Source organism: Listeria sp. ILCC792, from assembly GCF_900186135.1.
GTDB classification, from domain to species: Bacteria; Bacillota; Bacilli; order Lactobacillales; family Listeriaceae; genus Listeria; species Listeria goaensis.
The window spans coordinates 230,687-346,029 of record NZ_FYBO01000001.1; the positions used below are offsets into that span (position 1 = coordinate 230,687).

Below are 115,343 nucleotides of genomic sequence, written 5' to 3' on the forward strand. Positions count from 1 at the left end.
TAACATCTCCTATTAATGTCATATCTTTGTTTGTTTCTTGAAGTCATGTACAATAATAACATACAAATATACCACTGTAACGCAGAAAAACGCGTCTTTAGAGAATTTTAATAAATTTGAGCCATTTGGAATAGTAAAAAAGAAAGGAGTGTTGGCATATGCTTGAAATCTATGCACATCGAGGTAGTTCCGGCACATTTCCAGAAAATACCATTCCCGCTTTTCAAAACGCCTTACTTTCGGGGTGCGACGGGGTTGAATTTGACGTGCAACTCACAAAAGATGCAGTCCCAGTCGTCATCCATGATGAAAAAGTTGACCGCACAACAAACGGTACCGGCTACGTAAAAGACATGACCTATAAAGAACTACAAGCACTTTGGATTAAAACGGGCGGGGCGGACGCGTCAACTTTGCGCGTGCCTAGACTAGACGAAGTACTAAACGTATTTGAAAACAGCCATATGCGTTTAAATATCGAACTTAAAACGGATAAATTTTCATATACGGGCATTGAAGAAATTGTGTGGCAAAAAACGAAAGATAATCCGCGGATAATTTTTTCTTCCTTCAATATGAAAACCCTCCAAAACATGCGCGCTTTAAGCGATTCAGTTGAACTTGCTTTTATTTGTTACAAGGAAAATGAAGCAGACGAAGCGCTCCTTGACGCGTATCAAATTCAGTCGTTGCATTTTTCTAAGCGAGCATTTCCAGTGAGAAAAACAAATCGTAAATTGCGTTACTGGACGGTAAATCAGACGGCGGAGATGGAAACCTTCCTTTTAGCCCAAGTAGCAGGTATTTTCACAGATTTCCCAAGTGACGCCGTACAGCTTCGTGAGCGGCTCAAACAAAAAAGTTTGCTTTCCAAAGAGGATTCGGTATAATGAAAGTAAGTTAATACGAAACAGTCTAATGATATGAGAGGGACTACAAACGGCGAGCGCAATCGCTATGTTTGTAGTCCCTTTTTCTATCAAAATGTTTAAAAAACGCTCGAAGTGGAAAAAGCCGAGTAGTTAACGGATAGTAGTCTAAAATCAAGGGGGCAAATACAAAATGGTACAATTATTTTCAGCATTTGACAGAGAAACAATTGAAAGAAAAGCGCAAGATGAAACATTTGATCTTGTTATTGTTGGCGGCGGGATAACGGGCGCTGGCATTGCGCTAGATGCAACAAGTCGCGGTATGTCGGTGGCGCTCATTGAAATGGGGGATTTTGCAAGCGGTACCTCGAGTCGTTCAACAAAACTTGTACATGGAGGTTTGCGCTATCTCCAACAATTTGAAGTGAAGGAAGTTGCAGAACTTGGAAAAGAACGGGCAATCGTTTATGAAAATGGACCGCACGTCACGACACCTGAATGGATGATGTTACCTTTCCATAAAGGCGGAAACATGGGGAAAAGAACGGCTTCCATGGGCATTCGCCTATACGATTACCTCGCTGGAGTCAAAAAAGATGAACGCCGTCAAATTCTTTCCGTGAAAGAAACACTCGCTAAAAATCCTTTTGTGAAAAAAGAAGGGTTAAGAGGCTCTGGATTTTATGTGGAATACAGAACGGACGATGCACGCTTGACTATTGAAGTGATGAAAAAAGCGGTTGAACTTGGGGCACTTGCCATCAATTATACACGTGCGGAAAAATTAATTTACGATGAGGCGAAACAAGTTCGCGGGGTGACAGTTACGGACCGTATTTCTGGTCGCGTATACGACATTCGAGGTTATAGAGTAATCAATGCTGCGGGACCTTGGGTTGACCGTGTGCGCAACCTCGACTATTCACACAACAATAAACATCTTCGTTTAACCAAAGGCGTTCATCTTGTTATCGATAAAAGTAAGTTCCCGATGGAGCAAGCTGTTTATTTTGATACGCCAGACGGTCGGATGGTGTTTGCGATTCCGCGTGATAAAAAAGTTTATGTTGGCACGACGGATACATTTTATGATGAGTTTCCGATTCATCCGAGAGCGCTTGAATCCGACCACACGTATGTGATTAAAGCGATTAACTATATGTTCCCAGACGTTAAAATTACCGAAAAAGATATTGAATCTAGCTGGGCAGGCGTTCGGCCACTGATTTATGAGGAAGGAAAAGATCCGTCTGAAATTTCCCGTAAAGATGAAGTGTGGTTTTCTGAAAGTGGTCTCATTACGATGGCTGGCGGTAAATTAACGGGCTACCGGAAAATGGCGGAAAAACTTTTAGATGAAGTGACAAAACCGTTAAGTAGCGAAACGGGTAAAACGTATCAAACTGTTCAAACGAAACATTTACCGATTTCAGGTGGAGATATTGGCGGCTCTGAAAATTTAGAGGCTTTCATTGATAAAAAAGCAAAAGAAGGCAGTAATCGCTTCGGTTGGTCACTTGCCATTTCACGTGAATTAGCGAAACGCTTCGGTACGAACATTGATCAACTCTTTACGTATGCACAAGAACATAAGGAAAAAGGTATTACGACACTTCCAAATAGTTTATACGCAGAACTGCACTATTCGGTTTATCATGAATCCGCTATTCACCCTGTTGATTTCTTGTTACGACGCACAGGTTACTTGCTTTTCGATATGCCGTATCTGCTTGAATGGAAAGATGCAGTAGTCGATGAAATGCAAAATTTATTCCACTGGGACGCTGAAACAGAAGAAAAATTGAAAAAAGAGCTTGAAGCGGAGATACAAGATGCTAGAGAGCCAGCGGATTGGCACGATAGATAAAGAAAGAGCTGACGATAATATCAAAATTATCGTCAGTTTTTATTTTGAAAAAAAGGTTTGCTTCTAGCGTTTTTCATGGTACATTAGTAGTAGATGCAAGGAGGGGTTTATTTGGCTGGAATTCCTGTCATTGTCCTCGTTGGTCCAACAGCAGTAGGAAAGACGGCGTTAAGTATCCAATTAGCGAAAAAATGGCAAGGAGAAATCATCAGTGGTGACTCCGTTCAAGTCTATAAAAAGCTGGATATTGGAACGGCTAAAATTACGGAAACTGAAAAAGAAAGCGTACCGCATTACTTAATTGATGTGGTGAACCCAGACGAACCGTTTACTGCCTCAAAATTTAAGGAAGCAACCATCACCGCGATAAAAGATATTTCTTCTAGAGGAAAACTCCCTTTTATTGTTGGTGGAACGGGTCTTTATATTCAGTCCGTTTTTTACGATTACGCATTTGGAAAGTCTGGCGAAGATGCTAATTTCCGTACTGAAATGGAACAGCTTGATAATGAAACGCTTTTTGCGCGCCTTAAAAAAGAAGACCCAAAAAGTGCTGAAACCATTCATCCGAACAATAAACGACGAGTAATTCGTGCACTGGAAGTCATGCACGCAAGTGGCCAACCGTTTAGTGCCATGCAAAACCAGCGTGAATTGAATCCTGAGTTTTCGCCGCTTTTTATTGGCTTGGATTTACCTAGGGAACTTTTATATGAGCGAATTAATGAACGTGTGCGACATATGATGGATGATGGCTTACTTGATGAAGCGAAATGGCTCTATGAACAACATCTAGGCGACAATTCGGCGACAAGAGCAATTGGTTATAAAGAATTATTTCAATACTTTGATGGTCAAGTCACTATGGACGCGGCTGTTGAATTAATTAAAAAGAACTCAAGACACTTTGCAAAACGCCAACTTACTTGGTTTAGAAATCGTATGTCTGTCAAGTGGATTAACATGCTTTCTGAAAATAGTTTTTTACAGGCAGATGACGCTATACAGCGTTTTTTAAACGAATAAACGGTTTATTAGTGCGAAATACAGGGTAATGAATTTAAAATAGTTCTCGGACTGTTTTAGATGAACCTCTTTGGGGGGAGTTCTTAGAAAGATAGATAGGAGAGGTATACATGACTAAAGGTGGACAAGCGTTACAAGATCAATACTTAAATCAACTAAGAAAAGAGAAAATTTTGGCGACTGTATTTTTAACAAATGGTTTCCAATTGCGTGGAAGAGTTGTTAGCTTTGATAATTTCACGGTTCTTCTTGATGTTGAAGGAAAACAACAATTAGTATTTAAACATGCGATTTCGACATTTTCACCACAAAAAAATGTGGCACTCAATCCAGAAGACTAATTGTATTTCATTCGTAAGAGGGACAGGTGAAAACGCCTGTCTTTTTTGCTGCAAACATAAAAGAGGTGCGGATTTATGGAAAAAGAAAAAGTCATTCTTGTTGGCGTCCTATTAAAAGATGGAGATGAGACGGCGTTTCATTATTCAATGGAGGAGCTAGGGCGCCTTGTCAAAACGGCTAACGGCGAAGTGCTTGATGTGATGGTTCAAAAAATGGAGCGTGTGCGCCAAGCAAGTTTTGTTGGGCGAGGGAAGCTAGAGGAGCTTAAAAATCTGGTTTTAGAGTTGGCAGCTGAAACGGTCGTTTTTAACAGTGAGTTGACACCAACGCAAATTCGAAATATTGAAGCAGAGGTTGATGCGAAAATTATTGACCGAACTGGTCTTATTTTGGATATTTTCGCGATGCGCGCAAAATCGCGAGAAGGAAAATTGCAAGTCGCGTATGCGCAGTATGAATATTTGTTACCTCGCCTTTCTGGTCAAGGGAGCTCTCTTTCAAAATTAGGTGGGGGAATTGGCACGCGTGGACCTGGGGAGACGAAGCTTGAGATGGACCGGCGGCTTTTGCGGTTGAAGATGCATGAAATTAAAGAGGCGCTTATACAAGTGGAGAAGCATCGTGCGCGAATTCGCGAGAAGCGTAAGCAAAATGGAATTTTCAGGTTTGGTTTAATTGGTTATACGAATGCGGGGAAATCTACTATTTTCAATCGTTTGACGACTGCCGAGACGCTCGAGGAAGATCAGCTTTTTGCGACGCTTGATCCGACTACTCGGAAAGTAAAGCTTGCAACTGGTTTTGAAGTGTTATTAACGGATACGGTTGGTTTTATTCAAGATTTACCAACGTCACTCGTTGCGGCTTTTAAATCAACGCTTGAGGAAAGTGCGGATATGGATATGCTTCTTCATGTGGTCGATAGCTCAAATGCAGATTATTTGAAGCATATTGAAACGGTAAAAGAGATTTTGCGTGCCCTTCAAATAAGTGATATTCCAATTTTAACATTGTATAATAAAAAAGATCACAAGCACCCGACTTTTGTTGCTACAGAAGCAAACTATAAGGAAATTTCAGCACTTAGTGCGGAGTTTTCAGGCGATATGCGCGAATGGCTGTTAACGGAAGTTAAAAAAATATGGCTTCCTTACTTTTTAACAGTAAAAGCAAGTGAAGGTACGAAAATAGCCTTTTTGAAGCGAACGACTTTTGTTTCAAAAATTGAGTTTGATGAAGAAAATGAAACCTATCAAATTCGCGGCTACTTTTCTGGAAAGGAAAAATTATGACGGAACAAGTGAAACGATTAAAAGAACGAGCAGAACAAATGATTGAAGCGCTACATAAGGAAACGGACGAGATTGCGGAACAAAACCAAGCAAAAGTGCTAGAAGCTTTTCGGAAAAATAAAGTGAGCGACTATCATTTCAATCCGTCAACGGGTTATGGCTATGATGATGAAGGTCGAGATACGCTCGAACGCGTTTACAGCGACGCTTTTCATACGGAAAAAGCTATCGTCAGACCGCAGCTGATTTCAGGAACACATGCGATTTCAACCGCGCTATTTGGCGTTTTGCGACCGGGCGATGAACTTTTGTATATCACCGGCAAACCTTATGATACGCTTGAAGAAATCGTTGGCGTGAGAGGAAGCGGCAATGGCTCGCTAAAAGATTTTCAAATTGGTTATGATGCTGTTCCTTTAAAAGGAAATCAAGTTGATTTTGATACAGTGGCGCAAAAAATCAATGCAAACACAAAAATGATTGGCATTCAGCGCTCAAAAGGGTATGCAAATCGCGATTCATTTAAGGTTCAAGAAATTGAAGTAATGATTCAATTTGTCAAAAAAATAAAACCAGATGTCATTGTATTTGTCGATAATTGCTATGGCGAATTTGTTGAGCTAAGAGAACCGACCGATGTTGGCGCAGACCTAATTGCCGGCTCATTAATTAAAAACCCAGGTGGTGGCCTTGCTAAAATTGGCGGCTATATTGCTGGGAAAACCGAACTTGTCGAATTATGTGGCTACCGACTAACAACGCCTGGAATTGGTTTGGAAGCTGGTGCTTCGCTTTATAGCCTGCTTGAAATGTATCAAGGCTTCTTTTTGGCGCCGCACGTCGTGGCACAAGCCATTAAAGGTGCGCGCTTTACAGCAGCCATGTTATCGTTATGCGGTATCGAAACTAGCCCAGCATGGGATGCAAAACGGACTGATTTAATTCAAAGTATTTCTTTTCATGATTCAGAAAAAATGGTGTTGTTTGCGCAAGCGATTCAAGCAGCCTCGCCAGTAAACGCTCATGTGAAACCAATTGGTGCCTATATGCCCGGTTATGCGGATGACGTCATTATGGCAGCCGGAACGTTCATTCAAGGAGCGAGCCTAGAACTTACGGCAGATGGGCCGATACGTCCGCCTTATGAGCTTTACGTGCAGGGTGGACTAACTTATGAGCATGTGAAAGTCGCTGTCATTGGAGCAGTTCAAGCGCTTTTAGAAAAGGGTGCGTTAAATTTACAAAACTAACATATCAATTGTAAAAAAAATAAATTTTTTTGACGCAGTTTTAATTTCTGCGTCTTTTTAATTGTCAAAACGCTTCTGCCACAATACTTTTAAAAAGATGTTAGATTATCTGACATAAATTTGACAAATGATTTAACGTACATTATAATGCTACTATCATAAAAAAATAGTGAGGGGGAAAAAGCCGTGAGTGAGAAAGAAATTCGACGATCGATGCCTCTTTTTCCAATTGGTCCCGTGATGAAGTTGACAGATTTAACGGCAAGGCAGATTCGTTATTACGAAGACCAAGGTCTGATTAGTCCAGCTCGAAATCAAGGGAACCACAGGCACTACTCACTTCAAGATATTGACACACTCCTTGAAATTAAAGACTACTTAAATGATGGTTTAAACATTGCTGGTATAAAAAAAATGTACCAAATGCAAGATCAAGAAAAGAAAAATCCACTTACGGATGAAGATGTTCGCAAAATTCTCCGTAAAGAAATGCAGCAAGCTGGGCGCTTCGTTAAAGGTGATGATTTATCCAAAAATCAATATCCGAAATTGTAACAAAATTCGAAATAGGTATTAACTTTTAAGAAGTTTATATAAATTGAGTATTGGGAGGATTTTAAATTATGTCAAATTATACTAAAGAAGATATTTTCCGCTTCGCAGATGAACAAAATGTTAAATTTATTCGCTTACAGTTCACGGATATTCTTGGAATCATTAAAAATGTGGAAATTCCAGTAAGTCAGTTGGCAAAAGCGCTCGACAATAAGATGATGTTTGACGGATCGTCTATCGAAGGTTTTGTTCGCATTGAAGAATCGGATATGTACCTTTTCCCAGATTTAGATACATGGGTTGTGTTCCCGTGGACGGCTGAAAAAGGAAAAGTAGCGCGTATGATTTGCGACATTTATAATCCTGATATGACACCGTTTCTTGGTGATCCGCGCGCGAACTTAAAACGCGTGCTCGCAGAAATGCACGAACTAGGTTTCACCGACTTTAACTTAGGACCTGAACCCGAATTCTTCCTGTTTAAACTCGATGAAAACCGTAAGCCGACACTGGAACTAAATGACTCCGGCGGTTATTTCGATTTAGCCCCTACAGATTTAGGTGAAAACTGTCGCCGTGATATCGTGCTTGAACTTGAAGAAATGGGCTTCGAAATTGAAGCTTCCCACCATGAAGTGGCACCCGGACAACATGAAATTGATTTCAAATACGAAGATGCCATTACGGCATGCGACAATATCCAAACGTTCAAATTGGTTGTTAAAACAATTGCGCGTAAACATGGTCTTCATGCAACGTTTATGCCAAAACCACTTTTCGGTGTTAATGGTTCTGGCATGCACTTTAATATGTCACTGTTCAAAGACGGCGAAAATGCCTTCTACGATGAAAGCGGTGAATTGCAACTAAGCGAAACAGCCTACCAATTCTTGGCGGGGATGTTAAAACATGCGCGTGGCTACACAGCTGTTACGAACCCAACCATCAACTCTTACAAGCGTTTAGTTCCAGGTTACGAGGCACCTTGTTACATTGCGTGGAGTGGTAAAAACCGTAGTCCACTTGTCCGCGTTCCAAGTTCGCGTGGACTTAGTACCCGCCTTGAACTTCGTAGCGTTGACCCATCGGCGAATCCATATCTTGCGATGGCAGTACTTTTAAAAGCTGGTCTTGATGGCGTGAAAAACAAACTCACTCCGCCAGCACCAGTTGACCGTAACATTTATGGAATGGACGAGGAGGAGCGTCACGAGGCAGGTATTTATGATCTTCCAGAAAGCTTAGCGCACGGTTTAATTGAGCTCTCAAAAGATGATGCGGTTCGTGAAGGTCTAGGTGACCACATTTATGACCACTTCATTGAAGCGAAACAAATTGAATGTGACATGTTTAGAACAGCCGTTCATCCGTGGGAACGCGATCAATATTTGGAAATTTATTAAGCAAGCGAAAACCCCCGAAAGCAATCTGCTTTCGGGGGTTTGTTTTAATAGTTGAGCGCTTCTTTTAATGCGTCTAAATTGTCGTTCATGATGGAAATGTAATCGCGTTTCGCTTTCACATCACTTGGCATTAAAGTTTCGAGGTTATGCAATTTAAGCGCCTTTGTATCGGTTTCTTGTTGAATCACTTCTGCAATTTTAGAATTGGTATTTTGTTCGAGCATAATGTATGGAATGTTTTCTTTTTCAATGGTGCTCACAATGCTTTGTAATTTCTTTTGCGATGGCTCATCGCTCGTTGAAACGCCGGCAATTGGGATTTGGTGTAATCCGTAGGCTGTTTCCCAGTACGTATAAGCGGCATGTGCGGTCACGAAATCTTTGTGTTTGGCAGTGGCTGCCATATCCTTGTAAGATTCGTCAAGCGTTTTTAGCTTGGATACAGTTTTTTCATAGTTTTCTTCAAAAGTGGCTTTTTTCTCTGGCATTTCTTTAATTAGTTGATCTTTAACGGTCGCAGCCATTTCTTCCATGTAAACAGGGTAGAGCCAGACGTGAGGGTTGTAGTCGCCGTGTTCTTCGTGCTCTTCTTCGCCTTCATGGTCTTCTTCCTCTTCTTCGTGTTTACCAGCGTCAGGGTCTTTCGGCAAGTCTAATTTTTCAGCTAAAGGAACGAATTTTACATTTTCGTCTTTAAGTGATGATTTTGCTTTATCGACAAAACTTTCAAGGTTTAACCCAACATAAAAGAGTAAGTCGCTATCGGCAATTTTCATCATATCTTTTTGCGTAGGTTCGAAGCTATGCGCATCAGAACCCGCTGGATATACGCTTGTGACTTCCACGTTGTCACCGCCAATTTGTTCCGCTAAGTAAGAAAGGGGATAGACGGTTGTGTACACTTTTACTTTATCGTTATCTTGAGAGGCAGTTCCGCTTCCACAAGCTGCAAGTGTAAGTATGAGAGCTAAAACTGGAGTTATAAGTAATAATTTTTTAAACATTTTTCCACTCCTTTATTTTAAATCAAAATGATTCCGTTTTACACCTCGTAAAAATAAATCGTACTGATTACGATTTGAGGGACGATATTGATAATACATTATTTTTTTGAAAAAAGCAAGTGTTAATTAAAACTGCTAATCAAAATTAGCAGTTTTCGCTTTGTATGAAATGTGCTATATTAATGATGATGATGGTGGGAGCATTCTGTTTCTTTTTTAGGAGGGACTAAATCCACGCCGCCTTTATGGAAAGGATGGCATTTTAAAATGCGTCTAATCGCGAGGTAGCTTCCTTTAAAGGCGCCATGCGTTTCAATGGCTTCCATTCCGTACTGAGAGCAGGTTGGATAAAAGCGGCAAGATGCTGGTGTAAGAGGGGAAATGACTTTACGATAAAAGCGTATGCCACCAAGTAAAAAGCGTTTTAACATGTTTTCACCTTCTATTAATTTGCTAGTTATAGCTTATCATATTTTTTGAAAAAAGAAAGGGGTACGCAAATGTTTTCTTATTTAGATGCTGTAGGATCAAAAGTCGCGATTTCGTTTGAACAGCGCGAAGAACAGTCAGACGATTGCCTGGTTATCCCGTTTTATGAAGGGAAATGGCTTTTTACACACCACAAGAAACGAGGCATTGAATTCCCGGGTGGAAAAGGTGAGCATGGTGAAACGCCAATTGAAGCCGCGGCACGCGAATTGATGGAGGAGACGGGCGCTTATACGGACGATTTTCAGTTTGTCGCCGATTATTTCGTGGAATCAGCGGAAAGAACTTTCTCGAAACGCGTTTTTTTCGCACAAATCAAAGGGTTCCATGTTCAAGCCGACTACATGGAAACAGACGGCCCAGTGCTCATGAAAGGAAACATTCGTGAAATCGTGCAGCAACCGGAATTCAGTTTTTTTATGCGTGATGCGGGTATGCAGGAAATTTTACGAAATTTAGAGGAGAAACTAGCCAAAGAAAAGCCCTTTCTGCTATGATAAATAAGAAATGGAGGGATTCAGATGGGCATGCCACTTGAAGTTAATACGATGGTCGTAACGAAAGGCCGCGAGAAAAGAATTACAGAAAACTTTTTTGAATTAAAAAAAGACGGGTACCGCATTTATCCGATTGATGTACCCATTGAGCTCCGCAAAACGAAAGACGGAGAAGTGAATGGACTTGTTATCCCTAGAAAACTCATTTGGGAAAGCGATGCGACCATCATTACATATGAACTTGTTTCGTTAAATTCGAGTAATTAAAAAGAGACTGGGAATTTTCCCAATCTCTTTTTAATTTAGTATACGGCTGATTCTAGTAGGGTAAATGTTTTTTCTGCGGGATTTAGTTCGGCGATACGGCCGTATGGAAGCGTGATTTTTGGCTCGTTATGGCCGAAGCTTGCGTTTGCGAAAACTGGTATATCTTCGAGATGAAATTCGCGGAGCACTTTAAGCGCGAGTTTGCGGTACTCCTCTTGGTAGGCGCCTTCTTTTGGCTTGCCGAAAACTATGCCATTCACGCGTGATAAAACGCCCATGATACCGTAATTTCGCAGCTGATCTTCAAACCACCACGGGTTCGCCTTCACCTCTGAGGTTTCCAAAAATAAAATGGCATCGTCGAAAGCGGCAAGCTCTGGAAACAAAGCTGTGCCTTTAGCCATTTCAAGAACTTCCATGCAACCGCCGATAAGCGGACCAGACGCGCGGTTTGTTCCTTGAATGATGTCATAGCTGTCATTTGGCATGAATTTGCGCGGTTTCTCACTGTTTTCAGGGAGCCATGGCAGGAATTCACCCGTTATTTCAGGGGCTGTTTCAAACCGAAGAGCTTGACTTGGATGGAAAGCAAGTTGTTCGAACGCGTTTTTGGTGAACGTAGGAAGTGCTACGTTTTCTGCAAAGTCACTCAAAATTGCCGGCCCGTAAAAACTGGATATGCCTGCTTTTAGGCACATTAAATGCGTGATGGTCGAATCGGAATAGCCGATAAAAATTTTAGGATTCTGTTGAATGATTGCAAAATCGATATACGGCAACATACGGATGCTGTCATTGCCGCCAATGCAGGCGAAAATCGCTTTGATATCTGGGTTTTGGAAGGCGGCCATCAAGTCTGCGGCGCGCTTTTCAGGGTGGTGGTATATAAAATCAGAGCCGGCGAGCGTATGCGGCATTTCGATGACCTTTAAGCCAAAATGTTCTTGTAATCGTTTTTTGCCGACTTCATAGCGTCCGAGTAGTTCTGGGTCACCGGCAGCGCCAGATGATAAACTAATTGTTGCGACTGTATCTCCCTTTTTAAGCCGAGGGAGCTTTTGTAGGTTTAACATAAATTTCCCCTCCTTACTTTTTTTCTATTTTAGCATATTTCTGGTTGACAGGGGGCTTTGATTTCGGTACAATGATAAACCCTGATGGCTTCATTCAGGTAATAAAACTAGGGGGTATGACATGACACAAGAATACATCGAAATTAAAGGTGCTAGGGAAAATAATTTGAAAAATGTTTCTGTGAGAATTCCGAAACGTCAAATTACTATCTTCACAGGAGTCTCTGGTTCCGGGAAATCATCTATTGTTTTTGGAACCGTTGCCACAGAATCACAACGTCAGTTAAACGAAACGCACAGTGCTTTTGTTCGCGGCTTTTTACCAAAATATCGCGAGCCGGATACGGACGGCATTCGTGGTTTAGGTGCCTCTATTATTATTGATCAAAAACGGATTGGCGGTAACTCGCGCTCAACGCTCGGCACGATTACGGATATCAATCCTCTTTTTCGCGTTCTTTTTTCCAGAATTGGACAGCCAGAAGCTGGACCAGCAAGCTCATTTTCGTTTAATGATCCGTCAGGCATGTGCCCGGATTGTCAAGGCGTCGGTCGAAAAATTACGCTAAACTTAGAAAAGTTTCTTGATTACTCAAAATCATTAAATGAAGGAGCCATCCAATTTCCGAATTTCTCAGTTGGTTCGTGGTATTGGAACATTTATGCTTTATCTGGTTATTTTGACCTCGATAAAAAATTGGAAGATTATTCTGCGGAAGAAATGGAAAAATTACTAAATGGTAAGACAGAAAAGTTTGTACTTGAAACGGCAGGCGGCCCAATTAATTCAACTTATGAGGGTTTAATCCAAAAATTCGATCGCTTATATTTGAAAAAAGAAGGCGAAATGGGCGAGCGGACGAAAAAACAAGTCGATGCTTTTACAACCGAAGTGGCTTGTGATGCTTGTGGGGGCGCTAGACTTTCTAAAAAAGTGCTTGATTGTCGGATTAACGGCTTAAATATTGCGGATTATATGGCGATGCAACTTGATGAAGTGGTGGAGAATATCGCTAAAATTGATAATCCTTACGCGGAAGGGATGAAAGCGAGTATCGACGAGCGCGTGTCACATTTGATTGATATTGGTCTTGATTATGTCACACTTGACCGTGAAACGAGCACGCTTTCTGGCGGAGAATCACAACGCGTGAAAATGGTGCGTCATTTAAATAGTAGTTTAACGGATATGATTTACATTTTTGATGAACCAAGTATTGGGCTTCACCCGCGTGATGTCCACCGCTTAAACGAACTTTTGGAGAAGCTGCGCGATAAAGGGAACACCGTACTTGTCGTTGAGCATGATCCAGACGTCATTCGCATTGCGGATTACATCATTGATATTGGGCCAAAAGCCGGCAAACACGGCGGTGAAGTCACCTTCCACGGTACTTACGAGGAGCTTCTAAAAAGCGATACGCTCACCGGAAACTTCATGGGACACCACGAAAGTTTAAAAAGTGAAGTGCGAACCCCGCGAAGCTTTTTACCTGTGAAAAAAACCAACCTTCATAATGTGCGTGACCTTGACTTAGAAATTCCGACAGGCGTTTTGAACGTCATAACTGGGGTGGCGGGTTCTGGTAAGAGTACGATTATTAATGGGATTTTCAGAAAACAATATCCCGACGCAATTGTGATTGACCAATCCGCTGCTCATGCTAATTCCAGATCAAACCCCGCAACGTATTCGGGGATTATGGATAGCATTCGAAAACTATTCGGAACGGCGAATGATGTCAGTCCATCGCTTTTCAGCTACAATTCAAAAGGCGCCTGCCCAGAATGTAAAGGTCTCGGCTACATTGCGATGGATATGGCTTTCATGGATGCGATTCGCACACCTTGCGAAGCTTGTTCTGGCAAGCGTTTTAAAGAAGAAGTGTTGCAATACAAATTAAATGGACAAACGATTAGTGACTGCCTCGAAATGACGGTCACTGATGCGTTGCAGTTTTTTGAACTGAAAAAAATTACAAAGCAACTTCAGGCGATGGAGGACGTTGGAATTGGCTACTTGACACTCGGCCAAGCTTTAAGCACATTATCAGGTGGTGAGTGCCAGCGCTTGAAACTCGCGACAGAACTTCATAAAAAAGGCAGCGTCTATATTATGGACGAGCCAACGACAGGGCTTCACATGTCGGATACGAAGCATATTGTCGAAATCATGAACCGACTGGTCGATGCTGGCAACACAGTAATTGTTATCGAGCATAATCTCGATATTATTCGCCAAGCCGACTGGATTATCGATGTCGGCCCAGAAGGCGGAAGCAAAGGCGGAAGAATTCTTTTTGGAGGAAAACCAGCCGATTTGAAAGCCGTCCCAGATTCGATTACAGCAAAATTCATTTAACCCAAAATAGCGCGAAGCCAAAACTTCGCGCTATTTTTCTGTCGACCGGAGATAATGTGAAAAACCAAGGGGACGACAGATTTTTGTGAAACTTTAGGGGAGAAGGGAAACGTGTAAATATGACTGATTTTGAGATGTGAAAATCACACCCAAAAACCAAATAATGAAAAGGTCGATAGAAATGCCCATTTGAGCTATTATAGGAGTAGGGCTGAAATAGGTGCCTGTTTTAATCTCTGTATTGTGAAATGTAAATCCCGTTTTCAGCAATTAATCAAGTATGCACTATAAAAGGTAATAAGTTACTTACTTTTAGTCTACACGCCACCCCCTCAAGCTCTGCTGCATCATAAAATTCAATTCCGTTCCTAAAATTGGTATAATCTAAATAGAGCGGGGATTCACTTGCTGCTTAACTTCCAACACGAAAGGACGAAGACTATGACAAAATATGAATGGCGCAAAGCTGAAAAGGGGCTTTATTTACCCAAAAATAAACCAATGAAACTCGATGTGCCGGCGATGAACTATATTACGATTACGGGAAAAGGGGATCCGAACGAAGGAGCTTTTAGCGAGCGTGTTGGGGCACTTTATGCGGCAGCTTATACGATTCGGATGCTTCCTAAAAAAGGCGTGACGCCGGACGGATATTTTGAATACACAGTTTATCCGCTTGAAGGGGAATGGACGACGAGCCAGCGCGATAATGGTCCGCTTGACAAGAGCTTATTTGAGTATCGTATTATGATTCGCCAACCTGATTTTGTAACAGCTGCGCTATTTGAAGAATTGAAGCCGCGATTCGCTGAAAAAATTCCTGCGAAGCTTTTGGCCGAGCTGCGCTTTGAAACGATTGAGGAAGGGCCAAGCGTGCAGATGCTCCACAAAGGGCCTTACGACACAGAACCCGCTTCTTTTGAACAAATGGAGGAATTCTGTTTGGAAAATGATTGGGTGCGGCTGTCAAAGGACCATAAGGAAATTTATTTGTCAGATCCACGAAAAACAGCGCCTGAAAAAATGAAAACGGTGCTTCGTTTTAAAATTAAAAGTTAAACTGCAGTTTTTCGCTGCGGTTTTTTTGTGAAATTAGACAAATGCGCTTGGAAAAGGTATTCTTAAAGGGTGAAAACATTCTGTGAGGAGAATTTTTATGGAACCTTTAGTAAGCGTTATCGTTCCAGTTTATAATGTGGAAAACTATTTGGAGCGGTGTGCGGAAAGTATTTTTAAGCAAACGTACGCGCATTTAGAAATTATTTTTGTTGACGATGGCTCAACGGATAGTTCAGGTGCGATGCTAGAAACGTTTTCTGACCCTAGAATTCGCGTGATTACGCAAGAAAATGGTGGTCAGGCGGCGGCGCGCAATGCGGGGCTTGATCAGATGACAGGCGACTACGTCATCATGGTGGATAGCGACGACTATATAGCGCCGAATTTAGTCGAAAAATGTTTGAAAACGGTCACGCAAACAGAGGCGGACCTCGTGATGTTTACTTCTTATAATGTGAATCAAAGCGGCGACATGCAGTACATACCGCGGAATAGCGGGCATCTTTTGACAGATGCAGGAAGTGTCCCGTGGAATAAATTTTATACGGCTTCTTTATGGGAAAAGCTCCGTTTTCCGACCGGCTATTGGTATGAGGATCTCGGCGTGGTGCCAGCTGTCGTTTTGCGCGCTGAAAAGCCAGTGAAACTTGACGATGCGCTTTATTTTTACATAACGGACCGAGCGGATTCGCAGTCGAATTTGCAAAATGATACGAAATTTTTAGATGTCATTCCAATGCTTGAAAATGTCACAAACGAATTGAAAGCACTTGATATTTTCGAGGCATCCAAGGCGGAAGTGGAAACACTTTATATGGAACATTTAGTGTACCGGACTGTACTTCGGAAAATCATTTATTTGGAGGGGACAAAAAAGCGTAAAGAAGTGCTTAAAATTGTACGAGAAACGATGAACTCGCATTTTCCAAAGTGGGAGAAAAATGGGTACCGCTCTGGTAGCGGCTTGACCGCGAAGTTGAAATATTTGGCTGTTCGCCTGTATTTGCAAGGTTTTGTGCATTTAGGTGATTTAGTTTGGAAAGTACCGTTTGAAAAAAGAAGACAGCAAACGGGTTTTTAAAAGGAGAGAAAAATGAAGGTAAGTGTGATTATTCCGGCGTATAATGTCGGGGAGTATATTGAGGCGTGTTTGGATTCGGTGATGAATCAGTCTTATGAAAAGTTAGAAGTTATTGTAATTAATGATGGTTCGACGGATGACACGGGGGAAAAGTTGGCGCTTTTACAAGAGAAATATCCGACGATGCAAGTGATTACAAAAGAAAATGGCGGTTTATCTGCAGCGCGAAATGATGGCGTAAGGCTTGCGACTGGCGATTTTATTGCCTTTGTCGACAGCGATGATGTGATTGACCGCGACATGTATAAAAAAATGATGGCATCTGTAGAAATTTCCTGCGCGGATATCGTCACGATTGGCGTGGCACGTCTTGCTGGGGAAGATGTTTACCGCTCAGCATTGCATGAGCGTTTTATGCAAACGGATAAGTTTGATACGACGATTTTTGAAACACCAGAACTTTTATACGATACAACGAGCTGGAATAAAATTTATCGTGCTTCTTTTTGGAACGAGGCAAAACTGGAATTTCCAGTCGGTAAAACGTATGAAGATATTCCCGTTGTCATTCCCGCTTACTTAAAAGCCGAGCATGTCAACATCTTGAAAAATGTAGGCTATTACTGGCGTCACAGAGTTTCTGGCGATAAATCTATCACCCAGCAAAAAAATAACTTGCGCATGACACGCGACCGCTTAGATGCGCTACACGTTTGCGACGAGGCTTTTGCCACGATTCAAGACATCACACTGCGCTACAAAAAAGAGCAGAAATATCTTGAAATCGATCTTTTCTCAATGATTGAATGGCTTTTCTTAGTTAAAAAGGAGGATTACCGCACCGTTCAAAAATGGGTGTCCGACTACATGAAAGAAAGTCTCCAAACGAACGCAATTGAAACGCTCCCAAAAACTAAGCAAAAAATGTTCCGCCAACTTTTAAAAAACGCGCACCTGCGCTTCCGAATTGCAAGCCTGGAATGGTTCATGCTAAAGGCTATCAAACGTTTTACAGGAAAAAGTTCATAAAACTAATTTTTTGTTTCATATAAGTTTATCGCTAAAAAGGATGCTGTATGCGTCCTTTTTTGTTGACAAAAAAACGTTTTGTAACTATAATGGTTACAAAGAGGTGAGGAAATGGCCATTTCAACACGTTTTAGTGTCGCTGTGCATATTTTGACACTCGTTTATTTAAATCGCGACAAACAAATTACGTCAGATTTTATTGCAGAAAGCGTTGGTACGAACCCAGTAGTCATTAGAAGAATTATGAGCCGCTTAAAAAAAGCCGGTTTACTACATTCAAAACCTGGTATTGGCGGCACCTATTTAGCGCGAGAACCGGATGACATGACTCTTTATGAAATTTATGAGGCAGCTTTAGGCTCGCAAACGATTTTTGACATCCATCAAAACCCTAATCCAAATTGTTTTGTCGGGGCAAATATTCAAGATACATTAAATGAGACCTTTCAAACAGCTCAACAAAAAATGGAAAATGAGTTGAAACAAGTTACCTTAGCCAATATCATTGCCGAAATGACAACAAAGGCAAGCCCAAAATAAAGGCTTGCCCTAAAAATAAAACGAATTGTAACTAAAATAGTTACGAAATAGGAGGAATACAAATGAAAGTAGCTATTATTGCAGCAAGTGGGAAAGCTGGAAACCAAATTTTAGAAGAAGCGGTGCGCCGCGGCATGGAAGTTACAGCAATTGTGCGGCATAAAGAAAAAATAACGAATCCAAATGTGCAAGTTTTAGAAAAAGATTTATTTGACTTAACTTTCGAAGATATTCAAGATCAAGATGTTGTCATTGATGCGTTCAATGCTCCGCATGGCCAAGAAGAGCTTCACCAAACATCATTAAAACATGTAACCTCGCTTTTAAAAGGAAAAACAAATCGTCTACTTGTCGTCGGTGGAGCAGGAAGTTTATATGTCGATGAAGCAGAATCGTTACGTTTAATGGACACACCCGATTTCCCCGTTGCCTTTTTACCAACTGCAAGCCATATGGGAAAAGCGCTCGATGCGCTAAAACAAGAAGCGGAAGTAAACTGGACTTATATGAGCCCATCAGCTTTCTTTAATCCAGAAGGAGCGGGAACAGGTACTTATATTTTAGGAGAAAATCAACTTTTAGTAGATGAAACGGGACAAAGTGAAGTGAGCTATGCAAACTTTGCAAAAGCGATGCTTGACGAAATTGAAGAACCAAAACATGTTAAAGAACGTTTCACCGTTCGAAATAAATAAAACGAGTTTCTTCTATATAATAGCTGTTGGCGAATTGCCGACAGCTTATTTTGCTTTTATCCTCTTTTTAAGAAAAGTTAAATTAGGCTAGAGGAGGATTGCATTTCGCTACAAATTGACGTATTGTGTAGACAGGGACTGGGAACAGAAAGGTGTGACACACAATTGCGGAAAAAAATGAAACGAAAAAAGAAGCGTCAGTTATTTATGACGTTAGGTATATTTATCGGCCTCATTCTAGTTGGTGTCATTGCGTCTTTTATACGGGAAGCTTATTTAGATTTAACAGCGCCAGAACCTGCTTTTAATACAAAAGAAGAGAAGTTTATCAATCAGCTTTCAAAGCATGCACAGGAAATTCAGAAAGAGCATCAAATTTTGACGAGCGTGACGCTTGCGCAGGCGATTTTAGAGTCGAACTGGGGTGAGAGCGAGCTTGCGAGTCAGGCGAATAATTTATTTGGTGTGAAAGGTAGGGCGGGGCAGCCAGTCGTGAACATGACGACAAAAGAGTTTTCAGACGGGCAATGGATTGAGATTCAAGCTAATTTCCGTAAATATGCCAATTGGAATGAATCGCTTGATGATCATGCAAATTTATTTTTGAATGGAACATCTTGGTCAAAAACGAAGTATCACGGCGTTCTTTCTGCCAAAACTTACCAAGCGGCTGCAGAGGAAATAATGAAAGCAGGCTACGCAACTGACCCAGACTATGCGAGTAAATTGGTGAGTATCGTTGAAAAATATGATTTGCATCTCTACGATAATATTCAAGATCAACTTTTGTCCAATAAGAAAATTTCGCAAGTAGCTGATGTAAGTACGAAAGAGCATGCAACGGTTTGGACGGTACCTTACGGGCTTGTTGGTGCGCAGAAAGTAGAAGATATTCAGTATTATAGTCGCGATCATTTACAACTTGTGCAAGTTGCACAGACAAGTAGCGGAAAATGGTATCAATTTGCTGTAGATGACAAAGTAATAGGTTGGATAAAAGCGGATTATGTTACTCTAAAATAGAAAAAAACAACGTAAAAGGGTCTAAAAAACTTGTCTTATTAGTAGGTTTTTAGACCTATGCGTATCCTTTTTTTCACTACAAAAGAAAAATTTTTGAAGAAGTAAAGCACTTAACGCCTAAGTGTTTTATTTTTTTGTTATTTTTGTTACTTAAAAGAAATATATATTACATAAAAGTTTTGTTAGAATGAAATGGTTGCTAAGAAAGAACACACGTTTTGATAATTCAAAAAGACAAGGATGTGCAAAATTCATTATGCTACATATTGCAAAGAAGCACTTGCTTAAAGTGGGTTTAATCAGTTTATCAATTACTGTAATGGCTCTTCCTATGCAAGTAAAGGCTAATTCTAGCCTCGCTACTTCCTCGCAACAAGCGTTTATTAATGAGATTGCGCCGCATGCAGAGATCGTACAGAAGGAAAACGGGATTCTGGCAAGTATTACAATTTCTCAAGCTATTCTCGAATCAAATTGGGGGAAAAGCGAGCTTGCGCAAAAAGGGAAGAATTTATTCGGAATTAAAGGTTCCTACAATGGGAACTCCATTGTGATGGGGACAAGGGAACATAATGGTTCTTCTTATGTTGGAACAAGTGCAGGATTTAAAGCCTATCCAACATGGTTTGAATCATTAAATGACCACGCGACCTTATTTGTGAATGGTCCAAGCTGGAATAAAGATTTATACAGCAGTTTAATTAATCAAACGGATTATCGTCTTGCGGCTAAGGCGTTAGATCACACGGGTTATTCGACTGATCCAAACTATTCCAAAAAATTAATTGAGGTCATTGAAAAATTTAATTTAGATAAGTATGATGTGGCGAATGCCGCTTATGCAGAAAAAACATCTGATAAGATTTTTCATGCAGTAGGACAAGTTAAAGCTGGTAAAACAGTGGATATTTGGACCAATCCAGCAGGGACAAAAGATGCGGTATTAATTGCCAAACTTTCAAATGGTGTGAGCCCTAAAATTGAGATTAAACGCGAAGCTAAAATCGCGAACAATCAAATTTGGTATCAAGTAGAGCTTTCTGACTTTGTAAGTGGCTGGATTGAAAGTGATAAAGTCGAAGTATTATACAGTTCAGAAAGTCATTCGCCATTGCGATATAAAACGGTATTTTTATTTGATCATTCATCAAGTGAAACTGCACTCGCGTCAAATCAAATGTTAAATCCGTCAGAAATCGCCATGACATCTGAAAAAGAACGGCATTATCATGTTATTAGTATGATACCGCTATTAAGAAAAGAAACATTTGCAAACGCGCTATAAAAATTAAAAGCTGAAAATTAGGAAAACTACTTCACTCCTAATTTTCGGCTTTTGTGCTTTTCTCTGCGCCTTTTCCTTATTTTTCTGCTATAATACGGAATGGAAAGTATTGATGGAGGAGGGGTTTTTTTGGACGAGCAATTAAAGATGTTAAAAGACTTAACGGATGCAAAAGGCATTCCGGGAAATGAGCGTGAGGTTCGACGTGTGTTCGAACAATATATCTCACCTGTTGCTGATGAAATCACGCATGATGGATTAGGAAGTAGTATTGCGATTCAGAAAGGTTCAGAAGATGGACCAAAAATTATGATTACAGGACATCTGGATGAAGTCGGGTTTATGGTGACGCAAATTGATGCAAACGGCTTTATCAAGTTTCAACCAACAGGTGGCTGGGTGCCACACGTGATGCTTTCGCAAAAAGTAACCATTGTAACACGTGAGGGGGAAGAAATTGTCGGTGTCATTGGTTCAAAACCGCCTCATCTAATGACGGCTGCTGAACGTCAAAAATCATTTGATATTAAAGAGATGTTTATTGATGTTGGTGCGAAAGATAAAGCAGAGGCAGAAAGCTTTGGGATTACACCAGGCGACATGATTGTACCTGCTTTTGATTTTACAGTAATGAAAAATGAAAAATATCTTTTAGCTAAAGCTTGGGATAATCGGATTGGCTTAGCGATTGCGATTGAAGTTTTAAAAAATTTAAGAAAAGAGCAGCATGCGAATACAGTTTATGGTGTTGGTTCGGTTCAGGAGGAAGTTGGAACAAGAGGCGCGAAAACGTCTGCACATTTGATTCAACCGGATATTGGTTTTGCCGTTGATGTTGGCATTGCTGGTGATACACCGGGTATTAAACCGACTGAAGCACAAAGTAAAATGGGTGACGGACCACAAATTATCATCTATGATGCAACGCTTGTCAGCCATGCTGGTTTACGGAACTTTGTGACAGATGTTGCTGATGAACTCGGTATACCGTACCAATTTGAGGCTATTCCAGGTGGTGGTACTGATGCGGGGCCGATGCATTTAACAGGAAATGGTGTTCCTTCCTTGCCGATTACCATTGCAACGCGATATATTCATTCGCATTCTTCTATATTACATCGTGATGATTTTGATGCGGCAGTTAAACTTATTACAGAAGTTGTCAAACGGCTTGATGCAGACAAAGTAAAAGAAATAACGTATCAAAACTAAGTGATACAAAATGGACAAAAGGAAGGTAGCATGGCGTTTGGCTGAATATGGTCGTGAGTCTTTTGGACTATTAGCTTAAAAGAGTGCATACTTTGTTTATTTAGTAAAACCACTTTTATGTTACGAGAATGTTACGAGGAGCGTTATATGGATACAATACGGTCGACGAAAAACGAACGCGTTAAAAATTGGAAGAAATTGTTTACGACTAAGGGGCGACAAAAGTCGGGTACGTACATGGTGGAAGGATTTCATTTGGTAGAGGAAGCGCTACGGCAAGATGGGCTTGTACGGGAGTTGATCCTATCGGAGGAAGTTTATTCGCCACTTGAATTGCCAGAGGACATTGAAACGTTTTATGTGTCAAAAGAGGTGAGTCATTTTCTTAGTGAAACTAAAACGGAGCAAGGAATCTTTGCTGTCATTAACATGACGGAGGCGGACATTCTCCTTTTATACGGGAAAAAGCTTTTATTAGTGGACCGTGTGCAGGATCCAGGAAATGTGGGGACGCTTATTCGGACGGCGGATGCTGCGGGGTATGATGCGGTTGTGCTTGGAAGAGGAAGTGCGGATTTATATAATCCAAAAGTGATTCGTAGTGCGCAAGGGAGCCATTTTCATATTCCGGTTATTCAAGCGCCTTTACTCGAATGGATTGGTCGCTTGGAAGAGGAAGGGGTCCCAGTTTTTGGCGCTTTCCTCGATGAACAGGCAAAAGTTTACGACACCATTCCACGTCAAGAAACACTAGCTCTTATTGTTGGAAATGAGGGTAGCGGTATTTCAAATGATGTCGCGGAACGTATTCATGAGAAAGTATACATTCCGATTTTCGGACAAAGTGAGTCCTTAAACGTGGCCATTGCGGCGGGGATTTTAATGTATCATTTCCGGAAATAATGCCAAATAGACGTGCCCAATTAAATTTAGTTGGGCACGTCTATTTTTGTTTCGCTAATGAGAACTGGGGAGAGTGCTTTTTTGACGCTCTTGATGTAGTTGTTTGCTGCGCCCCAATCGAAATTGAAGATTAAATTGTCCGAACTTCCAGTTGAAATGGCTGTCACTTCTGAATCGCCATGGTAATTATGAATCGTAATAAAAAGGGCAGCACGATGACTTGCCCGAAAAAAGTATCTTTCATAAGCTAGAGTGGCAAGTTTTTTTCCGTCACCAAATGTGCGGATTTCATCAAAAATGGGAGTGCTTGTGGATTGCGAAAGTTTAATCATATCCATAGTTTCTTCGACAGAGCTTTTAACAACATAGCGATGACTTGGCATATGCGTTCATCCTTTCACCTTGATTACTTTTATTGTATGCCCAAAAATCATTTTTTTCAATGTTGAAGTAAAACTTACTAAAAATAAGTAAATTGATATTAATTAGTTACTTTCTGAACGATTTTGTGTTACAATATGTGAGAGGTGAGAGTTATGAATGAAGCACATAAAGTTTGTCCGAAATTTGAGTCTGCGTTCCAACTTCTTGGTAAACGCTGGACAGGACTAATCATCAATGTCTTGCTTACTGGTCCGAAGCGCTTTAAACAAGTAGCAGGTGAGATTCCGCAAATGAGCGATCGTGTTCTTGCAGAACGCTTAAAAGAACTGGAAGAAATGGAAATCGTGACGCGTCACGTTTATCCTGAAACCCCTGTTCGGATTGAATATGATTTAACAGATAAAGGTCGAGATCTTAAAGAAGTCATGGAACAAGTCCAGTGCTGGGCAGATAAGTGGATTGCACTTGAGAAAGTGGAAAGCTAATGCGATAATGAAAGACGTAACGATGGTTATGTCTCAGAGTGATGACAAACGGCCATCTTCGTCGTTAAAACCTCCGTCCCGCTCCTCACGTACTCAAGTACGCTCCGGTGCGGTACTTGGTTTTGCCTAGAATCTCGCCATTTGTCATCGCTCTGATTTTGTGTGGTGCGTTTTGTTTTGTGTTTTCTACAAGCCTAAGACGTAACGATGGTTATGTCTTTTATTTTGGTTAAAAAAGGAGAAAGAAAATGAGAAGAGGGATTTTCATTGCGTTGTCGGCAATTTTTGTTCTGATACTCGTCGCCTGTTCGGACGGCGAAACAACAACGAAAAGTGCGGATACAATTTCGGTTTCGCTACATGTGACTCGAAATAATGGACAGGGCGAAGTGGGCGCAAAAAAGGTGAAGGTGGCATCTGGCAGTACCGTGTATGAGGCTATGAACAAGAACTTTAAACTAAAAGATACAGATGGTTTTATTACGAGTATCGAGGGCATTTCACAGGACGAGTCGAAAGGGCTTTACTGGATGTACGAGGTGAACGGGGAGATGGCGGCTAAAGGTGCCAAGGAACTGAAACTTAAAAATGGTGACGAAGTGAGTTTTGATTTGCATGAAGCTAAATAATGAGTTTGAGAAATTGCGGCTTACAAATGTTAAAGTGATTACGCTAATGGCGATTTTAGTGGCGCTTACGGTTTCGGGGCGGCTTTTATTTGCTTTTATTCCTAATGTTCAACCGGTGACGACGCTTGTCATTTTGGTGACGCTTTTAACTGGCTTTCGCTACGGTGCGATTTTTGCGACGCTTGTTATGCTTAGCTCTAACTTGATTTTAGGTATGGGCATATGGACGATTGGGCAAATTGCTGGTTATCTTTGCATCGCGGCTTTGACGGCTTTTGTTATTCGTCCGCGGTTTGACAAAATGCCGTTTTGGTTGATGATTTTATACGCTTCGTTTACAGGTTTTTTGTACGGTTTTATTCAGGCGTTATTCATTGCACCGCTTTATGGTTTTCATTATTTTCTCGTTTATTATGTTGCGGGCTTGTCGTTTGATTTCCTTCATGCGCTTGGGAATGCGGCGTTTTACGCGGTTCTTGCGCCAGTCCTTTTGCCGCTACTTGATAAGTGGCTTATAAAATATACTTGAATTCATGCTAAGTTCCCTCTATAATAGAAAGTAATTAAATAAGACAAAGACAATGACGGAGACAAGTAGCTTTGTTTTACTGGACAGGGAGAAATGGTCAAAGACTGAAAGCCATTTCGCATGTAAGCATAGTGAAAATTTCAGCTCCACGAGTCGCTGCCGGGATTAAATTTGAAAGGCAGATCGGTGTTTAAGCCGTTATTCAAATGAAGGTGGAAATGTTTTGGCATTTCTATTAGGGTGGTACCGCGAGCAAAATCTCGTCCCTTTGTGGATAGAGGTTTTTTATTTTTGTCTAAAAACGAAAAGGAGTGTTTTTAAATGCTGGAACAACTGCAAGCTTTGGAAAAAGAAGCCGTTTTGGCTGTAGGTGCGGCGGCTGATTTGAAAGAATTAAATGAGCTGCGCGTCAAATATCTCGGTAAAAAAGGACCGATGACTGAAATCATGAAACAAATGGGAAAGCTGTCAAATGAAGAGCGCCCGCTTGTTGGGGCGAAAGCCAATGAAGTGCGCACAGCAATTAGCGAGAAAATTCAAGTGAAACAAACACTTCTAGAAGAGGCGGCGCAAGCTGTGCAACTTGAAAATGAAACGATTGATGTGACGCTTCCAGGTACAAAAGTGTCGCTTGGCAAAACGCATTTGCTTTCGCAAGTCATTCGCGAGCTGGAAGATATGTTTATTGGCATGGGCTATAAAATTGCCGAAGGGCCAGAAGTTGAACTCGATTATTACAATTTCGAAGCGCTGAATCTTCCGAAAGGGCACCCGGCGCGTGATATGCAAGATAGTTTTTACATTACGGAGAATACGCTTTTGCGGACACAAACGTCGCCCGTTCAAGCGCGGACGATGGAAAAACATGATTTTAAAAATGGGCCCATCAAAATTATTTGCCCAGGAAAAGTTTACCGTCGCGATAACGACGACGCCACGCATTCGCACCAGTTTACTCAAATCGAAGGGCTTGTTGTAGGGGAAAAAATTACGTTTGCGGACTTAAAAGGAACGCTGACGATTTTGGCTAAACGAATGTTTGGTGAGGAACGCGAAATTCGTTTGCGCCCAAGCTTCTTCCCGTTCACAGAACCGTCTGTTGAGATGGATATTTCCTGTTTTGCGTGCGGTGGTGAGGGTTGTCGTGTTTGTAAGGGCACGGGTTGGATTGAAATTTTAGGCGCTGGTATGGTACACCCGCGCGTCTTGGAAATGTCTGGCATTGATTCGACACGCTACAGCGGTTTTGCATTTGGGCTTGGTCCTGAACGTGTGGCGATGTTGAAATACGCGGTGGACGATATTCGCCATCTTTATACGAACGATTTACGGTTTACGAATCAATTTGTTGCGAAGGAAATGGGGGAATAAAAATGCTAGTTTCTTATAATTGGGTGAAGGAATTTTTCCCGAATTTAACTTTAAATGCGGCTGATTTGGCGGAGGCGATTACACGTACCGGCATTGAAATTGAAGGCGTTGACTATTTAGATGCGGATCTAAAAAATATTGTTGTTGGGGAAGTTAAAACGTGTGAGAAGCATCCGAGTGCGGATAAGCTAAATAAAACGACTGTTTTAGTGGACGGCGGCGAAACGGTGCAAATCATTTGCGGGGCGCCGAATGTGGCAGCTGGTCAGAAAGTTGTTGTGGCACGTGTTGGGGCGCGCTTACCAGGCGGGCTGAAAATTAAACGCGCGAAGCTTCGCGGTGAAGTTTCGGAAGGTATGATTTGTTCGCTGCAAGAATTGGGCTTTGAGAATAGTGTTGTCCCTAAAGCTTATCAAGACGGCATTTTTGTTTTGCCTGATGATGTGGTTGTTGGGGCTAACGCGGTGGAACTTCTCGGCCTAAATGACGCGATTCTTGATATGGCGATTACGCCAAATCGGGCCGACGCTTTAAGCATGACAGGGGTAGCGCATGAAATCGGTGCGATTGTGCACGAGAAACCGGCGCTTCCGGAACAACCTGATGTGTCTGAAACGGGTTCGATTGAAGGACGCATTTCAGTTGCGATTCAAGATGCGCAAACGACGCCTTATTATGCAGTGCGAATGGTGGAAGATATCGAAATTAAAGATTCGCCACTTTGGCTTCAAGTAATGCTTATGAAAGCCGGGATTCGCCCACATAGCAACGTTGTCGATGTTACAAACTATATTAATTTGCTTTACGGGCAACCGTTACATGCTTTTGATTATGAGAAAATCGGGAGTAGTGAAATTGTCGTGCGTCTAGCGACTCCGGGCGAGGAAATCACGACGCTTGATGGGCAAAAAAGAACTCTAAATGATGGGCATACGGTCATTACGAATGGAAAAGAGCCAATTGCAATTGCCGGCATTATGGGCGGTGAGAGTTCAGAAGTGTCCAGTGTGACAAAGACCGTTTTACTAGAAGGTGCGATTTTTGCAAGTGAGTATATTGGTCAAGCGTCACGCGAACTAGGCATTCGTACGGAAGCGAGTATTCGTTACGACAAGGGGAGCGACGCGTTCAAGGTGGAACAGGCTCTTGCGCATGGCGCCGCATTAATTGCGCTTCTTAGCGGTGGGAAGATGCTTGCTGGTTCTGTCGAGGAAGACAACCGGGATGCGTACAAAAATGTTGTGACAACCACACTGACACGTGTGAATCGCTTGCTAGGTACGGCCATTTCAAGCGAGGAAGTCGAAGTTATTTTTGATCGTCTAGGATTTGAAGCGACGATTTTAGCTGATCAAATTGAAGTGCGCGTGCCGTCACGCCGCTGGGATATTACCATTGAGGCGGATATTTTGGAAGAAATCGCACGAATTTACGGCTATGATAAAATTCCTGTGACGCTACCAGAAACGGCGACGGCAGGTGGCTTAACGCCAGCTCAAACGCTGAAGCGCGAACTGCATGACGCACTCCAGGGGGCCGGCTTAAATCAAGCGCTCACCTATTCTTTAACTTCAGAGAAAGAGGCTACAAGGCTCGCTTTATCTAAAGAAAGGGTTGTGAGTCTTGCGATGCCGATGAGTGAGGAGCGGAGTAAGCTTAGAACGAGCATTATTCCAGGGCTTCTGCACGCGGCTAGCTATAATGTAGCCCGCAAAAATACAGATGTGGCATTTTATGAAGTGGGAAGTGTGTTTTATGGCACGGAAGGCGACGCGCTACCGGTCGAGGAAGAGCACCTCGCTGGCCTTATGACGGGGAACCGTGTGCTTCCTGACTGGCAAAAAGAAACAAAAACAGTCGATTTCTTTGTGCTAAAAGGCATACTGGAAATGTTGCACGAGCGTTTAGGTCTACAAGCGCCATTTCGTTTTGAGAAGTTGGTCAAAGAAGATATGCACCCAGGGCGCACAGCGCAAGTATTTTTAGGCGATGCGTCCATCGGCTTTATCGGCCAAGTTCATCCGGCGCTTCAAAAAGAATATGATCTAAAAGAAACATACGTATTTGAGTTAAACCTACAAGCAATTGTTGCCGCGGAGAAGAAGACGGTTGTTTACCAAACGATTCCGCGCTACCCTGAAATGACGCGCGATGTGGCGCTACTTGTTTCAAAAGACACGACACAAAGTGCCATTTTAGATGTGATTCAGGAAAATGGTGGTAAATTGCTTCACGCCGTGCAATTATTCGATATTTTCGAAGGCGAAAGTATTGGCGAAGGCAAAAAATCAATGGCGTATACGCTAACTTATTTGGATCCAGAACGAACACTTGTCGAGGAGGAAGTTACGGCAGTCAATCAAAAAGTGATGGCGGCTCTGACAGAAAAACTAGGCGCGGTTATTCGTTAAACATGAAAAGTTGCAGGAAGTTTTCCTGCAACTTTTTTGTATGAAATTTCACATTGTTCGGCTATAATAGAACAAGGAACTTCAAAAGAAATGAGGATAGAATATGGCATTTGTGGAGCTAAAAGATGTGTATAAGCGTTATGAAATGGGGGAAACGACGGTTGTCGCGAACGATGGCATTAATTTTCAAATTCAAAAAGGTGAATTTGTCATTATTGTTGGACCATCAGGCGCGGGGAAATCGACGGTTTTAAATATACTAGGCGGTATGGATTCGGCAGACGAGGGGGCCATCATTGTGGACGGGACGGACATTGGCGCATACTCGGCGAAGAAATTGACGGGTTACCGAAGAACGGACGTCGGTTTTGTTTTCCAGTTTTACAATTTGGTGCCAAACTTAACGGCAAAGGAAAATGTGGAGCTTGCGGCGCAAATTGTACCCGATGCTTTAGACGCAGAAAAGGTTTTAAATGATGTTGGCTTGGCGCATCGTTTGGACAATTTTCCAGCACAGCTTTCTGGTGGTGAGCAGCAGCGTGTGGCGATTGCGCGTGCGCTTGCGAAGGCGCCAAAACTACTTTTATGCGATGAGCCGACGGGGGCACTCGATTATGAAACAGGAAAATCGGTGTTAAAACTTTTACAAGATACATGTCGTGAAACGAAAACGACGGTCATTGTCATTACGCATAACTCTGCGATAACGCCAATTGCTGACCGCGTTATTGAAATTAATAATGCGAAGGTGCGGGATATTCGAGAAAACAAAAATCCAGTATCGATTGACAGCATAGAGTGGTAGAGGAGGATTTTTGTGAATAAAAAAGCTTTATGGAAAGATATTTGGCGCGAAGTTTGGCAGACGAAAAGTCGCTTCTTCTCGATTTTAGCTTTAATTATGCTCGGCGTTGCTTTTTTCGCAGGTTTAAAAGCGACGGGTCCCAATATGTTATTAACGGCGAATCAATATTATACGGATTACGGTTTGACTGATAACGTCGTGCAATCGACTTATGGATTAGACGAAACGGACGAAGCGGCACTAAAAAAAACGCCGGGTGTGAAACGCGTTGAAATGCAATATACGGCTGACTTGCTCTTAAAGCAAAATAAAGCGGTCATGCGCTTATATTCTTACACGGAAACGCAAAAAGTAAACCAATATCAAGTTGAATCTGGTCGCCTCCCCGAAAAGTCAGGAGAAGTCGCACTTGACGCCACGGAGGCGATGAAAAAAGACTTTAAAATCGGAGACAAGGTCACTTTTGTTAAAAATAATGGCGCCAAGCCGAGCGATACGCTGAAGCGTGATACATACACTGTGGTCGGTTTTGTGAACAGTCCGATGTTCATTGAAACGAGCGGTCGCGGGACGAGTTCCATTGGAAAAGGAAAAACAGATGCGATTGTTGTTGTGCCAAAGCAAGATTTCGATATGTCGGTCTATACGCAAGCCAATTTGACATTTACGAATACGGCAGGCGAAGCGGCTTTTTCAGATGCTTACAATGAGGCGGCGGACGCAAATGAAAAGCAAATTGAAAAAGTCCTCGACACGCAAGCGGATAAACGGTTCACCAAAATCCAAAATGACGCAAAAGCTAAAATTGCTGACGGCGAACAGAAATGGCAAGATGGCCGTGCTGAACTGGCGGAAAACCAAGCCAAATTAGATGCGGCGAAGCAGGAACTGGATAGTGGCTTTGCGAAATATAAGACTTCGAAGGCAGAATTTGATGCGCAGATGCAAACGAGCGAGGCCGAACTCGCGAAAGGGCGCGAAAAATTGCGTGTCGCACTGCAAAACATGACGGACGCGAAGGCGAAAATTGCAACGGGTGATCAGGAAATCAAACAGGCGAAAGAGCAATTGGCAGCCGGAAGAGCCGATTTAGACGCGGCACAAGCCGAACTTGATGCGAAACGTGCGGCGCTTGTTCAAATGGAAGGGGCGGCAAATGAAGCGGCGAAGGCACAGCTTGAAGCGGCAAATCAAAAACTGGCGGCGGAGCGTGCAAAATTAGATGCGGCAGAAAAAACGCTTGCGACGAAGCAGGCTGAACTAGATGCGGCGAAAGCAAAACTGGTGGCTGGTGAAAAGGAATATGCAGCAGGTGTCGCTGAATTAAACGCGGGCGAGGAAAAACTTCGTTCTGGCCGTTCAAAGGGTGAACGTGAACTAAATGCGGCGCTTGCCAAATTGAATGCTGGTCAAGCTGAATATGAGGCAAACTTGGCGACGTTTAATACGGAAAAGAAAAAAGCGGAAGCTGAACTGGCTGATGCGGAACAAGACTTGCAAATTGCGAAGGAAAAATTGGCGGATATGGAAAAACCGAAATATTACGTGCTAGACCGTTCGAGTTACCCGGGATACAATGAGTATAACGAAAATACGGAGCGCCTCACGTCACTTTCGACGGCCTTTCCAGCTTTCTTCTTCTTAATTGCAGCACTTGTTTGTTTGACGACCATGACGCGCATGGTGGAAGAACAGCGAACGTTTATCGGTACTTACAAAGCGCTCGGCTACAACAACACGGATATTATGAAGAAGTTTTTAGTTTACGGATCGCTTGCTAGTTTGGTGGGAACTGTTCTTGGGCTCCTCGTTGGTTTTCAACTGTTCCCAAATGTCATTTTCAATGCATACGGGACGATGTATAAAATGCCACCAATTGAAATCGCCTTTTATCCAAGCTACAGCATTATTGGGCTTATTGTGGCGCTCGTCTGTACGACTGTAACGGCGTTTGTCGCTTGCTACGCAGAACTAAAAGCAAGTGCGGCAACACTAATGCGACCGAAAGCACCTAAAAAAGGGAAGCGCATTTTACTTGAGCGAGTCACACCGATATGGAAGCGAATGCGTTTTTCTGACAAAGTAACCGCACGCAATATTTTCCGCTATAAACAGCGTATGCTAATGACGGTTATTGGGGTTGCGGGGTGTACAGCGCTGATTCTAACTGGTTTTGGTTTGCGCGATTCGATTAGCGATATTGCAACGCTCCAATATGGTAATATTATGAAATATGATGCACTTGTTTCGCGCGATACTACTGCAACGAAAACGCAAAATACAGAATATGAGAAATTAATGCAAGATATTAATATTACCGCACGCAAATCGGCTTCGCTAAATGCAATGGACGCGATTCAAACAGGGAAAAATCAAAGCGTTAACGTGACCGCATTTGAGTCGACAGCTGACTTAAACGACTTTATTGTATTACGTGACCGGAAAACTCACGCCGCTGTGCCACTTTCAAATAATGGCGTCGTCATCACCGAGAAACTCGCCGATTTATTTGATTTACAAGCAGGTGATGCGCTAACCGTGCGGGATGCGAATAACGAAGAGCACCAGCTAAAAGTGACGGGAATTGCCGAAAACTACGCCGGGCACTACGCTTATATGACGAAATCCTACTACACGAAAATCTTTCATGAGGCACCAAAATATAACACTGATTTACTAAATCTCAAAGATACCTCACAAAAAACCGAGAATCGTTTTGCAGAAAAACTCATTGATGACGGGGCTGCTCTTCAAGTCACCTATTCAAACACGATTAGTTCGCTGTTGACAGATACACTGGATAGCTTAAATGTCGTGATGATTGTATTAATTGTTTCGGCGGCTATTTTAGCCTTTATTGTGCTTTACAATTTGACGAATATAAATGTTTCCGAACGAATCCGTGAATTATCAACGATTAAAGTGCTAGGCTTCTATCCAAAAGAAGTGACGCTGTACGTGTACCGTGAGAATATTATTTTAAGTATGATGGGAATTTTAGGCGGATTTGTGTTAGGATTTTTCCTGCACCAGTATGTGATTACAACGGCGGAAATTGATAACATGATGTTTAGTCCAATGATTAGATGGCCAAGCTATTTATACTCAGCCATCTTGACCCTTGTTTTTTCCACGATTGTGATGCTCGTCATGCATGTTAAACTTAAACGGATTGATATGATTGAAGCGCTGAAATCAGTGGAATAAAGAGTAGCTACGTCTAAAAAGACGTGGCTATTCTTTTTGTTTTACTTTTTCAAGTGAGTAGCGTATATTAAATTTAGTTCAGGGGGTGAATCATTATGAATGAAAAGCAAATTAATCGTTTTGTAAACAGCTACATGCGCACATATATTTTTGCTTTTAAAGAAGTGAATCAAGCCATTGAAAATGTTCAATTTGAGCAGAAAAAGATTTCGGTCGAACAGTTTTTTTTGTTACGCGAGCTAACGCAAAATGGGAGCATGAGTGCAACAGAGCTCTCGAATTCATTGAACGTAAACAAAAGTGCGATTTCTGCTAAAATTCACAATTTGGAAGAAAAAGGCTTACTAGTGCGTACTGAAAATCCTACCGATAGACGTGCAATTATGCTTCATATTTCAGAAAGTGGGAATAGTATTTTTAAACTGTGCGAAATGGAAATGAAAAATCTTGTTCATAAATGGTTGCAACAACTTGGCGATGAAGATGCGGATTTGTTTATGAATTTATATGATAAAGTCATGGATTCGGTTGTGGAGACGCACGCAAGAGGAGGAAATAAAGTATGATGAATTGGGTCATGAAACTAAGGTGGGGAATCTTGGTAGCATGGATTGCAGCAGCGGCAGTCCTGATGTTAGTCGCACCAAGCATGCCTGATCTTGTTCGCGAAAAAGGGGAATTAAAGTTGCCGGACGGCTATCCATCAACTATGGCAACAGACCTCCAGAAAAAACATAATCCAGATAGTAAAGGTGAAGCTTACATTGCGGTTTATACGTCTGACACAAAACTTACGAACAAAGACTTTGACAATATTGAAAAATCACTGGATTCGATTAAAAAGGATAAAGAACAACTACACGTCACGGAAGTACTCGATAGCTTTGACACGCCTGAATTGAAGGATCAGTTTTTATCGAAGGATGGCAAGACGCTTGTCGCGAGTTTGACGGTTGACGCAGGCGACACACCGGTAAAAGAAATTCGTGCTGATTTAGACAAAAAAATGAATGTTCAAGGTGTTGACACGTATTTAACGGGTAACGCGCTCATTCAAGAGGACGTTGTGCAAGGCTCAGAGGACGGTTTACATAAAACAGAAGGTATTACGGTAGCGTTCATTCTCGTTGTGCTATTTCTTGTGTTCCGTTCGGTCATCGCACCGTTTATCCCACTTGTCACGGTTGGGATTAGTTATTTAGCGGCGCAAAGTATTGTCGCGTTTCTTGTGCAATATTTAAACTTCCCGGTTTCCACCTACACACAAATTTTCATGGTTTGTATCATGTTTGGCATCGGGACCGACTATTGTATTTTACTGATGAGTCGGTTTAAAGAGGAGGTTGGCAGTGGGCTTTCTGTGCGCGAAGCTGTGATAGAAACTTATCGTACAGCTGGGCGAACAGTCATTTATAGTGCAATCGCAGTCCTTGTCGCATTTCTTTCGCTTTATTTTGTACAATTCGACTTATACCGCTCGGCAGTTGCAGTCGGTGTAGGCATCGTGGTGCTCATGCTTTCGATTTACACGCTCGTACCATTTTTCATGGCAACACTCGGTCGGCATCTTTTCTGGCCGCTCAGTAAAAATATTGCGCATAAAGAAAATAAATTGTGGGGCGCTGCTGGAACACTCGCTTTCCTACGTCCGTTTGTTGCGCTCCTCATCGTTGGGCTCATTACGATACCGCCAATTATTTTGCATACTGGTGAAGAAAGCTTTAACTCACTCGATGAAATTAGTGATAAATATCCATCGAAAAAAGGTTTTGAAATCGTATCAGATAGCTTCGGGGCAGGTCAAGTAGCGCCAACACAAGTTTATCTTGAAAATGACGACAACATGAAAACGAGCGAATATATCGCACTGATTGAAAACATCTCGGCAGACCTTGCAAATTTAAAAGGAGTCGACATGGTGATGAGCGCCTCACGGCCAGCTGGAAAACGGCTTGATGATTTATATGTAAAAAATCAGGCTGACGCACTAAATCAAGGTGTCGGTAAAGCGAACAGTGGCGTTGGTGAAATTAAAAACGGACTTGATGAGGCGAACTCCGAAATAAGTAAATCGGGGCCGGCATTAAATTCAGCCATTTCAGGCGTTGATGCGCTTCAGTCGGGGACAAGCGAAACAAAGTCGGGCGTTTCACAGCTTGAAGCGGCTCTAAAACAAATTCAAACAGGGATTGAAAGCGGCGCAAGTGGAGCTGGTGAACTAGAAGAGGGCGTTAAAACGGCTCGTGCAGAGCTCACCAAACTGCAAAATGGGCAAACGCAGCTTTTAGACGGCTACAAGGAAGTTCAGGCGAATTTGCAGAAAATCTCCAATCAGCTTTCTAGCATGCAAAATGCGGACGGATCTGCGATTGATACTTCTGCGCTTACCAATCAAATTAAAAAAGTAGGGGCTTCACTTCAAACGTTTGCAGCGGCGCATCCGCAGGCGGCTCAAAATCCGGAGTTTAATCAACTAGTTCAAGATGTAAAGGGACTAGAAACGGCTGGAACACAGTTTAAATCGGAAATTGGCAAGCAGATGGCGCAAATTAAAACGCAAATGGAACAATTGAATGCGGGTATTGCTGCACTATCAGATGCGATGCAGCAACTGAATGCGCAGTCGGAGCAAATTTCAAGCGGGCTTAGCCAGTTTAATACTGGTTTAGCGGCGATTGAAACGGGCTTGTCCAGCCTCGAATCTGGTTTGAATCAAGCGGCAGCAGGGCAAAAACAAGTTGTGAGTCAGATGCCGCAAATCGAATCAGCGCTCACCCAAATTGAACAGGGCCAAGGAAGCTTGAAAGACGGTTTTTCCCAAATGAGTGGCCAAATTGGTCAACTTTCGACAGGACTACAAGCAAGCGTTGACGGGCTGGGACAAGTTCAAGACGGGCTCACGAGTGCGAGCGGTTTAGTCGGAGAGTGGGCGAAGGCGCCGTACTCCGAGTCTGGTGTGTTTGTGCCAGATGCGCTTCTTCAGGATGAAACGTATAATAAGGCGCTCAGCCAATATATTTCAAGCGACGGGAAGCTTGCGACGATTAATGTCGTGTTAACGAAAAACCCGTATTCCAATGCGGCGATGAATTCCATCGATGACATTAACGCGCAATTAGATGCAAGCTTAAAAGGCACAAAACTGGAAAACGCGAATGTTGGTATCGGTGGTATGACAAGTACAAACTACGATACGCGTGATATGTCCACATCGGATTATCACTTAGTCGTCATCTTAGTTCTCGTCAGTGTCTTTGTGACATTAGTCATCTTACTTCGTTCGCTTGTGATGCCACTCTACCTTGTTGGCTCTATTGTGCTAACATATTATGCGGCGCTTGGCTTTGCGGAAATTATTTTCACAAGGATTTTGGATTACAGCGGGCTAACGTGGGCGACGCCGTTCTTCGGGTTTGTTGTACTCGTTGCACTCGGAATCGATTATTCCATCTTCCTCATGAGCCGTTTTAACGAATATACAGGCATGGCAATTAAGGATCGAATGATTTTGACGATGAAAAATATGGGCGGCGTTATTTTCTCTGCGGTTCTCATTCTAGGCGGAACTTTTGCGGCGATGATGCCAGCTGGCGTGCTTTCGCTTCTTGAAATTGCGACAGTCGTCTTAATCGGCCTTATCCTATACGCCTTTGTCGTCTTACCACTATTTGTTCCAGTCATGGTCAAACTATTTGGCAGAAGCAATTGGTGGCCGTTCGTTCCAACAAAAGGTGAACGACACGAAGAACGTTAAGCAACAGCAAAAATCAAGCGAAGCCGTGTTAAAATGGCATTTTCGCTTGATTTTTGCTTTTTAATTTGGCATCAGTTCCATATTTTCGCTATAATAAAATTATGAAACAGACAGATGGAGGCACAAAATATGATTCAACTTGGAAATGATTGGGACGAACTTTTAGCAGCAGAATTTGAAAAAGACTATTACTTGAAACTTCGTGAATTTTTAAAATATGAGTATGGTTCGCGGCAAATCTATCCGGATATGTATTCGATTTTTAATGCGCTGAAATATACATCGTATGCTGATACCAAAGTCGTTATTTTAGGACAAGACCCGTATCACGGAGCAAATCAAGCGCATGGACTTTCGTTTTCCGTGCAAAAAGGAATTCCGGCTCCGCCGTCTTTGCAAAATATTTATTTAGAGTTGCAACAGGATTTAGGTTGCGCGCTTCCGAATAATGGCTATTTAAAACCGTGGACAGACCAAGGCGTATTACTACTAAATACCGTGTTAACTGTTCAGGCAGGGCGCGCGAATTCGCATCATAATCGTGGTTGGGAAGGGCTGACGGATAAAATCATTGCGCTTTTAAACGAAAAAGAAGAGCCCGTCGTGTTTATGTTGTGGGGCAAAAATGCCAAACAAAAACAAGCCGTGCTCACGAATCCCAATCACCTCACGTTAACCAGTTCCCACCCAAGCCCGTATTCCGCAAACTACGGATTCTTTGGGTCTAAACCGTTTTCCAAGACGAACATGTACCTCACCCAAAATGGTGTAACGCCAATAAACTGGCAAATTCCGAACTTATAAAAAATCCCCGAACAAAAAACTGTTCGGGGATTCGCTTATAATCGTGCCAAACGCTTTGCTTTTTCCGTGTTGGCAAAATGTTTTTTCGTATATTTTTCCAAAGTAGCTTCTCCGTAGGTTTTGATAATTTGAGCGGCAACTTGGTCGACTTTTGCGCCAGCGCCTTTTGTGAGCGGCATGTGAAGTTCTTGCTCCATTTCTGAAAAGGCTTCAACAAACTTATAGCGCGCAATGATGGAAGCGGCCGCAACCGATAAATGAAGTCCTTCTGCCTTGGTGGCAAAATAAACATGTTCGCGAACAACATCACTTTCTTTAGCTAAATAGCGATAATAGGTGTTCTTTTCCGCGAATTGATCGATTAAAATCGCTTCTGGTTGGGCAGGCCACATACGTCGTAAAACATTGCCGAGTGCGCGGTTATGGAGCATTGCTTTCATTTGTCCTTGATTCATTCCCTCATCGACAAGTTCATTGTATTTGGGATTTGGACAAAGCAAAACGCTGTGCGGAATAATCGGCATAATTTTTTCAGCAATGCGGCAAATTTCAGGATCTTTCATCGCTTTGGAATCTTTGACGCCAAGCGAAGTGAGTAGCGGCATTTGTTCTTTCGCGACATAAGCGGCACAAACGGTAATCGGACCGAAAAAGTCACCCGTGCCAACTTCATCAGAACCTAAAACATCTTTTCTGGCAAGGCCTTCTGGCAAGCTATTTGTTGCTACTTTAGGCGCTTGCTTCGGAAGCATTTGCCCCCATTTGGCTGCTTCGACTTCACCGCCGTTCCCTTGAAACATCACTTTCCCAGATTTATAGGCCGTTATCGAAACACTACCTTTTTTGGCAGAAAAAATAGCGCCTGGTGGGAGCTTCGGGTTCAGAAAATTCGCATATGCCTGCTTCATCTCCCCCAATTGATTGGTTGCTACTTGTATTACGGTATTTGCGATAAGTCCTCTTCCTCTCACGATTGGTCAATCGTATTGTATCACAATTTTAAGGACGCCAAAACAGTTTTAAGTCCAGAGGCTGATTATTTAGAAATTAAATGCTATATCTTTTCATAAAAAGCTTTTCGTGATAATATGAATTTACGAGAGCGATTCAAAAATGCGAGGTAAGGAGGGGAACAGAGTGGCAGAAAATGAAAGAAATAGAATTACAACATCCATTTATGGGCGTGATTATACGATTGTAGGCTCTGAACCGACCGAGCATTTACAGCATGTTGCGCATTTAGTAGACACTAAAATGCATGAAATTAGTGCTCAAAATCGTGCATTAGACAGTGGACGTCTTGCTGTCTTGACAGCAGTTAATGCAACACACGATTATGTGTTGTTAGAAGAAAAATATAATGCGCTAAAAAATGAATTAGCGAGATATAAAGGAAGAGACGTATGATTGTAGATATTATCATTATTATTTTACTTATAGGCGGTTTTTTTACCGGCTACCGAAATGGCTTTATTAGACAGCTTGTCGTGACATTAGGTTATTTTTTATCTTTCTTCGTGGCTTATCATTATTTTTCAGATTTAGCACCGCACTTAAGCTTTATCCCGTATCCGGGTGCTGATGCAACAGATTCAGTCTACAAACTGCTTGAAGTGTTGCATACAGAGGAAGCTTACTATAATGCCATTGCATTTATTCTTATCTTTTTAGCAGCAATTATCATCGTTCATATGATAAGCTCACTAATTGGAAATCGTACAAAAATTCCTGTTATTAGCCAAGTCAATGGCTTGATTGGTGGTATTTTAGGCGTCATTGCGATTTATTTATTTATCTTTGTAGTCCTATACTTAACAGCGATTTTCCCAGCTGAATGGGCAGAGAATCTGATTCAAGGCTCAAGTATTTCGGAATGGATACTCGAAAACACACCTATTCTTTCCGAACGCTTTTACGACTGGATGACTGGCGTTTTACCTGAATAACCTCAATACCAGCTTTTTAAGCTGGTTTCAGACTGATGATAAATGGCAATCTTCGGAGTTCTTGCCTCCGTCCCGGTCTTCACGTATACAAATACGCTCCAGTACGGTACTCGGCAATGCATGATTTAGCATCAGTATGATTGTGCGTGGTACGTTTTGTTTGACTTAAGTTTAAAGTTTGTAAAATAAGACCAGCTTAAAAAGCTGGTCTTATTTAAGGAAAAGGTAGTTACAAAGAGGTGAAGGTGATGGTGAAAAGTAAGAAAGATATTATTCGCTTACTTGAAGAAATTGCATTATATATGGAGTTAAAAGGGGAAAATGCCTTTAAAATTTCAGCGTTTCGAAAAGCAGCGCAAAGTATTGAATTAGATGACCGAAGTTTAAGCGAAATGGACGATATTACGAAGCTTTCTGGTATTGGGAAAACAACAGGAAGTATTATTACGCATTTTTTAGCGACCGGGGAATCGCCTGAACTTGATACACTGAAAAAAGAGGTGCCAGCTGGTCTTGTGCCGCTTCTTGATGTGCAAGGACTCGGTGGTAAAAAGATTGCACGTTTATATCAAGAACTGGGCATTACGGATAAAGAATCGCTTTTAGTAGCGGCCGAGGAAGGGAAGATTACGGCGCTAGCTGGTTTTGGGCAAAAATCGGTCGATAAAATGGTGGAAGGTGTAAAGGCGTTAGGCGACCGCCCCGAGCGTTATCCAATTAAAGAAGTGCTGCCTGTTGCGAAACAAGTGGCGCAATTTTTAAATGGCATCGCTGAAATTGAAACGTACCAGGAAGCCGGAAGTTTGCGGCGGTTACGGGAAACCATTAAGGATTTGGATTTTGTCATTGCCACAACAGAAATCGAAAAAGTCCGCGAGAAATTGCTTTCCTTCGAGCTGATTGATGAAGTGATTGGCGCGGGGGATACGAAGGTTTCGGCAGAGCTTGATGCGGGAATTAAAATCTCGATTGATTTTCGCTTGGTGGAACCAAAATTTTTCGCAACGACACTGCACCATTTCACGGGCTCAAAAGAACATAATATTAAAATGCGCCAAATTGCGAAGGCGCGTTCGGAAAAAATTAGTGAATACGGCGTTGAGGATAATTCAGGCGAAAACCTCGTATTTGAATCGGAAACGGCATTTTTCAAGCATTTTGATTTGCCATTTATTCCACCAGAAGTAAGACGTGATGGCACGGAAGTGAGTCGAATTGCAAAGGAAAATTCATTTGTCCAGCTAGCGGATATTCGTGGTGATTTGCATATGCATACGACTTGGTCAGACGGGGCATACTCGATTGCGGAAATGGTTCAGGCATGTATTCAAAAAGGTTATGAATACATGGTGATTACCGACCATGGTAAATTTTTGCGGGTTGCAAATGGCTTAAACGAAGAGCGGCTCAAAAAGCAGATGGAGGAAATCCAAAAGGCGGCATCGCAATATCCGGAAATTGACATTTATCACGGCGTAGAAATGGATATTTTAACGGATGCAACGCTTGATTTTTCTGACGAGATTTTGAGCGAGCTCGATTTTGTCATTGCATCGATTCATTCGGGATTTTCAGGGTCGGAAAAAGAAATCATGCAGCGGCTTTCGGTAGCTGTAGAAAACCCGTATGTTCGTTTGATTGCGCACCCGACTGGACGTGTGATTGGCAGGCGAAATCCGTATTTAGTCAATATGGAAGAATTGGTTAAAATGGCGCAAGGAACTAAAACGGCACTTGAACTTAATGCGAATCCGGAGCGCCTTGATTTAAACGCAGAGCATTTACAGCTTGCGAAAGAAAATCATGTAAAAATTGCAATTAATACAGATGCACATGATACGCGTCATTTGGATTTTATGGAACTTGGCGTGCGTGCGGCTACAAAAGGCTGGCTTTCAAAAGAGGATATCATCAACACGATGTCGAAAGAGGCTTTCAAGCAGTTTTTGCAGAAGAAATAAAGGAATGAAAAAATATGGAGAAAAAAGTCGAGCATGTTTTAGAGTTTGATAAAATAAAAAAATTACTGGAACCCTTCGCCGTTTCTACGCTTGGTGTGGAGGCCATTCGCAGCTTAGAGCCCGAAACCTCGCTTGCTACGGTTCAAAAAATGCAAAGCGAAACAGAGGAAGGCGCCAAAATCATTCGTTTGAAGGGAAGTGCGCCGATTACTGGCTTGAGCGATGTAGCTCAGCACCTGAAGCGTTTAGAAATTGGTGGGGATTTAAACGGCCTTGAAGTCTACCAAGTGGGAAGTAACTTGCGTGTCAGTCGGCTGATGAAAAACTTCATGGACGATTTAGAAGAAATTGGCGTTGAACTGCCGCTGTTATTTGAGCTGGCTAGAGAGATTTTAGTCCTCCGTGATGTAGAAGAAGAAATTAATTTAACGGTTGATGAGGCCGGATATATTTTGGACACGGCGAGCGAAACGCTCCGTTCTGTGCGCTCCTCGCTAACTCGCACGGAAGGTCGTGTGCGCGAAAAATTGGAAAGCTTACTGCGCGATCGAAATGCGGCTACGATGTTAAGCGACGCGATTATTACGATTCGAAATGATCGTTATGTTATTCCCGTGAAGCAGGAATATCGCAGTCATTACGGCGGTGTCATTCACGATCAGTCGGCTTCTGGCCAAACGCTCTTCGTTGAGCCGCAAAGCGTTGTTGATTTAAATAACGAACGCCGAGCTCTTCAAGCAAAGGAAAATCAAGAAATGGAGCGCATTCTCGCTGAAATGTCCGCGAAATTGGCAGAATTCATTCAAGAAATCCATCATAATTCGTACATTTTAGGACGTTTTGACTTTATTTTGGCTAAAGCAAGGTTTGGGAAGTCACTAAAAGCGGTTACGCCACATTTGAATGAAGAAGGCATTACCAAATTGTTTGCGGCTAGACACCCCCTTTTAGACCAAGAGCATGTGGTTTCAAATGATATTCTGCTAGGTGATGGGTATTCTGCGATTGTGATTACAGGGCCGAACACAGGTGGGAAGACGATTACGCTGAAAACGCTTGGACTTTTGACGATTATGACGCAAGCGGGGCTGCAAATTCCGGCACAAGAAGAATCAGTTGTTGCAATCTATGATGATGTTTTTGCAGATATTGGTGATGAACAGTCGATAGAGCAAAGTTTGAGTACATTTTCTTCGCATATGACAAACATTGTTTCGATTTTGCAGAAAATGAATCATCGTTCGCTCGTCCTTTTTGATGAGCTTGGCGCGGGAACGGACCCGCAAGAAGGGGCGGCGCTTGCAATTGCTATTTTAGATGAGGTCGCGAAACGCGGGGCGAGTGTCGTGGCGACAACGCATTATCCAGAATTAAAAGCCTACGGGTACAATCGTGCTTTTGCGACAAATGCATCGGTTGAATTTAATGTGGAAACGCTAAGTCCGACATATAAATTGCTAATTGGTATTCCGGGGCGAAGCAATGCGTTTGAAATTTCGCGCCGTTTAGGGCTTAACAATGCTGTTATTGAAGGAGCTAGGGCGCTTGTTGATACGGAAAGTGCCGATTTAAACGAGATGATTTCGAGCTTGGAAGAAAAACGCAATTTGGCCGAAAAAGAATACGAGGAAGCGGCGGAACTTGCAGGGGATGCCGAAAAACTTTTAAAGGATTTACAAAAGGAAATTCAAACGTATTATGCGCAAAAAGAGAAGTTACTCGAACGCGCGAATGAAAAGGCAAGTGAAGTTGTGGAAGCGGCGGAATTGGAGGCGGAGTCAATCATTCGGGAGTTGCGCGAACTGCAACTTCGCGGGGCATCAGGCGTCAAGGAACATGAGTTGATTGATGCAAAATCGCGTCTAGCGGGCGCAAAACCGAAAACCATTCAAAAAAATGTTGTTCATCCTGTCAAAAAAGTGGCACATAAATATCAGGAAGGTGACGCCGTTCGGGTGCTCTCTTTAGGTCAAAAAGGCGTGCTTTTAGACAAAGTGAGCGAAAAAGAATGGAACGTCCAAATTGGGATTATTAAAATGAAAATAAAAGAAACTGATTTGGAATACATTCAGCCTGAAAAGCCGAAAAAACAACGCGTAATTACAAATGTTCGAAATACGGAACCAGTGCGCGCAGAACTTGATCTCCGCGGCATGCGTTATGAAGACGCACTTTTTGAAGTCGATAAATATATTGATGAAGCGCTACTTGCTGGCTATCCGCGTGTGGCGATTATTCACGGAAAAGGAACTGGCGCGCTTAGAACGGGCGTCACGGAGTTTTTGAAAAACCACCGCATGGTAAAAAGTATTCGTTTTGGCGATGCAGCTGAAGGCGGAAATGGCATCACAATTGCTGAATTGAAGTAGTGAGCAAAAAGATGGCTCTATGCGTCTAGCTGGTGCTATACTAAGTATACAAATTGTGTTAGGAGTTGAAACAAGCATGGCTAATATACTTGAAATTACCGATGCAAATTTTGAACAAGAAACAAAAGAAGGTTTAGTGCTTACAGATTTCTGGGCAACGTGGTGTGGTCCTTGCCGCATGGTTGCGCCAGTTTTAGAAGAAATTGCGAATGAACGTGGCGAAAGCTTAAAAATCGTCAAAATGGACGTAGATGAAAATCAAGAAACACCAAGCAAATTTGGCGTTATGAGTATCCCAACTCTGCTTATTAAAAAAGATGGCGAAGTAGTGGATACAATCATTGGCTATCGTCCAAAAGAAGAGCTCGACGAAGTCATTAATAAATATGTATAATGCTACCAAATTATGGTAAAATAAAGACATCGCAAATTTTTGCGATGTCTTTTGTATGATGATAAGGAGTTGATCAAATGGTATCCGCACACTTGCAAAATAAATTAGCACTTCTACCTGATCAGCCAGGTTGTTACTTAATGAAAGATAAGCAAGGCACCATCATTTATGTGGGGAAAGCCAAGATACTTAAAAATCGTGTGCGTTCTTACTTTACTGGCGCCCACGACATTAAAACGCAGCGTTTAGTCCAAGAAATAGAGGATTTTGAATATATTGTAACGAGCTCGGACGTGGAGGCGCTCCTCCTCGAGATTAACTTGATTAAAAAGCATGATCCGCGCTTTAATATTCGTTTAAAAGATGATAAAACCTATCCTTTTATTAAAATTACGAATGAAAGGCACCCGCGTCTGATTATCACAAGACAAGTCAAAAGAGACAAAGGGAAGTACTTCGGACCGTATCCGAATGTATACGCCGCAAATGAAGTGAAAAAAATATTAGACAGGCTGTATCCACTTCGCAAATGCACTACCTTGCCGAACAAAGTCTGTTTATATTACCATCTAGGCCAGTGTTTGGCGCCGTGCGTTTTTGAAGTGGACCAATCCACCTATAAAAAAATGTCGGACGAAATCGTCAGCTTCTTAAACGGCGGGTACAAAGATGTCAAAAAGGAATTGATTGTCAAAATGGATGCGGCCGCAACCGATATGCAGTTCGAAAAGGCAGCCGAATTCCGCGACCAAATTACGGCGATTGAAACGACAATGGAAAAACAAAAAATGACGATGAACGATTTTGTTGACCGTGACGTATTTGGTTACGCCATTGATAAAGGCTGGATGTGCGTCCAAGTTTTCTTCATTCGCCAAGGAAAGCTCATCGAACGCGATGTGTCACAATTCCCGTTTTATACAGAAGCTGAAGAAGATTTCTTGACGTTCATCGGCCAGTTTTATCAAAAAGCAAACCATATTCCGCCTAAAGAAATTTATTTGCCAGATGATATCGACCATGAAGCGGTGCAAGCTCTTTTACCAGATACGAAAATCATCGTACCGAAACGTGGGAATAAAAAAGACCTAGTGAAGCTAGCCTATAAAAACGCCAAAATTGCGCTCAATGAGAAATTTATGTTACTTGAGCGGAATGAAGAGCGAACAGTCGGTGCTGTTGAAAAACTGGGGGAACAAATGGGCATTCCAACACCTTCGCGCATTGAAGCTTTCGATAATTCCAACATTTATGGAACTGATCCAGTTTCTGCTATGGTCACCTTTTTGGACGGTAAGCCAAGTAAAAATGATTATCGTAAATATAAAATTAAGACGGTTGAAGGGCCAGATGATTACGCCACAATGCGTGAAGTTGTACGAAGACGCTACTGGCGCGTATTAAAAGAAGGCTTGCCATTACCCGACTTAATTTTAATCGACGGAGGAAAAGGCCAAATTGATAGCGCAAAAGATGTTTTAATCAATGAGTTAGGGCTTGATATTCCCGTTGCAGGACTTGCAAAAGATGATAAGCATCGCACGAGTCAGCTTCTGTTCGGGGATCCACTTGAAATCGTTCCGCTTGGAAGAAATAGCCAAGAATTTTACTTGTTGCAACGCATTCAAGATGAAGTCCACCGCTTTGCCATCACTTTTCATCGGCAACTGCGCAGTAAATCTGGCTTCCAGTCCATTTTAGATGGCATTCCTGGTGTCGGACCGGGACGTAAGAAGAAAATTTTAAGCCATTTTGGCTCCATGAAAAAAATTAAAGCGGCATCGGTTGAAGAACTTGCTGAAAGCGGTATTCCAAAACAAGTCGCAGAAGCCGTCTATCAAAAAGTCCGCGAAGTGAATGCAAAATTAGCTGAAAAAGAAGAATAGAGGGGAACGAAATGGGTCTAGTCGTTTTAAAATTTGGTGGAACTTCGGTAAGTTCCGTTGCTAAAATTCAAAAAACAGCAGAACAGGCAATCCGTGAATCTGAAAAAGGGCATCAAGTTATTGTCGTCGTATCTGCTATGGGAAAATCTACAGATAAGCTGGTGCAAATGGCAGAAGAAATCTCCAAAACGCCTAGCAAACGCGAAATGGATATGTTGCTTTCAACAGGCGAACAAGTGACGATTGCACTTCTTTCCATCGCGCTTCAAGAAATGGGGCAGGAGGCTGTTTCCTTTACAGGCTGGCAAGCGGGTATTGAAACCGAAGAAGTGTATAGTAACGCCCGAATTTTAGACATCGAAAGAGAAAAAATTACAGCGGCACTTCAGGCGGGCAAAATTGTCATTGTTGCGGGCTTCCAAGGCGTGACGCAAAGCGGAGAAATTACAACGCTTGGTCGCGGCGGCTCCGATACAACAGCGGTTGCCCTTGCAGCCGAATTTGCAGCCGAAAAATGTGCGATATGTACAGATGTGGACGGCGTATATACAACTGATCCGAGGTTTATTAAAAAAGCAAAAAAACTGGCGCAATTAACGTATGATGAAATGTTGGAGCTTGCGAATTTAGGGGCCGGCGTTTTACATCCGCGTTCTGTGGAATATGCGAAGAATTTTAAAATCCCGCTTGAAGTGCGTTTAAGCCATGGGGTGGAAAATGGGACGATGATTGAGGAGGAGATTTATGTGGAGAGTGCAAAAGTAGTTCGCGGCATCGCGTTTGAGGACCAAATTACGCGCGTGACGATTCATTGGAGCGAAAAAGAAAATATGCGTGTCTCAAAAGTGTTTTCGGAACTTGCGAAAAATAATATTGACGTGGACATTATTATTCAAGGCATTACGGGACTTGGCCATGGCAATCTTTCCTTCACAATTAAATCGGCGGCGCTCTTAAACACGCTTGCTGTTCTTGAAAATAAAAAAGCAGAAATTCAATATGAAAAACTTGAATCTGAACAACATTTAGCCAAAGTTTCCATTGTTGGTTCTGGTATGGTATCGAACCCTGGTGTGGCGGCGCGGATGTTTGAGGCGCTCACTGAAAATGACGTAGCAATCAAAATGATTAGCACGTCAGAGATTAAAGTTTCTACCGTCGTGCCAGATCGAAAAATGATTGAAGCAGCCCAAGTTTTGCATGATACCTTTGAATTAGAAGACTAGAAAGTGACTTTTTGTCGCACACCTTCAATCTATGGATTGAAGGTGTGTTTATTTTTGCTATAAAACGGTAGACTTTCCCAATTTAAAAACCCGCCTGAATGAGGCGGGTTAAAAGGTGTGTCTATTAACGAATATCACGGAATAAACCAATGACTTTCCCTAAAATCGATACTTGGTTTAAAATAATGGGTTCCATAGTGTCATTTTCGGGTTGTAAGCGGAAATGATTCGCTTCTTTAAAGAAACGTTTACAAGTTGCTTCGTCTTCGTCTGTCATTGCAACTACAATTTCTCCGTTTGTTGCATTACTTTGTTTTCGAACAATAACTTTGTCTCCGTCTAAGATGCCGGCATTAATCATGCTTTCACCATCAATTTCTAACATAAAAATATCTTTTTCACCGGCAGCCATGCTCTCAGGCAGCGGGAAGTATTCATCAATGTTTTCAATCGCAGTAATGGGCATTCCAGCCGTCACTTTCCCAATTAAGGGGATATTCACAACAGCAGGAGTAGGAACATCATCTTCCATCGACAAGATTTCAATGGCACGAGGTTTTGTCGGGTCACGTCTAATAAGTCCTTTTGTTTCCAAACGAGCAAGATGGCCATGGACAGTTGAACTTGAAGCTAAACCTACAGCTTCGCCAATTTCACGAACAGAGGGCGGATAGCCTTTGTCCTTAACTTCAGATTTTATAAATTCATATATATCTTGTTGTCGCTTTGATAATTTCATGGTTTTCACCCCGTTATTTTAATTAGTTGTTACCAATAGTATAGCAAATGTTTTTTGGATATGCAAACAAAGGTTCGATTTTTTTGTTGACAAAAACGAACGAACGTTCTATAATAATAAAAAAAGCGAACATATATTCCGTTGGAGGGGATTAAGATGACTTTGAAATTATTTTGGGATAAATACTATATTGCGATTATCTTTGTTGTTGCTTCTGTACTTATGGGATTAACATTACTATTTTATGCGAGTGCAACAAATGAAAATAAATATTCAACGATTGACGTAGCATCTGGAGATTCATTATGGGTTCTTGCGAATGAACATGCCGAAAAAGCGAACATGGATAAAATGACTTTTATTAAGTGGGTTGAAAAAGAAAATCATTTAAATAACAGCACATTAAAAGCGGGAGATGAAATTGTTATTCCGATTAAGAAAAATGAGATGAACCGCGACTCAACAATTCAATTAGCAAATGAGTAATTTTGTACAGTAATACGTTTTAAATAAAGGGTACGAACTAAAAATATATTCAGCAGCAATCGGTCGCAACGAACTGGTTTTACATTTTATGCTATAATAAAAGAAACACATTGATGAATAGGATGAAATTTATGTTGGAAAAAGCTAAAATTAATCGAATTAATGAACTTTCTCGTAAGAAAAAATCAGAAGGCTTAACAGCTGATGAAAAAATAGAGCAAGAAGAATTGCGGAAAGAATATTTAAAATCATTTCGGACACATATGAAAGGAACCATTGAGAATACAACAATCTTAGATCCGAATGGAAAGGATATCACCCCTTCAAAGGTGAAACAAATGCGCAAAAAAAGAAAATAAATAGCTGAAATGAGCATAAATGAACAAACGAACAAAAAGTTTGATCATTTATGCTTTTTTGGTTGTGTAATTTAAGTTTTAGGAATAAAATGGAGGTAGTTAAAATTTTAAATTAAGAGAGGATGTTTCATTTGTTCGATAAAACTGATCAATTAGCGATTAACACGATTCGCACACTTTCAATGGATGCCATTCAAAAAGCAAATTCAGGTCATCCAGGTTTACCTATGGGTGCAGCACCTATGGCGTATACATTATGGTCTAAAGTTTTAAATGCTAATCCAGCAAATTCACGCTGGTTTAACCGTGACCGTTTCGTATTATCTGCTGGACATGGTTCTATGCTTTTATACAGTCTGCTTCATTTAAGTGGTTACAAATTAAGCCTCGATGATTTGAAAAACTTCCGTCAATGGGACAGCAAAACGCCTGGACACCCTGAATACCACCATACTGACGGTGTTGATGCTACTACAGGTCCACTTGGTCAAGGCATTGCGATGGCTGTTGGAATGGCTATGGCAGAACGTCATTTAGAAGCAATGTACAATCGTGATACGTTTAAAGTTGTAGATCATTATACATATGCGTTATGTGGCGATGGTGACTTAATGGAAGGTGTTTCTGCCGAAGCAGCGAGTCTTGCTGGTCATCAACAACTAGGTCGTCTTATTGTGCTGTATGATTCAAATGATATTTCCTTAGACGGCGATTTAGATAAGTCGTTCTCTGAAAGTGTGAAAGCTCGCTTTGAAAGCTACGGATGGGAACATTTACTTGTGAAAGACGGCAATGATACAGCTGAAATTTTAGCGGCCATTGAAAAAGCGAAACAAAATACATCGCAACCTACGATGATTGAAGTGAAAACTGTAATCGGTTTTGGTGCTCCTAATGCCGGCACTAGTAAAGTTCACGGCGCTCCTCTAGGCGCTGACGGTGTGAAAGCAGCAAAAGCAGCTTATGGCTGGGATTACGAAGAAGATTTTTATGTGCCGAATGAAGTTTATGAACGCTTTGGTAGCACAATCGCGAGCCGCGGAGCACAAGCTGAAAAAGCATGGTCTGATATGTTTGTTGCTTACAAAGAAAAATATCCAGAGCTTGCGAAACAATTGGAGTATAGCTTAGATGGCAAATTGCCAGAAGGATTTTCCGATAAATTACCAAAATATGAAGTTGGCGATAAAGCTCTTGCAAGTCGGGCGACAAGCGGTGAAGCTATTAATGTGCTTGCTGAAACATTGCCGCAATTATTTGGTGGCTCAGCCGACTTAGCTGGTTCAAATAATACGACGATTAAAACAGATGGTGAATTTACAAAGGATACACCACAAGATCGCAATATTTGGTTTGGTGTTCGTGAATTTGCGATGGGAGCTGCTTTAAATGGTATGGCTCTTCATGAAGGCTTGAAGGTTTACGGCGGAACATTCTTCGTATTTTCGGATTATTTACGCGCATCCATTCGCCTTGCAGCTATCCAACATCTACCAGTAACCTACGTTTTAACTCATGATAGTATTGCTGTTGGGGAAGATGGACCGACGCATGAACCCGTTGAACAATTAGCGTCGCTACGTGCAATGCCAGGTTTATCGATTCTTCGCCCAGCTGACGGGAACGAAGTGAATGTGGCTTGGAAATTAGCCGTAGAATCAACTAACAAACCACATGCGTTAGTGTTAACACGCCAAGGGTTGCCTGTACTTCCAAATACGAGTGAAATTGCTGAAGAAGGCGTACGCAAAGGCGCTTACGTTCTGTCTAAAGCGAAAAAAGATGTGCCTGATGCGATTTTACTTGCAAGCGGATCTGAGGTGCACTTAGTTGTTCAAGCACAAGAAGAGCTAGCTAAAAAAGGCGTTGATGTTTCTGTCGTTTCAGTGCCATCATTTGACCTTTTTGAAACACAATCTGCTGACTATAAAGAAAGTGTCTTACCAAATGCTGTACGTAAACGTGTAGCCGTTGAAATGGGCGCGAGCTTTGGTTGGGAGAGATACACCGGGCTTGATGGCAAAGTCATTGGTATTGACAAATTTGGCGCTTCAGCACCAGGTGAAACGATTATTGAAAACTATGGTTTTACAGTCGAAAACATTGTAAAAACAGTCGAAAGTTTATAATTTTCAAGGCGGATATTCGTGATTTGAATGTCCGTCTTTTTCTTTTGTAAAAAAGAGTTGTTTGTGAGGCGTAAATCAAGTACAATAAAGAAGGTATATTCGTTCAAGGAGGAGAAAGAAACTATGTGGATTTACATTCTTGTTGGTCTTGTATGCTTACTTGCAGGACTAGCTGGTGGCTTCTTTATCGCAAGACGCTACATGATGAGCTATTTGAAAAACAACCCGCCTATCAATGAGCAAATGCTCCAAATGATGATGGCGCAAATGGGACAAAAGCCGTCTCAAAAGAAAATCAATCAAATGATGAGCGCGATGAATAAACAAACAGAAAAAGAAACAGGGAAGAAGAAAAAATAATTTTCTGTTAGCGAATTTCATTTTTTGAGAATATAAAGATCGTCCTTTTGTTTAAAAGGGCGTTTTTATATGGGAAAAGGAGGAGAGAATATGGAACAGGCGAAGGCAGCATTAATTTTAGAGCGCAGTTTGTACCGGCTGGAATCAGAAGTAGAGCAAACTTTATCGGGCTATGTGACACCATTTTTAGGGGATAATTCGGGGAATCGGCTGAAAATTGGTTATGCGTTGCTATTTTCGACGCGGTTTCAGCATGACGCGAGGAAGAATGGTGTGATTCGGCTACTTTTAGATGAGGAGCTGGAACATGGTGCGGAAGCGAAGGTGCTTGCTCTTTTGGGGCGGCAGTTTGTGGTGGAAAATGCGGCGGATGAAGGGAGAATGGTACTTGCACAGCAAGCGATGGATCTCGTTTTCATTCCAGAGGATTTATCCGGGTGTTCACTTCGTGAGCTGCATCGACTTGCGCTTGATTTACAGCTATTTGTTGTGGCGGAAAAGCTATATGACGAAAAATTTTGAAAAAAGGTGTTGTAATTTTTTTCAAGATATTGTAAAATGTAAGCGTTGCATAAAAAAATTTAAAGGAGGTATGCGAGATGCGTAAATATGTAGGAAAATCATTATTGCTTAAAATTTCATTATTTGTGTCGCTCCGTACCGATTCTTTAAGTATAAAGGGGATTTATTGACCTCTCGCATGCTTTGCTTTGTGCGCGGAAAATAGACGGCAAATAATACTTTTTAAGTAATAATGGGCAGAAGTGATGTCCATTATTTTTTGTTGTCTAAAAAGGGAAAAGGAGGGGTTGCCATGTGAAGATTTTTAAGGATTTAAGCTGGTTTTTTAAAGAACGAAAAAAGCAGTATACTTTTGGGGTTTCGATTTTATTCATCATTGCGCTTTTGCAGCTTATACCGCCGTTTGTCATAGGGAAAGTTGTTGATGCGATAGCGGATTCGACTTTGACAAAAGAGACGTTAATAAAATGGATTGTGATTTTGATTGTTGTTGCGGTTTTGACTTATCTCGGACGTTACGTTTGGCGCTTGATGATTTTTGGTTCGGATAATAAATTGCAACGAACTTTGCGTTTACGGTTATTTGAACATTTGACGAAGATGTCACCGTTTTTCTTTCAGAGGTACCGGACTGGCGATTTAATGGCGCATGCGACAAACGACATTGCAGCCGTTCAACAAGTTGCTGGCATTGGGGTGCTGACACTTGCCGATTCATTTTTAACAGGTAGCACGGTTATTTTAATGATGGCGATTAGTATTGATTGGCGGTTGACGCTCATTGCGCTCATTCCAATGCCGATTATGATTTTTGGGTCATCGATTTTAGGGAAAAAACTACATGAACGCTTTCACGGCGCACAAAGAGCTTTCTCAAAACTAAATGATAAGACACAGGAGAGTATTTCAGGCATTAAAGTGACACGCACGTTTGGACAGGAAAAAGAAGATATTGCGGATTTTGCCAAACAAACGAGTGCTGTCGTGAAGAAGAACGTTGCCGTAGCGCGCGTCGATGCCATGTTTGACCCGATGATTTCGATTGTTGTAAGCATTTCTTTTGTGCTCGCAATAGGATTTGGTTCGAAATTTGTCATTGAAGGTTCGCTCACAATTGGGCAAGTCATTGCGTTTGTCAATTACTTATTTCTACTCATTTGGCCAATGCTCGCATTTGGGTTTTTGTACAACATTATTCAACGCGGAAGTGCCTCATATGACCGCATCACCAAACTTTTAAACGAAAGAGAAGATATTGTCGACCACGAAGACGCGCGCGCAGAAACGCCTAGCGGAGCTCTCGCCACTCATATCAGCCGATTTTCTTATCCGGATGAAAAAGAGCCAGTGTTGGAAAATATTGACTTCACGATAAATGCAGGTGAAACACTGGGAATTGTTGGGCGAACAGGTTCAGGGAAGACGACGCTTTTAAAACTTTTGCTTCGTGAATACGATGACTATGCAGGCACGATTTCGTTCGGCGGAGTCAAAATCCAAGATTATCAGACAAATGCGCTTCGGAAAGCAATTGGCTATGTGCCGCAAGACCAGTTCTTATTTTCGACGACTGTTTTAGATAATATTCGCTTTGGGGTGCCAGAAGCGGCGCCTGAAGATGTGAGGAAGATTGCGAAAACCGTGGCGGTGCATGATGATATTGAAGGTTTTGCAGATGGGTATCAAACGGTTGTGGGCGAACGTGGTGTGTCGCTTTCGGGTGGTCAAAAACAACGCCTTGCGATTGCGCGTGCTTTAATTATGGATCCGGAATTGCTCATTTTAGATGATGCGTTATCGGCAGTTGATGCCAAGACGGAAGAGCGCATCTTGGAAAACTTAAAGGCGAGCCGAGCGGATAAAACGACCATCATTAGTGCGCATCGCCTGAGTTCCGTCGAACATGCCAACCTCATTATCGTCATGGATAACGGGCGGGTCATTGAACGTGGCACACACCAAGAATTGCTTAGAGAAAATGGTTGGTATGCGGAGATATACCGGGAGCAACAATTAGCGGAACATTTGAAAGGTGGTGGGGAACGTGAATGAGCAAATGAATGATGATTTATTAACGATGACAGGAAAAGAACATCGGCAAGTTTTAAAACGTCTGATGCGCTACACACGTTTCCATATTCCACTATTAATTTTAACTGGTTTTCTCGTGTTGTTTGTGACGATAATTGATGTTGTGTCGCCACTCATCATTCGGAAGTTTTTAGATGATTATTTGACACCGATGAACTTTGCAGTAGAGGCGATTACAATTCTTGTGGCGGGATACCTTGGACTTGCGCTAGCAAAGGTTATCATTTGGTATTTCCAACTCTTTTTCTTTCAAAAAATTGCCTTTCAGATTGTGGAACGCATTCGCATTGATATATTTTCGAAGTTGCATACGCTTGGCATGCGCTATTTTGATAAAACCCCTGCGGGTAGTATTGTGTCGCGTGTGACAAACGATACGGAAGCGATTAAAGACATGTTTATTAATGTGCTTTCCACTGCGATTCAAAGTTTATTCATGCTAATTGGTATGTACGTAGCGATGTTTGCTCTTGATGCGCAACTTGCGCTGTATTGTTTGGCACTATTTCCGCTCATCGCTTTTATTATTATCGTTTACCGGAAGAAAAGTTCAAAATTTTACCGGGCGAAGCGCGAAAAATTAAGTCAACTAAACGCCAATATTAGCGAGTCGATTTCAGGAATGTCGATTGTCCAACAATTTAATCAGGAAAGACGTCTAGCTCGCGAATTTGAAGTCATCAACAAAGATTACTACGATGTTGGGATAAAAAATATTAAATTTAATGCGCTGTTACTAGGTCCAGCCATTGATTTCATTTATGCGATTGCGGTCGTAATTATCCTTGGCTTTTTCGGAGCAGAATCGCTCATCGGTCCAGTGGCCATTGGTACGATTTATGCTTTCGTCAGCTATTTTGATCGCTTTTTAGAAGCCATTTATAATGTGATGGAGCGTCTTGCGATGTATCAGGAAGCGATTACTGCGGCAGCGCGCGTTTTCCGCATCATGGACGAAACAGAAGAAGTGCCCGCTCAGAAAAATGATGCGCAAGCTAAAATTGAAAGCGCAAAAATTGAGTTTAAAGATGTATCCTTTGCTTATGACGGGGAGCATGATGTTTTGAAAAATATTAGCTTTACGGCAGAATCTGGGCAGACGATTGCGCTCGTCGGGCATACAGGAAGCGGAAAAAGTTCGATTATTAATTTGATGATGCGCTTTTATGAATTTGAACGCGGCGAAATTTTAATTGATGGAAAATCGATTAAAGATTATAAAACGAGTGAGTTGCGTAAAAAAACGGGTCTTGTCCTGCAAGATAGTTTTATGTTTTACGGTAATATTCGGGACAATATTCGGCTGTACAACCAGGAAATTTCCGATCAGGAAGTGGAAGAGGCGGCCAAATTTGTACAGGCAGACAATTTTATTCAAACGTTAGATGGGACTTACGACCATAAGGTCATTGAACGCGGAGCATCATTTTCAAGTGGACAGCGGCAACTCATTTCCTTTGCACGTACGGTTGTGACGAATCCGCAAATTCTTGTTTTAGATGAAGCGACAGCGAACATCGATACGGAAACGGAAAGTTTAATTCAAACGGGCTTAAAACGCATGCGCACAGGTCGGACAACGATTGCGATTGCGCATCGACTTTCGACAATTAAAGATGCTGACTTGATTTTAGTTTTAAGCAAAGGCGAGATTATTGAACGCGGTACACACGACGAACTTTTACAAACGGGTGGAGTTTATCATTCGATGTACCAACTGCAAAATAGTGGCATGGAATTGTAAACATTTTGGTTTCTTTTCTTTAAAATAAGCGCTATAATGGCTAACGAAGCTTTGTAGGAGGAATCAGATATGTCACTTATTTTATCTATTATTGTTACACTCATTTTTGGTTCAATGATTATTTTAATTCGCATGAAAGCATCAAAACGACCAGCGTCTATAAAAGGCATTATTTTACCGCCAGTGATGATGTCGACTGGTGCGCTCATGTTTGTTGTCCCGTATTTCCGCGTTTCGGGACTTGATATTATCGAAGCCATTTTAATGGGGCTAGTATTTTCTGTCATTCTCATTTGGACGACGAAATTTGAAATTAAAAAGGATTTTGTGTTTATTAAACGTACAAAGGCATTTCCGGTCATTTTGATGTCACTGTTACTTATTCGAATTTTAATCAAATATTTAATTAGTGGTAGCCTTGAAGTTGGGGAATTATCAGGAATGTTTTGGATTATGGCGTTCGCGATGATTGTTCCGTGGCGTGTTGCGATGTATTTTCAATATAAAAACGTCGCTAAAAACCTTCAACCTGCTAAAGAAATGGCAGAATGAGGCGATTTATTCGTAAAAATACTTGTGTAAGATTTATGTAAAAGTTATAATGAGGAAGGTCACATTTATGTGATAAAAAGGAGGAAATATTTTGAAGAAAACGTTAATTGCATTACTTATGTTTGTTTTAGCTTTCACGCTTGCAGCTTGTTCATCTTCAAGCAACAATGATACAGACAAAAAAGAAGAATCGAAGAAAACATCAAGCGAAGATGTACTAAATTATTATATGGATTTAGTTTCGACTATTAGTGATAAAAACGCGGATTACAGTGCCTATCTAAGCGCTTCGACTGCTGATCCTAAGCCTTCTGAAGCTGAACTTGCGGAGCTTGCTAAAAAAGCATCGACTTCTGCACAAGCGGTTTCCGATGCTTTAGCGGCTGAAAAAGTTCCGGATTTAGGGAAATCTACAGACGACTTTAAAAAGGCAGTTTCGGATTTAAGTGCTGCTTATGCCGATGAAGCAACAGCTTTAAACGCAACACCTGTTGACACAACAAGTGCTGATGAGAAGCTTCAAAAAGCATCTGCTGATATCTCAAAAATCTTAGAAGATAATGGCTTAGCTGGTTCGGATATTTTAACAGATACAATGTAATAAAAAGCATTTTGGGAATCCCAAAATGCTTCAGACTGATGACAAACGGCAATCTTCGTCGTTAAAACCTGCGTTCCGCTCCTCACGTACTCGAGTACGCTCCGGTGCAGTACTCGGCAATGCGTGAGAATCTCACCATTTGTCATCAGTCTGATTGTGCGTAGTACGTTTTGTTTGGCTTAAGTTTAGAGGTTTTCTACAAACTAAAGCATTTTGGGTAATCCCAAAATGCTTTTTTTAAATTTATTTTTTCTTCGTAGCTTGAATTTCTTGTTCCAGTCTTTCGAATGTTGCCATAAGTTCAAGTGATTTTTCTTCTAAAACTTCTTTTTGTTCTTTATCCGTATCATTTAAATGTATCGGATCACCGAAACGAATGATAACTTTTTTTCTTTTTAAAATTTCTTTGAAGTTTTTCGGGCCATCATAAAAGGCTGGTAACATCGGGACTTTTCCTTTAAAAGCAATGGTTACAGCACCTCGTTTTAAATGCAAGTTCGTCTGTTTACGCGTGCCACTTGGGAAAATACCGACGACTTTGCCTTGTTTTAATAAACGAATCGGCGCTTTAATAGCGCTAGGACCAGGGTTGTCACGGTTAACTGGGAAGGCGTTTAAATGCGTCATCAACCAATTAAGGAATTTCCCTTTAAATAACTCTTGTTTCGCCATATAATGAACAGATACAGGATAGACGGCAAAGCCAAGATAAATAATTTCAATCCATGAAGTATGCGGCGAGACAACAACATAAGGAGCCGCAGGTATTTTTTCTTTGTTTTGTACTTGAAATCGTCCACCAATGATGATTAAAATAATATGGACGACAGTTTTCGCAAATTTATAAAACAACTTCTTCACTCCCTAAAAGACATCAACTAGTATAAGTATACTCAAAAATGCAGATTTTTGCATTAAAAAAATAAAGCAGTAGAAAAGAGGCCATGATGAAACTTTTACATACAGCAGATCTTCACCTTGGAAAAATCGTATCAGGTGTTTCGATGCTTGAGGATCAAACATATATTTTAGAACAAATAACCGAAATTATTAAACGGGAAAAAGTAGATGGCATCATTATCGCAGGGGATCTCTATGACCGTTCGGTTCCACCAGCGAGCGCGGTTGACGTTTTAAACGATATTTTCTACGAGTGGAACGTGACGCTTGGCTTGCCGATTTTTGCGATTAGCGGCAATCATGATAGCGCAGAGCGGCTGCAATTTGGCGCTGCATGGTATGAAAAAACGGCACTTTATCTTGCTGGGAAAATCACTGACCCAGTACAAAAAGTAGCCTTTCAAAATGCTGAAATTTGGCTTGTCCCGTTTCATGAGCCTGGAATTGTGCGCGAAAAATTTAATGATAGCGACATTCGAACTTACGAAGATGCGATGCAAAAAATAACCGATTCCATTCGGGCGCGTGCTGATAAAACGAAAAAGCAAATTTTAGTTGGACACGCCTTTGTTGCTGGCGGCATTTCAAGTGACTCTGAACGTCAACTTGCTGTCGGGAATGTAGACCGTGTTTCTACAAACTGCTTCGCTGGTTTTGATTATGTTGCACTTGGCCATCTGCACCACCCGCACGCCATCACGCACCCCACCATCCATTATAGCGGTTCGCCGTTAAAATATTCTTTTTCAGAAAGCAAGGATAAAAAAAGTGTGCGCATCGTTACACTCGAAGAAACGCTCGACGTACGTGAAGTATTCTTGCAACCAATACGCGACATGCGAATTGTGAGCGGAAGCTTAAGCGAACTTACGACCAATATTTTAGACAAGAAAGAAGATTACTTGCAAGTGAAGTTAGAAGACGCAGGTGCGCTTCTTGATCCGATGGGGCAACTTCGTAAGTTCTATCCGAATATTTTGCATTTAGAGCGAATGCGGCACCAGATGGAAGACAAGCTTGAAGTGAAGTTTGATGAGCTGATGAAAAAGGATGATGTGGCATTGTTTGATCAGTTTTTTGAATTTGCTGAAGGTAAAAGTATGACAACGGCGCAAAAAGAACTGATGACGGAAATTTTTAAAGAAGCGCGTGAGGGAGGTAAAGAATGAAGCCGTTAAAGTTAACGATGGAGGCATTTGGTGCCTATAAAAAACTGGAGACAATCGATTTTACTGAACTTGGGACAGAACGTATTTTTGTTATTTCTGGAAAAACGGGTGCGGGCAAGTCCACGATTTTTGATGCGATTAGTTTTGCCATTTTTGGCGTTACAAATTTAGCTGACCGGGAAGGCGCATCAATGCGAAGTGACTTTGCGGCGGATTCAGATTTAACGGAAGTGACACTCACTTTCATGTTGCGCGAAAAAACGTACTTCATTAAACGAATGCCGCAGCAGGAAGTGAAAAAGGCGCGCGGCGACGGCATGCGCTCTTTAAATCAAAAAGCCGAGTTGTTTGAAATAACGGACGATGGCGAAAAATTGCTAGCTAGCTCCGTGCGCGATGTAAAAGTAAAAATGGAAGAATTAATTCAACTGAATGTCGACCAGTTTCGGCAAATTTTAATGATTCCCCAAGGCGAGTTTCGTGAATTGCTCATTTCAGAAAGCAAGGAAAAGGAAGTCATTTTACAACGGTTGGCGCATACGGATTTTTACAAATATGTCGAAAATCTTTTATTTGAAAAGCAAAAAGAGTTACAGCTTTTGGCAGAAAATACGCGAACCGAACTTTGGAAAGTGATTGTAGCGGAATTCGCTGATGAAACGCTAACCATTGCCGAAATCGAAGAACAATTTCAAACGAAAATGGCGGAGCAGAAAAAGCACATGGCAAGTTTGCAAGATGAGCTAACAACACTTGAGAAGGTGAGCATCGCGGCAGCTCAAAGCGTTGCGGTGGCGGAAAATATCGAAGCGGACTTTGTACAGCTTGAGAAGCAATTGGAGGAGCTCGAACTATTATACGGTGAACGGGAGAAAATGCAGGAGTTGAAGCGGGAGCTAACGAAAATGAAGGCGGCGAAAGAGTTGCAAGCTGCATTTATGCAGCGGGAGCGAACGAATGAAAAAATACGCACGGTGCAGCTAGAAAAGAAGCAACTTGAAAATCAGACGGAAGATGCGCGCATGGAACTTTTAAAATGGGAAGAGGGGCAGCGGGAACTTTTAGAGATGGCAGATCGTGTAGCAAAATGGCGTCGCAATCAAATTGAATTTGAGAAAATGGCGCCGAAGATGAGGCAGCTTACGGAAAACTTAACACAATTGGAGTTTAAAAAGGCTGCTTTTATTACAAAAGAAGAAGCTTTTAAAAGATTTGAAGTGGATTTCGAGATACTTGCGCATGATGTGAGTTCGCTTGAGGACCGTATTGCGGCGCTTGAGAACCTTGAGCAAGAACGTTTCCAGCTGTTGGAGAACATGAACGAACTAGAGGGCGAGCGGAAACAAGTGGCAGAAAATGTTGAGAAAACGAGCCAGCTTTTGCAAATAGAAGAGCAGCTTGCGGTTTTGCGGCAAGAACAAAAGGCGCAGACGACAGTTGTAAAAGCGCTTCAAAAAGAGGAAGCGGAACTCCTTGCTGCTTCGAAACAGGAGCAGGCCGCACTCTTAGCGACACACCTTCATAACGGTGAGCCATGCCCAGTTTGCGGCGCGACGGAACACCCGCAAATGGCTACGTTTTCTGGAACTTTGGATATTGGGAAGCTAGAGGAACTTTCAAAAGAGCTGGAAACTAAAACGCTTGGATTAAAGCAAGTTGAGGAAAAAATCGCCCGTTTGAAATGGCAGACTGAGCAGTGGGGAGACGTAAGCGGAAATGATTTTGCTGTGTTTGATGAGCAGCTAGCAAAATTGACCGCTACGATTGAAACTGCCAAACAAAAACAAGCGAAGCTAAATGAACAGCTGGAACTACGAAACAAACTCAAAGCGCAACTAAACGAACAGCAAACTGCGAAACAGAATTTGACGCATCAAATGACTGAAGCGCAAATTGAAAAAGATAAGTTGCAGCGCGAATTGGACCTTTTGGAGACGGAAATCAATTGGCTTTACACAGATATTCCGGAAAATTTGCGCGAACCAGAAGCTTTCAAGCGTTTGCAAAACCAAATTGCGACATCGCTGTTAGAATTTGAAAAACGCGAACAGGAAGTTTCAAAAGGTGTTACGGCGCAAAAAGAGCTTGTCAGCAACATGGAAACGCGCTTAAAAGGCACAGAAAAACAACTCGCGGAACTTTCAAACGAATGGCAAGCCGATCAGACACTTTTTGAAGAAAAACGAGTCAACCTTGGATTCCAAGATGAGGCGACTTTTAAGTCCTATTTGGCGCGCGAAAATGAAATCCCCACGACCGAAACGACACTTTCGAGCTATGAAAAAGCGCTTTTTGTGGCGGAAGATCGAAAACAGGTGCTAGCAGAAAAACTAAAAAACGTCGAGAAGAAAGACGTCAGCAAATTGCAAGCAGAACTAGATGCGGCGAAAGCTATTCAAAGTGAGGCCGAACAAAAAATGCTAGTTGTGCGCGAACGTGGAAGTGAAACGTCCAGTCGCTATACGCTTTTTAATTCCAAAAAAGAAGAATTGCTTAAATTTGAAGCGGAATACGCAGATTTGGGTCTGCTTGCGGATACTGCGCGCGGGAAAAATGATTTGCGGATTACGTTTGAGCGGTACGTGCTCGCGACTTTCCTCGACACAATTGTTCAGCATGCTAACGTGCGTTTACTGAAGATGACAAATGGGCGTTTTGAGCTTAGCCGAAAGCGCGATAAAGCAAAAGGCAACGCGCAGAGCGGGCTTGAGCTTGAGGTGTATGACGAATATACGGGCTTAACGCGCCATGTGAAAACGTTATCGGGCGGTGAAAGTTTTAAAACGTCACTTGCGCTAGCGCTGGCTTTAGCTGAGGTGGTGCAGGAGATGGCTGGCGGCATTTCGCTTGATACGATGTTTATCGATGAAGGTTTCGGTACGCTTGATCCGGAATCTTTGGAAACGGCGATTGAATGTTTGCTGGAAACGCAGGAAAACGGACGACTTGTGGGCATCATTTCGCATGTACCAGAGCTTAAAGAGCGCATTCCGGCTCGGCTTGAAGTGACAGCGACGAACCAAGGAAGCAAGACGGAGTTCGTGTTACACACATAAAAGGGCTCGCGGCGAAGAGAAGTCGCGAGTCTCTTTTTGTATTTCATAATTTACAATTCCGAAAAATACTATATAATTATAGTTATGAAGATTTTCTCTTACTATAAGAAATCCAGAGTACATCAAGATTATTTAAACGGGAGGAATTAATTTTTGAACATACAAACAGACGGAAATGTGGCTAAGGAAAAAGCTACAGCGTTAAAGAATGCAACGGACAACCTTGTTCAAACGTTAACAATCGAACAGGATAACCAAACAACGGTGAGTGGGAATTCGGATGCACACGAGGCTACAAAGAAAGCACAGGATACAGCGAAGCAAATAGCAGAAGCTATCATGAAAGCCTCTTCTGATATTCAGTCTGTATCTCAAGAATTTGAAGCATTAGATGCTCAAATCATTCAAACTTTAGGAGGACTCTCTTATGAATGAATGGGAAAAACTGAATACTCAAGAGAGAGTATTGCTAGAGCAAGAAGACCATATCAGGCAAGAAATAAAACAATTAAGTTATATCAAAGCACAATATGATTCGAATCTTAGAGAAGGACGTAACTTCATACATGAGTGTGAGCAGTTATTTCATAAAAGTGATAAACCTTACTTTTATCAACAAGCAATGGATGAATTTTCGTACGAATCTAGACAAGCCATCACATATTTAGAAGAAACGGAAGAGACTACTTATCGTGAGAAAAAGAAAATGGAGCAGGAATTAAATGATGTGATGCATCATAAACGCAAATTAGCTTTGGCAGCAAAGGAGAGCAACTTATGAGCATTGATATGTATGTTTCGAAGTCAAAAAATCAAGCAGCTAGTGTGAGTAAGATGTGTGCAACTTATGAAGTAGGATTTGAAGATTTACAAAAAGCTATCAATGATTTTGTTATAAATTCTCCCGCACTGCAAGGGCGTGCGTATGACTCGGCAAAGGACTATTTTGCAAAAGTATTACTTCCCCTTGCCAAAGGTGGTATGCTGTTAACTGAAGCGGTAGATAACGCAGTGAAGAGCTTTCCAGAAACGTATACTACCCAAGTAGATAGTAGTGATTTGAAGCAATCTGAACTGGAAACAAAAATTAGACAAGCGGAATATTTAATAAGAGAGCTTGAAGATATCCGTAGTCAACTAGTATCTTCAAGCGTGACATGGGAAACAAGAAATGAGCAACTAAGTTTTAATGCTAATATATTAAATATATATCGAAGAAGCAAGCAGGATTTAGAAGAAAAGCTTGATAAATTATTGGCTTTTAATGCCAGTTCTCCTGCTTTATTTTCGGAGATTGCTTCCTTAGAGCAAACGGTTCATCAAGGATTAGCGCAAGCTAGAACAGCATGGAGTGCAACAAGTGGTACTTTTATCATTCCGAGTGACTTGTCTTGGACACAAAGTATTCATGATAAGTGGGACATGCGTGATTTAGCAGGAAAATCAAAACATGAGTTTCTCCTTACTTTGCAAGAGCAATTTGGATTTGATGAAGAAACAGCTAAACAAATTTATACATTAAAAGAAGGATTAGATAAAAAGTTCCCTCATTTCTCTCAACAACGAAAAGATTATTTTTTGTTTCGAATTTTAGGTTCAATCTCGTACGAGGGATTCACTTGGGACCAAACAGCGGGGAACCTCGACTTTTATTTCTCTACATATAAGGTGAAAGATGATGGAAACATTGAGGTCACAACGAAAAGTATCGAAGAAATTATGAAAGAACTAGGTCTAAAGGATGAGGAGATTAAAAGCTTACGTGTTGAACTCATAATACAAAATTATTTTTCTGGGAAGGTAGACACAAAACTAGAAAAAGATAGTTATATATATCAAACAGAAAAAACACACTTTGAAAAGTATTTTGGGTCTTTATCTGATGAAAAATTTGAAGAGTTATGGAATTCTTATAAGAAGTATTCGGGCAAAGCCGACTATACACATCAAATGATAACGATGGCTAGCAATCTAAATGATAATTATTTTAGATTAGCGAATGGTGTAGGGCTAATTCATGGAAAAGGATTTAATCATGAGTTTGTTAATGAATTATCAGGATGGAGAGGGGATGCGACATCGCAAGCGGCAGGAATGAAAGCAATCTTAGGGAATGATGATTATAAAGCCGATTTGGATGCAGTGAATATACTTCATTTGATGGATAACAAAAAGATAAGTTATGAAACAGCTTCTAATCAATATTATAGTGATATTAAGAATGGGAAATATACAAGGGCGGGGGCTTTTAAAGACAACGTAGATTTTGAATATGTCAAATCTGAAATACTAAAATCGGAAACGCCTGTTTTTGAATATACAATTAATGGTGAAACATACCAGACAAAATTTGAAGAACGATATGATGTTCCTTACAAGAACACGGAACGGGTGCTGACAGAATCTGAGAGGCTCAATAGCTTAAAGGAAAAATCTCCAGCATCATATAATTTTATAAAAAGTTTAGAAAACGATCTAAATGAACTAAAAATTTATGCAGAAGAAGGAAAATGAACTTATGGAAAAGAGAACAAAAATCATAGCAATTGTCGTGCTATTATTAATGATAGTTGTGGCGTTTGTTTCGACCAAAAACATTACACAAAATATGAAAGCAAAGAATATATTTGATGAGATTTTTTATGATGAAAGAGAGGCATTAGATAAAAGTTTTTTAACGCCTGGTAACGGTGTTGCTTCTTTAGCAAAAGTGGAAGGTATGGAACAATGGAATCGCGCTGGTGCTAATAATATAGAGGTACTTCCATTTACGGAGATGTATATGAAAAGTGCGCTTCCAGATAAGGTGAAGAAGTTATATTATATATTTTCATTTTCAGAAGAAGGTGAGGATAAGGGCAAGTTGATAATGGTAATTCTATATCAATTTGGAGATAAGCTATTTGCAGAGATTGGTTATTCTTATGATGTTAAAACAAAAGTATTGACGGAAGGAATAAGGGTACAAGACGATAAACAAGTTATCGCAAAAGATAAAGATGAAATCGAAAAATATTTTATAGATAATGGCACAAGTTTAAAAGAAATGGAGCAATTAGGAGATGAAATTTTAAAAGATAAAATGTTAACAGATTGGTGTTCAGTTTATAACAGCCGTTTTTCACCAGATGATTTTGGCGATGTTAAAGTAAAGAAAACTTATTAAAAAACTTAAAAAAAGCGTGAGGTGTATATAAACAAGCCTCATGCCTTTTTTTATGTTAAAATAAAGGTTTAGAGGACTCTTAAAGCGAGGGATAATGATGAAACGGCAAATCAACATTCAAGATGAAATGGTGCCTTATCAAACGAAACAAGATGCCAAAGGACTTATAAAAAGCGAAGCCTTATATAAAATAGATGAAGAAAACGAGCAGACCAATTTTTACTTTTCTGACGGGGAAGTTGTCACGGAAACGGAACCAGATGTACTGGACTGCACGTGCGACAGTCACCTTTACGGGGAACGCGTCTGTAAACATATGTATGCCACTTATTTGAAAAAAGTAGAGTTGCTGCACGAAAAGAAAAAAATCAGTTTGAAAGAACGCATTTTAGAACAAGAATCCGTCACGCTTTTAGCACTTTTTCAAGAAAGTTTAGCGGACCAATTTGAGGTGCCTGTTTTAGATGCAAAGAAAACACTACAAATTGTTTACAATGTTTCATTAAAAACAGAAAACGAAGAGCGACAAATTGTGCTGGAACTAAAAGTCGGCGCCGAGCGGACGTATGTTGTAAAAAACATTCAAGCCTTTCTTGATGCCGTGCGCTACAACCAGTTGCTCGTTTTTACAAAAAATTTCAGCTTTGATCCAAATGAACATACTTTTTCAGAAAAAGACTCCGCCATTCTCGAACTGCTCACGCAAATTTGCGATATCCAGAAGATGTATGAACTGTCCGACAGCTATTTTTCAAGAAGTTACGAAGACGACAAAACGCTCATCGTGACGCCGTATTTGTCAGAAGAGCTACTTCAAAAACTCACAGGGGAAAACGCGAGTTTACAAATAATGAACGAAAAAAATGAAATTTTAATGCGCTATCCCGCTATTAAGATGGTCAAAGGGGAACTGGATTTCAACTATATTTTCAGAAGCACGTCAAACGGGAAATACCAAATTGAACTCGAATCGCTGCAACAAGCTGTTTTTTTAGAAAAATATCAACTCATCTTTTTAGACGGCACTTTCCATCACTTAGAACGAAAAGAATGGCTAAGCATAATGCCACTTTTCGAATTCCAAAAAGTAACGAAAAGTGATGTTGTACAGTTCAACGAAGCTAGATTAAGCGAAATGGTGTCTTACGTTTTGCCAGCACTACAAAAAAGTGGCACAGTCGATGTGGACGAGACCATTCAAAATCGCATCATCAATTTTCCACTTGAGGCAAAGCTTTTTATTTCAATGACAGAAGACGCCAAACATGAGCTGCGCCTGCAATATGAGTATGCAGATTGGGTTTTTGAACCTTTTCACACGGGGGAAAACGGAGCGAGCGCCGAGCGAATTGTTATCCGTGACATTGAAACAGAAACAAAAATTATGCAGCTTATTGAAAATGCCCCCATTTTATTTTCTGGAAATCGCATGGTTTTAAGCGCGAAAGAACAAGACTTATACCATTTTTATGCGCATATTGTGCCAAAGCTTAGCGAATATGTTGCAATCTTCATGGCAGACGGTATGGAAAACATGGCATTTCAAGATATTCAGCCAGTGACTTCCTTTGATGTGGCAGAAAACAATACGTTTCTATCAGTGTCCTTCCAATTTTTGGGCATTCCAGAAGATGAAACAAAAGATGTACTTTTATCCTTACGTGAGAAAAAAACGTATCATCGTTTAAAAAATGGCCAATTTTTATCGCTTGAAGACGAAAGCTTTGAGCAAATTAAACGGATTTTCGAATTGCTTGACGTTCGGCAAAATGAAGTCAAACAAACGATGCAGTTGCCCGTCTATCGCGGCATCCAGCTTTATGAACTGGAAAAAGGCCAACAAGATCGGCAAAAATTCAGTAAGAAATATCGCGAATTGCTTGAAGAAGTCCAACATTTTTCCGATGAACATTATAACGTTCCAAAAGCGCTAAATACCACACTTCGCGACTACCAAATTGTTGGCTTTGAATGGATGAAATCCCTTTCGAAATACCAACTAGGTGGCGTGTTAGCTGATGATATGGGGCTTGGGAAGACCATTCAAACGATTGCATTTCTTTTATCTGAGCTGGAGGAAAACGCAGAACTCGAGCCAATTTTAATCGTGACACCAGCCTCGCTCCTCTATAACTGGCTAAATGAATTCCAGACGTTTGCAAGTAGCATAAACGTGGAAATAGTGGAAGGAAGCAAGTTTTCACGCGCAGAACAATTGGCGGAACTCAAAAAAAATCAAGTGTATTTGATTTCTTATCAAACGCTGCGCCAAGATGCGGATTTGCTTGAAGGCAACTTGTTCCATACAATTATTTTAGATGAATCACAAATGATTAAAAACTATACGACGAAAGTTTCTCAGGCAGTCAGATTGCTCGACCGTAAATCGATGTTTGCGCTTAGCGGAACACCACTTGAAAATTCGGTGGATGAATTATGGACGATTTTTCAAACGATTTTACCAGGCTTTTTCCCGTCACTACGCAAATTTAAAGAGGTCGACCATCAACATGTAGCTGCGCTCATTCGACCGTTTTTACTTCGACGGCTCAAAAAGGATGTCGCGCGTGAATTGCCTGAGAAAATCGAAACGAATCTTTATTCAGAGCTTACAACTGAACAGAAACAAATTTATTTAGCCTATGTGGAAAAAATTCAAGCTGAACTTGCTTCCGGCGGCTTAAATCAAGGTGAGGAGCATATTCGTTTGCTTGCCGGTTTGACGCGCCTTAGACAGATTTGCTGTGATCCGCGCTTATTTATGCCAGAATACACAGGGGAGTCAAGCAAAGTTACGCAACTGTTCGATACGCTTGGGACAGCACTTCAAGGGGAGAAACGTGTTCTTATTTTCTCTCAATTTACAAGTATGCTACAATTAATTGCAGAAGGATGCGAAGAACAAGAAATTCCGTATTTTTATCTCGATGGAAAAACGAATGCAAAAAAACGTGTCGACGATGTCTTAGCTTTTAATCAAGGAGAAAAAAATGTGTTTTTAATATCCTTAAAGGCAGGCGGCACGGGTTTAAATTTAACGGGTGCCGATACGGTCATTCTATTCGACCTGTGGTGGAATCCCGCGATTGAAGAACAGGCGGCTAGTCGAGCGCACCGAATTGGACAAAAGAAAGTCGTGCAAGTCATTCGCTTTATTGCAAGAGGAACGATTGAGGAACGCATTTTTGAGCTTCAACAAAAGAAACAAGCCTTAGTAGATGCGCTCATTCAACCTGGTGAACAATTGCTTAACAAACTCACCATTGATGAGATGAAAGCACTACTTACATTTAATAAAGAAGGGATGCGTTGAAAAATGGATAAATGGGAAGTTTTGTCAGTAGAAAATGAAGAGGAAGCAGTCAAACAAATCGAACAACTTGTTCAAAAAGGATATACAAAAGAGGATATTTCTGTTCTAGCTAAAAATAAGAAAATGAGTGAGGAAATAGCCGAACGAACTGAAACAGAACAGGAACGCCCAGTAAACGAAGAAGCATTCGGCATCATTTCCGGTATTCTGCAAAGTTTAAGTGGCGCCATTGTCATTCCGCAAGCATATAATCCGAAGTACGGCGCACTCTATGCAGCAGGCCCATTTGCTAAATGGTTTTCACGTACAAATGATAAAACGGTGAAACGTCTACTAGAGGATTTCGATTTAACAGATGAACAAATCGCTCATTTTGTTAGCGAACTTGATGAAGGTAAATTATTATTGCTCGCAAGATAGGCATAAAAAGGCATAACTTTATGCCTTTTTTTATGCTTATAACTAAAACTTATTGTTTTTATGCAAAATAACTTAGTTTACTTATCATGCACTTTCCAGTAAAATAAAGTAGGGAATATCAATCGTTTCGAAATGAAGGAGGAAACGTGGATGACAAACTTGAAAGCGAAAGCAAAATCATCTTTTCAATTGGATGATAAAACGTATCACTATTTTAAATTAAAATCGTTAGAAGCGAACATTGAAAGGTTGCCTTATTCGATTCGAGTGCTCTTGGAATCGGTTTTAAGACAGAGCGACGGCAAGGCAATCACAGAAGAACATATTAAGGGGCTTAGCAATTGGTCGAAAGAAGCAAGTCAAAACGACGGAGAAGTTCCGTTTAAACCTGCACGAGTGATTTTACAAGACTTTACGGGTGTCCCTGCTGTTGTTGACTTGGCTTCACTACGTAAAGCGATGGCGGACTTGGGGGGCGATCCGGAGAAAATCAATCCGGAAATTCCAGTAGACCTTGTTGTGGACCACTCTGTTCAAGTAGACAGCTATGCAAATCCAGAAGCGCTTAAAATCAACATGGAGCTTGAGTTTCAGCGCAATATGGAACGTTATCAGTTCTTGAACTGGGCGCAGAAGTCATTTGATAATTACCGCGCTGTGCCGCCTGCAACTGGAATTGTGCATCAAGTCAATCTGGAATATTTGGCGAGCGTTGTTATCGCAAAAGAGGAAAGCGGCGAAACTATCGTGTTTCCAGATACACTCGTTGGGACCGACAGCCATACAACGATGATTAACGGTATTGGGGTGCTCGGCTGGGGCGTTGGCGGGATTGAGGCTGAAGCAGGAATGCTCGGACAACCTTCGTATTTCCCAATTCCTGAAGTTATCGGTGTGAAGCTGACAGGCGCTCTACCGAACGGCGCAACGGCTACGGATTTTGCACTTAAAGTGACACAAGTTCTTCGGGAGAAAAAAGTCGTAGGGAAGTTCGTGGAATTTTATGGACCAGGCGTGTCGACGTTACCGCTTGCAGACCGCGCAACGGTGGCTAACATGGCGCCAGAGTACGGGGCAACTTGTGGATTTTTCCCTGTTGATGCTGAGTCACTGACATACTTGCGTTTAACGGGCCGCAACGAGGAACAAATTCGCCTTGTTGAAGCTTATTTAAAAGAAAATGATTTATTCTTTACGAAAGAAAACCGTGAGCCTGATTATACAGATACGGTAGAAATTAACTTAAGCGAAATTGAAGCGAATCTTTCAGGACCGAAACGTCCGCAAGATTTAATTCCTTTATCTGATATGAAGGAAACGTTCCAAAAATCCATCTCAGCGCCTGCTGGTAATCAAGGATTCGGCTTAGAACCAGATGCGCTAAATAAACATGCGAAAGTCGTGTACGGAAACGGCGATGAATCCGTGATGAAAACAGGTTCGGTTGCCATAGCCGCGATTACAAGTTGCACAAACACGTCCAATCCATATGTCATGCTTTCAGCCGGCTTAGTCGCAAAAAAAGCAGTGGAACTTGGACTTGAAGTGCCTAAATTTGTGAAAACTTCGCTTGCTCCTGGTTCAAAAGTAGTAACCGGTTATTTGGAGAAAGCAGGATTGCTACCTTATTTAGATAAACTAGGCTTTGATTTAGTCGGCTACGGTTGTACAACATGTATCGGGAATTCTGGTCCATTAAAAGATGAAATTGAAGCGGCGATTCAAGAAAATGATTTGCTTGTGTCAGCTGTTCTTAGTGGAAATCGAAATTTTGAAGGTCGGATTCATGCGCTTGTAAAAGCGAACTTTTTAGCTTCGCCTCCGCTTGTTGTGGCATATGCCTTAGCGGGCACAACAAATATCGATTTAGAAAATGAGCCAATTGGGCACGGAAATGACGGAAAGGCGTACTTCCTAAAAGATATTTGGCCTTCTTCAAACGAAGTGAAACAACTTGTGGAAGAAACCGTAACACCTGAACTATTCCGCGAACAATACGCGCGTGTTTTTGATGAAAATAAAGCATGGAATGCCATCAATACAACAGATGAGGCGCTTTATCAGTGGGACGATACTTCAACGTATATCGCTAACCCACCATTTTTTGAAAACTTATCGAAGGAAAAAGGAAAAGTGGAAACTTTGTCTGACCTTCGGGTGATAGGGAAGTTCGGTGACTCCGTTACGACTGACCACATTTCACCGGCCGGCGCCATTGGGAAAGATACTCCAGCAGGTCAATTTTTACAAGCGCAAGGTGTTGCGATTCGCGACTTCAACTCATATGGCTCAAGACGAGGCCATCATGATGTGATGATGCGCGGAACGTTTGCGAATATTCGCATCAAAAATCAAATCGCAGAAGGTACAGAAGGTGGCTACACAACTTATTTCCCGACAAAGGAAGTCATGTCTATCTACGATGCTTCACGCAAATATATGGCTGATGGCACTGGTCTAGTTATCCTTGCCGGCGATGATTACGGAATGGGGTCTTCACGCGACTGGGCAGCCAAAGGAACAAATTTACTTGGGATTAAAACGGTCATCGCGAAAAGCTACGAGCGAATTCACCGTTCCAACCTCGTCATGATGGGCGTCTTGCCACTTCAATTTAAACAAGGTGAAGGTGCTGACGCACTCGGCTTGACAGGCGAAGAAACATTCCACGTTGCCATTGATGAATCCGTCACACCAAGAAGTCTTGTTGAAGTGACCGCTACTTCACCAAACGGTAAAGTAACGACATTCGAAGCGATTGCCCGCTTTGATTCAGAAGTTGAAATCGACTACTACCGCCACGGTGGTATTTTGCAAATGGTTTTACGCGGAAAACTAGAAAATTAATCCGAAAGACCGCTTTTCAGAAAGCGGTCTTTTTTTAATTGCATTTAGCGAACTAATGTTCTATAATGGGTGGAGAAAGGAAAATGAGATGCGAAAAAACACGTTATTAATTTTACTTATTATTATTAGTTTGATGCTTAGTTTAATCACGTCTATAAGTGGTTATAAAATTCCGTTGCCACCACTTGTTTTAGTTATTTTCACAGCAATCTGTCTTGCACTAGGGCTGATGGAGTGGCGAGCAAAGCATTTTTATTTTGCGTATGTCGCGTTTTTTTGTGGTGCATTTCTGTGCATGCAGTATATTTTAGGAGGATGAGTGTTTATGAGTGAACAAAAGCGATGTAGTTGGGCAGCGAATGGCGATGCTGTCATGCTGGCGTATCATGATGATGAATGGTGCAAGCCGAGCTACGAGGATACATATCTTTTTGAGCTTTTAAACTTAGAGGGGGCTCAAGCTGGCTTATCTTGGCGCACGATATTGAATAAGCGAGCAGGGTACCAAGAAGCCTTTTTACAATTTGATATTGACGCTTGCGCCAAACTGACAGACGAAGAGTTGGCAGACATCGTGAGTAATGCCGCCATTATCCGAAATAAAGCGAAAGTGAATGCCGTTAGAACGAATGCGCAGGCTACCCAAAAGGTGCAGGCAGAATTTGGTTCATTTTCAAAATATATGTGGCATTTTACAGACGATAAAGTGATGAATCATCAACTTAGTGAAAATCAGGAAATGCCGGCGAAAGATGAACTCTCCGAACGAGTAAGTAAAGACATGAAAAAACGCGGCTTTAAGTTTGTCGGCCCCGTCATTGTATATTCCTATCTACAGGCAATCGGTGTGATTAATGATCATGCGGTAACTTGTGCTTATAACCAGCAATGAGTTAAAATTAAAAGAAGCATAAATCCAGGAATAGTACCATTTTAAAAAATGGTTTTTCTGGAATTATGCTTCTTTTTATTGTCGTTTCAAATTTAGATTAACTAAGTGCGACATCTCGTTTTCTAAAGAAATAAAAGCTGATGCCAAGAAATATCAGCACATAGACTGCAAGCCCCGAAATGATTTGCCAAATCGCTAAATCTCCAGCGATGGGGTTTCCAGTAACAGCACTGTTCAAGTTTAACAAGTTAAATATAAGCCATTTCAACCAGTCATATTTTTCGATTGCGATTGGTAAGAGGGCTGAAAGAATAGAACCAGAGAACAATACCCCTAAACTTACACCAACAGCAAGTGCTTGAGAGCGAACAACGGCTGAGAACAAGAAGGCAATACTTGCATAAACAATCATCATAATAAAATTAGAGCCGAGCAGAAGTAGCGCAGATTGCAACGCATTTAATGCCCCAGAATCTGGTGATACTGGCATGAGATACGCCCCGCTAGGCAAAATGAATGAGAATAAGAATGCAGAAATAAATAGCACAATGCTCGTAATCACAGCATACAGAATGACAACCGCAAGCTTAGATGCAAGAATTTGACTTCGTGAGTAAGGCCGAGCTAAAAGCAATTTAATTGTTCCACCCGAAAATTCGGAAGCAACGATCATACTTGCTATGACAGCAACTAGAATGCTCGCAATCATATTCATAGTACCAAGACTTGCAAAAAATTCTGCACCAGTCATAGAACTTACAGATGACATTGGTATTTTACCTTCATCAGCATAAACTTGATAATAATCTATTTGTTTTTGGATGTTTTCCTGATCTTCTTTTGGAGCTGCTTCCTTTGAAACTTTTAAAGCAGCGACAGAATCTTTAGGAGAAAGGACCTTTTCTGTATAACCAGTTGCTTTATTCTCATTTTGTGCGTTCCAGTAGTCATCTTCTGAAATAGGTTGTCCGTCCGCATTATAATAAGATGTAATTCCTTGTGGTTGCAGCTTTTCTTCCACACCGTCTGTTCTTGAAATCGTGAACATCAACATAGTCATCAAGAAAATCAGAACAACAAGAATAATTTGCATACTCCAACTTGATTTTTTTAGAAATAATTTTTGAAACTCGTTTTGAATTAAACGCATTAGATTTCCCCCCCGTTTGTAAGTGCTAAGAAGCGATCTTCGAGTGAGAATTGAACTTTGGATAATTCAAGAATGTCCAAATTAGCCCGGATAAGTGCGCGGGCGATTTCTGGAAGGACTTCGCGCGTCACATTTAACACAAACTGATTCTCTCTTTGTTCAATGATTTCGAGGTCAAGCGTGTCTAATACGAGCTTAGCGCTAGCGCCGTCTGAAACCTCAAGTGTGACTTTTAACGTTTTATCCGCAGTTAAATCTGTCATTTTCTCAATGTGCGTCAGATGCCCTTTGTCAATAATGGCAAAGCGATCCGTAATTTGTTGAATTTCAGCTAAGAGATGACTTGAAATTAAAACAGAAGTGCCATTTGCAGCGAGCTCTTTAATCAGCGTTCGAAATTCCGCCATGCCTTGTGGGTCAAGCCCATTTGTTGGTTCATCGAGAATGAGTAGGGCAGGTTCATGAATTAAAGCTTGTGCAACGCCAAGACGCTGGCGCATACCAAGAGAATACGTTCTAACTTTATTATGAATCGCATGACTCAATTTTACTTTTTCCACAATCGCGCTAATTTCCTCATCTGAAATATCTTTTCGACTCATACGCGCAAATTGCTTTAAATTTTTCCAGCCAGACATATACATGTAAAATTCAGGATTTTCAATGATAGCCCCAATATTTTGAATGGCTTCTTTGAAGTTTTCGTCTAAATTGACCCCGCAGATGGAAACTTGCCCATTTGTTTTCGAGATTAACCCAACGATGGAGCGAATAATCGTTGTTTTTCCTGCACCATTTGGTCCAAGTAAACCGAAAACTTCCCCTTTTTCAATTTCAAAACTAATGTTATGTATGATTTCTTTTTTGCCAATTTTTTTCGAGATATTTTCAAGTTGTAACACCGTTTCAGGCATTTGCTCACTTCCTTTTTCACAGAATATAATCAGTATACACAAAATCTACACAATTAACATGAATCTATAGATTGGTCATCGATTAGGTCTTTAGGTGTAGAAAAAAACAACTTGCTATGTAAGCTTGGCATACTTACATGCAAGTTGTTTTTAGAGATTGTATATTAGGGAATGAAGATAACAATCTACGCTACTCATTTCTTTAAAGGTGGGAGTGAGTCTTCATTAAACGCCTTTGTAAGCTTCAACATAAATTTGTTTCAATTCGCTGACAAGAGGTTGTTTTGGATTCGCTGTTGTACATTGGTCCATAAAGGCGCGATCAGCTAATGTGTCTACAACGGCATCAAATTGTTTCTTATCAACATTTTGTCCTTTAAGACTCATATCAATTCCGATGTCTTTACCTAACTTAATGATGGCATCAACAAGGGAAGCAACGCCTTCTGCCGCAGTATTCGCTTTTAATCCAAGAATACGAGCAATGCGAGCATAATCTTCGTCAGCAGTAAAGCTTTCATATTTAGGGAATAAAGCATGTTTTCTAGGTTTAAGCGCATTGTAGCGAATAACGTGTGGCATTAAGATAGCGTTCGCACGACCGTGTGGAATGTGGAATTCCGGTCCGATTTTATGTGCTAAACTATGGTTGATTCCAAGGAATGCATTCGCAAAAGCCATACCAGCTAGGGCAGAGGCATTATGCATTTTCTCACGTGCATCCTCATCACCTTTAAGAACAGAATCGCGTAAGTTGGCGAACACTAATTCAATCGCTTGAATGGATAAACCACGTGTATAGTCGCTTGCCATAACAGAAACGTAAGACTCAATAGCATGCGTTAACACGTCCATACCAGTATCAGCTGTGATGTGTGCTGGAACAGTTGTGACATACTGTGCATCAACAATAGCAACATCTGGCGTAAGTTCATAATCAGCAAGCGGATATTTAATGTTGTTTTCTTTGTCAGTAATAACTGCAAATGGCGTTACTTCAGATCCAGTACCACTTGTAGTTGGGATAGCAACAAATTTAGCTTTTTCCCCAAGTTTAGGGTATTTGAACGTACGTTTACGAATATCCAAGAATTTTTGTTTTAAGCCAAAGAACGAAGCTTCAGGATGCTCATAAAACAACCACATACCTTTTGCCGCGTCCATAGCGGAACCACCACCGAGCGCGATAATGCAATCTGGTTTAAAGTCTTTCATAAGTTCTGCACCTTTATAAACGGTGACATCAGACGGATCTGGTTCAACGTCAGCAAACACTTGATAATCCACATCGTTTGAACGACGTTTTAAGTGGTCGATAACAACGTCAACGTACTTAAATTGTACCATTCCAGGGTCAGTCACGATAAATACGCGATTTAAACCTTCCATTTTTTGCAAGTATTGCGTGGAATATTTTTCAAAGAATACTTTCGGTGGTAATTTAAACCATTGCATATTATTTCTCCGATCTGCGATACGCTTTACATTTAAAAGGTTCGTTGCACTAACGTTTTGCGAAACAGAGTTTTTACCGTAAGAACCACATCCAAGTGTAAGGGAAGGGATAAAGCCGTTATAAATGTCTCCGATACCGCCTTGAGCAGATGGTGCATTCACGATAATACGGCAAGCTTTCATACGAATACCAAATTGTTTTTGCGCTTCTCTATCTGTTGAATGAATAACAGCAGAGTGACCTAAACCGCCATATTCAAGCATTTCTTCTGCGCGGTCGAAAGCTTCTGCTTGATTTTTCGCTTCAATGAAAGCAAGAACTGGGCTTAATTTTTCATGAGAAAGCGGATATTTATCACCCACGCCTTTAATTTCAGCGATTAAAATTTTCGTTGTTTCTGGAACTTTAAAGCCAGCTTGTTCAGCAATCCAAGCAGGGGATTTACCAACAACGTCAGGGTTTAATGTGCCTTTTTCAGGGTTGATAACATAGCTTTCAAGTTTTTTGAATTCAGCGCCTTTTACAAAATAGCAATCGTTAGCAGCGAATTCTTCTTTCACTTCTTTCACAATTTCTTTGTCAACGATGACAGCTTGCTCAGACGCACAAATCATACCTTGGTCAAATGATTTAGAAAGAATGATGTCGTTAACAGCGCGTTTAATTTTTGCTGTTTTATCGATGTAAGCAGGAACGTTACCAGGACCAACGCCTAGTGCCGGTTTACCAGTTGAGTAAGCGGATTTAACCATTCCAGCTCCACCTGTAGCAAGAACTAATGCAACTTTATCATGATTCATAAGTTGTTTTGTTGCCTCAAGAGATGGCTTTTCAACCCATTGAATACAGTTTTCAGGTGCGCCAGCTTTTACAGCTGCTTCATATACGACACGTGCCGCTTCAGACGAACATTTTTGAGCACTTGGGTGGAAAGCAAAGATAATAGGATTACGCGTTTTAATGGCAATAATCGCTTTAAATAAAGTTGTTGAAGTTGGATTGGTTACGGGTGTAACACCAGCAACAACGCCAACTGGCTCAGCAATTTCGATAACACCAGTTTGTTTATCTTCGTTAATGATGCCTACCGTTTTATTTGCTTTAATGTTATTCCAAATATATTCCGTTGCGAAAATATTTTTGATACATTTATCTTCATATAATCCACGACCAGTTTCTTCTACAGCCATTTTTGCAAGTGGCATATGTTGGTCAAGTCCTGCAACAGCCATTGCATGCACGATGGAATCAATTTGTTCCTGCGTGTAATTTTCAAAGGCTTTTAGCGCTTCTGCACCGTTGTTTGCTAACTTATCAATCACTTTTTGAACTTCTAAAACTTCGCGAGTAGCTTCTTCTTTAATTGCCATTTTTACAACCTCCTAGAATTATAAGGGACTTAAAATGTCCAACAAAGACTTAAAACGTCCCTATGTGTTTAAAAAAATTTGGCAGTCGACTTTTACCAGCTTTTTTAAGGTGTGACTTGATTACACCGTTAGTATACCTCAGCATAAAAAGTTTGTAAATAGTTTCACGTGAAAAGATTCACAAAATATTAAAATTAAGTCTTAAGGTCTATTTCGAAAGCGTTTTCTGGTTCTTTTGTTTTAGAAAAAAGGGGAATGAAAAATTAGGCTTGCAATTTAAATTTAATTTTGTTAAGATGAGAACAACTTAAAATAACAGCGTGAATGAAAGAGTAAGTAACCTAAAAAATTGTTTCAAGAGAGCCTGCGGTTGGTGTGAGCCGGTAACAATGATTAGTGTGAATGGACTTTCTAGCTCTAAACTGAACGGGGTAACCAAGTAGGATTTAGCGATTAAGCCTTATCGTTATACAAGGCACCATTTAGCTTTTGGCAGATGGAATAAAGTGAACTTAAATTTTTAAGTTAATCAAGGTGGCACCACGGGTCTTCCGTCCTTGTCTAGTAATTAGACATGGACGGGAGACCCTTTTCGTTTTATATGAAAAAGCACGAAGCAGGAAGAGTACTTTATTTGGAAAGTATAGAGAGCAAGCGGTTGGTGGAAGCTTGTCTGGAAAAATAAAGGAATGGGCCTTGCGCGTTCAATCTTGAACTATATAGTAGGGATTGACGGTTTGTTACCGTTAAAAACAAGAGATTAAGAAAGCATTTTCTTAAACAAGAGGTGGTACCGCGACACGTTCGCCCTCTAAAGGACAATTTGTTCTTTAGAGGGCTTTTTATTTTGAAAAAGGAGAGATGTGTGATGCAAAAAACAATTGAAGCAGATACATTGACGATTCCGCTAATTTATAAGCGATTAAGTGGAAAAAATAAAAGCTTGCTGGAAGGGACGGCAAAAGATGCTGAGGCAGGCAGATATTCGATTATCGCGTTTAATCCCGTACATGAAATTCAAATTTTTGGCAACACGTTCATTTTGGACGGCATCGAAACATTGGCAGAAGATCCGCTTGAAAAATTGTACGAACAAATTGTATTTATGGAAAGAGAAAAATTACCACTTCCATTTGAAGCAGGGGCCATTGGTTATGTTGGCTATGATATGGTGCGCCTTTATGAAAATATCGGAGAACCAAAATGCGATGATTTAAACCTGCCAGATGCGCACTTCTTTTTATACGATTCCTACGTCATTTATGATCATAAATTGGAGCGCTTGACGCTAGTTGAGGATAATGCCTATTCTAAGCGTGAGGACACGGAATTGCAGGCGGCGCTTGTAGACTTGGAACATGAAATTTTCACCCCCAAAAAAGGGGAAGCAGATCCGGCTCAGCTTGAATCGTTCGCCTTTAAAAGTCGACTTGAGAAGGCAGCTTTTATGGAAAAAGTAGCGCGTGCGAAAGCATTTATTGAAGCGGGGGACTTTTTCCAAGTTGTCTTGTCGCAGCGGCTCGAAGCAAAGTTCACGGGCGATGCCTTTTCGTTTTATCGCAAGCTCCGCCTCCTTAATCCATCTCCGTATTTATTTTTTATCGACTTTGGAGAAACGAAGCTAATTGGTTCATCGCCAGAAAGCTTAGTTAGCGTAAACGGCGACTTTGTGCAAACCAATCCAATTGCTGGCACTAGAAAACGAGGTCAGTCAGCAGCTGAAGATAAAATGTTAGCCGCCGAACTGTTGGCTGATGAAAAAGAGCTTGCAGAGCACCGTATGTTGGTCGACTTGGGGAGAAATGATATCGGGCGTGTGAGCGCGGTTGGCTCCGTTTCAGTTCCCATCTATTTAACTATCGAACGCTATCGTTTCGTGATGCATCTCGTATCTGTTGTGGAAGGACGACTATTGCCGGAATTGCATGCCTTTGATGCTCTGAAATCTGTTTTGCCTGCTGGAACTGTAAGCGGTGCCCCGAAAATTCGAGCGATGCAGCGACTTTATGAATGGGAAGATGTGAAACGTGGCCCGTACGGTGGTGCGGTAGGCTATGTGACGAAACGGGGAAACGCCGATTTTGCGCTTGCTATTCGGATGGCAGTCATCCATAAAGAGCATGTTTATGTTCAAGCGGGGGCTGGTATTGTTTATGATTCTGACCCAGAAAGTGAATATGATGAAACGTTACAAAAGGCGAAAGCGTTACTGGAGGTGGGAAAATGATTCTTTTGGTCGATAATTATGATTCGTTCACGTATAACTTGGCGCAATTTATTCAGGAGTTTGCCGAAGTTGAAGTTATTCGAAATGATGCGGACAACTTGTTCCAACGAGCAGAGATGGCGAGTGGCATTATTTTATCACCGGGACCGGGAAAACCTTCTGCTGCTGGAAATTTAGAAGCGCTTATTCAGAAGAAGGCGAATGAAACGCCGATTTTAGGAATTTGTTTAGGGCATCAGGCAATTGGTGAGGTTTTTGGCGCGAATGTCAGCCAAGCAAATGAAATTCGCCACGGGAAAATTTCGCAGATGACATGCGCCGAATCGGAACTATTTCAAGGCTTGCCAACAACGTTTGAAGTAATGCGCTATCACTCACTAATTGTTCAAAAAAACAGTTTGGGTGCAGAACTTTGCTCGCTTGGGGAAGCACTTGATGACAAGGAAATGATGGCGATGCAAGTTCGCGGTAAGCCGGTGTTCGGTTTGCAATTCCACCCTGAATCAATTGGCACGCCTTTTGGAAAACAGATTATTGGGAATTTTATTGAAATTACAAAAAAGGAAGGTGGAGTGAAAAATGGATAGGACGATGGAAAAATTATACGCGAAAGAAAATTTGTCAGAACTAGAAATGAGCAGTTTAGCAACAGACATGCTCCAAGGAAAACTATCCGAGATTGAAATTTCCGCAGTCTTAATGGCTTTGAAAATAAAAGGCGAGACACTAGATGAAATTTCCGGTTTAGCAAGCACTATGCAAAAATTGGCTATGAAAATCCCGTACGCAAAAGGCGATGCGATGGACAATTGCGGCACAGGTGGAGATAAATCGAATACATTTAACATTAGTACAACAAGCGCATTTGTACTTGCGGCAGGGGGAATCAAAATGGCCAAACACGGCAATCGTAGTGTATCGAGTCGCTCTGGAAGCGCTGATGTTTGTTCGGAGCTAGGTATTGAAATTGCTTTAACGCCTGACAAAATGGCTTATCTCCTCGAAAATGTCGGAATCGCCTTCTTGTTTGCGCCAAACATTCATCCCGCAATGAAATACGTGATGCACGTCCGCCAAACACTTAAAACACCGACCATTTTCAACTTAATTGGACCGATGACGAATCCCGTACCACTCGAGGCGCAGCTCATGGGGAGTTACCGGCGAGATCTTTTACGCGAAACCGCACTAGCACTCGGAAAACTTGGCCGCAAGCGTGCGGTTGTAGTCAATGGCGCGGGTTATATGGACGAAGCCACTTTACTTGGGGAAAATCATATCGCCGTGTATGCGGACGGAAGCCTCCAAGAGTTGACGTTTTCGCCTGATGATGTGGGATTAAAAAAGACGACGCGTGAACAAATTCAAGGTGGCGATGCGAAACGAAATAGCCAAATTTTAACACGTGTTTTAGACAATGAAGAAGGACCTTGTTTGGATACGGTTTTACTGAATGCAGGACTTGGTTTTTATGCATACGGGAAAGTCACGACGATAGAAGAGGGTGTTCTCATGGCTCGAAAAATTGTTGCAAGCGGTGAAGCGAAGTACAAATTGCAGGAATTGTTAGCTGCACAAAAGGAGGTTTTAGTAGGATGACAACATTTTTAGATAAAATATTAATGGAAAAACGCAAAGAAGTGGCAAAAATGGAAGAACAAGTGCTGCAAGTTCAGCCTGACAAGCCAAATTTTCTAACGTTTTTAGCGAACAATCCTGAAAGAATGCAACTAATTGCAGAAGTGAAGCGAGCTTCACCGTCTAAGGGAGCGATTAATTTGAACGTGGACCCAGTTAAGCAAGCAAAAGCCTATGAGCAAGCGGGTGCTGGTCTCATTTCTGTTCTAACAGATGAAATCTTTTTTAAAGGTTCCATGGCGGATTTACAAGCTGTTGCGCAGGCGGTTTCTGTCCCCGTTTTATGCAAAGACTTTATTATTAGTGAAAAGCAGATGATTCGTGCGAAAAATTGCGGTGCGTCAGTTATTTTACTTATTGTGGCGGCGCTTAGTGAGCCACAACTTAAAAGCTTATATGAAAAGGCTGTTGAAATCGGCTTGTTGCCACTTGTTGAAGTGCATGACCTCGAGGAATTAAAAATTGCTGAGTGGATAGGCGCTAAATTAATTGGTGTGAATAATCGAAATTTAAGTACCTTTGAAGTAGATATTGCGGTGAGTGAATCACTTGCAAAAGAAATGGTCAATCAATCCGCATTTTATATAAGTGAATCAGGATTTAAGACGGCAGAAGACGTTCAGCGCGTGCGGAAAAATTATCGTGCTGTTCTCGTTGGCGAAGCGTTAATGCGTGAAAAAAATCCGCGCGAGGCAGCAGAAAGGTTGCGTGTTCTACGATGAAAGTGAAGATTTGTGGTTTGAAAACAGTAGCTGATGCGAAATTCGCAGCCGAAATGGGGGCAGACATGATCGGCTTCGTTTTCGCTAAAAGCAAGCGCCAAGTGCAAGTCGAAGAAGCACGCAAAATGGCAGCAGTCTTACCAGATAATGTTTTAAAAGTAGGCGTTTTTGTGAATCCTGATTTGGAGGAAGTTTTATTTTTAAAAGAAAATGTGCCGCTTGATATCGTTCAACTTCACGGGAGTGAGACACCGGAATTTGCGGCGAAAGTTGGCCCAACAATCAAGGCTTTTAAAGTGCGGGACGGCGAAATAATTGGCGATGTTTCTGCGTATCAGGATAGCCTAATTTTGCTCGATGCACCACCTAAAGAATTTGAAGGCGGTTCAGGCGAGACCTTTGATTGGGAGAAAATAGGTATGGGCGATTTGCCAAAAAGCCGCCTTATCATTGCCGGCGGGCTAAACCCGCAAAACGTCACAGAAGCCATTCAAATTTTCGAGCCGTTTGGCGTGGATGTTTCGTCTGGCATAGAAACAAATGATGTGAAAGACCAAATGAAAATCAAAGCATTTATTAAACATGCAAAAGGAGCGGATAATCATGCACTACGAGGCACCGAATGAAAAAGGTTTTTACGGGAGTTACGGCGGACGCTTCGTTCCAGAATCACTGATGCGTGCGGTTTTAGAATTAGAAGAAGCGTATCAAAAGCTGTCTGAAACGAAGGAATTTAAGGAAGAACTGGCGGATTATTTAAAACAATATGTGGGGCGCGAAACGCCGCTTTATTTAGCCCAACAACTAACGGATTATGCTGGCGGGGCGAAAATTTATTTGAAGCGTGAAGATTTGAATCACACGGGTGCGCATAAAATCAACAATACGATTGGGCAGGCGCTCCTTGCGAAGTCGATGGGCAAGAAAAAGGTGGTCGCAGAAACAGGAGCGGGTCAACATGGTGTTGCAACGGCAACGGTTGCAGCGTTGTTCAATATGGAATGCACCATTTTTATGGGCGAGGAGGATATTAAAAGGCAGTCACTAAACGTGTTTCGCATGGAGCTTCTAGGTGCGAAAGTCGTGAGCGTCACTTCTGGGAGTAGAACGCTAAAAGATGCGGTGAATGAAACGTTACGTTACTGGGTGGAACACATTGAGGATACACATTATATTATGGGTTCTGTGCTCGGACCGCACCCTTTTCCGCAAATTGTTCGCGATTTCCAAAGTGTCATCGGAAAAGAAGCGCGAGCGCAACATTTAGCGGCAGAAGGAAAACTGCCAGATGCAGTCGTAGCCTGTGTTGGCGGCGGCAGTAACGCCATGGGATTATTCTATCCATTTGTGGCAGATGAAGCTGTCGCAATGATTGGCGTTGAGGCCGCGGGATTAGGATTAGAAACAAATTTCCAAGCTGCATCGATTACAAACGGGAAAAAAGGGGTGCTACACGGTGCGATGATGGACGTGTTGCAAGATGAAAATGGCCAAATTTTAGAAGCCTTTTCGATTTCTGCCGGATTAGATTATCCAGGGATTGGACCGGAACATTCTTATTTTAATCAATTGGGGAGAGCGAGCTATACGTCCGTTACTGATAATGAAGCGGTTCAAGCATTCCAGCTACTTTGCCAAACAGAAGGGATTATTCCCGCGTTAGAAAGTTCCCATGCAATTAGTTATGCCGTTAAACTTGCAAAGACGCTTCCAAAAGATGCAAGCATCATCGTTTGTTTGTCAGGCCGCGGGGACAAAGATGTCGATCAAATGAAGGCGAGATTAAAGGGGGAAGCAGAATGAAAACTTTGACGCGCGTACTAAACGAACGAAAAGCTCAACATAAACCACTTATTGTGCCCTACATTATGGCGGGGGACGGCGGACTCGATACACTACCTGAAACCATTTCTTTTTTGGAGGAAAACGGAGTCGCTGCCATCGAAATTGGTATCCCGTTTTCCGACCCAGTTGCAGACGGACCAATTATTCAGCAAGCGGGACTACGCGCTTTAAACGAGCAAATAAGCTTAAGAGACATTGTGAAGACGCTGCAACACACACAATCAAACGTGCCACTCGTCATGATGACCTATTTTAATCCCATCTTCCAAATTGGTGTCCCGACATTTATCGAAAGTTTGCGCGGAACAAACGTAAAAGGCTTAATCATTCCCGATTTGCCGTATGAGCATCAAGATTTACTGACGCCATACCTTGACGATGCAGATATCGCCCTCGTACCACTCGTTTCCTTAACTAGTTCCAAACAGCGAATTGAGCAGATTGTAAAAGATGCAGAAGGCTTCATTTATGCTGTAACGGTGAACGGAACGACAGGAACAAGACAAACGTTTGGAGAAAATATTGGTCCTCATTTGCAAAACTTAAAAGCGCAAACGGACATTCCTGTTTTAGCTGGCTTCGGTGTATCAAAAGTGGAACATGTCGAACAATTTATGCAAGTCGCGGACGGGGTTGTCATCGGGAGTAAAATTGTGTCGCTCCTCCATGAGGCGAAGCACGCGGAATTGGCTGATTTTTTAACCAAAGTCAGTGAGGTTTAGCTCGGTTTGACGGGTCGCTTGCGGTATGGTAAAGTCAGTGAGAAAGCGTGGTGTTTGTATGCCTGAAATTTATTTAAAACAAGCAAAAACGACAACGATTATTATTGCGCTTGTTTCCATTTTGCAAGCGATTCTTGCGATCGTAGGCTTAGTCACAGTGGTGCTCGTGATTCCTAATCAGGAAGAATTAAAGCTGACGCAAGCAGTGATTCGTACGGCACTTGTGAATACGTCAATCAACGTGATCTTTTTCGTGCTTTTTTCGGTTTTATTCTTGCTTGCGTATCGCCGTTTAAGAAAAGGGCTTCTCGTTCGTGTAAGACTCTATATGTTTTATATTGTATTCATGATTCTTTCTATCATTCTTGGCATGGTGAATGGCGGATTTAATTTGAGCAGTTTACTTATACCGGGAATGTTAATTCTACTCAGCGTGATTGCGATTTCTTCACTGCGTAAGGGAATGAGCGAGAAGGTAGAATGAATAAAAGGAATGAACTTTGAAAAAGGGCTTTAGCTTGCTACTTACAGTTCTTTTTAAGTTTGTTCTTTTTTTTTGGAGAATAAAGTGGTAAAGTTAACAAGAGACTAAACGGTTGGCAATGCCTGTCATCTGTTTGAAGAATATTCTAATTTTTAGTAAAGGAAGTTTGAAGATGGGTTCAAAACTGCTTAGAGGAACGTTTATCCTGACACTTGGTACGCTTCTTTCCAAGGTGCTCGGGATTTTGTATGTCATACCTTTTTACGCGATTGTCGGGGGCGACGATCCGATGCTTCTTTACAACTTTGGTTATGTCCCGTACCAATTGTTTTTAAGTGTGGCAACTGCTGGGATTCCACTTGCTGTTGCAAAATACATAGCGAAATATAATGCGATGGAAGAATATGAAATTGGTCGCCGCTTGTTCCGAACGGGGATTTATCTAATGATTGTTTCAGGTATTATTTGCTTCATCGCAATGTACTCACTTGCACCATTTCTTGCTAGCTTACAACAGCTAGAAGGTGGCTACAGTCTGGCAGATGGTATCCAAGTCATTCGAGCAGTTAGTTTTGCTCTTCTTATCATTCCAGTCATGAGCTTACTTCGCGGTTTTTTCCAAGGATACAATTCCATGGGACCGTCTGCAGTATCGCAAGTCGTCGAACAACTTGTGCGCATTTTGTTCTTGCTTGCCAGCACATTTGTAGTACTTTACGTATTAGATGGCAGTATCGTAACAGCCATTAGTATGGCGACGTTTTCTGCCTTTGTCGGTGCGCTAGCTAGTTTTGCCCTATTAGTTTGGTATTACTTTAAACGTAAACCTGGGCTTGACCGCATGTTAGTAGACAGCCGAAATGAGCTTAAAGTATCGATTCCAACCTTATATAAACAAATCATTTTATCGGCGATTCCTTTTATCATTGTTGGCTCAGCCACTTCACTTTACCAATTAATCGATCAGTTTACGATGGGGCGAGTTTTACAATATATCGGCGTAACAGCCAACCAAGTAAAAGAATATGTGGCGGTTATTAACTTCGACGTTCAAAAATTAATCATGATTCCCGGAACGCTCGCGATAGCCTTCTCCATGGCGCTCGTTCCACTCGTAACAGCCGCTTACGTACGCAACGAAAAAGAACAAGTAAAACGCCAATTAAATGATGTCTTCCAAATCTTGCTCTTTTTAACCATTCCAGCTTGCATCGGTATCGCTTTACTTGCAAGACCTTTATTTACGGTTTTCTTTAAAGCGAATGAAGTAGGGACTGACTTGTTGCAATTTTTTGCGCCAATCGCCGTCTTATTTTCCTTATTCGGAGTAACAGCTGCGGTTCTTCAAGGGATTGACGAACAGCGTTTCACCGTTTTAGGATTACTTCTCGGCCTGCTCGCAAAATCAGTCTTACAAATGCCGCTTATCATGCTTTGGGAAGCGAAAGGTTCCATTCTAGCAACCGGTATCGGCTATGCCGTTTCATGCGTATTCATGCTCATTATTATTAAAAAATACGTGCGTTTTTCATTCGGACTTGTCTTCCGAAGGGTGATTCTATTTATCTTTTTAACGCTCATCATGTCGGCAGCCGTTTTAGCAGTCTACTTCCCACTATCATTCGTTTTAAGTCCGGACCACAAAATGACTGCCACTATTTTAGTCATCATTTGCGGCGGTATCGGAGCTGTTGTATATGCCTATCTTGCCTTTAAATTGCATCTTGCAGATAAATTATTTGGCCCACGAGGAACGAGATTGCGCCAAAAATTAGGCATTAAATAAAAGAAAAAACGTCTTGCTTACATCATGCAAGGCGTTTTTCTTTTACTTTTTTTTAGAAAAGCAGAGATTTCCTTAGGTGATTTGAAAATTTTCACAGGTGTTGTTTCTTGCTTAAGCCGCTTGAGAAGCTCATTGCGTCTTTTCGGAAAATCCCAAACGAATTTCAAAAATTCGCCGTCTAGTCGTTCTGGACAACCAATTGCAGCATCTGGTCGCGTTTTGCCATAATTTTGAATTAACCGTTTTAGGACGCGAAAAAAATAAATGCGCCTCGGATAATCTAAAAAGATGATGCAATTGGACGGCGGAAATCTTGTTTTCCATGTATCCGTATAATTGCCTTCGATAATCCAGTTTTCCGCTAAGGAGGTGAGTTCTTCCACTTGTTTCAGAAATTCATCTTTAGGAATAGGCTCCCAGTTAGGCTTGCAAAATAAAGTATCTAAGTGAATAACGGGAATTTCGAGCGCATAACCAAGTTCTCTAGCCAATGTTGATTTTCCGGCCCCAGAAGGACCAATAATGTTAATGCGATACATATTTTCCCCCAATCAGTGCTGAAATGGATAGCTATTCTCTCATTTTACAGCACAACTGTCAATTTTCTTATTCATCTTGCATTTCGCTAAAAATCTTCAAATAAGTTGGTAGCTCTCGTGAAATTTGCGTCGGAAGCACAACGAAGTTTTTTTTCGCTAAAATATCGCCAATATAACTATGGAAGAAAACGCCAGCTAAAACACCGTGTAGCGGTATGGTCGTTTGTTTCATCAAACCGGCAATGATACCACTTAGCGTATCGCCCATTCCACCAGTCGCCATGGCAGGCGAACCGTATATATTTTGCCAATTTTCCTCCGCAGTCAGCACTTTCGTTCGATGCCCTTTTAAAACAATCGTGGCGTCAAGTGAATGGCGAACTTCATCTGGTGTCGCTTCTTCTTGGGGTGCCAGTTTTTTTAAGCGCTCCCATTCACCAGCATGTGGAGTGAAATAAAGCGCGCAATTTGTTTTAGGTAAATTGCCTTTCGCATAAAGTGTAATCCCGTCACCATCAATAATGATGTTTTGGTGATTTTCAGCATGTTGTAATATAAATTCCATTAGCGTATACGCTTCATCATCAAGACCAAGTCCCGGACCAATTAGAATGGTATCAAAAGTTGGCAACAAGCGTTTTAATTCAACTAATTTTGCGTAATCTAAAAACATGCATTCTGGTAAGCGGCTATGTAAACTAGAACGATTGACGCGGTGCGAGGCGAGTGTTGTTAATCCAGCGCCGCTATACACGCTTCCCTCTGCTGCTAGAATGGCTGCTCCGCCGTACATTTCGTTGCCAGCAACTATGAGAACTTTGCCGTATTGATTTTTATATCCTTCATCTTCACGTTTTGGAATAAAGCTGCAAATCGCTTTTGGCGTTATTTTTTTCATAAATGCCACATCCTTTTATAAAAATTGGATTTTATTCGCCAAAGAAGATAAAATAGGTGGCGGATAATTTATTTTAATTTTATCGAAGGATAGGGGTGTTTGTAAAATGAAACCTGTATTTCCAGCCGTAAAAGCCGTTATCGTACAGGACGGGCATTTTTTAGCTTTAAAACGATCGGAGCAAGAAGAAGAGGTATACGATTTACCAGGAGGGAGAATGAACTACGGTGAAACGCATGCTGAATGTCTTTTTCGTGAGGTTTATGAAGAAACAGCTTTACAAGTGCAACCATTTATTTTGTATGATACGTGGGAATTTTTTCATACAGATTACCAAATTACAGGCGTGATTTACTTAGTGTCAATGCCAAATGACGGCGAAATTAACTTGTCGGATGAACATAAAGCTTACAAATGGTTGCCGCTTTCAAAAGCGGGTATAGAAGATTTAGATGTTGTCTTTAGTTCGCGAATGAATCGTTGGGATTTTGATGCGATAAAAGGGATCATGTAATTATTTTATGAAAACCTAGGTTTCTACTTTCTTATGTAGGAAAAAGGGTTTACAATGGTAGTGCAGAGTTTATTTTGGAAGGAATGAAGAAAATGACGGAAATCAATTGGCAAAAAGAAGTAGAAAGTAGAAAAGACGCTTTCTTAAAGGATTTAGAAGGGCTACTCCGGATTCCAAGTGTACGTGATGACGCAAAAGCAACCACTGAAGCTCCTTTTGGACCAGATGTAAAACAAGCACTAGATTATATGATTGCTTTAGGTGAAAAAGATGGTTTTACAACAAAAGAAGTAGGCAATGTTGCTGGACATATTGAGTACGGAGCAGGCGATGAACTTGTTGGTGTTCTTGGACATGTTGACGTCGTACCAGTTGGAGATGGCTGGACAAATGGACCTTTTGAACCAGTACTGAAAGATGGCAAACTTTATGCGCGCGGCGTAGCCGACGATAAAGGACCAACAATTGCCGGTTATTATGCACTAAAAATCTTAAAAGAGTTAGATTTACCGATTTCAAAAAGAATTCGCATTATTGTGGGTTCAGATGAAGAAAGTGGTATGAGCTGTGTTGAGCGTTATTTTGAAACAGAAGAACAGCCGACTGTCGCGTTCGTTCCAGATGCTGAGTTCCCAATCATTCATGCTGAAAAAGGGATTTCTGAACTTGACGTTTCGTTTAAAGACAGCAAATCAGACAGTTATCAAGCTTTCCAATTGGTAAGCTTTGAATCAGGTGCGCGTTATAATATGGTGCCAGATCATGCGAGTGCTGTTTTAGAAGAAGTAAAAGACGTTGATTTGTTAAAACAAGAATTTCATAATTTCCTTTCAAGCCATGATGTAACAGGGGAATTTGACGTGAGTGCGAAGTCCGTTACACTTTCCGTTGTAGGTAAATCTGCGCATGCGATGGAACCGAATAACGGCGTCAATGCAGGACTCCACCTAGTTGCCTTTTTAGGTAAATTCGAGTTGACTGGAACGGCAAATGATTTTGTCACGTTCGGTCGCGATTATTTATACAATGATTCGCGCGCAGTTAAACTTGGTATCAACTATGAAGATAAAGAAAGTGGCGACTTGACGATGAACGTCGGCATCATTCGCTACAGCTTAGAGGAAGGTGGACGTTATGGTCTTAACTTCCGCTATCCAGTAACAGCAAACATGGACCGTCTTAAAACGAAGATGGAAACAGTTGTATTTGAATATAACGGTCGCTATACGCACTATGATGATTCCAAACCATTGTTCGTACCACAAGACCACCCGCTTATTCAAACGCTGCAAGAAGTATACACGAACCAAACAGGCGAAGAAGCAACTCTTCTTGCTATTGGTGGTGGGACTTACGCGCGCCATTTAGAAACAGGTGTCGCATTTGGAGCTCTCTTCCCAGGACGTGAAGACACAATGCACCAAAAAGATGAGTTTAGCTATTTTGATGATTTATTAAAAGCGACAGCTATTTACGCTGAAGCTCTTTACAAATTAGCAAAATAAGGAGTATAATTGAAAAAATTCTAGCTGCTGCGTTAGTTTCGTGGCAGCTTTTACTTTAATAAAGGAGTGAGTTACTTGAAAGTATTAGTTGGAGATAAAATCGTAGACCGAGAAGATGCCTACGTTGATATTGAGGACCGCGGGTATCAATTTGGTGACGGTGTTTATGAAGTGGTACGTATGTATAACGGGAAATTTTTCACCGCCGAAGAACATATTGATCGCTTATATGCGAGTGCGTCAAAAATTGATTTAGTCATTCCTTTCCCTAAAGAAAAGCTCTATAATTCTCTTTTAGAGCTTGCAAAAGCAAATCAAATTTCGACAGGAAATGTATACTTACAAGTAACACGAGGCATACAGCAACCGAGAAACCATATTATTCCCGACGAGTTTCCCCTTGAAGGAATTTTGACGGCAGCAGCCCGAGAAGTGCCACGAAATGAAGCACAATTTGTCACTGGCGGAACGGCAATAACGGAAGAAGATGTACGCTGGTTACGCTGTGATATTAAGAGCATTAGCTTACTTGGCAATATTTTAGCCAAAAATAAAGCCCATCAAAAAGGGGCGCTAGAAGCTATTCTCCATCGTGGTGATTTAGTCACAGAATGTTCAGCTTCCAATGTTTCAATTATTAAAGATGGTACATTAATTACGCATGCCGCGGATAATTTAATTTTAAACGGGATTACAAGACAAGTGATTTTAAAAGCCGCAGAAAAAGGGGCAATCCCTTATGAAGAACGCGATTTTACAGTACAAGAATTATTGAATGCCGACGAAGTTTTCATTTCGAGTACAACGCTTGAAGTAACCCCCATCACAAAAATTGATGAAACAGTCATTGGAAACGGAGAACGTGGACCGCTTACAGCACAATTACATCAATTATTTGAAGAAGAAATTGTCGCAGCTTGCGGCGCTTTTGTGAAAGAAAATATTTAATTATGACAGGGAGGAACACTCCCTGTTTTTTATATGTAAAAAATTACATATATGGCCTAAGCGCTCGTATATAAGGATTGATAACGCTTTCTCTTAGGGAGAGACGAAAAAACCGCCTTGACCTGATTAGAATAAAGGCGTATAATTCATTTTGCTAATTGTTCGCATGCGAATTATTCCTATGCAAACAATTGTAAAAGGGGGTAAGATTTTGTGGATGAGAAGTTAGTAAGAGAAGTTATTTTGTCTTTTCGTGAAGTGTCTCGAAAAACGCATCAATATCTAGCTGAAGAGGCAGACAAACGTGGTATCACAACAACACAATTACTTGCTCTAAGTTCATTAAAACGTGAGCCTCATCTTACGCTTGGTGAGTTAGCAGACCGAATGAAATTAAGTAAAAGTACGACATCAGGAATCGTTGATCGTCTTGTTAAAGCTGGATTTTTAACACGAAATCGGGTGGAGCTAAACCGCCGGACGTTAAATTTAGCCTTGACAGAACTTGGCGAAGAGAAGGCGTCCACTACATATGATGTTTTCTTTAAACGACTTGAACCAATACTTGAAATTGGTGAGCGCAAACTTACGGAAATGCTTGCAACACATCAGCAAATGATTCAAATTTTAGAAAGAGGGATGCAAGAATGAATGTACAGGCGAAGACGACCTCGGTAAAAAGAAACGGTATTTTAATAGTTATGCTGATGGGTGCTTTTGTAACAATTTTAAATCAGACACTAATGAATGTAGCTTTACCGAGTATTATGAAAGATTTTAACATTACAGCGAGTCAAGGACAGTGGCTATCTACAGGTTTCATGCTTGTAAATGGTGTCATGATTCCAATGACCGCATTTTTGATAGAGCGATTTACAACTAGACAGCTTTATTTATTTGCGATGATTACCTTTGCAATTGGGACCGCAATTGGGGGATTTGCGCAAAATTATACGATGCTTATTGCTGGGCGTATGGTTCAAGCGGTTGGTGCCGGAATTGTTATGCCACTTTTAACGGTGGTTGTTTTAAATCTATTTCCAATTGAACGACGTGGCCGTGCGATGGGACTTATTGGCCTTGCCATGAACTTTGCACCCGCAATTGGTCCGACGCTTTCAGGGTGGATTGTCCAAGAATATGCTTGGCGCGATTTATTTTTCATCATCATTCCATTTGCGATTGTCGATATTATCGTAGCCATTTTCTTACTGCGAAATGTTGGGAAACGTTCATTTCCTAAATTGGATGTTCTTGGCGTCGTCATGTCAACAGTTGGTTTCGGGAGCTTATTACTCGGATTTAGTAATGCTGGAGACCATGACTGGCTTACGTTTAAAGTCGTTGGTTTTATCGCGATTGGGCTTGTTGTTCTTTCGCTATTCATTTGGTACCAAGGGAGAGCCAAAACGCCACTTCTTAACTTTAAGGTTTTTAAAAATCCAACCTTTGCTTTAACCACGATTATTAGTTTCTTTGTTTTTATGGGTCTTTTTGGAGGCATGCTGTTACTGCCAATATTCTTGCAAAATGTGCGCGGCTTTTCACCGCTAGATTCTGGTTTAGTTCTGCTTCCAGGAGCGCTTATAACGGCTGTTTTATCGCCAGTTACGGGGATGATGTTTGACCGATTTGGTGCGAAATATTTGTCGTTAGTAGGTCTTATTATTATGACTGGAGCGACGTTTATGTTTTCGAACATTGGTGAATCGACAACACTTACTTATATTGTTATAGTCCAAACGATTCGTGCGGGTGGAATGGCCATGGTCATGATGCCACTTCAAACAGCGGCGCTCAACTCTCTTCCGCTTGAGATGGCGTCACACGGCTCTGCAATGTTTAATACAATGCGACAAGTTGCCGGGTCAATTGGAACAGCAGCGCTCATCACTGTAATGTCTAAAAGTGCTAGCAGCTTCGCAAATTCACTCAGCGCAACTGATGTCGTTGGAAAGACGAAAGAACAGCTTGCGAATCACGTTCTGATTCACGGGATTGATACAGCCTTTTTGATTGCCGCACTCTCAAGCGTTATTGCGTGCGTTCTAACGTTATTCATTCGTAGAAATCCTTCTGGACTAAATCCAGTTGTCCATAAAAATTAATTTGAAATCCGCCTAAAAAACCAGTAGGCGGATTTTTCACTTCAAAAAAATGAAAGCCCGAACATATGTTGACTTGACTTACTTCCGTTGGAGAAGTACAATCAATTTTAGACATGATTTATTTGCGAAGTAATGAATCATTTACTAAAAAGGTGTGTTTCAAGATGAAGGATTATTTTTTTGGGGCTGAATATGAAATAAGTTCTGCCGGCGGAGAAACCGGTCAAGCTTTTGTTGCGAGAAAGGAAGACGAAAAATTCTTTTTAAAGAGGAATTCTTCGCCTTTTTTAGCTGCGCTCTCTGCTGAGAACATTGTTCCTAAACTTGTATGGACAAGACGTGTTGAAAATGGAGATGTTATTACAGCGCAAAAATGGGTCGAAGCTCATATTTTAGACGCAGATGAAATGATGGATAAACGCGTGGCACAACTTTTAAGTAAAATTCATCGCTCGAAGCCACTAAAAAAAATGTTGCGGAAAATCGAGAACAGTTCTTTATCTTCTGAAAAAATGCTCGCGAATTTAAACAGCTTTAAGGAACAGTTTAACGAAGCAGAAAATGTGGCCTATACATACCTTTTAGATCATGCTGAGCAAATAAATTCAGATGAGCTGGTCGTTTGTCACGGGGATATGAACCATAGCAACTGGATGATTTCCTTAAAAGACGAGCTCTATTTAGTTGATTGGGATTCCGCGATGCTTGCCGATCACGCAAGCGATTTAGCGATGCTCCTTTATCAATATATCTCACGAAATAAGTGGGGCGAGTGGCTAAGTGCATACGGAGAAGCATACTCGGAAAAACTGCACCACAAGTTAAAATGGTACGGTTTATGTCAGGCATTAACACGTATTTATGCGGCTAATCTAGCCGAGCAAGAACGTTCAAAAGCGAGCGAGCTTTTAAAAGTAATCTTAGAAGATAATGAGGTGTAACCAATTCATGCGTGTAAAGCATAAACCATGGGCGAAAGATAAATTGCTAAGCCATCCTGAAGTTTGCGTCGCAAATCCGGCTGACTTTAAAGGGAAGTGGCAAGAGCTTTTTGGCAATCAAAATCCCATTCACATTGAAATCGGCTCAGGAAAAGGCCAATTTGTAAGCGGCATGGCTAAACAAAATCCGGAAATCAATTATATCGGCATTGAAGTCGTTGAAAGCGTACTTGTTGTTGCGCTTGATAAAGTATTAAATGCGGGCGTTTCAAACGCACGTCTATTGTCTGTTGACGGTGCAGCACTACTTGAATATTTTGAACCGGGCGAAGTGGCGCGAATTTATTTGAATTTTTCTGATCCATGGCCAAAAAAACGGCATACGAAGCGGCGCTTGACGAATCCGACCTTTTTAGATATTTATAAAGCGCTTTTGCCAACTGATGGTGAAATCCATTTTAAAACGGATAATCGTGGATTGTTTGAATATTCGCTCGTTGCATTTTCTGACTATGGCTTGCAACTAAGCTATGTGTCACTCGATTTGCATGCCGACGAAATCAGCGACAATGTGATGACGGAATACGAAGAGAAATTTTCACAAAAAGGCTTTCCAATTTACCGTTTAGAAGCATCATTTAAATAAACGAAACAAGAAGTTGCTCAGCGCGACTTCTTTTCTATAATAATATTATGTAAACAAGGGGTGCTCTTATGAAAATTGGCAAAATTGAAATTCATTGGTTAAGAGGCGGAAAATTGGCGTTTGATGGTGGGGCGATGTTTGGCGTTGTACCAAAAGCGCTTTGGAAGAAAAAATATCCGGTCAATGAAGCCAACCAAATTGCGGCATATGCCGATCCAATGTACTTAAAAGTCGCAGGCAAACATGTCCTAATTGATGCAGGACTGGGGGTAAATCGACTTACAGAAAAACAAAAAAGGAATTTTTCCGTAGAAGAAGAATCTTTTATCGTTCAGGATTTAGCTCGTTTAGGTGTGACGCCTGAAGAAATTGACTTTGTGCTCATGACGCACTTGCACTTCGATCATGTGACAGGGTTGACGGGAACTGCTGAGGACGGAACACTCACATCGGTTTTTCCGAATGCAAAAATTATTGCTTCTGAAACGGAATGGGACGAGATGCGCGCCCCAAATATTCGCTCAAAAGCGACGTACTGGCCGGAAAATTGGCAAAAAATTGAAGCCCAAATACATACTTATTCGGAAAAAATGGAGGTTCTTCCTGGCGTAACGATGCACCATACGGGGGGGCACAGTGCGGGACACGGTATCGTTGAAATTTCTTCTGACGGGATGCACGCCGTTCATTTAGGCGACATTTTCCCAACACACGCGCATTTAAATCCACTATGGGTGACTGCCTATGATGACTATCCAATGGACAGCATTTTTGCGAAAGAAAAATTGTTCGCCAAATGGATGGATGAGCAAACATGGTTTTTATTTTACCATGATGCATTTTATGAAGCGATTCAACTCAATCGCGCTGGCGAGATAACGAATAAAATGGAAAAGAAAAGGGGCTGATAAGCTTCTTTTTTTTGCGCTCAAAATTAACATAGGGGGCAGGGGTATATCTATCTGAATACTTATAGGGGGTATTGTAAAATTGCATAAAAATGCCCCTTCATGTAAAAGGGGCATGCTCTCTTATGTAAGGTATACGTCAATAATCGTACCCGTTTTTGCATCTGCAATAAATTCAAACTGTTTCTTTTCGCCTTCGCGAATTGCCGTAATTCCGCCGTGATATACGAAAGTATCAATCGCATATTTTTTATAATGCTGTTTTTTTAGTTGAATCCAAGAGCCTTCAATAGGTCCTTCCTTTTTAAAAGCATCTTTGACATTTTCTAAAATAACATCACCAGATATCGATTTATCCGAAAGACAGTAATGGTTCAGTAAATGACCAGCAGCAGCGCCAAAAGCAGCACCTGCAATAAAAGCTTTCCAGTCCATGTTTTTCCTCCCTCAATAATTTCCCTCTATGTGCGAAATTTACTCACGTACTCATTATACTACACTTTCGGAAAATGGAAAGTATTTTTAATGACGCTTTCAAAACACACGTAATCTTGCTATACTAAAAGAGTTAGAGCGAAAGGGTGGTTAACAGTGAAAGAAGAAACATTAAAATTGTTTAAAACATTGACCGAGTTACAAGGAACATCCGGTGATGAATTTCGAGTGCGGGATTTTGTACGAAAAGAAATTGAACCAGTTTCAGACGAGGTCATTCAAGACGGGTTAGGCGGCATTTTTGGTGTGCGACACGGCGACGCAGCTGGCCCGCGCATTTTAGTTGCTGGACATATGGATGAAGTAGGCTTTATGGTGACACAGATTACAAAAGCCGGTATGCTCCGCTTTCAAACAATTGGTGGTTGGAATCCGCAAGTCATGCAAGCGCAGCGCGTTCAGGTTATGACAGAGAGCGGCCCAGTCATTGGCGTCATCGCGTCTGTACCGCCACATTTAATGTCCGATGCAGAACGAAATAAACCAACGGATCCAAAAAACCTCCTGATTGATATTGGCGCCGACTCCAATGAAGAAGCAAAAGAACTCGGACTTAAACCGGGGCAATTTGTCGTGCCAGTATCTGAATTTACACCGCTCGCAAATCCGAAGAAAATTTTAGCAAAAGCTTGGGACAACCGTTATGGTGTCGGGCTCGCAATTGAACTTTTAAAAGAGCTTAAAGGCGAAGCACTCCCTAATACATTGTTTTCAGGAGCTAACGTCCAAGAAGAAGTCGGACTTAGAGGCGCTGGCGTAAGTGCTAATATGATTCAACCAGACTTGTTCTTCGCTTTAGATGCTAGCCCTGCAAACGACACAACAGGAGACAAAACACAGTTTGGTCAACTTGGTAAAGGCTTCTTAATGCGGATTTTTGATCGAACGATGATTATGCACCGAGGCATGCGCGAATTTTTACTCGATACAGCCGAAAGCAATCAAATTCCGTATCAATATTTCACATCACCAGGCGGCACAGACGCTGGGAAAGTACATACTTCGTTAAGCGGCATTCCAAGCGCGGTTATCGGTATCCCATCAAGATATATTCATTCCAGCAATTCTATTTTGCACGTCGATGACTACGCTGCTGCCAAAGAAATGATTACAACCATCATTCGAAGTCTCGACCAAACAACATACAACACCATACGTGAAAATGCTTAGGTTTTTGAAAAAAGCGACGGTTTTAATCGGTGTGGCTCTTCTCATGAGTGGCGTCATCTGTTTCATTTTAAGTGCGCTAAAGATTGGAAACTTCGAGCAAGGCTGGGCGCTCACCGCTTTTGTAGCAGGGGTGATGATACTCATTTATGAAGGCTTGCAATTTTATATCGCAGAACGCAAAAAAGCACGAAAATCAAATCGCTGATTTTCGTGCTTTTTTGCGACTAGCCAAATGTATAATGAAGCACTTTTGCCGCAGCTTCAATGGTTGCAACAGTCACGTTCGCGCGTTCTGACAATTCTTTTAACGGGTGATGCAATTTTTCCGGGCGAATTAAGATGAGCGGTTTTCCGCTCGCAACAGCGAACGAGGCGTCCGATGCCGTATTCCACTGCTTAAATTCTTCCCCAAAATAGGCCACCACAAGATCGGCTTTATTTAAAAAAAGCTGTGTTCGGAGATTGTTGATTTTGGAAGCTTGGATGTCGCGATATAGCGCGTTTGGTTGCTCGCCTAGGATAACTTCGCCGATAGAATCTGATTTTTCATGGTTTTCTTCTGGACCAGTGAATGTGAATGAAACGCCTTGTATGTTGCTAATTGCATGACGCAATTCGTTTCGCCAATCAGAATGGATTTCGCCAGCTAAATAAATGTTATAGTTCATTTTTATAACACTCCTTTCTCATTTATCATAACGAAAAAAAGAAAACGCTTCAAATGTTTTACAGAAAGCGGATTTCTGGACGAATGGCACAACTTTAGGTACGATTTAACAAGGAAGAACTTAAAGGAGCGTTTTAAAATGAAAAATTTAGAATCTGTTGAGCAGTTTCAACAAGTAAAAGAACAAGGAAAAACCGTTTTTATGTTTAGTGCGGATTGGTGTGGCGATTGCCGTTTTATCGAGCCTGTCATGCCAGAAATCGAAGCAGAAAATGAAGACTTTGCTTTTTATCATGTTGACCGTGATGAATTTATCGATTTATGCGCAGAACTAGCGATTTTCGGCATTCCAAGTTTTTTAGCATTTGAAGACGGGGAAGAAATTGGCCGCTTTGTCAGCAAAGATCGTAAAACAAAAGAAGAAATCAATGACTTTTTAGCTGCGCTTTAAAAGGAGGAAGCTCTTTGAAAATCACGACACTTGCCATGAAAGCAAAATTAGAAGACATGTTACGAAAAGATGGAAGAACGTTTTCTTTCGATAGGGAAAAAGAACGTTTAAAAGTTTTAGAAAATGAGCATACGATAACGCTATCCGTTCCGCAAATCATTGCACGATTTGAAGAAGAAGGGGAGGCCTCCTTTCAAAAAGTCGTGTATTACGTCAATGAAGGCTTTCAGGCGAGCCGTCAAAAAGTCAATTTAAGTGGAAATAGCGACAAAATTTTGCCTGTCATTCGTGCTGGCTCTTTTCCGCAAAAAACAAAAGCGGGAGAAAAATTATTTTGCGAGAAACATACAGCCGAAACAAACATTTTTTATGTTTTTGATACAGGAAAAGCCTACAAATTTTTAACGGAAAATGATTTAGAAGCGGCGAACATTTCACCAAATGATTTGCGTAACAGCGCCATGCAAAATGTAAGAAAACTAGATACGCCACTGAAGAAGGATACAGTTTCCGGCAATGACTTTTATTTTTTAAGAACGAATGATGGTTATGACGCCAGTCGCGTTTGCAATGACGCCTTTTTAGCGGAGATGCGTGCCAAGTTCACGGGTGAAATGGTCCTTGCGATACCACATCAAGATGTACTGATTTTAGCCGACATCAAAAACAATACTGGCTATGATGTGTTGGCACACATGACGATGCAATTTTTTTCAGAAGGAATTGTTCCAGTTACCTCTTTGCCATTTGTGTATAATAATGGTAAACTGGAACCGATATTTATTATGGCGAAAAATAGACCAAAGGAGTAGGGGAACTTGATAGCAAACGTATTTTACAATGAAAAAGGGATCGGCGACACCCTAATTGTTGCCATCAAAGACATTAATCGATACACACGTTCTTTTGAGAAAAAAGGCGATGTAGTACGAATTTTTGACACTGAAACAGGCGATTTAAGCGGCTTTAACATTTTCAACGCTTCCAATTATTTCGCACTACAAGCAAATGGAAAAGTCAAATTGACGGAAGAATTTGTCGCAAAAATGCAAGAGGTGATTAAAAACGCCGGCTTTGCTGACAATTTAGATATCGATTTATCACCAAAATTTGTCGTGGGTTACGTTGAAAGTATCGAAAAACATCCAAATGCCGATAAACTTCGCATTTGCCAAGTGAGTGTTAAAAACGAGCAATTACAAATTGTTTGCGGCGCACCAAATGTTGATGCAGGCCAAAAAGTAGTTGTTGCAAAAATTGGTGCAGTGATGCCAAGCGGACTGGTCATCAAACCATCTAACTTACGTGGTGTCGATTCTTTCGGGATGTTATGCGCTGCGCGAGAATTAGCGATTCCAGATGCGCCACAAGAAAAAGGTATTTTAGTTTTAGAGGCCGACAATGAAGTCGGCGCAGCTTTTCCAGTTTCTTTTTAATCCAATCAAACTAGCTAGCATCGTCTAGCTAGTTTTTTTTGTAAATAAAAGTGTGTACAATACTGCTTCAAAATGTTCTTTTTTTACCTAAGAATTGGGATATAAGATTATATTATGACCCCTTTGAAGCTTTATACAGCAACGGTTAAAGTAGGTTCTGAAATATTAATGACGAAATTACGATGGTCATGTATAGCTTTAATTATTTTTCTCTGTTAGAATCAAAAAAGAAAATCAAAATTAGGTGTGATAGATATGGGATGGTTAAAAGATTTTTTCTTTGGGGATTTTGAAGATTCAAAAGAAGAAGTGCCGAAACAGCAGACGGCAGTCGTAGAAACCAAAATAAAACGAGAACAACCAAAAGTGAATATGAAAAGGACCGCAGAACGTCCAGTAAATATAGGGCAAAAAAAACGGACAGTCGCAACGAAAATGGTATATGAATACCCAAAAGGTAATTTTCGCTTTCCAGTTATACCTGACAAAGCGCAGGCAGAAAGGGTACCAGTTGTGCAAACGAGAAATAATACAATCGATAAAGTGGCACAAACGCACACTACTGTAGAAACTAAAGTTGTAGCGAAAGAAAAATTCACGCCGACAGATGTTCCGTCGCCAGTTTTTGCTTTCCATAAACGACCAAGCCATTTTGAATTTGATTTAGATGACCAAACATCTGAAAAGCCAACACAAGAACGCATTTCGTTAATTACTGAAGAAGTGGAGCAGTTTGTGGAGGAAAAACCGGAAGTTATTGAGGATTTAAATACAGCTGTAGTCACGGAAGAACCAGTTTTCCAAAAAAGCGAAGAAGTGAAAGAACCTCAAGTGAAAAAAACAGAAAAAACGTTTTCGCAGAAAAAAACAGCAACGAAATCGCATATTCCGTTTAATGTCATGATGGTAAATAATGATCAGAAAGACGAGTCAAAAGAGGAAGCGGATTCCTATTTGGCGCAAACGGAGCAAGTTGTGACCGTTCCTGAGAAAAAAGTGCGAGAAGAGGGGGAGCAACCGTCCTCTTACTATCTTCCTTCGCTGCGCCTATTAAGTCCTCCAGTTTCATCGAACAAGGATGAGGGCTGGCTTGATTATCAGGAAGAGCTTTTGAATGAAACGCTAAAAAACTTTAATGTGGAAGCGCATGTTGTGAACCGAACGCAAGGTCCATCAGTGACGCGTTTTGAAGTACAACCTGAAAAAGGTGTTAAAGTAAGCAAAATTACGAATTTAACTGATGATATTAAATTGAGCTTGGCGGCAAAAGATATTCGAATTGAAGCACCGATTCCAGGGAAAAGCACAATCGGTATTGAAATTCCCAATCCTTCTAGCCGACCAGTGATGATTTCTGAAATTATGAATACATCGATTTTCCAAGAGAACCATTCTCCGCTAACCGCCGCGCTTGGGCTCGATATTTCAGGAGCGCCTATCGTGACGGATTTGCAAAAAATGCCACATGGACTTATTGCAGGGGCAACGGGTTCAGGGAAAAGTGTGTGTATTAACTCGCTCTTAGTTAGCTTGCTTTATAAAGCGCGACCAGATCAACTAAAACTACTTTTAATTGATCCGAAAATGGTCGAGCTAGCACCGTATAATCGTATTCCACACCTCGTGAGTCCGGTTATTACTGATGCAAAAGCAGCCACAGCAGCGTTAAAATGGGCTGTTGAAGAGATGGAAAGACGCTACCAGCTATTCTCGCATACAGGGGTTCGCAATATGGAGCGTTATAATCAATTATCAGAAGCAGAAGGGCACTCTGGGGAAAAACTCCCGTATATTTTAATCGTAATTGACGAATTAGCCGACTTAATGATGGTCGCTCCAAATGATGTGGAAGAGTCAATTAGTCGCATTGCTCAAAAAGCTAGAGCTTGTGGTATTCATATGATTGTGGCGACACAACGTCCGTCTGTTGACGTTATTACGGGACTTATTAAAGCAAATATTCCAACACGTGTTTCCTTTTCCGTATCGAGTTCGATTGATTCACGAACGATTCTTGACGCCACTGGTGCTGAGAAGTTGCTTGGAAAAGGGGATATGCTCTTTTTACCAAGTGGCGTAAGTAAACCAGTCAGACTGCAAGGAACGTTTGTAAGTGATGAAGAAATTGATGCAGTTGTTAGTCATGTACGTAACCAAGGAGAGCCAAGCTATTTATTTGTGGAAGAAGAGCTCCTTGCGAAAGAAACGCTACGTGAGGAGGAAGATGAACTTTTTGATGAAGCTTGCGATTTTGTGATGAATCAAAAAGCCGCTTCAACTTCGCTTCTACAACGTCATTTTAGAATTGGCTATAATCGCGCGGCGAGACTGATGGAAACATTAGAAAACTATAATATTGTTTCAGCTACGAATGGTTCTAAGCCACGAGATGTAATTATCACACATGAGCAGCTTGAAAAGTTGCGGAATAAAGATACGGCAAACTAGGGCTAAATTCATATGAAAGCGCAGATAATGAATAAATTAAAACGTTTTCTTACTTGATTATCTAAGCCTTTTTCCGTGATTTAGAAGAATCGTTGTTCTAAACAGGCGATAAATGCTATAATATAACGAGTGAACGAGTGCATAAACTATTTTACATTAAACACTATTATGAACAGGAAATAAGATGATGTCTAAAATTACAGGATATATATCTTTTTAGACACCCTCTTCAAGTTGAAAATACGGGGGTTCGAAACAATGACAACTTATCATTTTGTTGGGATTAAAGGCGCGGGAATGAGTGCGTTAGCTCAAATTTTACATGATAAAGGATACAAAGTGCAGGGCAGCGATGTTGAGAAGTATTTCTTTACACAAAAAGTATTAGAAGATAAATCTATTCCAATTTTCCCATTTGGTGCAGAAAACATCAAAGAAGGTTTAACTATTGTGGCTGGTAATGCTTTTCCAGATACGCATGAGGAAATTTCAAAAGCATTAGAAATGGATTTGCCAGTTATTCGTTACCATAAATTCTTAGGCCAATTGTTAGATGGTTATACTAGTGTGGCGGTGACAGGTTCTCATGGCAAAACATCAACAACGGGTTTACTTTCGCATGTATTAGAAGCCATCAAACCAACGTCTTATTTAATTGGTGACGGTACTGGTAAAGGGGATAAAAACGCGGAATATTTTGCTATAGAAGCATGTGAATATCAACGTCATTTCCTTGCATATAAGCCTACATATGCGATCATGACAAATATTGACTGGGATCATCCTGATTACTTTAAAAGTGTCGATGATGTTTTTAACGCGTTTGAATCTTTTGGTAAGCAGGTAAAAAAAGCTGTCTTTGCTTTAGGTGATGACGTTCAACTTCGTCGCTTAGAAGACGTGTTAACTATTCCAGTTGTTTATTTTGGCTTTGGCAGTGAAAATGAATACATCGCAAAAAATGTTGTTAAAAAAACAACAGGCACTTTATTCGATGTTTACCATGAAGACAAACTTTTAGGGAACTTCGAAATTCCAACTTACGGGGATCATAATGTTTTAAATGCTCTTAGCGTTATTTCGCTTGCTCATTATGACCAGTTAAGCATGGAAGAAGTGAAAAAAGAGTTACTTACATTCGAAGGTGTAAAAAGACGTTTTAGCATTACGGAAAAAGCGAATCAAATTTTAGTGGATGATTATGCACATCACCCATCTGAAATTCGTGCAACAGTGAATGCGGCGCGACAAAAATACCCTGATAAACAAGTAGTTGCGGTTTTTCAACCACATACTTTTACACGCACAAAAGCATTTTTACAAGGTTTTGCTGATAGTTTGAATTTAGCAGATGAAGTTTATCTGTGCGATATTTTTGGTTCAGCCCGGGAAAAAACTGGGAATTTAACCATCTATGATTTGGCCAAAAAAACAAAAGGAAATCATGTTATTAAAGAAGAGCATACTGATGCACTTCTTGCTTACGATAATGCTGTCATTTTATTTATGGGGGCTGGAGATGTTCAAAAATTCCAAGCCGCTTATGAAAAAGTACTAGATAACCAATCGAAAACACAAGCATTAGGAGAAAAAGCTGCATTTTAATTTGAACGATTAAGCTGGTACTTTTGTATCAGCTCTTTTCTAAATATGACACTAAAAAGCAACTAGGAGGGAATTTTGACGTGGCTATTCGTTTAGTAGGCAATAAGGCGCCAGATTTCTGTGAACTGGCAGTAATGCCGGATTCGACCATCAAAAAGCGAAGTCTAGCAGATTTTTTAACATCTGATAAATGGCTCGTGCTGTTTTTTTATCCGAAAGATTTTACGTTCATTTGTCCGGCAGAAATCAACGCGATTTCGGCTAGAGTAAAGGAATTCCAAAAACTGAACACGGAAATTGTCGGCATCTCAACAGATAGTGTTCAAACGCACTTAGAGTGGATACAAACGCCCATTTCAAAAGGCGGAATTGGTCAACTCACCTATCCTTTACTTGAAGATGTATCGCGCACTGTAGCGCTGAATTATGGTGTTTTTGACGAAGAAAATGAAGAAGCCTTGCGCGGACTTTTTATTATCGACCCAACTGGAAAAATTCAATACGAAACGATTCATGTGAACACCGTATCACGCGAAGTCGATGAAATTTTACGAGTACTTACAACTTTGCAAACCGGTGGACTGTGCGAAATAGAGTGGTAAAAAGAGTCCGTGACATAAATGAAAAGAAGCATAAACTCAGTAAAGCCCGATGGCATTATTACTGGATTTATGCTTCTTTGTTTTTCCGCTATCTAATTATCTGTATCTTTTAAACTAAATTTGCGGGATTTAAAATTTCTAATTCAGGTAACACGAACAAACCATCTTTACGAATTAAAACATCGTCAAAATAAATTTCCCCGCCGCCGTATTCCTTGCGCTGAATGTTAACTAAATCCCAGTGAATTGCAGAAGTGTTGCCGTTATACGCCTCGTCATAGCATTGTCCCGGCGTGAAATGGAAACTACCTTCGATTTTTTCATCAAATAAAATGTCGCCCATCGGTTCATGAATGAATGGATTCACACCAATTGCGAATTCGCCGATGAAACGGGCTCCGTCATCTGTGTTTAAAATTTCATTGATGCGTTCGGTATCATTAGCTGTAGCTTCAATAATTTGACCGTTTTCAAATGTAAACGACACATTTTCAAAAACAAAGCCTTGGTAGGGACTTGGCGCGTTGTAGCTTAATGTTCCTTGTACAGAGTCGCGAACCGGTGCCGTATAGACTTCGCCATCAGGAATATTTAGTTCGCCTGCACATTTAACAGCAGGAATATCCTTAATCGAAAAACGCAAATCAGTCCCAGGGCCCACGAGATGCACCTTATCAGTTTTATTCATTAAAGCAACTAAACTATCCATGGCAGCACTCATTTTCGCGTAGTCGAGTGTACAGACATCAAAATAAAAGTCCTCAAAACCTTCCGTACTCATACCGGACAGTTGCGCCATTGAAGAAGTTGGATAACGTAAAACAACCCACCTCGTTTGTTTTACACGAATATCCGTGTGCATTTTTCCAAGCGTACCACCAGAAATTTTCATTTTTTCAGCAGGAACGTCAGATAATTCGTTAATGTTGTCGCCGGAACGAAGACCGATGTAAGCGTCCATTTCTTTCATCACAGCCCCTTCAAAAGAAGCCATAAGTTCGTACTGCTCTTTATTTGCTCCGAGTAAAAGGGCGCGGTCGATTTTAGGTTCTTTGATAGAAACAAATGGGCAACCGCCAGCGTCATAGGCTTCCTTCACCAAAGCTTGAACAAGTTCTGTTTGCAAACCAAAGTTTTCAATTAATACTTTTTCGCCTTTTTGAAGTTTGATGGAATAGTTGATGAGATTATAGGCTAATTTTTGGATACGTGGATCTTTCATTTAAATGCCTCCCTAAAAGTTTTCTCTCTTATTTTACATGAAAAAAGAAGGAATGGGAACGCATAAAAATTCATTTTATTTTATTTTTTCGTTTGAAATTGCTAAAATAGATGTGTAACACGTGAAATCGTTTTAGTTTTACATAATTAACGATAGGGTAAAGAAGTAGAATATGGAGGTGTGAGTACATGATTGTCATTCTATATATTGCAGCACTCATCGCGGCAATCGGCTTATTTGTTATTGCAATTTACTTAAGCAAGACGTTGAAATCAACATCACAAACACTTGATGAAGTAGCAAAAACAGTAGACAAGATGGCGACAGAGCTACAAGGAATTTCGGGGGAAGCGCAAAAAATACTCGACAAAACAAATGATTTACTTGAAGATGTGAACGGAAAAGTTGCGAAAGTCGACCCAGTTTTTGATGCTATTGGTGATGTTGGAACTTCTCTACTTGGCTTAAGTCAATCTGTTCGTGAACTTGCAACATTAGCGACGAACAAAGTTTCTGCAAACGATAAAAAAATTGCTCAAGCAGTTTCGATCAGCAACTCAATCCTTGCTTTTAAAGACAAAATGAAAGCAAGCAAAAGAGCTAAGGAAGCCGCAAAAGAAGCTACGAACGAAACAATATCTTGATGGAGGGGAAAAAAATGGCAGATAAAGATGGTTTAAATGTAAAAGATTTTCTAATTGGTGGTTTAATCGGCGGGATTGTCGGTTCAGTAACGGCTTTGCTTTTAGCGCCTAAGTCAGGAAAAGAATTGCGTAGTGATTTAAATGAACATGTGGATGTACTTAAAGAAAAAGGTAACGAATGGAAAGATGTTGCCTACGAAAAAGGTATTGAAATTGGCGGTGTTGCTAAAGACAAAACAAGCCAATTAAAAGATTCCGCAGGTGGTTTTGTAGAAGTGGTAAGAGACAAGTCACAGCAATTAGCAGATACAGTTGCTAAACAAGGTAAATCAGTAAAAGATGTCGTTTTAAAAAATAAAGAAGAAGATATTGAGGCTGCGTCTGAAGCTGCTGAAAACGTGAAAGAAGAAGTGGAAAGCGCTTCTAAAGGCGTACAAAAAGCTGCTGATAAAGCTAAATCCGATGCTAAAAAAACAATCGAGTCAGGCAAAGAGGAAGCCGAAAAAATAATTAAAAAATAAAGCTTAAAAACATTGCACTAATTTGGTGCAATGTTTTTTTGTCGAAAAGGTTGCCAAATCATGTGAGGAATGATAATATAACTGGTATAACTCTTTATCACTTAAAAGCGATTAAGCGTAAAAGAATGATGACAAAGAACGAGTTATCCTCTATAATGAATGGTAATCTTTATATAAGGTAACAGAAGGGTGGAATACTGATGGTGAACAAAGACTTAGATGCGCTTCGCAATCAAGTGGACGAGCTCAACCTTGAATTGCTAAATGTGATTAACAAGCGCGCAAATTTAGTGCAAGAAATTGGTAAAATTAAAGGAGTGCAAGGTTCGCTACGATTTGATCCACTCCGCGAAAGAGAAATGTTAAATCAAATTGTTGAAAGCAATAATGGACCATTTGAGGATTCAACAATTGAACATTTGTTTAAAGAAATCTTTAAAGCTGGACTCGAATTACAAGAAGAGGACCATTCCAAAGCGCTTCTTGTTTCTCGTAAAAATAAAAAAGAAGATACCATTGTCAATGTCAATGGCCTTCCAATTGGAAACGGGGAACCGGTTTTTGTTTTTGGACCATGTTCGGTTGAATCCTACGACCAAGTGGCAGCAGTGGCAGCTTCTATTCGCGATAAAGGCCTCAAATTAATTCGTGGCGGAGCGTTTAAACCGCGCACAAGTCCGTATGACTTCCAAGGTCTTGGTCTTGAAGGCTTGCAAATTTTAAAGCGCATTTCAGATGAGTATGGTTTAGGCGTGATTAGCGAAATTGTGACGCCTGCTGATATTGAAACGGCACTTGATTATGTGGATGTTATTCAAATTGGCGCACGCAACATGCAAAACTTCGAACTATTAAAAGAAGCTGGTCGTGTGAATAAACCTATTCTTTTAAAACGTGGTTTGTCGGCTACAATTGAGGAATTCATTGGGGCGGCAGAATATATTATGTCCCAAGGAAATGGTCAAATTATTTTATGCGAGCGCGGAATTAGAACGTATGAGAAGGCAACTCGGAATACGTTAGACATTTCTGCTGTTCCGATTTTAAAGAAAGAAACGCATTTGCCTGTTATGGTTGATGTGACGCATTCCACTGGCCGTAAAGATTTACTCTTGCCATGTGCGAAGGCGGCGCTTGCGATTGAAGCGGACGGTGTGATGGCGGAAGTTCATCCAGATCCTGCTGTTGCGCTTTCTGATTCTGCACAGCAAATGAACATTCCAGAGTTTGATGCTTTCTGGGAAGAAATTTTAGCATCAAAATTAATGGCTCATCGAGTAAAATAAAAAAGGAGTAGCTTTCTGCATGCGGAGAGCTACTATTTTCCATTCAAAAGTAAGCCTTTTCATATCGGAATATGTATATTCATGGTGTATCCATGCTATTTTAATATGAAAATAAATGAAAAACAGAGATGAAAACAATTGCATAACACAAATGTTTGCTGTATGATAAAGTGAAGGTAAGCATGTTTACGTTTACATTGGAAGCAACTTGCTTCTTTAAATATTTTTTTGGAGTGTGAATTGAGATGAATGTGACCATTTATGATGTTGCACGTGAAGCGAATGTGTCAATGGCAACGGTATCACGTGTCGTGAACGGAAATCCAAATGTTAAACCCGTAACAAGAAAAAAAGTTTTAGATGTCATTAATCAGTTAGGCTATCGTCCAAATGCTGTCGCACGAGGGCTTGCTAGCAAACGAACAACAACAGTTGGCGTTATTATTCCTGATATTTCCAACGTTTTTTATGCGGAGCTTGCACGAGGGATTGAAGATATTGCGACGATGTATAAATACAATATTATCCTAAGTAGCTCGGACGAAAACGAAGATAAAGAACTGCAAGTTTTGAATACTTTATTAGGAAAGCAAGTGGATGGCATTATCTATATGGGTGAAAAAATCACGGCGCAATTGCAAGAGGAGTTTGATCGCTCGCCAGCACCTGTAGTACTCGCTGGAGCTGTCGATATGGAACAGAAACTTGCTTCTGTCAATATTGATTACCGGGAAGCTACAAAATCGGCTGTCGCGCGCTTTATAGCAAACGGGCACAAACAAATCGCGTTTATCACGGGTTCTTTAGATGAGCCAGTTAACCGCGAGTTTAAGCTAGAAGGGTATAAAGATGCGCTTAAAGAAGCTAAAATTAAGTACGACGAAACCTATGTTATCGAAGCGGATTATAACTACGATGCTGGGGTAAAAGCTTGGGAAAAACTTTCTGGATTAAAATCGAGACCAAATGCGGCTATCGTGACCGATGATGAACTGGCTATCGGCGTCTTAAATGCCGCACTAGATGCTGGTGTCAGCGTTCCTGATGAGCTAGAAGTGATGACAAGCAATAATACGAAACTAACACTTATGGCGCGCCCACAATTATCGACAATTGTTCAACCGCTTTATGATATTGGTGCCGTAGCCATGCGTCTTTTAACGAAGCTCATGACAAATGAAGATGTCGAAGAAAAAACAGTTGTTTTACCGCATAGCGAAAAACTTCGCGGTACGACAAAGTAAAACAAATCTTGACGAACGATTTTAATAATGGTATAACTAAAACTATAATTTGAATATGTAAATGACAATGAACGGACGAAGTAGTTTCTTATCCCTGTTACAAGAGAACCAGTGGTTGCTGTAAACTGGTACAAATAAGGAATGAATTACATCCTGGAGTCACGTTGCAGCAGTGCAGCCGGTTAAAAACCGTTAAACAATGAAGTTCAAAGTTGGGTGGTACCACGTTAACACGTCCCTTCGCTATTTTTAGCGGAGGGCTTTTTTATTGACTAAAAACGAGAAAGAAGGTTTTAAAATGAATATTATCGATGAACTAGAATGGCGCGGAGCAATTTATCAGCAGACAGATGAGGCTGGCTTGCGCGAATTAACCGCAAAAGAGTCCATTTCATTATATTGCGGCATTGACCCAACAGGAGATTCCATGCATATTGGACATTTAATTCCCTTTATGATTTTGCGTCGCTTTCAAGACGCTGGTCACCGTCCGATTATTTTAGTTGGCGGCGCTACAGGAACGATTGGAGACCCAAGTGGCAAAAAAGAAGAGCGCAAGCTGCAATCGCTTGAACAAATTAATCAAAACGTCGCAAGTTTACGCGCCCAACTTGGTCAAATTTTTGACTTCGAGGGAAATAGTGCTGCAACCATGGTGAATAACTATGACTGGACAAAGGATTTATCCGTACTTGATTTTCTTCGTGATTACGGGAAAAACTTTAACGTGAATACAATGCTTGCCAAGGATATCGTAGCAAGCCGTCTAGAGGTCGGTATTTCGTTTACGGAGTTTGCTTACCAAATCTTACAGGCGATGGATTACAATCATCTATATGAACACAACAATTGCCGCTTGCAAATCGGCGGTTCCGATCAGTGGGGAAATATTACGGCAGGCCTCGACTTAATCCGCAAAAAACAAGGTGAAAACGCGAAAGCATTCGGCTTAACGATTCCACTTTTAACGAAAGCAGACGGAACGAAATTCGGGAAAACAGAAGGCGGCGCAATTTGGTTAAACGCAGAAAAAACAACGCCATATGAATTTTATCAATTTTGGATTAATACAGATGACCGTGATGTCGTGAAATACTTAAAATACTTTACATTCTTGTCTGAGACAGAAATTAACGATTTAGCACGTCAAGTAGAAGAAGAGCCTCATTTGCGTGCGGCACAAAAAACGCTTGCGGCAGAAATGACAAAATTCATCCATGATGAGGCGGCTCTTAGTCAGGCGATAAAAATTTCGGCGGCGCTTTTCAGTGGCGATGTAGCGAGTTTGACGGCAGCAGAAATTGAACAAGGTTTTAAAGATGTGCCAACTTTTGAAGCGGGAACAGATGAAGCAAAATTAGTTGATTGGCTAGTTGATCTTGGTATCGAGCCTTCTAAACGCCAGTCGCGCGAGGATATTTCTAATGGTGCCATTTATATTAACGGAGAGCGGACGCAAGACCTTGAAAAAGTAATTGGTGCTTCTGACCGCATTGAAGGACAATTTACGATTGTTAGACGCGGAAAGAAAAAATATTTCTTAGTCCGTTACGCGTAAATCAAAAAAAGGAATTTCACTTTAACCAGTGAAATTCCTTTTTTTAATTAACTTTTTCTTGTGCTTCTTTTGGAATGTCTGTTTTTTGAACTTCTTCATAGGAAGTAACGCCTTTTATCGGTTTGGTATAGATTTTCAAGTAGGCGCCTTTGCGCAAGTTTTTAATGGCAGAAAAATCAAGCTCTTTTTTCTCACCGTCTTCATTAAAGCCCGGAAGCGAGTAGTTATAACGTGTGGATTGGGCATGTTCATTTTCTTTTTCGCCATCTGTTGTGATTTTTGTATAGTAAGTGTCTGCCCCGATGTGATTATAATTCATAAAATAGTAGCCTCCACCAATAAGTAAGGCTAAAACAGCCACTGTAATAATTGTACCCCATAATGCTTTCATAAAAAATACCAACTTTCTTTTGTTATTGTATAAATGTAGTATAGCAAGCGAAAGTAGGGGATTCCCTCGATGTAGATGACAAAGTGGAATGTTTGGCTTACAGTTTTGAAAGTGTGATTGTCATATAAAAAAACCCTTTGCAAGAAGCAAAGGGTTTTGACTGAAGTGTCATTAGACGATTAACGAGAGTAGAACTCAACGATAAACGCTTCATTAATTTCAGCAGCAAGTTCAGAACGCTCAGGAAGGCGGTTTAAAGAACCTTCTAATTTATCAGCATCAAATGTTACGTACTCAGGTACGAAGCTAGATACTTCTAAGCTTTCAGCAATTGCAGAGTTTTTAGCAGATTTTTCACGAATGCTGATTGCTTGACCTACAGAAACTTGGTAGGAAGGAATATCAACACGTTTTCCGTCTACTAGAATGTGACCATGGTTTACAAGTTGACGAGCTGCACGACGAGTGCGCGCAAGACCCATGCGGTAAACCAAGTTGTCAAGGCGTTGTTCAAGTAAAATCATGAAGTTTTCACCATGTTTACCTTGAAGTTTGCCTGCTTTGTTGAACGTGTTTTTGAATTGACGTTCAGTTAGTCCATACATATGACGCAATTTTTGCTTTTCAGCTTGTTGCAAACCATATTCAGACATTTTTTTACGTTGGTTAGGACCATGTTGTCCTGGAGCGTACGGACGACGCTCTAATTCTTTACCAGTACCGGAAAGTGAAATCCCAAGACGACGGGAAATTTTCCAGCTTGGACCAGTGTATCGAGCCATTAAAGACTCCTCCTTTTAATTTGTTTTTTGGCATAAAACAAACGAGTTTGCATCACTGCTAGGGCAGTTTACCTTCATATATCTTCACCTATGCAGCCGCAGGGTTACACAATATACCACAGAAATCTGGGGGTAAACAACTTACTAGAGCTCATCAAACAAGCTGCATTTTACACGCCTTCTAGTATAGTATAAAAACACCAGTATTGTCAACTGATTTCAGCGATGATTAAGTCTCTCATTTTCTCAAGCCATTTTTGATCAGTTGCATCAAAACGTGATGTGATAGGGCTGTCGATATCTAACACGCCAATCATTTTGCCGTTTTTTGAAAGAGGAATCACAATTTCGGATTGACTCGCCGCATCACAAGCAATGTGTCCGGGAAAGGCGTTAACATCTTCAACGATATACGTTTTCTGGTCTTTCAATGCACTTCCACAAACGCCTCGACCGTTCGGAATACGAATGCAGGCTGGGAGACCTTGAAATGGACCGAGAACAAGTTGATCGCTCTCTTCTTCATATAAATAAAAACCAACCCAATTAATAGTGTCTAAAGCTTGATTTAAAAGGGCGGATACATTACTTAAATTCGCGATCATGTTTGATTCACCTTGAATGAGTGCAGCCACTTGTTTAAAGGCTAGTTCGTAATTTTGTTCTTTTGAGCCTTGAAATTTTGGGATTTCAATCATAATTTCACCACATTTCTATGTTCATTTATGCAAGAAGTATAGCATAATTTAAAAAGTAGCTTCTAGCAGAATGACTTTTTTTCAAAAAAATGAAGTTAACGGGAGTAAAATTTTCTAAATCATGGTAGAATAAAGGATGAATTAGGTCGTGCCTAGCACTTTAATTAGGGCTTTGTAAGAAAGCTAAGGACAGCATTTGTGGAAATGGAGGATTTTGGATGTTTTTTTATATTTTAATAGGGATAATACTTGTTGCTATTGCCCTTTTCGGCGCTGGCTATTTACTAAAAAAGAAACATTATACGAGAATTAATTCACTTGAGGAGCAAAAATTGGCGCTTAGGGATCGTCCAGTAATTGATGAGCTTTCAAAAGTGAAAAAATTAAAATTGACGGGGCAAACGGAAGAATTATTTGAATCTTGGAGAAGGTCATGGGATGAAATTGAAACGCGACTTTTCCCTGATGTTGAAGAAGTATTGATGGAAGCAGAGATGAATACGGATAAGTACCGTTTTGGCTCGGCGACCCAAAATGAAAATGATTTAGAGCAGATGCTAGTTATGATTGACCGGCAGATGAATCAAATTTTAAACGGCTTAAAGGAACTTCTAACGAGCGAGGAAAAAAATGCGCAGGAAAGCCGGGCGACGAAGGAAAAGTTAGCGGAAATGCGTCGCGTGATTTTAACACAAGGTTTTAAGCTTGGTGGAACGCTTGAACGTTATGAGGCGGCACTTAATGAAGCGGGTGAAAAAATTAACCGCTATGATGACTACACGGATCAAGGGGATCATTTAGAGGCTCGCGAAATTATTATTTTAGCCAAAAAAGATTTACAGGTTTTAGAAGAAGAAATGGAGAAGACGCCGAAACTGCTACATGAAACCGAAACAGTGTTATCGGGCGATTTAGAGCAGCTTAAAGAGGGCTATGCGGAAATGATACAGGCTGGCTACTTTTTGGAACAACTTGAGTTTGATAAAGAACATGCGAGATTGACGGATCAAGTGAAGAAAGCCAATGACCTCGTGCTAAAGGGGGAACTTTCTGATGCGGAAACGTTAATTGCTGAAATACATACGGAAATTAATTTGTTTTATGATGCGCTTGAAGGCGAAGTTCATGCGAAAAATTTTGTTAGTGAAAACCGCGCTGCAGTTTCTGATAAACTTGAGGCGCAAATTGAACTTTCAGCGAAACTTGCTGAACAAATTGCGGAAGTGAAAGAAACGTACCATGTTTCTGAAGAAGAGCTTGCGACTTATCTTGCCACTTCAGCAAATCTCGCGGATCAAAAAGAGATTTTCAGCCAAACACTTGCGAAGCTTAGCGAGCAAAAGATGGCCTATTCTGTCATTCAAGATGCATTAAAAGAGATTGACGATAAACTGTTAACTATTGCAGTTGAGCAAGATAAAATTGGCGAGGATTTACGCTCGCTTAGAAAAGATGAACTTGAAGCGCGTGAAGATATGGAGCGTATGAAGCGTCAAACGGTACAACTGAAGCGCCAAATTGACCGAGCGCGCCTGCCTGGTGTTCCAGCTGAATATGATGAACTTGAAGCACATATGTATGAAGCGCTTGAAAAAATGGAAGAAAGTTTGAGTGATCGCCCGCTTAAAATGAAAACAGTTTCGAAAAACTGGCAAACTGCGAAAGAAGATTTAGAACATATTTCGGGTAAGGTCGCTGAGATTATTGAAAATGCGGCGCTTGTTGAGTCGGTTATTCAATACGCGAACCGTTATCGCTTTGAAAGTCAAGAGCTTGATGCGGAACTCAAAAAAGCAGAACAGCATTTCTACGAAGATTTCCAATACAAAAAAGCACTTGAAATTGCTGTCACCGCACTTGAAAAAGTGGAAGTCGGTGCATTTAAGAAAATCGAAAAAGCATTTTCTGAGGTGTAATCAATTTTGTTTATTAAAGACAATCAGACTGATGACAAACGGCACTCTTCGTCGTTTGCCATCAGTCTGTACTTCTTTTTCTTGACATGTGTGGTAAAATAGTGAAGGATAACTTTTAGGAGGCGCATGTCCCAAATGATTTATTTTGATAATAGTGCTACGACAAAGCCTTATGCAGCAGCACTTGAAACATATACAAAAGTGGCGAGCCATTATTTCGCTAACCCTTCTTCTTTGCATAAATTTGGACAAA

At 41.1% G+C, this 115,343-nt stretch carries 107 protein-coding genes and 3 other annotated features (1 of these 110 cut by a window edge); of the genes, 89 read left to right on the forward strand and 18 right to left on the reverse strand.

The annotated features are described in order from the left end of the window. Positions 1-158 precede the first annotated feature (158 nt). The 8 genes from CFS60_RS01150 to glnA all read left to right on the forward strand — a co-directional run bounded on the left by CFS60_RS01150 (position 159) and on the right by glnA (position 8,607). Positions 159-890 (forward strand): glycerophosphodiester phosphodiesterase family protein, encoded by a 732-nt coding sequence (locus CFS60_RS01150; RefSeq protein WP_088815189.1) that lies wholly within the window; start codon positions 159-161, stop codon positions 888-890. A gap of 172 nt (positions 891-1,062) precedes the next feature. Further along, complete coding sequence (locus CFS60_RS01155) at positions 1,063-2,739, forward strand: glycerol-3-phosphate dehydrogenase/oxidase (protein WP_088838718.1); 1,677 nt, start codon at positions 1,063-1,065, stop codon at positions 2,737-2,739. 111 nt (positions 2,740-2,850) lie between these two features. Continuing rightward, positions 2,851-3,765, forward strand: a complete 915-nt coding sequence (miaA, locus tag CFS60_RS01160; RefSeq protein WP_088825256.1) for a tRNA (adenosine(37)-N6)-dimethylallyltransferase MiaA — start codon at positions 2,851-2,853, stop codon at positions 3,763-3,765. A gap of 110 nt (positions 3,766-3,875) precedes the next feature. Continuing rightward, positions 3,876-4,106: an RNA chaperone Hfq gene (hfq, locus tag CFS60_RS01165; protein ID WP_088808766.1), complete on the forward strand. Its 231-nt coding sequence runs from the start codon at positions 3,876-3,878 to the stop codon at positions 4,104-4,106. A 75-nt stretch (positions 4,107-4,181) separates the two neighbouring features. Further along, positions 4,182-5,399 carry a GTPase HflX gene (gene hflX, locus CFS60_RS01170; RefSeq protein WP_088838719.1) on the forward strand — a complete coding sequence of 406 codons (1,218 nt, stop codon included), beginning with the start codon at positions 4,182-4,184 and terminating at the stop codon, positions 5,397-5,399. Further along, positions 5,396-6,649, forward strand: a complete 1,254-nt coding sequence (locus CFS60_RS01175) for a methionine gamma-lyase family protein (protein WP_088838720.1) — start codon at positions 5,396-5,398, stop codon at positions 6,647-6,649. Before hflX ends, CFS60_RS01175 begins: the two co-directional genes overlap by 4 nt. Before the next feature lie 186 nt (positions 6,650-6,835). Then, positions 6,836-7,204, forward strand: coding sequence for a MerR family transcriptional regulator (locus CFS60_RS01180; RefSeq protein ID WP_088808769.1), 369 nt, complete (start codon positions 6,836-6,838; stop codon positions 7,202-7,204). Positions 7,205-7,272: 68 nt separating this feature from the next. Next, positions 7,273-8,607 carry a type I glutamate--ammonia ligase gene (glnA, locus tag CFS60_RS01185; RefSeq protein WP_088838721.1) on the forward strand — a complete coding sequence of 445 codons (1,335 nt, stop codon included), beginning with the start codon at positions 7,273-7,275 and terminating at the stop codon, positions 8,605-8,607. A 44-nt stretch (positions 8,608-8,651) separates the two neighbouring features. Here the strand turns inward: glnA and CFS60_RS01190 are convergent, their stop codons facing one another. Both CFS60_RS01190 and yidD read right to left on the reverse strand, forming a co-directional pair. Next, complete coding sequence (locus CFS60_RS01190; RefSeq protein WP_088808771.1) at positions 8,652-9,611, reverse strand: metal ABC transporter solute-binding protein, Zn/Mn family; 960 nt, start codon at positions 9,609-9,611, stop codon at positions 8,652-8,654. Between the two features lie 179 nt (positions 9,612-9,790). Then, positions 9,791-10,042 carry a membrane protein insertion efficiency factor YidD gene (yidD, locus tag CFS60_RS01195; RefSeq protein WP_088808772.1) on the reverse strand — a complete coding sequence of 84 codons (252 nt, stop codon included), beginning with the start codon at positions 10,040-10,042 and terminating at the stop codon, positions 9,791-9,793. Positions 10,043-10,111: 69 nt separating this feature from the next. On the opposite strand from yidD, the gene ytkD reads away from it, so the two are divergent. Together ytkD and CFS60_RS01205 are read left to right on the forward strand one after the other, a co-directional pair. Next, a complete protein-coding gene (ytkD, locus tag CFS60_RS01200; protein WP_088825253.1) occupies positions 10,112-10,597 on the forward strand; it encodes an RNA deprotection pyrophosphohydrolase in 486 nt (161 codons plus the stop codon). Positions 10,598-10,621: 24 nt separating this feature from the next. After that, on the forward strand, positions 10,622-10,864 hold the full coding sequence (locus CFS60_RS01205; RefSeq protein ID WP_088808774.1) for a DUF2584 domain-containing protein: 243 nt from the start codon (positions 10,622-10,624) through the stop codon (positions 10,862-10,864). A 35-nt stretch (positions 10,865-10,899) separates the two neighbouring features. Here CFS60_RS01205 and CFS60_RS01210 read toward each other — a convergent pair whose 3' ends face one another. Further along, on the reverse strand, positions 10,900-11,937 hold the full coding sequence (locus tag CFS60_RS01210) for a S66 peptidase family protein (RefSeq protein ID WP_088838722.1): 1,038 nt from the start codon (positions 11,935-11,937) through the stop codon (positions 10,900-10,902). Positions 11,938-12,058: 121 nt separating this feature from the next. Between CFS60_RS01210 and CFS60_RS01215 the strand changes: the two genes are divergently transcribed. From CFS60_RS01215 to CFS60_RS01260, 10 genes are all read left to right on the forward strand, one after another. After that, positions 12,059-14,299, forward strand: a complete 2,241-nt coding sequence (locus tag CFS60_RS01215) for an excinuclease ABC subunit UvrA (protein WP_088838723.1) — start codon at positions 12,059-12,061, stop codon at positions 14,297-14,299. 441 nt (positions 14,300-14,740) lie between these two features. After that, entirely contained in the window at positions 14,741-15,358 is a 618-nt protein-coding gene (locus CFS60_RS01220; RefSeq protein ID WP_088808777.1) for a GyrI-like domain-containing protein, read from the forward strand. 97 nt (positions 15,359-15,455) lie between these two features. Then, positions 15,456-16,439: a glycosyltransferase family 2 protein gene (locus CFS60_RS01225; RefSeq protein ID WP_088815195.1), complete on the forward strand. Its 984-nt coding sequence runs from the start codon at positions 15,456-15,458 to the stop codon at positions 16,437-16,439. 12 nt (positions 16,440-16,451) lie between these two features. After that, complete coding sequence (locus CFS60_RS01230; RefSeq protein WP_088815196.1) at positions 16,452-17,468, forward strand: glycosyltransferase; 1,017 nt, start codon at positions 16,452-16,454, stop codon at positions 17,466-17,468. A gap of 111 nt (positions 17,469-17,579) precedes the next feature. Then, positions 17,580-18,008, forward strand: a complete 429-nt coding sequence (locus tag CFS60_RS01235; RefSeq protein WP_088838724.1) for an Rrf2 family transcriptional regulator — start codon at positions 17,580-17,582, stop codon at positions 18,006-18,008. Positions 18,009-18,070: 62 nt separating this feature from the next. Continuing rightward, positions 18,071-18,703, forward strand: coding sequence for an NAD(P)-dependent oxidoreductase (locus tag CFS60_RS01240; RefSeq protein WP_088815197.1), 633 nt, complete (start codon positions 18,071-18,073; stop codon positions 18,701-18,703). Between the two features lie 207 nt (positions 18,704-18,910). Continuing rightward, complete coding sequence (locus tag CFS60_RS01245; protein WP_167373837.1) at positions 18,911-19,726, forward strand: glucosaminidase domain-containing protein; 816 nt, start codon at positions 18,911-18,913, stop codon at positions 19,724-19,726. 256 nt (positions 19,727-19,982) lie between these two features. Further along, positions 19,983-21,011 carry a glucosaminidase domain-containing protein gene (locus tag CFS60_RS01250; RefSeq protein WP_088808783.1) on the forward strand — a complete coding sequence of 343 codons (1,029 nt, stop codon included), beginning with the start codon at positions 19,983-19,985 and terminating at the stop codon, positions 21,009-21,011. 129 nt (positions 21,012-21,140) lie between these two features. Continuing rightward, complete coding sequence (locus CFS60_RS01255) at positions 21,141-22,223, forward strand: M42 family metallopeptidase (protein WP_088808784.1); 1,083 nt, start codon at positions 21,141-21,143, stop codon at positions 22,221-22,223. Between the two features lie 147 nt (positions 22,224-22,370). After that, on the forward strand, positions 22,371-23,126 hold the full coding sequence (locus CFS60_RS01260) for an RNA methyltransferase (protein WP_088808785.1): 756 nt from the start codon (positions 22,371-22,373) through the stop codon (positions 23,124-23,126). 26 nt (positions 23,127-23,152) lie between these two features. On the opposite strand, the gene CFS60_RS01265 is transcribed toward CFS60_RS01260, so the two are convergent. Further along, entirely contained in the window at positions 23,153-23,509 is a 357-nt protein-coding gene (locus CFS60_RS01265; RefSeq protein ID WP_088838725.1) for a DUF6054 family protein, read from the reverse strand. 153 nt (positions 23,510-23,662) lie between these two features. Between CFS60_RS01265 and CFS60_RS01270 the strand changes: the two genes are divergently transcribed. The 10 genes from CFS60_RS01270 (at position 23,663) to CFS60_RS01315 (ending at position 37,505) form a co-directional block, all read left to right on the forward strand. Continuing rightward, positions 23,663-23,995 carry a helix-turn-helix domain-containing protein gene (locus tag CFS60_RS01270; protein ID WP_088808787.1) on the forward strand — a complete coding sequence of 111 codons (333 nt, stop codon included), beginning with the start codon at positions 23,663-23,665 and terminating at the stop codon, positions 23,993-23,995. Positions 23,996-24,243: 248 nt separating this feature from the next. Beyond that, positions 24,244-24,624, forward strand: coding sequence for a DUF4430 domain-containing protein (locus CFS60_RS01275; protein WP_088825243.1), 381 nt, complete (start codon positions 24,244-24,246; stop codon positions 24,622-24,624). After that, on the forward strand, positions 24,611-25,153 hold the full coding sequence (locus tag CFS60_RS01280; protein ID WP_088808789.1) for an ECF transporter S component: 543 nt from the start codon (positions 24,611-24,613) through the stop codon (positions 25,151-25,153). Before CFS60_RS01275 ends, CFS60_RS01280 begins: the two co-directional genes overlap by 14 nt. 43 nt (positions 25,154-25,196) lie before the next feature. After that, positions 25,197-25,424: a binding site (T-box leader), on the forward strand. 50 nt (positions 25,425-25,474) lie between these two features. After that, entirely contained in the window at positions 25,475-26,524 is a 1,050-nt protein-coding gene (gene pheS / locus CFS60_RS01285) for a phenylalanine--tRNA ligase subunit alpha (RefSeq protein WP_088838726.1), read from the forward strand. Between the two features lie 2 nt (positions 26,525-26,526). After that, positions 26,527-28,935: a phenylalanine--tRNA ligase subunit beta gene (gene pheT, locus CFS60_RS01290; protein WP_088815201.1), complete on the forward strand. Its 2,409-nt coding sequence runs from the start codon at positions 26,527-26,529 to the stop codon at positions 28,933-28,935. A gap of 103 nt (positions 28,936-29,038) precedes the next feature. Further along, positions 29,039-29,740 carry an ABC transporter ATP-binding protein gene (locus CFS60_RS01295; protein WP_088808792.1) on the forward strand — a complete coding sequence of 234 codons (702 nt, stop codon included), beginning with the start codon at positions 29,039-29,041 and terminating at the stop codon, positions 29,738-29,740. 12 nt (positions 29,741-29,752) lie between these two features. After that, entirely contained in the window at positions 29,753-32,947 is a 3,195-nt protein-coding gene (locus CFS60_RS01300) for an FtsX-like permease family protein (RefSeq protein WP_088838727.1), read from the forward strand. A 95-nt stretch (positions 32,948-33,042) separates the two neighbouring features. Next, entirely contained in the window at positions 33,043-33,513 is a 471-nt protein-coding gene (locus CFS60_RS01305; protein WP_088808794.1) for a MarR family winged helix-turn-helix transcriptional regulator, read from the forward strand. Beyond that, on the forward strand, positions 33,513-36,701 hold the full coding sequence (locus CFS60_RS01310) for an MMPL family transporter (RefSeq protein WP_088825319.1): 3,189 nt from the start codon (positions 33,513-33,515) through the stop codon (positions 36,699-36,701). Before CFS60_RS01305 ends, CFS60_RS01310 begins: the two co-directional genes overlap by 1 nt. Positions 36,702-36,830: 129 nt before the next feature. Next, entirely contained in the window at positions 36,831-37,505 is a 675-nt protein-coding gene (locus tag CFS60_RS01315) for a uracil-DNA glycosylase (protein ID WP_088838728.1), read from the forward strand. 35 nt (positions 37,506-37,540) lie between these two features. Here the strand turns inward: CFS60_RS01315 and rnhC are convergent, their stop codons facing one another. Further along, positions 37,541-38,458: a ribonuclease HIII gene (rnhC, locus tag CFS60_RS01320; protein ID WP_088838791.1), complete on the reverse strand. Its 918-nt coding sequence runs from the start codon at positions 38,456-38,458 to the stop codon at positions 37,541-37,543. Between the two features lie 160 nt (positions 38,459-38,618). Between rnhC and zapA the strand changes: the two genes are divergently transcribed. The 7 genes from zapA to CFS60_RS01355 all read left to right on the forward strand — a co-directional run bounded on the left by zapA (position 38,619) and on the right by CFS60_RS01355 (position 47,287). Beyond that, positions 38,619-38,912, forward strand: a complete 294-nt coding sequence (zapA, locus tag CFS60_RS01325) for a cell division protein ZapA (RefSeq protein WP_179946365.1) — start codon at positions 38,619-38,621, stop codon at positions 38,910-38,912. Then, on the forward strand, positions 38,909-39,451 hold the full coding sequence (locus tag CFS60_RS01330) for a CvpA family protein (RefSeq protein WP_088808797.1): 543 nt from the start codon (positions 38,909-38,911) through the stop codon (positions 39,449-39,451). The genes zapA and CFS60_RS01330 overlap by 4 nt, the downstream gene beginning before the upstream one ends. A gap of 248 nt (positions 39,452-39,699) precedes the next feature. Next, the gene (gene polX / locus CFS60_RS01335) at positions 39,700-41,412 is read left to right on the forward strand and encodes a DNA polymerase/3'-5' exonuclease PolX (protein WP_179946592.1); all 1,713 of its coding nucleotides are present in this window, start codon (positions 39,700-39,702) and stop codon (positions 41,410-41,412) included. A gap of 14 nt (positions 41,413-41,426) precedes the next feature. Continuing rightward, the gene (locus tag CFS60_RS01340; protein ID WP_088838729.1) at positions 41,427-43,781 is read left to right on the forward strand and encodes an endonuclease MutS2; all 2,355 of its coding nucleotides are present in this window, start codon (positions 41,427-41,429) and stop codon (positions 43,779-43,781) included. 76 nt (positions 43,782-43,857) lie between these two features. Continuing rightward, a complete protein-coding gene (gene trxA / locus CFS60_RS01345; protein ID WP_088808799.1) occupies positions 43,858-44,175 on the forward strand; it encodes a thioredoxin in 318 nt (105 codons plus the stop codon). 77 nt (positions 44,176-44,252) lie between these two features. Further along, positions 44,253-46,061 (forward strand): excinuclease ABC subunit UvrC, encoded by a 1,809-nt coding sequence (uvrC, locus tag CFS60_RS01350; protein ID WP_088808800.1) that lies wholly within the window; start codon positions 44,253-44,255, stop codon positions 46,059-46,061. An 11-nt stretch (positions 46,062-46,072) separates the two neighbouring features. Beyond that, positions 46,073-47,287, forward strand: a complete 1,215-nt coding sequence (locus CFS60_RS01355) for an aspartate kinase (protein WP_088838730.1) — start codon at positions 46,073-46,075, stop codon at positions 47,285-47,287. A gap of 124 nt (positions 47,288-47,411) precedes the next feature. Here the strand turns inward: CFS60_RS01355 and lexA are convergent, their stop codons facing one another. After that, on the reverse strand, positions 47,412-48,026 hold the full coding sequence (lexA, locus tag CFS60_RS01360) for a transcriptional repressor LexA (RefSeq protein WP_088808802.1): 615 nt from the start codon (positions 48,024-48,026) through the stop codon (positions 47,412-47,414). 156 nt (positions 48,027-48,182) lie between these two features. Between lexA and yneA the strand changes: the two genes are divergently transcribed. From yneA to CFS60_RS01405, 9 genes are all read left to right on the forward strand, one after another. Then, on the forward strand, positions 48,183-48,512 hold the full coding sequence (gene yneA, locus CFS60_RS01365; protein WP_088808803.1) for a cell division suppressor protein YneA: 330 nt from the start codon (positions 48,183-48,185) through the stop codon (positions 48,510-48,512). Positions 48,513-48,643: 131 nt separating this feature from the next. Beyond that, positions 48,644-48,871 carry a DUF896 domain-containing protein gene (locus tag CFS60_RS01370; protein WP_088808804.1) on the forward strand — a complete coding sequence of 76 codons (228 nt, stop codon included), beginning with the start codon at positions 48,644-48,646 and terminating at the stop codon, positions 48,869-48,871. Between the two features lie 131 nt (positions 48,872-49,002). After that, positions 49,003-51,000: a transketolase gene (gene tkt, locus CFS60_RS01375; protein ID WP_088809070.1), complete on the forward strand. Its 1,998-nt coding sequence runs from the start codon at positions 49,003-49,005 to the stop codon at positions 50,998-51,000. 123 nt (positions 51,001-51,123) lie between these two features. Next, a complete protein-coding gene (locus CFS60_RS01380) occupies positions 51,124-51,360 on the forward strand; it encodes a YneF family protein (protein ID WP_088808805.1) in 237 nt (78 codons plus the stop codon). Between the two features lie 90 nt (positions 51,361-51,450). After that, a complete protein-coding gene (locus CFS60_RS01385; protein WP_088808806.1) occupies positions 51,451-51,882 on the forward strand; it encodes a hypothetical protein in 432 nt (143 codons plus the stop codon). A gap of 294 nt (positions 51,883-52,176) precedes the next feature. Continuing rightward, on the forward strand, positions 52,177-53,934 hold the full coding sequence (locus tag CFS60_RS01390; RefSeq protein ID WP_088838731.1) for an ABC transporter ATP-binding protein: 1,758 nt from the start codon (positions 52,177-52,179) through the stop codon (positions 53,932-53,934). 4 nt (positions 53,935-53,938) lie between these two features. Beyond that, the gene (locus CFS60_RS01395) at positions 53,939-55,717 is read left to right on the forward strand and encodes an ABC transporter ATP-binding protein (RefSeq protein WP_369821456.1); all 1,779 of its coding nucleotides are present in this window, start codon (positions 53,939-53,941) and stop codon (positions 55,715-55,717) included. Positions 55,718-55,786: 69 nt separating this feature from the next. Then, positions 55,787-56,269 (forward strand): CcdC family protein, encoded by a 483-nt coding sequence (locus CFS60_RS01400; protein ID WP_088808808.1) that lies wholly within the window; start codon positions 55,787-55,789, stop codon positions 56,267-56,269. A 91-nt stretch (positions 56,270-56,360) separates the two neighbouring features. Next, entirely contained in the window at positions 56,361-56,870 is a 510-nt protein-coding gene (locus CFS60_RS01405) for a hypothetical protein (RefSeq protein ID WP_088808809.1), read from the forward strand. Positions 56,871-57,113: 243 nt separating this feature from the next. On the opposite strand, the gene CFS60_RS01410 is transcribed toward CFS60_RS01405, so the two are convergent. Next, positions 57,114-57,722 carry a 1-acyl-sn-glycerol-3-phosphate acyltransferase gene (locus CFS60_RS01410; protein WP_088808810.1) on the reverse strand — a complete coding sequence of 203 codons (609 nt, stop codon included), beginning with the start codon at positions 57,720-57,722 and terminating at the stop codon, positions 57,114-57,116. A gap of 95 nt (positions 57,723-57,817) precedes the next feature. Here CFS60_RS01410 and CFS60_RS01415 point away from each other — a divergent pair, with 95 nt between their 5' ends. From CFS60_RS01415 to CFS60_RS01465, 11 genes are all read left to right on the forward strand, one after another. Then, entirely contained in the window at positions 57,818-58,939 is a 1,122-nt protein-coding gene (locus CFS60_RS01415) for an exonuclease SbcCD subunit D (RefSeq protein WP_088825239.1), read from the forward strand. After that, a complete protein-coding gene (locus tag CFS60_RS01420) occupies positions 58,936-61,995 on the forward strand; it encodes an AAA family ATPase (RefSeq protein WP_088838732.1) in 3,060 nt (1,019 codons plus the stop codon). The genes CFS60_RS01415 and CFS60_RS01420 overlap by 4 nt, the downstream gene beginning before the upstream one ends. Positions 61,996-62,148: 153 nt before the next feature. Continuing rightward, positions 62,149-62,430 carry a TIGR04197 family type VII secretion effector gene (locus CFS60_RS01425; protein ID WP_088825237.1) on the forward strand — a complete coding sequence of 94 codons (282 nt, stop codon included), beginning with the start codon at positions 62,149-62,151 and terminating at the stop codon, positions 62,428-62,430. Continuing rightward, positions 62,423-62,776 carry a DUF3958 family protein gene (locus CFS60_RS01430; RefSeq protein WP_088825236.1) on the forward strand — a complete coding sequence of 118 codons (354 nt, stop codon included), beginning with the start codon at positions 62,423-62,425 and terminating at the stop codon, positions 62,774-62,776. Before CFS60_RS01425 ends, CFS60_RS01430 begins: the two co-directional genes overlap by 8 nt. Further along, positions 62,773-64,509: a T7SS effector LXG polymorphic toxin gene (locus CFS60_RS01435; RefSeq protein ID WP_088838733.1), complete on the forward strand. Its 1,737-nt coding sequence runs from the start codon at positions 62,773-62,775 to the stop codon at positions 64,507-64,509. Before CFS60_RS01430 ends, CFS60_RS01435 begins: the two co-directional genes overlap by 4 nt. A gap of 4 nt (positions 64,510-64,513) precedes the next feature. Continuing rightward, positions 64,514-65,161: a TipC family immunity protein gene (locus CFS60_RS01440; protein WP_088838734.1), complete on the forward strand. Its 648-nt coding sequence runs from the start codon at positions 64,514-64,516 to the stop codon at positions 65,159-65,161. 97 nt (positions 65,162-65,258) lie between these two features. After that, complete coding sequence (locus CFS60_RS01445) at positions 65,259-68,474, forward strand: DEAD/DEAH box helicase (RefSeq protein ID WP_088838735.1); 3,216 nt, start codon at positions 65,259-65,261, stop codon at positions 68,472-68,474. A gap of 3 nt (positions 68,475-68,477) precedes the next feature. Then, positions 68,478-68,894, forward strand: coding sequence for a general stress protein (locus CFS60_RS01450; RefSeq protein ID WP_088808814.1), 417 nt, complete (start codon positions 68,478-68,480; stop codon positions 68,892-68,894). 150 nt (positions 68,895-69,044) lie between these two features. Further along, positions 69,045-71,741: an aconitate hydratase AcnA gene (gene acnA / locus CFS60_RS01455; RefSeq protein WP_088808815.1), complete on the forward strand. Its 2,697-nt coding sequence runs from the start codon at positions 69,045-69,047 to the stop codon at positions 71,739-71,741. Between the two features lie 88 nt (positions 71,742-71,829). Further along, positions 71,830-72,060: a hypothetical protein gene (locus tag CFS60_RS01460; RefSeq protein ID WP_240310278.1), complete on the forward strand. Its 231-nt coding sequence runs from the start codon at positions 71,830-71,832 to the stop codon at positions 72,058-72,060. A 6-nt stretch (positions 72,061-72,066) separates the two neighbouring features. Next, complete coding sequence (locus CFS60_RS01465) at positions 72,067-72,633, forward strand: DNA-3-methyladenine glycosylase I (RefSeq protein WP_088815212.1); 567 nt, start codon at positions 72,067-72,069, stop codon at positions 72,631-72,633. Positions 72,634-72,730: 97 nt separating this feature from the next. On the opposite strand, the gene CFS60_RS01470 is transcribed toward CFS60_RS01465, so the two are convergent. From CFS60_RS01470 to adhE, 3 genes are all read right to left on the reverse strand, one after another. Continuing rightward, positions 72,731-73,783 (reverse strand): ABC transporter permease subunit, encoded by a 1,053-nt coding sequence (locus CFS60_RS01470; protein WP_088808818.1) that lies wholly within the window; start codon positions 73,781-73,783, stop codon positions 72,731-72,733. After that, positions 73,783-74,697 (reverse strand): ABC transporter ATP-binding protein, encoded by a 915-nt coding sequence (locus CFS60_RS01475; protein ID WP_088808819.1) that lies wholly within the window; start codon positions 74,695-74,697, stop codon positions 73,783-73,785. Before CFS60_RS01475 ends, CFS60_RS01470 begins: the two co-directional genes overlap by 1 nt. 225 nt (positions 74,698-74,922) lie before the next feature. Next, positions 74,923-77,523 (reverse strand): bifunctional acetaldehyde-CoA/alcohol dehydrogenase, encoded by a 2,601-nt coding sequence (adhE, locus tag CFS60_RS01480; RefSeq protein WP_088825229.1) that lies wholly within the window; start codon positions 77,521-77,523, stop codon positions 74,923-74,925. 312 nt (positions 77,524-77,835) lie between these two features. After that, positions 77,836-78,085: a binding site (T-box leader), on the forward strand. A gap of 41 nt (positions 78,086-78,126) precedes the next feature. Further along, positions 78,127-78,338, forward strand: a binding site (T-box leader). A gap of 53 nt (positions 78,339-78,391) precedes the next feature. Between adhE and trpE the strand changes: the two genes are divergently transcribed. The 9 genes from trpE to CFS60_RS01525 all read left to right on the forward strand — a co-directional run bounded on the left by trpE (position 78,392) and on the right by CFS60_RS01525 (position 86,947). Beyond that, positions 78,392-79,750: an anthranilate synthase component I gene (gene trpE, locus CFS60_RS01485; protein WP_088815215.1), complete on the forward strand. Its 1,359-nt coding sequence runs from the start codon at positions 78,392-78,394 to the stop codon at positions 79,748-79,750. Next, a complete protein-coding gene (locus CFS60_RS01490; RefSeq protein WP_088808822.1) occupies positions 79,747-80,337 on the forward strand; it encodes an aminodeoxychorismate/anthranilate synthase component II in 591 nt (196 codons plus the stop codon). Before trpE ends, CFS60_RS01490 begins: the two co-directional genes overlap by 4 nt. Continuing rightward, on the forward strand, positions 80,330-81,349 hold the full coding sequence (gene trpD, locus CFS60_RS01495) for an anthranilate phosphoribosyltransferase (RefSeq protein WP_088808823.1): 1,020 nt from the start codon (positions 80,330-80,332) through the stop codon (positions 81,347-81,349). The genes CFS60_RS01490 and trpD overlap by 8 nt, the downstream gene beginning before the upstream one ends. Further along, positions 81,346-82,110, forward strand: a complete 765-nt coding sequence (trpC, locus tag CFS60_RS01500) for an indole-3-glycerol phosphate synthase TrpC (protein ID WP_088808824.1) — start codon at positions 81,346-81,348, stop codon at positions 82,108-82,110. Before trpD ends, trpC begins: the two co-directional genes overlap by 4 nt. Further along, entirely contained in the window at positions 82,107-82,736 is a 630-nt protein-coding gene (locus CFS60_RS01505; protein ID WP_088838736.1) for a phosphoribosylanthranilate isomerase, read from the forward strand. Before trpC ends, CFS60_RS01505 begins: the two co-directional genes overlap by 4 nt. Continuing rightward, positions 82,714-83,913, forward strand: a complete 1,200-nt coding sequence (trpB, locus tag CFS60_RS01510) for a tryptophan synthase subunit beta (RefSeq protein ID WP_088838737.1) — start codon at positions 82,714-82,716, stop codon at positions 83,911-83,913. Before CFS60_RS01505 ends, trpB begins: the two co-directional genes overlap by 23 nt. Further along, positions 83,910-84,677 carry a tryptophan synthase subunit alpha gene (trpA, locus tag CFS60_RS01515; RefSeq protein WP_088825226.1) on the forward strand — a complete coding sequence of 256 codons (768 nt, stop codon included), beginning with the start codon at positions 83,910-83,912 and terminating at the stop codon, positions 84,675-84,677. The genes trpB and trpA overlap by 4 nt, the downstream gene beginning before the upstream one ends. A 25-nt stretch (positions 84,678-84,702) precedes the next feature. After that, positions 84,703-85,161 (forward strand): hypothetical protein, encoded by a 459-nt coding sequence (locus CFS60_RS01520; RefSeq protein WP_255377901.1) that lies wholly within the window; start codon positions 84,703-84,705, stop codon positions 85,159-85,161. A 172-nt stretch (positions 85,162-85,333) separates the two neighbouring features. Next, positions 85,334-86,947, forward strand: coding sequence for a polysaccharide biosynthesis protein (locus CFS60_RS01525; RefSeq protein WP_088808829.1), 1,614 nt, complete (start codon positions 85,334-85,336; stop codon positions 86,945-86,947). Positions 86,948-86,964: 17 nt separating this feature from the next. Here CFS60_RS01525 and CFS60_RS01530 read toward each other — a convergent pair whose 3' ends face one another. After that, a complete protein-coding gene (locus CFS60_RS01530; RefSeq protein ID WP_088808830.1) occupies positions 86,965-87,486 on the reverse strand; it encodes a topology modulation protein in 522 nt (173 codons plus the stop codon). A 67-nt stretch (positions 87,487-87,553) separates the two neighbouring features. Then, entirely contained in the window at positions 87,554-88,384 is an 831-nt protein-coding gene (locus CFS60_RS01535) for an NAD(P)H-hydrate dehydratase (protein ID WP_088815221.1), read from the reverse strand. 106 nt (positions 88,385-88,490) lie between these two features. Between CFS60_RS01535 and CFS60_RS01540 the strand changes: the two genes are divergently transcribed. The 8 genes from CFS60_RS01540 (at position 88,491) to CFS60_RS01575 (ending at position 95,954) form a co-directional block, all read left to right on the forward strand. Next, a complete protein-coding gene (locus CFS60_RS01540) occupies positions 88,491-88,898 on the forward strand; it encodes an NUDIX domain-containing protein (protein ID WP_088808832.1) in 408 nt (135 codons plus the stop codon). 92 nt (positions 88,899-88,990) lie between these two features. Beyond that, positions 88,991-90,403 (forward strand): dipeptidase PepV, encoded by a 1,413-nt coding sequence (pepV, locus tag CFS60_RS01545; RefSeq protein ID WP_088815222.1) that lies wholly within the window; start codon positions 88,991-88,993, stop codon positions 90,401-90,403. Between the two features lie 75 nt (positions 90,404-90,478). Further along, complete coding sequence (gene dat / locus CFS60_RS01550; RefSeq protein WP_088808834.1) at positions 90,479-91,351, forward strand: D-amino-acid transaminase; 873 nt, start codon at positions 90,479-90,481, stop codon at positions 91,349-91,351. A 213-nt stretch (positions 91,352-91,564) separates the two neighbouring features. After that, positions 91,565-92,002 (forward strand): MarR family winged helix-turn-helix transcriptional regulator, encoded by a 438-nt coding sequence (locus CFS60_RS01555; protein WP_088838738.1) that lies wholly within the window; start codon positions 91,565-91,567, stop codon positions 92,000-92,002. Next, positions 91,999-93,459, forward strand: coding sequence for a multidrug efflux MFS transporter MdrM (gene mdrM, locus CFS60_RS01560; RefSeq protein ID WP_088838739.1), 1,461 nt, complete (start codon positions 91,999-92,001; stop codon positions 93,457-93,459). The genes CFS60_RS01555 and mdrM overlap by 4 nt, the downstream gene beginning before the upstream one ends. A 164-nt stretch (positions 93,460-93,623) precedes the next feature. Then, a complete protein-coding gene (locus CFS60_RS01565; protein WP_088808837.1) occupies positions 93,624-94,400 on the forward strand; it encodes a phosphotransferase family protein in 777 nt (258 codons plus the stop codon). Positions 94,401-94,407: 7 nt separating this feature from the next. Beyond that, on the forward strand, positions 94,408-95,046 hold the full coding sequence (gene trmB / locus CFS60_RS01570) for a tRNA (guanosine(46)-N7)-methyltransferase TrmB (RefSeq protein WP_088808838.1): 639 nt from the start codon (positions 94,408-94,410) through the stop codon (positions 95,044-95,046). Between the two features lie 68 nt (positions 95,047-95,114). Beyond that, positions 95,115-95,954: an MBL fold metallo-hydrolase gene (locus tag CFS60_RS01575; protein ID WP_088808839.1), complete on the forward strand. Its 840-nt coding sequence runs from the start codon at positions 95,115-95,117 to the stop codon at positions 95,952-95,954. 123 nt (positions 95,955-96,077) lie between these two features. On the opposite strand, the gene CFS60_RS01580 is transcribed toward CFS60_RS01575, so the two are convergent. Next, complete coding sequence (locus CFS60_RS01580) at positions 96,078-96,389, reverse strand: PepSY domain-containing protein (RefSeq protein WP_088808840.1); 312 nt, start codon at positions 96,387-96,389, stop codon at positions 96,078-96,080. Between the two features lie 156 nt (positions 96,390-96,545). On the opposite strand from CFS60_RS01580, the gene CFS60_RS01585 reads away from it, so the two are divergent. Both CFS60_RS01585 and CFS60_RS01590 read left to right on the forward strand, forming a co-directional pair. Further along, positions 96,546-97,619, forward strand: coding sequence for a M42 family metallopeptidase (locus CFS60_RS01585; RefSeq protein WP_088838740.1), 1,074 nt, complete (start codon positions 96,546-96,548; stop codon positions 97,617-97,619). 4 nt (positions 97,620-97,623) lie between these two features. Beyond that, positions 97,624-97,824, forward strand: a complete 201-nt coding sequence (locus tag CFS60_RS01590; RefSeq protein WP_240310277.1) for a hypothetical protein — start codon at positions 97,624-97,626, stop codon at positions 97,822-97,824. 19 nt (positions 97,825-97,843) lie between these two features. Here the strand turns inward: CFS60_RS01590 and CFS60_RS01595 are convergent, their stop codons facing one another. Beyond that, positions 97,844-98,287, reverse strand: a complete 444-nt coding sequence (locus CFS60_RS01595) for a YtoQ family protein (protein ID WP_088808843.1) — start codon at positions 98,285-98,287, stop codon at positions 97,844-97,846. 75 nt (positions 98,288-98,362) lie between these two features. Here CFS60_RS01595 and CFS60_RS01600 point away from each other — a divergent pair, with 75 nt between their 5' ends. From CFS60_RS01600 to CFS60_RS01625, 6 genes are all read left to right on the forward strand, one after another. Further along, entirely contained in the window at positions 98,363-98,737 is a 375-nt protein-coding gene (locus tag CFS60_RS01600) for a thioredoxin family protein (protein ID WP_088808844.1), read from the forward strand. 35 nt (positions 98,738-98,772) lie between these two features. Continuing rightward, the gene (locus tag CFS60_RS01605) at positions 98,773-99,549 is read left to right on the forward strand and encodes a DUF1444 domain-containing protein (protein ID WP_088838793.1); all 777 of its coding nucleotides are present in this window, start codon (positions 98,773-98,775) and stop codon (positions 99,547-99,549) included. Between the two features lie 6 nt (positions 99,550-99,555). Further along, the gene (gene ytpR / locus CFS60_RS01610) at positions 99,556-100,173 is read left to right on the forward strand and encodes a YtpR family tRNA-binding protein (RefSeq protein ID WP_088808845.1); all 618 of its coding nucleotides are present in this window, start codon (positions 99,556-99,558) and stop codon (positions 100,171-100,173) included. Between the two features lie 255 nt (positions 100,174-100,428). Beyond that, positions 100,429-102,621 (forward strand): DNA translocase FtsK, encoded by a 2,193-nt coding sequence (locus CFS60_RS01615; protein WP_088838741.1) that lies wholly within the window; start codon positions 100,429-100,431, stop codon positions 102,619-102,621. Between the two features lie 258 nt (positions 102,622-102,879). Continuing rightward, on the forward strand, positions 102,880-104,226 hold the full coding sequence (murC, locus tag CFS60_RS01620) for a UDP-N-acetylmuramate--L-alanine ligase (protein ID WP_088808847.1): 1,347 nt from the start codon (positions 102,880-102,882) through the stop codon (positions 104,224-104,226). 80 nt (positions 104,227-104,306) lie between these two features. Next, positions 104,307-104,828, forward strand: coding sequence for a peroxiredoxin (locus CFS60_RS01625; protein ID WP_088808848.1), 522 nt, complete (start codon positions 104,307-104,309; stop codon positions 104,826-104,828). Positions 104,829-104,937: 109 nt separating this feature from the next. Here the strand turns inward: CFS60_RS01625 and CFS60_RS01630 are convergent, their stop codons facing one another. Then, a complete protein-coding gene (locus CFS60_RS01630) occupies positions 104,938-106,050 on the reverse strand; it encodes an aminopeptidase (RefSeq protein ID WP_088808849.1) in 1,113 nt (370 codons plus the stop codon). Positions 106,051-106,238: 188 nt separating this feature from the next. On the opposite strand from CFS60_RS01630, the gene CFS60_RS01635 reads away from it, so the two are divergent. From CFS60_RS01635 to tyrS, 5 genes are all read left to right on the forward strand, one after another. Further along, on the forward strand, positions 106,239-106,694 hold the full coding sequence (locus CFS60_RS01635) for a DUF948 domain-containing protein (protein WP_088838742.1): 456 nt from the start codon (positions 106,239-106,241) through the stop codon (positions 106,692-106,694). Between the two features lie 14 nt (positions 106,695-106,708). Then, positions 106,709-107,215, forward strand: coding sequence for a YtxH domain-containing protein (locus CFS60_RS01640; protein WP_088808851.1), 507 nt, complete (start codon positions 106,709-106,711; stop codon positions 107,213-107,215). 200 nt (positions 107,216-107,415) lie between these two features. Next, on the forward strand, positions 107,416-108,501 hold the full coding sequence (locus CFS60_RS01645; RefSeq protein ID WP_088808852.1) for a bifunctional 3-deoxy-7-phosphoheptulonate synthase/chorismate mutase: 1,086 nt from the start codon (positions 107,416-107,418) through the stop codon (positions 108,499-108,501). Positions 108,502-108,746: 245 nt separating this feature from the next. Then, positions 108,747-109,745, forward strand: a complete 999-nt coding sequence (gene ccpA, locus CFS60_RS01650) for a catabolite control protein A (RefSeq protein ID WP_088808853.1) — start codon at positions 108,747-108,749, stop codon at positions 109,743-109,745. Between the two features lie 298 nt (positions 109,746-110,043). Then, on the forward strand, positions 110,044-111,303 hold the full coding sequence (tyrS, locus tag CFS60_RS01655) for a tyrosine--tRNA ligase (protein WP_088809073.1): 1,260 nt from the start codon (positions 110,044-110,046) through the stop codon (positions 111,301-111,303). A 43-nt stretch (positions 111,304-111,346) separates the two neighbouring features. On the opposite strand, the gene CFS60_RS01660 is transcribed toward tyrS, so the two are convergent. The 3 genes from CFS60_RS01660 to CFS60_RS01670 all read right to left on the reverse strand — a co-directional run bounded on the left by CFS60_RS01660 (position 111,347) and on the right by CFS60_RS01670 (position 113,174). Next, positions 111,347-111,694 carry a YxeA family protein gene (locus CFS60_RS01660; protein WP_088808854.1) on the reverse strand — a complete coding sequence of 116 codons (348 nt, stop codon included), beginning with the start codon at positions 111,692-111,694 and terminating at the stop codon, positions 111,347-111,349. A gap of 179 nt (positions 111,695-111,873) precedes the next feature. Next, positions 111,874-112,476: a 30S ribosomal protein S4 gene (rpsD, locus tag CFS60_RS01665; RefSeq protein WP_088808855.1), complete on the reverse strand. Its 603-nt coding sequence runs from the start codon at positions 112,474-112,476 to the stop codon at positions 111,874-111,876. A gap of 209 nt (positions 112,477-112,685) precedes the next feature. Further along, entirely contained in the window at positions 112,686-113,174 is a 489-nt protein-coding gene (locus CFS60_RS01670; RefSeq protein WP_088808856.1) for a GAF domain-containing protein, read from the reverse strand. Positions 113,175-113,392: 218 nt separating this feature from the next. Here CFS60_RS01670 and CFS60_RS01675 point away from each other — a divergent pair, with 218 nt between their 5' ends. After that, positions 113,393-115,090: a septation ring formation regulator EzrA gene (locus tag CFS60_RS01675; protein ID WP_088838743.1), complete on the forward strand. Its 1,698-nt coding sequence runs from the start codon at positions 113,393-113,395 to the stop codon at positions 115,088-115,090. Positions 115,091-115,225: 135 nt separating this feature from the next. Then, positions 115,226-115,343, forward strand: partial view of a cysteine desulfurase family protein gene (locus CFS60_RS01680; protein ID WP_088838744.1) — the 5' end (the start) only. Its footprint extends 1,019 nt past the window's final position; the window shows 118 of its 1,137 coding nt (coding positions 1-118); its start codon is at positions 115,226-115,228; the stop codon falls past the right edge of the window.

What these genes read in the sequence shown, in the direction of transcription:
- adhE (WP_088825229.1), bottom strand. Translation starts at nt 77,523, where the DNA reads ATGGCAATTAAAGAAGAAGCTACTCGCGAAGTTTTAGAAGTTCAAAAA.
- CFS60_RS01275 (WP_088825243.1), top strand. Translation starts at nt 24,244, where the DNA reads ATGAGAAGAGGGATTTTCATTGCGTTGTCGGCAATTTTTGTTCTGATA.
- CFS60_RS01370 (WP_088808804.1), top strand. Translation starts at nt 48,644, where the DNA reads ATGTTGGAAAAAGCTAAAATTAATCGAATTAATGAACTTTCTCGTAAG.
- CFS60_RS01635 (WP_088838742.1), top strand. Translation starts at nt 106,239, where the DNA reads ATGATTGTCATTCTATATATTGCAGCACTCATCGCGGCAATCGGCTTA.
- ytkD (WP_088825253.1), top strand. Translation starts at nt 10,112, where the DNA reads ATGTTTTCTTATTTAGATGCTGTAGGATCAAAAGTCGCGATTTCGTTT.
- CFS60_RS01440 (WP_088838734.1), top strand. Translation starts at nt 64,514, where the DNA reads ATGGAAAAGAGAACAAAAATCATAGCAATTGTCGTGCTATTATTAATG.
- CFS60_RS01435 (WP_088838733.1), top strand. Translation starts at nt 62,773, where the DNA reads ATGAGCATTGATATGTATGTTTCGAAGTCAAAAAATCAAGCAGCTAGT.
- CFS60_RS01525 (WP_088808829.1), top strand. Translation starts at nt 85,334, where the DNA reads ATGGGTTCAAAACTGCTTAGAGGAACGTTTATCCTGACACTTGGTACG.
- uvrC (WP_088808800.1), top strand. Translation starts at nt 44,253, where the DNA reads ATGGTATCCGCACACTTGCAAAATAAATTAGCACTTCTACCTGATCAG.
- hfq (WP_088808766.1), top strand. Translation starts at nt 3,876, where the DNA reads ATGACTAAAGGTGGACAAGCGTTACAAGATCAATACTTAAATCAACTA.
- CFS60_RS01475 (WP_088808819.1), bottom strand. Translation starts at nt 74,697, where the DNA reads ATGCCTGAAACGGTGTTACAACTTGAAAATATCTCGAAAAAAATTGGC.
- CFS60_RS01430 (WP_088825236.1), top strand. Translation starts at nt 62,423, where the DNA reads ATGAATGAATGGGAAAAACTGAATACTCAAGAGAGAGTATTGCTAGAG.
- zapA (WP_179946365.1), top strand. Translation starts at nt 38,619, where the DNA reads ATGCGAGGTAAGGAGGGGAACAGAGTGGCAGAAAATGAAAGAAATAGA.
- CFS60_RS01415 (WP_088825239.1), top strand. Translation starts at nt 57,818, where the DNA reads ATGAAACTTTTACATACAGCAGATCTTCACCTTGGAAAAATCGTATCA.
- CFS60_RS01260 (WP_088808785.1), top strand. Translation starts at nt 22,371, where the DNA reads ATGGATACAATACGGTCGACGAAAAACGAACGCGTTAAAAATTGGAAG.
- CFS60_RS01505 (WP_088838736.1), top strand. Translation starts at nt 82,107, where the DNA reads ATGAAAGTGAAGATTTGTGGTTTGAAAACAGTAGCTGATGCGAAATTC.
- CFS60_RS01210 (WP_088838722.1), bottom strand. Translation starts at nt 11,937, where the DNA reads ATGTTAAACCTACAAAAGCTCCCTCGGCTTAAAAAGGGAGATACAGTC.
- pepV (WP_088815222.1), top strand. Translation starts at nt 88,991, where the DNA reads ATGACGGAAATCAATTGGCAAAAAGAAGTAGAAAGTAGAAAAGACGCT.
- CFS60_RS01675 (WP_088838743.1), top strand. Translation starts at nt 113,393, where the DNA reads ATGTTTTTTTATATTTTAATAGGGATAATACTTGTTGCTATTGCCCTT.
- trpD (WP_088808823.1), top strand. Translation starts at nt 80,330, where the DNA reads ATGGATAGGACGATGGAAAAATTATACGCGAAAGAAAATTTGTCAGAA.
- CFS60_RS01330 (WP_088808797.1), top strand. Translation starts at nt 38,909, where the DNA reads ATGATTGTAGATATTATCATTATTATTTTACTTATAGGCGGTTTTTTT.
- polX (WP_179946592.1), top strand. Translation starts at nt 39,700, where the DNA reads ATGGTGAAAAGTAAGAAAGATATTATTCGCTTACTTGAAGAAATTGCA.
- CFS60_RS01245 (WP_167373837.1), top strand. Translation starts at nt 18,911, where the DNA reads ATGACGTTAGGTATATTTATCGGCCTCATTCTAGTTGGTGTCATTGCG.
- CFS60_RS01470 (WP_088808818.1), bottom strand. Translation starts at nt 73,783, where the DNA reads ATGCGTTTAATTCAAAACGAGTTTCAAAAATTATTTCTAAAAAAATCA.
- lexA (WP_088808802.1), bottom strand. Translation starts at nt 48,026, where the DNA reads ATGAAATTATCAAAGCGACAACAAGATATATATGAATTTATAAAATCT.
- rpsD (WP_088808855.1), bottom strand. Translation starts at nt 112,476, where the DNA reads ATGGCTCGATACACTGGTCCAAGCTGGAAAATTTCCCGTCGTCTTGGG.
- CFS60_RS01310 (WP_088825319.1), top strand. Translation starts at nt 33,513, where the DNA reads ATGAATTGGGTCATGAAACTAAGGTGGGGAATCTTGGTAGCATGGATT.
- CFS60_RS01395 (WP_369821456.1), top strand. Translation starts at nt 53,939, where the DNA reads ATGAATGATGATTTATTAACGATGACAGGAAAAGAACATCGGCAAGTT.
- trxA (WP_088808799.1), top strand. Translation starts at nt 43,858, where the DNA reads ATGGCTAATATACTTGAAATTACCGATGCAAATTTTGAACAAGAAACA.
- CFS60_RS01535 (WP_088815221.1), bottom strand. Translation starts at nt 88,384, where the DNA reads ATGAAAAAAATAACGCCAAAAGCGATTTGCAGCTTTATTCCAAAACGT.
- CFS60_RS01205 (WP_088808774.1), top strand. Translation starts at nt 10,622, where the DNA reads ATGGGCATGCCACTTGAAGTTAATACGATGGTCGTAACGAAAGGCCGC.
- CFS60_RS01220 (WP_088808777.1), top strand. Translation starts at nt 14,741, where the DNA reads ATGACAAAATATGAATGGCGCAAAGCTGAAAAGGGGCTTTATTTACCC.
- CFS60_RS01230 (WP_088815196.1), top strand. Translation starts at nt 16,452, where the DNA reads ATGAAGGTAAGTGTGATTATTCCGGCGTATAATGTCGGGGAGTATATT.
- CFS60_RS01265 (WP_088838725.1), bottom strand. Translation starts at nt 23,509, where the DNA reads ATGCCAAGTCATCGCTATGTTGTTAAAAGCTCTGTCGAAGAAACTATG.
- CFS60_RS01240 (WP_088815197.1), top strand. Translation starts at nt 18,071, where the DNA reads ATGAAAGTAGCTATTATTGCAGCAAGTGGGAAAGCTGGAAACCAAATT.
- CFS60_RS01295 (WP_088808792.1), top strand. Translation starts at nt 29,039, where the DNA reads ATGGCATTTGTGGAGCTAAAAGATGTGTATAAGCGTTATGAAATGGGG.
- CFS60_RS01340 (WP_088838729.1), top strand. Translation starts at nt 41,427, where the DNA reads ATGGAGAAAAAAGTCGAGCATGTTTTAGAGTTTGATAAAATAAAAAAA.
- trpC (WP_088808824.1), top strand. Translation starts at nt 81,346, where the DNA reads ATGACAACATTTTTAGATAAAATATTAATGGAAAAACGCAAAGAAGTG.
- trmB (WP_088808838.1), top strand. Translation starts at nt 94,408, where the DNA reads ATGCGTGTAAAGCATAAACCATGGGCGAAAGATAAATTGCTAAGCCAT.
- CFS60_RS01640 (WP_088808851.1), top strand. Translation starts at nt 106,709, where the DNA reads ATGGCAGATAAAGATGGTTTAAATGTAAAAGATTTTCTAATTGGTGGT.
- CFS60_RS01520 (WP_255377901.1), top strand. Translation starts at nt 84,703, where the DNA reads ATGGTAAAGTCAGTGAGAAAGCGTGGTGTTTGTATGCCTGAAATTTAT.
- CFS60_RS01385 (WP_088808806.1), top strand. Translation starts at nt 51,451, where the DNA reads ATGGAACAGGCGAAGGCAGCATTAATTTTAGAGCGCAGTTTGTACCGG.
- CFS60_RS01150 (WP_088815189.1), top strand. Translation starts at nt 159, where the DNA reads ATGCTTGAAATCTATGCACATCGAGGTAGTTCCGGCACATTTCCAGAA.
- CFS60_RS01530 (WP_088808830.1), bottom strand. Translation starts at nt 87,486, where the DNA reads ATGTATCGCATTAACATTATTGGTCCTTCTGGGGCCGGAAAATCAACA.
- pheT (WP_088815201.1), top strand. Translation starts at nt 26,527, where the DNA reads ATGCTAGTTTCTTATAATTGGGTGAAGGAATTTTTCCCGAATTTAACT.
- CFS60_RS01420 (WP_088838732.1), top strand. Translation starts at nt 58,936, where the DNA reads ATGAAGCCGTTAAAGTTAACGATGGAGGCATTTGGTGCCTATAAAAAA.
- CFS60_RS01155 (WP_088838718.1), top strand. Translation starts at nt 1,063, where the DNA reads ATGGTACAATTATTTTCAGCATTTGACAGAGAAACAATTGAAAGAAAA.
- pheS (WP_088838726.1), top strand. Translation starts at nt 25,475, where the DNA reads ATGCTGGAACAACTGCAAGCTTTGGAAAAAGAAGCCGTTTTGGCTGTA.
- yneA (WP_088808803.1), top strand. Translation starts at nt 48,183, where the DNA reads ATGACTTTGAAATTATTTTGGGATAAATACTATATTGCGATTATCTTT.
- acnA (WP_088808815.1), top strand. Translation starts at nt 69,045, where the DNA reads ATGACAAACTTGAAAGCGAAAGCAAAATCATCTTTTCAATTGGATGAT.
- CFS60_RS01605 (WP_088838793.1), top strand. Translation starts at nt 98,773, where the DNA reads ATGAAAGCAAAATTAGAAGACATGTTACGAAAAGATGGAAGAACGTTT.
- CFS60_RS01660 (WP_088808854.1), bottom strand. Translation starts at nt 111,694, where the DNA reads ATGAAAGCATTATGGGGTACAATTATTACAGTGGCTGTTTTAGCCTTA.
- CFS60_RS01445 (WP_088838735.1), top strand. Translation starts at nt 65,259, where the DNA reads ATGAAACGGCAAATCAACATTCAAGATGAAATGGTGCCTTATCAAACG.
- CFS60_RS01580 (WP_088808840.1), bottom strand. Translation starts at nt 96,389, where the DNA reads ATGGACTGGAAAGCTTTTATTGCAGGTGCTGCTTTTGGCGCTGCTGCT.
- CFS60_RS01400 (WP_088808808.1), top strand. Translation starts at nt 55,787, where the DNA reads ATGTCACTTATTTTATCTATTATTGTTACACTCATTTTTGGTTCAATG.
- CFS60_RS01235 (WP_088838724.1), top strand. Translation starts at nt 17,580, where the DNA reads ATGGCCATTTCAACACGTTTTAGTGTCGCTGTGCATATTTTGACACTC.
- hflX (WP_088838719.1), top strand. Translation starts at nt 4,182, where the DNA reads ATGGAAAAAGAAAAAGTCATTCTTGTTGGCGTCCTATTAAAAGATGGA.
- CFS60_RS01305 (WP_088808794.1), top strand. Translation starts at nt 33,043, where the DNA reads ATGAATGAAAAGCAAATTAATCGTTTTGTAAACAGCTACATGCGCACA.
- CFS60_RS01630 (WP_088808849.1), bottom strand. Translation starts at nt 106,050, where the DNA reads ATGAAAGATCCACGTATCCAAAAATTAGCCTATAATCTCATCAACTAT.
- glnA (WP_088838721.1), top strand. Translation starts at nt 7,273, where the DNA reads ATGTCAAATTATACTAAAGAAGATATTTTCCGCTTCGCAGATGAACAA.
- murC (WP_088808847.1), top strand. Translation starts at nt 102,880, where the DNA reads ATGACAACTTATCATTTTGTTGGGATTAAAGGCGCGGGAATGAGTGCG.
- CFS60_RS01670 (WP_088808856.1), bottom strand. Translation starts at nt 113,174, where the DNA reads ATGATTGAAATCCCAAAATTTCAAGGCTCAAAAGAACAAAATTACGAA.
- CFS60_RS01380 (WP_088808805.1), top strand. Translation starts at nt 51,124, where the DNA reads ATGTGGATTTACATTCTTGTTGGTCTTGTATGCTTACTTGCAGGACTA.
- CFS60_RS01460 (WP_240310278.1), top strand. Translation starts at nt 71,830, where the DNA reads ATGCGAAAAAACACGTTATTAATTTTACTTATTATTATTAGTTTGATG.
- CFS60_RS01565 (WP_088808837.1), top strand. Translation starts at nt 93,624, where the DNA reads ATGAAGGATTATTTTTTTGGGGCTGAATATGAAATAAGTTCTGCCGGC.
- CFS60_RS01595 (WP_088808843.1), bottom strand. Translation starts at nt 98,287, where the DNA reads ATGAACTATAACATTTATTTAGCTGGCGAAATCCATTCTGATTGGCGA.
- yidD (WP_088808772.1), bottom strand. Translation starts at nt 10,042, where the DNA reads ATGTTAAAACGCTTTTTACTTGGTGGCATACGCTTTTATCGTAAAGTC.
- CFS60_RS01175 (WP_088838720.1), top strand. Translation starts at nt 5,396, where the DNA reads ATGACGGAACAAGTGAAACGATTAAAAGAACGAGCAGAACAAATGATT.
- CFS60_RS01250 (WP_088808783.1), top strand. Translation starts at nt 19,983, where the DNA reads ATGCTACATATTGCAAAGAAGCACTTGCTTAAAGTGGGTTTAATCAGT.
- CFS60_RS01225 (WP_088815195.1), top strand. Translation starts at nt 15,456, where the DNA reads ATGGAACCTTTAGTAAGCGTTATCGTTCCAGTTTATAATGTGGAAAAC.
- trpA (WP_088825226.1), top strand. Translation starts at nt 83,910, where the DNA reads ATGAAAACTTTGACGCGCGTACTAAACGAACGAAAAGCTCAACATAAA.
- CFS60_RS01190 (WP_088808771.1), bottom strand. Translation starts at nt 9,611, where the DNA reads ATGTTTAAAAAATTATTACTTATAACTCCAGTTTTAGCTCTCATACTT.
- tyrS (WP_088809073.1), top strand. Translation starts at nt 110,044, where the DNA reads ATGAATATTATCGATGAACTAGAATGGCGCGGAGCAATTTATCAGCAG.
- CFS60_RS01490 (WP_088808822.1), top strand. Translation starts at nt 79,747, where the DNA reads ATGATTCTTTTGGTCGATAATTATGATTCGTTCACGTATAACTTGGCG.
- CFS60_RS01615 (WP_088838741.1), top strand. Translation starts at nt 100,429, where the DNA reads ATGGGATGGTTAAAAGATTTTTTCTTTGGGGATTTTGAAGATTCAAAA.
- CFS60_RS01575 (WP_088808839.1), top strand. Translation starts at nt 95,115, where the DNA reads ATGAAAATTGGCAAAATTGAAATTCATTGGTTAAGAGGCGGAAAATTG.
- CFS60_RS01270 (WP_088808787.1), top strand. Translation starts at nt 23,663, where the DNA reads ATGAATGAAGCACATAAAGTTTGTCCGAAATTTGAGTCTGCGTTCCAA.
- CFS60_RS01465 (WP_088815212.1), top strand. Translation starts at nt 72,067, where the DNA reads ATGAGTGAACAAAAGCGATGTAGTTGGGCAGCGAATGGCGATGCTGTC.
- ccpA (WP_088808853.1), top strand. Translation starts at nt 108,747, where the DNA reads ATGAATGTGACCATTTATGATGTTGCACGTGAAGCGAATGTGTCAATG.
- CFS60_RS01450 (WP_088808814.1), top strand. Translation starts at nt 68,478, where the DNA reads ATGGATAAATGGGAAGTTTTGTCAGTAGAAAATGAAGAGGAAGCAGTC.
- mdrM (WP_088838739.1), top strand. Translation starts at nt 91,999, where the DNA reads ATGAATGTACAGGCGAAGACGACCTCGGTAAAAAGAAACGGTATTTTA.
- CFS60_RS01315 (WP_088838728.1), top strand. Translation starts at nt 36,831, where the DNA reads ATGATTCAACTTGGAAATGATTGGGACGAACTTTTAGCAGCAGAATTT.
- trpB (WP_088838737.1), top strand. Translation starts at nt 82,714, where the DNA reads ATGCACTACGAGGCACCGAATGAAAAAGGTTTTTACGGGAGTTACGGC.
- CFS60_RS01540 (WP_088808832.1), top strand. Translation starts at nt 88,491, where the DNA reads ATGAAACCTGTATTTCCAGCCGTAAAAGCCGTTATCGTACAGGACGGG.
- CFS60_RS01280 (WP_088808789.1), top strand. Translation starts at nt 24,611, where the DNA reads ATGAAGCTAAATAATGAGTTTGAGAAATTGCGGCTTACAAATGTTAAA.
- CFS60_RS01215 (WP_088838723.1), top strand. Translation starts at nt 12,059, where the DNA reads ATGACACAAGAATACATCGAAATTAAAGGTGCTAGGGAAAATAATTTG.
- CFS60_RS01645 (WP_088808852.1), top strand. Translation starts at nt 107,416, where the DNA reads ATGGTGAACAAAGACTTAGATGCGCTTCGCAATCAAGTGGACGAGCTC.
- trpE (WP_088815215.1), top strand. Translation starts at nt 78,392, where the DNA reads ATGCAAAAAACAATTGAAGCAGATACATTGACGATTCCGCTAATTTAT.
- CFS60_RS01355 (WP_088838730.1), top strand. Translation starts at nt 46,073, where the DNA reads ATGGGTCTAGTCGTTTTAAAATTTGGTGGAACTTCGGTAAGTTCCGTT.